Below are 115,343 nucleotides of genomic sequence, written 5' to 3'. Positions count from 1 at the left end.
TTGTCAGAACCTGATCGTCGCCGTCTGCCTGCTGCCGTGGGCAGCCTATTCATTGCCCGACGTTTCGACCCGTGACTGGCTGTGGATTGCCTTGCTCGGCGTGCTCTGTACCGGACTGGCGCACAGTCTGTTCGTCGCCAGTCTGGCCGTGATCAAGGCGCGGATAGCCGCAGTGGTATTTGCCATGGAGCCGTTGTACGGCATCGCCTTCGCCTGGCTGATCTTCGCCGAAACGCCCACCCTGCGGATGCTGCTGGGCGGGGCGCTGATCATTGTCGCCATTCTGATCTCAGGCCTGATGGGCAACCGAGGTGCAGAGACCGGATCTCATTGAGGGTCCGCTGCGCGATGCCGATCGTTGTGGCCCAGGTCACGCGCCGGATCGATCTGATCCCGCACCCGCTGCTTGAGCACCTTGGCCTCCGGAAATCCACCGTCGGCCTTGCGCTCCCAGATCTGTACGCCGTCACAGGTAATGCGAAAGGTGCCACCCGTGGCCGGCTCAAGCGAGACCTTGCCCAGATCGTCGCAGAACGTACTCAGCAGTTCCTGAGCCAGCCAGGCGGCACGCAGCAACCATTGGCACTGGGTGCAGTAGGTGATGATGACTTCGGGTTTTCCGGCAGACATGAACGCGTGCTCCGCATCAAAGAGCGCTCATGATACGCACCGTCTGCCCGCTCAACGAGCGTTGGCGACGCGTCGAAGGTCGCTGAGCGTCGGGTTGTGCGCAACATCGTCCGGTTCGGCGTCCTGCTCATGCCCTTTGACGCCCAGCAGCCCGAGCAGACGACCGCGTATCGCCTGAAACCCGGCCTGTCCGCTGTCGCGCTGGCGCGGCAGTTCGATACGGATCTGGTCGGCAATCCTGCCATCGGCCAGCACGATGACCCGGTCGGCGAGCAGAATCGCTTCATCCACATCGTGGGTCACGAGCAACACTGCGGGGGTGTGCCTGCGCCACAGGTCGATGATCAGTTGATGCATGCGAATGCGCGTCAGGGCGTCGAGCGCGGCGAAGGGTTCGTCCAGCAGCAACAGCTTCGGTTCACGCACCAGACCGCGCGCCAACGCGACACGCTGCGCTTCACCGCCCGACAAGGTGGCCGGAAACGCATTGACCCGATGTGACAGGCCGACTTCGCCCAACGCGGCTTCGGCTCGCGCCTTGGCGTTGTCGATGTGCAGACCGAGCACCACGTTCTTCCAGGCGCTTTTCCACGGCATCAGGCGGGGTTCCTGAAACACCGCCGCCCGCGCCACCGGCACGCGCAGCTCGCCGCTGTCGATGCTGTCCAGTCCGGCGAGGGTACGCAGCAAGGTAGTCTTGCCGGAACCGCTGGCACCGAGCAGCGCGACGAATTCACCCGGCGCGATGTCCAGGTCCAGCCCGTCGATCACCCGCTGCTGGCCGAACTGCCGGACTACATTGCGCAGCTGAACCGGGGCCTGCTCGGCTTTTTCCGGTGCACGATGCAGGGTCGTCTGTGGGTTACGCGCGTCGAAAGCGGTCATGTTCAGTTCCTCACAAAAGTCGGGCGCCAGGCCAGGGCGTAGCGTTCCAGCGTGCGAATGATGCCGTCGATCACCAGGCCGAGAATGCTGTAGATCAGCAGGCAGATGACAATCACATCGGTGCGCATGAAGTCGCGGGCGTCACTGGCCAGGTAGCCGATGCCCGCGGTGGTGTTGATCTGTTCGACGAACACCAGCGCCAGCCAGGAGATGCCCAGCGAATAGCGCAGGCCGACGAAGAACGAGGGCAGCGAGCCCGGCAGGATCACGTGCCAGATCAGTTCGCGACGGCTCAGACCGAGCGTGTTGGCGGCCTCGATCAGTTTGGGGTCGATGTTGCGGATCCCGGAAAACAGGTTCAGGTACACCGGAAAGGTGGTGCCCATGACGATCAGCGCCACTTTGGTGAACTCACCGATGCCAAACCAGAGGATGAACAGCGGCACCAGCGCCAGTGACGGAATGGTGCGCAGCATTTGCATCGGCGAATCGAGGGCAATTTCACCTCGTTTGGACAGGCCGGTGATCAGCGCAGCCACGACACCGATGCTGACGCCGATACTCAGGCCCAGCAGCGCACGCTGCAGCGACACCCACAGGTGCCGGCCCAGTTCGCCCGACAGAATCATCGACCAGAGCGTGCCGCCAATCTGCGACGGCGCAGCAATGACCCGCACCGGCAGCAGGCCGGTCTGTGAGGCCAGTTCCCAGAGCAGTAACAACGCGAGCGGGCTGAGCAGACGCAGCACGAACCCCGGCACGCGCCACTGGCGGCCGGACTGCGCAGCGGTCTGTCGCTCGGGCTTGTTGACGACCAGAAATCCGGCATCGATGGAGTTGAGGGTTGTTTCAGACATGAAGGCATCCTTGCTGAACGGATCGGGCAAACGCACCCGACTCACTGGATAGGCATCATGCTAGGTGCATAAGAACCCTGAGTGAAATTCTATTTGGATCTAAGCTAATCGTTAAAATATTTGATTATCATGAATTGATATAATGCATATTTTTTATAATTAACTTAGACCAAAATCGAATTTCACAGCCTCTGCCTTCGCCCATTAAGGTGCCAGTCGACAAGGTCGAACGGACCTCAACCATTGGCAGGAGTCATTCATGAGCATCGAATTCATTGGCTACATCGCTACGCAGCCCGGTTCGGAAATCCATCCACGCAGTGGCGCGACCATCCAGCCCGACTATGTGCAGAAAGTCGCCAAGGCCCATGAAGACTCGGGTTTCGACCGTGCGCTCATCGCCTATCACTCCAACAGTCCGGACAGCACACTGGTGGCTGCGCACGCTGCCAACGTGACCCAAACACTGAAATTCCTGATTGCCCATCGTCCCGGTTTCATCTCGCCGACCGTCGCGGCCCGTCAGTTCGCGACGCTGGACGTGTTCAACGGCGGGCGGACAGCGGTGCACATCATCACCGGAGGCGATGACAAGGAATTGCGTGCCGACGGCAGCCATATCGGCAAGGACGAGCGTTACGCGCGCAGCGACGAATACTTGAGCGTGGTGCGCCAGGAATGGACCAGCGACACACCCTTCGATCACCAGGGCACGTATTACCAGTTCGAGGGCGCGCACTCGCTGGTCAAGTCCCCGCAACAGCCGCACATTCCCCTGTATTTCGGCGGCTCGTCAGCTGCTGCGATTGCCGTGGCAGGCAAACACGCCGACGTTTATGCGTTGTGGGGCGAGACGTACGAGCAGGTACGCGACGTGGTCAAACAGGTACGCGCCGAGGCTGCCAAACATGGCCGCACCATTCGTTTCAGTCTGTCGTTGCGACCGATTCTGGCCGACACCGAAGAACAGGCCTGGGCACGCGCCGACAGCATTCTGGAAAAAGCCAGGGCACTGGCCGAACGCAACGGGTTTATCCGTCGAGAGCCGCCCAACGAAGGTTCACGTCGCCTACTGGCCGCCGCCGCGCAAGGTTCGCGTCTGGACAAGCGCCTGTGGACAGGTATCGCGGAACTGCTGGGCGCGCAAGGCAACTCGACCTCGCTGGTGGGCACGCCTGAACAGGTCGCCGAAGCGCTGCTCGATTATTACGATCTGGGGATTACCACCTTTCTGATTCGCGGTTTCGACCCGCTGGATGACGCCATCGACTACGGCAAAAAGCTTATTCCACTGACCCGCGAACTGGTCGCCCGGCGCGAGCGCGAAGCCCGTGAGCAGGTTGCCTGAACTGCGGGTAGACACTACGGGCAGCTAACACCGGCCGGCAGTCATGCCTGCCGGTGATGCCCGTCACGCAGCCGCCGAAACCTGTTCCAGCGACTGCGCCACCAGCGCGCCGAACGCATCCACCGGCCCTTGCAGGTTACCGAGGAAACGTGGGTAGAACAGCCACAGGTCCATCACCGGTTTGAAGTCTTTCAACGGCACGACGGCCAGTTGATCGCGATGAATGCTGCGCGCAAGCAAAGGACGCGGCACCAGACCCAGCCCCATGCCGTCGGCGACCAGGCCCAGTTGCAGCTCGGTGCCGAAGGTTTCCAGATTGACCTTCATGCTCAGGCCCTGATCGGACAGCGTGCGTTGCAGGCCTGCCCTAAATCCGCAGCCGTCGGGATTCAGCACCCAGCCCTGCTGGTAACAGTCAGCCAGCTTGCCGGGCTTTTTCGGCACCGTGTCCTTGGCGGCGACTACGACCAGCTCCATTCGGCCAATCGACTGCGCCACGATGTTTTCCGGGAAAATCTTGCCGGCCGGGAACAGCGCGGCGGCCGCATCCAGTTCGCCGTTCTCGATCTTGCCAATCAGATAGCTGCCCCAGCCGGTACTCACCTGTGCGCGCAGGTCGGGGAACTCGCCCCGCAGTTGCTTCAGCGCATCCAGCAGCACCACGTCACCGATGGTCTGCGGCACACCCAGTCTCAGCAGGCCGCTGGGTGGCGTATCGCTGGCCACCAGCTCACGCAGCGCATCCATTTCACGCAGAATCGCCAGGCATTTCTGATAGACCTGAACGCCCATGGCCGTGGGCTTGAGCGGTTTGGTGTTGCGATCGAACAACTCAACACCCAGGGCCTGCTCGAAATTCTGCACCCGGCGCGTAATGGCCGGTTGGGTCAGGTCCAGCGATTCAGCCGCATGGCTGATCGACTGGCAGCGAATCACCGCAACGAACGCATCGATATCATCAATTTTCATTCGGACCGCACATAAAAATATAAGAGGAACATAGGCAAAAAGCATAGTGCCAATGGGCGTTCATGGATAGTCCACGCTTCCAACATAAGCCTGAACCCTGGCCAGTGAAAGACGTTTTCGTTATATCCTAATCATAAAAAAATAGCATATTAAACAATCGCATTATGCTTATATCGACCCATACCTGACGCTGATCTGGAACGGATATGACTCAGAACCGCCGCCCCGAACGACTCGGGGCCTTCATCGACGCGCTGACCGAGTTGATCGGCAGCGACACCCACGAAACCGACCTCCTGCACCGCGGCAGCAGATTGCTTGCGCAACTGGTCAGCCATGACGACTGGCTGCCTGACGAGTTCGCTGTTCCCGACCCGACTCGCTACCAGCAATTTCTGCTGCACGCCGATGCACAGCAGCGCTTCTCGGTAGTGAGTTTTGTCTGGGGCCCGGGCCAGCGCACGCCAATTCATGACCATCGTGTGTGGGGGCTGATCGGCATGCTGCGCGGCGCGGAAGACGCTCAGGGTTACGTGCGCGGCCATGACGGGCGCCTTGAGCGGCAGGGTCCGAGCGTGCGTCTGGTGCCGGGCCAGGTTGAAGCGTTGTTGCCGCAGCGCAACGATGTCCATCAGGTCAGCAACGCCTTCAGCGATCAGGTTTCGATCAGCATCCATGTGTACGGCGCCGACATCGGTCAGGTGAAGCGCGCAGTCTACGAGCTGGACGGCACCGAAAAACTTTTCATTTCCGGCTATTCCAATCCCGCCCCACCCCCATCTCAAGCACAACCGACAGGGAGTCACGCCTGATGAGCACACACCCAACCCGATCCTTTGCCGAAATTCGCCAGGCCCTGCTGGACCGTCAGGAACTGGCGCTGGTGGATGTGCGCGAAGAAGCGCCCTTCGCGCAGGCGCATCCGTTGTTCGCAGCCAACATTCCATTGTCGAAGCTGGAGCTGGAGGTGTTCTCACGCATCCCGCGTCGCGACACCGCCGTGACGCTGTATGACGATGGCGAAGGCCTGGCCGATATCGCTCTGCAACGCTTGCAGGCTCTGGGCTACAGCGACGTGAAGCAGCTGGAAGGCGGTTTGCAGGGCTGGCGCCAAGCCGGCGGTGAACTGTTCATCGATGTCAATGTACCGAGCAAGGCGTTTGGCGAACTGGTGGAACATCAGCGTGCCACGCCGTCGCTGGCCGCTGAAGAGGTCAAGGCGCTGCTCGACAGCCAGGCCGATGTGGTGGTGCTCGATGCGCGGCGCTATGACGAATACCAGACCATGAGCATCCCGAGCGGCATCAGCGTGCCGGGCGCGGAACTGGTGCTGCGCGCCCGTGAACTGGCGCCGGACCCGAACACCCGGATCGTCGTCAACTGCGCAGGCCGTACCCGCAGCATCATCGGCACCCAGTCGCTGATCAATGCAGGGTTGCCCAATCAGGTCCATGCGCTGCGCAACGGCACCATCGGCTGGCTGCTCGCCGATCAGACGCTGGATCATGGTCAGAACCGGCGCTTCGCCGACGTGAGCGACAAGACCCGTAACACGGCCAGCGCCGACGCCCGCAACGTGGCCGACCGCGCAGGCGTAAAGCGCGCCAGTCTGTTTGATCTGCAAGGCTGGCAAAGGGAGACGTCGCGCACCACCTACCTGTTCGACGTGCGTACGTCAGAGGAATTTGCCAAGGGGCATCTGCCCGGAGCGCGCTCGACGCCCGGCGGGCAACTGGTGCAGGAAACCGATCATTACGCCAGCGTGCGTGGTGCACGAATCGTATTGGTGGACGACGACGGCGTGCGCGCCAACATGTCGGCTTCCTGGCTGGCACAACTGGGCTGGGAGGTGTCGGTGATCGACGGCCTGCAGGCGCAGGACTTTTCCGAGCTGGGCGACTGGGACGCGCCCTTCCCGGCGCCTGCACAGGTGGAGTTCATCAGTGCCGAAACCCTCGCCGACTGGCAGGCCCACGGCGGTGTGGCGGTGCTGGACTTCACCACCAGCGCCAACTACGTGAAGCAGCACATCCCCGGCGCCTGGTGGTGCCTGCGAGCTGATCTCGAACAGGCACTGGCAAAGGTGCCCGCCGCCGAGCGCTATGTGCTGACCTGTGGCAGCAGCCGTCTGGCGCGCTTCGCGGCCGCCGACGTCGAGGCCCTGACGAACAGGCCAGTGTTCGTGCTGGAAGGCGGCACGGCCAGTTGGGTCAAGGCCGGGTTTGCGCTGGAACACGGCGAAACCCGCCTGGCCTCAGCGCGCATCGACCGTTACCGCCGCCCGTATGAAGGCACCGACGCACCCAAGGCCGCGATGCAGGCGTATCTGGACTGGGAGTTCGGTCTGGTCGAACAACTGGGGCGCGATGGGACGCATGGGTTTCACGTGATCTGAGACGTTAAACACCTGATCGCGCCTGCGCTCATACAAGCCTGCCTCGACACTGATCGTAGATATCCCGTGGGTACGCCTGGACGCAGAGCGTCCCGAGAGGCATTCCCACGCAGAGCGTAGGGAACGATCAGTGTGAAGTCGATTGATGCATCCATCTTACTGATGACGGAGTTCCTTCTTCCATGCTGCCTTTCTTCAAATCAGCCTCTTCCCTTAAAAGCCTGGTGCTTGTCACATTGCTGAGCCTGCTCGCCAGTCAGCAGGCACTGGCGGCAGACCTTGCGCCATTGCGGGTCGCCAACCAGAAGTCATTGCTCAAAATCCTGCTGCAGGTGTCCGGCGAACTCAAGGACGTGCCCTATGACATCCAGTTTTCCGAGTTCCCGTCCGCTGCGCCGCTAGGCGAGGCGCTGAATGCCGGTGCGGTGGACATTGGCGCCTTGGGCGATGCGCCTTACGTGTTTGCACTGGGCGCGGGCGCGCCACTGAAAGTGGTCAGCATCACCCATGCACAGGGCCGCTTCACCACCGCCCTGCTGGTGTCAAAGAATTCGCCGATCAAGACCGTCGCCGACCTCAAGGGCAAGCGCATCGTGACCGGGCGCGGTTCCATCGGCCACTATCTGGCGATCCGCGCCTTGCATGAGGCGGGGCTGAAAATCAGCGACGTCACCTTCATCAACCTGTTGCCCAGCGAGTCGCGGCTGCTGCTTGACAGCGGCGAGGCCGACGCCTGGGCGACCTGGGATCCTTACACCACTATTTCCATCAGCCAGAGCGATGCACGGGTGCTGGTGAGCGGCAGCGAGTTGCTGAGCAATCACCTGTACCTGGCTGCGACCAGCAAGGCCATCGAGGGTAAGCGTCCGCAGCTGGAAGACTTTGTCGCACGGGTCGAACGTGCTTTCAACTGGACCAATGCGCACCCCGAGGAATATGCCGCCGCACAGGCCAGGGTCACCGGTCTGCCGCTTGAGGTGCACCTGTCGGTGGCCAAGGCGACACAAATGCAGCGCACGCTGATTGACGACAGGATCATTCAAGGCCTGCAAGCCACGGCTGACACGTATCTGGCCGAAGGCATTCTCGGCAAGCCGATCGACGTTTCGACAGGCTTCGACAAGAGCTTCAACGCGGCGCGGCCCCAGGTCGCACAGGCGGCCAGCCAATGATCAGCACCTTCAATCCCGTCCCATCGCGAAAGGATCCCGCATGAGCCCTTCTCCCCTCCGTCGGCTACTGCCCGAATCGGTCGCAACGTTTGAAGCTCGACTGAACAGCCTGACCGCGACACTCGCCGAAACGGCTGAGCACTACGACGTAACCGCGCACTTTCCGCACGCCAATTTCAGTCTGCTGCACGAGCATGGCCTGTTGGGTCTCGTCGTACCGACCGAACTGGGCGGTGGCGGCGCGGATCTGGTAAAGGCACAGCAGGTGATCAGTGCGGTCGCAAGAGGCGAGCCTTCCACGGCGCTGATTCTGGTGATGCAGTACCTGCAACACGCCCGCCTGCAGGACAACGTCAATTGGCCCCGGGACCTGCGCGTGCGGGTCGGCGAGGAAGCGGTCCGTGAAGGTGCGCTAATCAATGCCCTGCGGGTGGAGCCGGATCTGGGCACGCCCGCACGTGGCGGTTTGCCGGGCACCATCGCCCGTCGTACCGCCGAAGGCTGGCGCATCAGCGGCACCAAGATCTATTCCACCGGCAGCCATGGCCTGACCTGGTTTGCCGTGTGGGGGCGCAGCGATGACGAAGACCCGTTGGTGGGCACCTGGCTGGTGCACAAGGACACGCCCGGCATTCAGATCATCGAAGACTGGGATCATCTGGGCATGCGCGCCACCAACAGCCACGAGATACGTTTCGACAATGTGCTGGTGCCGCTGGAGCATGCGGTAAGTGTCAGCCCGTGGAGCGCACCGAAGTCGGATCTGGACCCAGCGAGCATGCTGTGGATGTCGGTGCTGCTTTCATCGGTCTACGACGGCATCGCGCAGTCCGCCCGCGACTGGCTGGTGGACTGGCTGGAGCAACGCAAGCCCTCCAACCTTGGCGCAGCGCTTTCGACGCTGCCGCGCTTTCAGGAGACCGTTGGCCACATCGACACCCTGCTGTTCGCCAACCGCAGCCTGCTGGACGCAGCGGCCCAGGGCCTGACGCCGACTCAGCACGCGGGTCAGCTCAAATACCTGGTGACCGGCAATGCGATACGCGCCGTGGAGCTGGCCATCGAAGCATCCGGCAATCCCGGCCTGTCGCGCAGCAACCCGTTGCAGCGCCACTACCGCAACGTACTGTGCGGCCGGGTTCACACGCCGCAGAACGATGCCGTGCTGATCGGCGTCGGCAAGGCCGCTTTCGCAGCACGCAACGCCGGCGTCTGATCACACCATCGGTGGCGGCTCGAACGCCGTGACCGATGGCAGCGGCTGATCCCATTTGACGATTTCAACCGACGCCGTCTGTGCCGAGCAGCCTTGGGACAGGCTCGACGCACCGACGTCTCGCGTGATGACGTTGGGGTTGCCGTGCTTTTCAAGACTGCCCCGCTCGCCCCGCACCAGCGGATCGAACCACGCACCGGTCGCGATCTGTACCACGCCGGGTCGAATACCGTCGGACACGATCACCCCGGCCAGAAACGCGCCGCGTTCATTGAAGACCTTGATCACATCGCCCCCGACGATCCCGCGTGCCTGCGCGTCTTTCGGGTTCATGGTCAGCGGCTCGCGCTCACGGATCTTCGAAGAACGGCTGTAGCTGCCGTGGTCATATTGGCTATGCAGCCGGGTCCTGGGCTGGTTGGAGAGGAGGTGCAAGGGGAAGGCAGGCGCAGGTTTATCCAGCCACACCGGGTGGCCGGGACAGTCTGCATAACCAAACCCGGCTATGCGCTCGGAAAAGATTTCGATGCGTCCGGAAGGCGTCGGCAAAGGATGGGCATCGGGGTCATCGCGAAAGGCCTTGAGCAGCACGTTATCGGCCTCGGGAAAATCGATTTCCAGCAGACCATCACGCCAGAACTGGTCGAACGCAGGCAGCGCAATGCCAAACGATTCGGCACGCTGGCGCGAGTCGTCATAGATGAATCGCAGCCAGGTCTGGGCATCACGGCCTTCGGTGAAGGTTTCGGCGAGGCCCATGCGCTCGGCCACGCCGGAGAAGATTGCATAGTCGTCACGGGATTCGCCGACTGGCTCTATGGCCTGCTGCATGGCAATCATGAACCGGTCGGACGCCGAGCTGCCAATGTCGTTTCGCTCCAGTGCGGTGGTCGCGGGCAGCACGATATCGGCGTACTTGGCCTGCGCAGTCCAGAACTGCTCATGAACGATAATGGTCTGCGGACGCTGCCAGGCTTCCAACAGTCGGTTGAGGTCCTGATGGTGGTGAAAGATGTTTCCGCCAGCCCAGTACACCAGCTTGATGTCGGGATAGGTAGGGCGCTGGCCGTTGTAATCGAACGGGGTGCCGGGGTTGAGCAGCATGTCGGTCACGCGCGCCACCGGGATGAACGCCTTGACCGGGTTGCTGCCCTGGGAAAAGCGCGGCCCGGAGAACGCCTTGCGGCCGCTGCCGGTGTTGTTCATACAGCCATAGCCCAGGCCGAAGCCCGCACCGGGCAGGCCGATCTGCCCCAGTAAGGCGGCGAGCGTTACGGTCATCCAGAATGGCTGCTCGCCATGAACCGAACGCTGCAACGAATAGGCGACGTTGATCATGGTGCGCTTGCTGGCCATCCGGCGCGCCAGTTCGACAATCTGTTGTGCGGGAATATCGGTCAGCGCTGCGGCCCAGTCCGGGCTTTTCGGTTGAGCGTCGGTGTGGCCGAGCAGGTAATCGCGAAAGCGTTCATAGCCGACGGTGTAGCGTTGAACGAACGATTCGTTGTGCAGGTTCTCGGTGATCAGTACGTAAGACAGCGCCATCATCAGGGCCGTGTCACTGCCGGGCCTGACAGGCAACCACTGGATCTGCGCAGGGCCTGCAAGGTCCTCACGCAGCGGGCTGACGTTGACGAATTGCACACCCGCGTCGGACATTTTTTGCAGCGCGTCGGTCAGCAGGTGATCCGTTGCACCGCCGGGGCTGGTCTGGGCATTCTTGGCAGGCAGCCCGCCGAACGCGACGAACAGCTCGCAGTGTTCGGCAAGGTTTTTCCATGAGGTGTGAGCCGCCAGGAGCCAGTCCATGCTGCCGACGATATGCGGCATTAGCACCCGTCCGGCACCCAGGCTGTAACTGTCGGTGCTGGACACATAGCCGCCGATGCAGTTTAGAAAACGGTGCAGCTGGCTTTGCGCATGGTGAAAGCGACCGGCACTGCCCCACCCATAACTGCCGCCGAAAATCGCCTGATTGCCGTGCGCCTGCCTGACCCGTTTCAGCTCACGGGCGACCAGATCCAGTGCAACTTCCCACGACACCTCAACGAAGGGCTCCTGCCCGCGCAGCTCAGCTCGCAACTCGTATTGCCCGCCCGCCTGCTCCAGAAAACTTCGACGCACGGCGGGCCGCATGACTCGCGTCGGCGAGGTAATGGCTGCCGCCACTGAGTCACCTATGGGCGAAGGATCCTTATCCCACTCGGCAGGCTGCAAGGCTTGCAGCTTGCCGTTCACGACCTGCGGACGATAAACGCCCCAGTGCAGCGAGGTCAGACTCATGTCAGGCGGACTCCTTGGGTTTGAGTGATGTTTATCGTGTTCCAGACTCGGATGCAAAATCCGTGGCAGACAGCCGCCTACCACAGTCCGTGGTCGCAGCAAGACTCGGGTATAACGCTGAGCACAAGCATGGGCATGATCGGCGTGCTTGAGATCACACTGATCGTTCCTACGCGATGGGCACGATCAGTGTCGAGGCGGACTTGTGTATAAAGATGAGCGCTGAGCGTGCGGAACGATCAGTATGCTGACTACCCCTGACGGTCATCCAGGTCGATGCCCGAGTCCAGCCGCTCGCGCAGGAACTCGATGAAGGCCTGTACCGGCCGGGAAGCCTGGCGGTGCTGTGGATACACCGCCGACAGGGTCAGCGGTTCCGGGCGCAGATCATCCAGAACACGCACCAGGCTGCCGTCGCGCAAGGCTGCGCCGACAATGAAGGTCGGCAGGTAGGTAACGCCCAACCCCGCCACCGCCGCATCGCGCAGCAGCTCGCCATTGTTGACCCGCATCCGCCCGCTGACGCTCAGGTTCAGCGGTTTGCCTGCACCCTGAAAGCGCCATTGCACCTGACGACCATGGCCGTACGGCAGGCAGTCGTGAGCATGCAGATCCTCGGGTTTTTCCGGCGTGCCGCGCTCGGCCAGATAACCAGGACTGGCGCAGTAGACCCGGTCGATGGTCGCGATTCGCCGGGCGATCAGGCTGGAGTCTTCCAGCACGCCGATGCGCAGCACCAGATCGTAGCCTTCGCTGAGCAGGTCCACCGGGCGGTCGCTCAGGTCCACTTCCACCGATACGTCGCGGTAGCGCTGCAGGAACAGCGGCAGCAGACAGCCCAGATGCGCCACGGCAAACGACAGCGGCGCGCTAAGGCGCAAGGTGCCGCGCGGCTCGCTGTTCTGACCTGTGATGCCCTGCTCCACCTGCTCGACTTCGGCCAGCAGACGCAAGGCCGATTCGTAGTAGCTCTGGCCCAGCGGGGTGACGTCCAGCCGCCGCGTCGAGCGGTTCAGCAGGCGCACGCCCAGCCGTTCTTCCAGTTGCATCAGCCGTCTGCTGACGAATTGCTTGGACAGCCCCAGCTTGTCGGAGGCCGCCGTAAAGCTGCCCGACTCCATCACTTGGCAAAAGATACGCATGTCTTCAAAAGGGTTCATTGTCACGACCTGGTTGACAGTTAAACGCTTTATAGCCGCTTTTTCGCATTTCAGCACCTGATTAGTCTGTGTCCACAGGGCAGACCGCCCATTCTCAACGTTCTGCGGAGTCATCCCATGCATCAGTCATTGAGCCACCCCCTGCTCTGGAGCGCCCTGCTGCTGTTGGCCGATGTACTGATCTGGCACCTGGCCTCGGTGCGTCAGAGAGTGGCGCAGGTGAGCATCCGGCTGGCGCTGTTTCTGGCGTTCAGCACGATCATCATCAATGCCGGGATCAGCCCGTTGCAGGCCCCGTCCTGGCCGGATGACAGCGTGATCCAGCTGGGCGCGACGGCACTGGCGATTCTCTGGTGGGTCTACGCCGCTCGAGTTCTGACCGTGTTGATCGGTCTGGCGTTGATGCACCGCATCGGACACAGCGGACGCCTGTTGCAGGACGTCATCGGCGCGCTGGTGTTCCTGATTGCCGTGGTGGCGGCCGCAGGTTATGTACTGGAGCTGCCGGTCAAGGGCCTGCTGGCAACGTCCGGCGCGATGGCGATCATCGTCGGTCTGGCGCTGCAAAGCACACTCAGCGACGTGTTTTCCGGGATTGTGCTCAACACCACCAAGCCCTATCAAGTGGACGATCTGGTGTCGATCGACGGCGTCGAAGGCAAGGTGCTCGACATCGACTGGCGCGCCACGCACCTGTTGACCCACGCAGGCAGCACCGCCGTGGTGCCCAATTCGGTGGCGGCCAAGGCCAAGATCGTCAACCTCAGTCGCCCGACCAACATGCACGGCGTTTCGATCAGCATTCAGGTGCCGACCCACATTCGACCACGCCGCGTGCTCGACGCTCTGGAGCGCACCCTGCAGGGCAGCAGCAGTCTGTTGCTGAGCCCTGCGCCAAAGGCCGTGCTGCATGCGTCGGGAGACAGCATGTCGGAATACGTGGCCACTGGCTTCATCGCCGACCTGAGCAAAAAAGGCGAAGTGCGCAACCAGTTGTTCGACCTCGCCCACCGCCACTTGGAAGCGGCCGGAATCGTTCGTCAGCCCGACGCGGTCGTCGAGCCAGCCTCGCGGGCCCGTGCGCTGCTGGAAGAAGTGAAAGTGTTCCGTTCGCTCAGCGAGGAAGAGCGGGATCAACTGGCCCAGCACATGACTGCCCAGCAGTATGCCGCAGGTCAGGTGGTGCTGGACCTGAACGAGGTGCCCGACGGCCTGTTCGTGATCGCCACCGGCGTGATCAGTGCGGCCGTGGTCAATGGCGAGCAACGCGTCGAGGCCGGTCGCATGGGACCGAGCGAAGTGTTGGGCGAACAGGGTCTGCTGGACGACACGCCGTCCGAAGCCTGCTTCACCGCGCTGACTTCCAGCATCGTCTATCGCATCGACAAGGACATCGCCCGCGCCTGCATGACGCAATCCAGCCAGGTGAATACGGCTCTGCACAAGCTGCAGGCGGTACGTCAGAAGAACAGCCATTCGATCCTGCTGGCCCGTCCGCCGCAGGTCAGAAAAGGCGGCTTCCTCGGCTGGCTGCAAAGCCGTTGAGATGCCCGTGGCAGAGCTGTCGCGCAATCAGTTAGCCACCACTCGGACAGCCCGGAATTAACAACGATTAACTCGTCAGTACGGCTCGCGGAAATCAAGAATAGCGGCCTCTGCGCAAATTCTTGCCCATGGAAAGCTCACCCCACCACGGACATTTGCCATGACCCACTATTCAAGTTATGCCTGCAAGCTTTGCCCTGACGCGCTGAACAGCGAGAAACCGGTCCGCAACAGCGGTGGACTGTCGCCCTGGCGAGAACGTCTGGCCAAGCAGCTGATTCGCGACAACCTGAGTGAGAACATCGAGGTGGCCGAGCTGGCACGTGCCTGTGCGCTGTCGCGCAGTTACTTCTCCCGCGCCTTCAAGTGCAGCACCGGGCTGTCGCCGCAGGAGTGGATCCGCGAGCAGCGTCTGGCCCGAGCCAAATGTCTGATCCAGCACACTGCCATGAGCCTGACCCAGATCAGTCAGGAGTGCGGCTTCTGTGATCAATCACATTTTTCGCATATCTTCTCCCGCGCCGAGGGCATCAACCCCTTCACGTGGCGCGGACATGCGAGAAATGCAGGCCAGGGTGAAGGGATGTCCGCGTCGTGACCGTCAGCCGTTAAGCTACGCTGCACGCAGACTTCCTCATCCCTCTGAACTGGAAAAGACCGTTGACCGTTCTCACCGAGCAGGCCATGCGTTTCGGCCCTTATCGCATCTATCCGCAACAGCGTCTGGTACTTGAAGCCGACAGACCGTTGCGGCTGGGCCGGCGCGCCGTGGACATCCTGCTGGTGCTGCTGGAAAACGCCGGAAACGTGGTCAGCAAGCAGCACCTGATAAACCGGGTCTGGCCCAGAACCGTGGTCGAAGACGGCAACCTGCGTGTGCACATGGCTGCCTTGCGCAAAGCGCTGGGCGATGGTCAGGCCGGACAACGCTACATCGTGACAGTCGCGCAACGCGGATACAGCTTTGTCGCCCCGTATACCCTGGAACATAGCGAAAACGCGCCGGATGCCTGGATGAATACCCCGCCCCATCACAATCTGCCCATGCGGCGCGCGCGCATGCTGGGCCGGGAAGCACTGGTCGAACGCCTGATCAGTCAGTTGCAGCAGCACCGATTCATTTCCCTGGTCGGCCCCGGCGGCATCGGCAAGACCACCACCGCCCTGCGCGTTGCCGAACAGTTGATCGACCGTTATCGCGATGGCATCCGCCTGCTCGATCTGGCGCCGCTGACCGACCCTGCGGTGATCGTCCCGCACCTGGCGTCATTGCTGGAGCTGTCGTTGCCTGACGAGCAGCCCGTCAATCACATGGCCGCGTATTTGCGCGGGCGACACATGCTGCTGGTGATCGACAACTGCGAGCACATGGTTGACGCCATTGCCCAGCTCAGTGAGCGCATCCTGCGCAGCGCACCGCACGTGCATATTCTGACCACCAGCCGCGAGCCGTTAAGGGCTGAGGGCGAGTTCGTGCAACGGGTGGATGCGCTGGACTGTCCGCCGCTGGACAGCCTCGATCGTTCGTCCGCCATGGGCTTTGCGGCCCTGCAGCTGTTCGTCGAACGGGCCATGGCCAGTCATGAGCAGTTCGAGCTGACCGATGAAAACCTGCCGCTGGCCATCGAGCTTTGTCAGCGACTGGACGGCATCCCATTGGCCATCGAGCTTGCCGCCGCGCAAGTCGGCAACCTGCGCCTGAGCGGTGTGCTGGAGCATCTGCAGCAGAGTTGTCGGGAACACAGCGACGACCCGTCCGATGCAATGACGCGGCATCAGACGCTACGTACTACGCTGGACTGGAGCTACCAGATGCTCAGCGCATGTGAGCAGAACTGTCTGCAACGACTGGGGATCTTCAAGGGCCGCTTCTCGCTGGAGTCGGCCGCCGCGGTGATTACTGATCAGCCGGTGGCGACCTACGAGGTGTTCAACGCCATCACGCAACTGGTGGCCAAATCCCTGCTGAACGTTGAAGTCGGTGATGACGAGGTGTTCTATCACCTGCTCGACACCACGCGTCGTTACGCGCTGGAAAAACTGCGCGTTCACCATGAGCTGCCTGCCACGCAGGAACGGCATGCGCGACGTTGTCTGGCCATTATGGAACAGGCGCGGCAGGACTGGGAAAAGGTCTCCACCGCGCAGTGGATCGACCGCTACAGCCGTATCCTCGAAGACATCCGCTCGGCGCTGGCCTGGGGGCTGGACGCCGACGTCCCGCAGATTGTCGCCATTCGCCTAGTGGCCCAATCGGCACCGCTCTGGCAGGAGCTGTCACTGCTCAAGGAGCACGGTCATTACGTGCGCAGGGCGCTGATGCTGCTGGACGCCAATCCCCTGCCCTGCCTGGACCTGAAAATGATCCTGAAGCTGGCGCAGGGCAATTTCTCTTACCACACCGTTGGCAGCACGCCGGAAACCGTGGAAGCGTTCAGCACGGCGCAGGTGCTGGCGGAGCAGGCAGGCGATCTGGCGGGTCAGTTGCAGGCGATTTCAGGTCTGGTGGCTGTCAACCTGTGCAGCGGTCATTACCCGCAAACGATCGAGCAGAGCCGACAGTTCAACCGCCTGGGATTGGACACCAACGAGGCGCTGCGTCTGAGCGCACAACGTCTGCGCGCACTGGCGCTGCATTACAACGGTGACCAGCGGCAGGCCAGGCGAGACGCCGAGCAGGTCATCCAGCACATGGCCCACAACGGTCATTTGAATCGCTTTACGCAAGGCTTCGGCATTCAGTACGACCTGAGCGTTGCGTCCCTGACCTTGCTGGCGCGCATTCTGTGGATGCAGGGTCAGCCTGAGCAGGCGGCACGCACGGCCACTCAGGCATTGGAGATTGCGTTACAGATCAACCACGGCGCGTCCATCTGCTACACCCTGGCTGTGGCCGGTTGCGCCATCGCGCTCTACAACGGTGATATCCAGCTGGCAGGCGAACGAGTGAAACTGCTGCAGGAACAGGCCCAAAAGCACTCGGTGCTGCTGTTTTATCGCTGGGCAGGCTTGTATGAGCAGTTGTTGAGCGAGTCAGCCATGTCAGACGATCAGCCTCAGGGCTCAGGTCTGATTCGGGACATCATGGTCACGCTGCGCCCCGGCCTAGTGGACCTGGCGTTGACGGAGCGGGCTCAGGCAGGTCTGGCAGGCTGGTGCACGTCAGAGATGCTGCGGTGCCGGGCCGAAACGTTGCAGGCGCATGATGAGGACGGTGCGCAAACGCTGTTGCTCCAAGCCCTGGAGGTGGCGCGCTCCCAGCACGCGCTGGCGTGGGAATTGCGCAGTGCGACATCACTGGCGCGCCTGTGGCAGGGCCAGGGCAAGGAGCAGCAGGCCCGGATCCTGCTGGCACCGGTTCATGCCCGCTTCAGCGAAGGATTTGCCACGCCGGACCTGCTGGCGGCACGCGCGCTACTCGACCAGTTGTACTGACTTTGCCAGCAAACGCTGCAAGTTGACGTGACGGGCGTGGCGCGCCGTGAATGTCTGGAGTTCGCCAGCGTCTTCAAGCTTTTCCAGCGCATACAGCCGCGTGGTGTGCGCAAGCCGGTAACGCAAAACCCCGGCGCCGGGCACATTCCATAGCACCGAATGACGCTCCAGTTGCACGAGCGCCTCCCGAACCGACTGCGCCTCCAGCCCGTCACACCCGATGACATCCACTGCGGATTCGCTCGTGAAAGCCTTATCGAAGGTTGCCAGACGACGCAGTGCCGCCTGTTCGCGCGGACTAAGGCGCTGATGACTCCAGTCAAGCGAAGCCCTGAGCGACTGGTGACGGGCGACAGCCGTGCGTCGTCCCTGCGTCAGCCACTGAATGCATTGATCCAGACGAGCCTGCAGACCCGCCAATGCAAAGGTATTGACCTGCGCTGCCGCCAGCTCCAGCGCCAGAGGGATGCCATCGAGCTTGCGACAAAGGTCACCGATGACGTTCATGTCACGGTCCCGCAGGACCAGACCCTGCTGGCCGGCCTGGGCACGACTGACGAACAACTGCACCGCCGGATAAGCCAGGCCCTGCTCGACACTGATCTGCGCGGACGCAGGCGGAACGGTCAAATGCTCCAGTGGAAACAGCGATTCGTTGCGCAGGTCCAGCGGTCGTCGACTGGTGGCAAGAATGGCCAGTTCATCGGACTGCGCCAACAGCGCGCCTAGCCACTGCCGACAGCCTTCGTCGAGGGCTTCGCAGTTGTCGGCGATCAACAGACGACGCCCCTGTGCCAGTTCGCTGGACAGGCTCGACAGGCAAGGTTCGCCGTCCCGCTTCAAGAGTTCGGCCAGACAACCGGCCAGCATCTGCTCACTGTTCACCGCCGAGAAATCGATGACACACACGCCATCCTGATAGCGCGACACCAGACGTTCGGCTACGCGGCAGGCCACGGTCGATTTGCCGATGCCTCCCGCGCCGGTCAGCGTGATGAAGCGTTTTGCAGGCAGCTGTCGAACCAGCTTGCCCACCACATCATCGCGCCCCATGACATGGGTGAGGCGTACCGGCAGGTTGTTGGGGACATGGACGGGCTCGGTTTTTTCAGACGTCGAAGTCTTATGAACCTGTGCCACGAAACGATACCCGCGCTGTGGCAACGTTTCGATATAACGCTGCCCATCGTCGAGCGCGCGCCGCAAGGCTGCAATCTGCACCCTCAGGTTGATCTCTTCGACGAAGGAATCAGGCCAGACCTGTGCGATCAACGCTTCCTTGTCGATCACTTCACCGGCGTGTCCGATCAGGACCAGCAGGATATCCAGTGCACGCCCACCCAGACGCAACGGTTCACCGTCGCGCAGGATCTGGCGCTGACGCACGTGAAATACGTAGGGGCCGAACCGCAGCACGTCGTTTGCGTGGGCCGTTTGGGCTTGATTAGATGTGTCTGGCTGGCTGAAACGCCTGGGCTGGCAGTCCATTGCATCACCTTCTGAATAGATCCTATTCATCTTGGCAGGCAATGAAGACGGAACAAGTTTTCCGGGGGGAGTCACACGGTCAATGCGATGCTGGATACGGACACCCCGGCGTTTGGGCCGAAACTAACTGAACTGCTCGCGGTATTGGCTGGGTGTCAGCCCCAGCTTTTCACCGAACAGAAAGCGCATGTGCCGCACGCTGCCAAAGCCGCTTCGGTAAGCCACCGTCTTGAGCGGCAGGTCACTGACTTCCAGCAGGCTTCTGGCGCGATCGATACGGGCGTTCTGCAGAAACTCCATGGGCGTCATCTGCACTTCGCGGGAGAACAGCCGGGCGAAATGCCGGGCGCTCATGTTGGCCATATTGGCCATGCGCTCGACGCTGAATGACTCGTCCAAGTGCTCCAGCACGTAATTCTGCACCCGAGTAACGGCCGTCTCGTTGGTCGCGACAGCGCCCATCAACGGACTGAATTGCGCCTGACCACCCTGGCGCTTCATCAGTACCAGCAATACCTTGGCGACGTCCTGCGCGACTTTCTTGCCGTGATCCTTGGCTACGACTGCCAGCGCCAGGTCGATACCTGCGGTGACCCCGCCGGAGGTCAGCAGGTTGCGGTCATTGATATAGATCTGATCGGTCTCGACGATGGCCTTGGGAAAACGCTTGATAAGACGTTCGGTGTAATGCCAGTGAGTCGTCACCCGGTGGCCATCCAGCAGACCTGCCTCGCCGAGAATGAACGCGCCCGTGCAGATCGAGCCGATACAACCTGCCTGCTCCCTGGCACTCAATAACCAGTCCACCAGCGGCTGATGTTTGTCGTCATAGGCTCCCGGCCCGCCGGGTACCAGCAGCAGATCATGACTGCCAGCAACCTGCTCCAGGTGAGCATCGGCCATCACCCGAACACCATTGGATGCCCGGATGGCTCCGTGTTGCGTGCCGACGGTGCTTATCTGGTAGTGCTTTTCCAGCGCCAGATAGCGGTTGGCGATGGAAAACACCTCCATGGGGCCTGCCATGTCGAGCAGAAGAAATTCCGGGAACAGGACCATTGCTACGGTTTTCATGAATGAGACGTCACTTGAAAAGAGTAAAGGTCAGGGGCGCATTATGGCGAAGATCGCAGGCGATGGGGACTATGCGTCGGGATCAGACCCAGGTTATGCAGGCAGGAACGGTCGATTGAGCGACTGTCAACCACAGCGAGACAGTCATTCGTCTTTCAGCTACTTATTGCACCGACAGATAACCAGTAACCTTCATCTCACTTGGTCGATACCTGAATCTGCAGCGTCGACATCTGGATGGAGAAACTATCATGCTGACTCTTCGCAAAGCTTCCAACCGTGGCGCAGCTGATCACGGCTGGCTCAAATCCTTTCATACCTTCTCGTTTGCCAGTTATCGCAACCCGAACGAACAGGGTTTCTCCGACCTGCTGGTGATCAACGACGACCGTGTGACCGCTGGCAAAGGCTTCGGACAGCACCCGCACCGCGACATGGAGATTTTCTCCTATGTGCTTGAAGGCGCGCTGGAACACAAGGATACCCTCGGTACCGGCTCGGTGATTCGTCCCGGTGACGTGCAACTGATGAGTGCCGGCAGCGGCGTGGCGCACAGTGAGTTCAACCACTCGCAAACCGAAGGCGTGCACTTTCTGCAGATCTGGATCGTACCGAATGTCAGCGGTGCCACTCCCAAGTATCAGCAAGAGCATTTCAGCCCCGAGCAGAAACGCGGTCGCCTGCAACTGATCATTTCGCCCGATGGCGAAAACGGCGCGCTGAATGTCCGCCAGGATGCCCGTGTATATGCTGGTCTGTTCGATGGCAGCGAAACCGCCACGCTTGAACTGGCCGCCAATCGCTATGCCTATGTGCACGTTGCACGCGGCAGCGTGGTCCTCAACGGCCAGGCGCTTGGCGAAGGTGACGGTGTGCGTCTGCGTGATGAACAGGTCATCACTCTGAGCGAAGGCGTGGATGCCGAGGTGCTGGTGTTCGACCTGCGTCCCAATGAACTGCCGCAGATGCCTTGATGGCTGAAAGCCCTTCCTCACGAAACCTGCAGAACGCCGTCTCATTGGACGGCGTTTCTGTATGCACCACACTTCAGGCACACAGAGCCTGGGCATACTTGTTACTTTGTTTCACTTGATGCCCTTCCACGCCTGATTCACGCTCCGCACAAAGCGTGTTGGCGTTGCGCCCCGTACCGCTGTCAATTTTCTACTATCAGCCAGAGGGACTGACCATGCCCCACGACCATCAACAGGATTGCGTGCTGTTGAAACCTGCTGCGACCTACCAGGGCAAGCAGGGCCTCGACTATCAGGTCGGGATATCAGCCGAAAGCGCTGGTGCACGACATATTCACATGCAATTGCTGACCATCCCGCCTGGCGGCAAAGGCAAGGCGCACAAACATCAGGAGCACGAGACCGCCATCTATGCCTTGAAAGGCGGAACGGGGTGCTGGTACGGCGAAGCGCTCGAGAAACACGCAACAGTGGAAGAAGGCGACTTTTTCTACATTCCCGCAGGCATGCCGCATGTGCCGTACAACCTGAGCAAGGAACATGAAGCCACCGCGCTCATCGCCCGCACCGATCCCAACGAACAGGAAAGCGTGACCCTGATGCCGGAGCTGGATGCATTGCTGGCTGAACGACAGGCTTGAGAGGGGGCTTGAAACGCGCATACAAAAACGCCGCTCTGTTGAGCGGCGTTTTTGTGAATTTGGAGCGGGAAACGAGACTCGAACTCGCGACCCCGACCTTGGCAAGGTCGTGCTCTACCAACTGAGCTATTCCCGCAAATGGCGTCCCCTAGGGGACTCGAACCCCTGTTACCGCCGTGAAAGGGCGGTGTCCTAGGCCACTAGACGAAGGGGACACTGCCTGAAACATCATGGTGTATGTTCCAGTTCCAGAACTCATCCGAAGAAGGTTCTGGTTTCACTCAACCCTGCCGTGAAGCAAGGCTGCTTAAAAATGGAGCGGGAAACGAGACTCGAACTCGCGACCCCGACCTTGGCAAGGTCGTGCTCTACCAACTGAGCTATTCCCGCAATGGCGTCCCCTAGGGGACTCGAACCCCTGTTACCGCCGTGAAAGGGCGGTGTCCTAGGCCACTAGACGAAGGGGACACACGTACAACATTCACTACTTATTGCGCTTCGCTGTGTGCTTTACGCTGTAAGTGGCGCGCATTCTATGGATGGTTTGAGGGGTCGTCAACCCCATTCTGAAAATTTATTGAAATCAACGACTTCGACCCTGTTCAGGGCACCGACCGACGGTTTGCAAATGCGCACCTATAATAGAAGCGATGTTGCAAACTCCGACGGGCACATCTATGCGCAGTAGTGCTTAGCCACTACACTCCCTGCAAAATTACTTGAACAATTGAGGTTTGCGCAGTGACTCCACTCATGATCACGCTGATGGTAATAGCCGGTATCGCTGTGCTGATCGCGATCGGCTATCTGAACCACGTCGCTGAGAACAGCAAACTGGACAAGGCACGGACCAAGGTAGAGCTGAACGATCGCCTGCGCCGCTGCGGCGAGATCACCGAAGTGTTTCCGGGCCAACTGATGTCTCCGGCACTCAAGCTGCTGCTGACCCGCCTGGAGCTGAACGTCGTGCAGCGCATGCTGGCGCTGGAAAAGGGCAACGCCCAGCTCAAGAGCCGCATTGCCGAACTTGAAGAGCAGGTTGCCAAGGGCGACCGCATCGAAGTGACCAACCCTGTCACGCCGATCCAGACCGAAGCCAAGGCCAAGGACGTGCGCTTCCTGCTTGAAGCGCTGCATGGTCAGGTGACCCGCGCTGCCCACGACGGTTTCCTGCAGACCAGCGAAGCCAAACACTGGATCCGCGAAATCCGCACGATTCTGGTGAACCTGCATATCGAGTTCTTCAATAACCTCGGTCAGATGGCCCTGTCCCAGGACCAGCCAGGTCAGGCGCGTCTGGCATTCGAACGTGGCGTTCAGTACCTGCGCAACCAGCCGGACCCGGTCACTTATCAGCAGCAGTTGCTGGCGATGGAAAAACAACTGGCCCGCGCCAACTCCATGGTCCTGACCAATACTGCCCCGTCTGCCGACGATGACAACGCACTGACCGAAGGCCTGAAGGCTGACGAAACCGAATCGGAATGGAAGAAGAAAGTCATCTACGATTGATGACTTGGCACCTCTGCCCCTGACACAGCCAGATGCACCTGCAGGCATCTGACTGCGGGAGGCCCCACCACGAATTCGACGTAGCGCTGTCGCGCATCAAACACGGACTGCGGGAGGCGGCTTGCCGGCGATGGCGTCCTGTCAGTCACTGACAGGTCGCCTGGGAAGCCGAATCGCCGGCAAGCCGCCTCCCACGAGGGTGAGCGTTCTTCCGGCAGTGACACGTTGCTTGGTAAGGCAGCGTCTACCGCAACCCACTCAGCAGTCGGTCGCCGCCAGAAAGATCGCCGCCAGACGCTCGATACCCGCCTGATCCACCTCGCTGAAACGCCCCACGCTCGGGCTGTCCAGATCCAGCACGCCCACCAGTTTCCCCTCTTTGATCAACGGCACCACCAGTTCGCTGTTCGACGCGCTGTCGCAGGCGATGTGGCCGGCGAAACTGTGCACGTCCTCGACTCGCTGAGTCTGCCGGGTCTGCGCCGCTGCGCCGCACACACCACGTCCAAAGGGAATTCGCACGCAGGCGACCTGCCCCTGAAACGGCCCGAGAACCAGCTCTTCATTGCGATTGAGGTAAAAGCCTGCCCAATTCAGGTCATCGATCTGGGTGTACAGAAAAGCGGAAAACTGCGCGGCGTTGGCGATGAAGTCGCGCTCGTCCGCCAGTAAGGCTTCCAGTTGCGCGGTCAGCAGGTTGTAACCGTCCAGGCCTGCGCCCGTGTCTTGCAGATTGATCATGTGTCTTGCTCCAGCAATTGAAGGCCCACCCAGTAACGTGCGAACTGGTAGGCACAGCGACCATTTCGATTACCGCGTCCGGTCGCCCAGCGGACCGCGGCCTTGTCCAGATTCTCATCGCGCTGCCAGCTCAGACCGGATTTCAGCGCCAGTTGAGTGATCCAGTGTTCGACGACATTCAGGTAATGATCCTGCGTGAAGGGATAGAACGACAACCACAGCCCGAAACGGTCGGACAAGGCAATCTTGTCCTCCACCGCCTCGCTCGGATGAAGCTCGCCGTCCACCTGCTGCCAGTTGGCATTGTCGCTCTCCTTTTCAGGCACGAGGTGGCGACGGTTCGAGGTGGCGTAGAGCAGTACATTATCCGGTGCCTGCTCCAGCGACCCGTCGAGCACACTCTTGAGCACCCGATAATCCCCCTCGCCCGACTCGAACGACAGATCATCACAGAACAGCACGAAGCGTTGTGGCAATTTCTGTAATTGCTCCACGACACGCGGCAAGTCGCCCAGGTGATCGCGCTCGATCTCGATCAGGCGCAGGCCCGACGCTGCATATTCGGCCAGCAGCGCGCGAATCAGCGAAGACTTGCCTGTGCCGCGTGAACCCCATAACAGCGCATGGTTAGCCGGCAGCCCGTCGATGAACTGACGGGTGTTGCGGCCCAGTTGGTCACGCTGCAAATCCACGCCGATCAAGTCGGACAGGCGCATGTCGAGGCTGACTTCAAGCGGCATCAGGTAGCCGCTACGCCCCTCACGGACCCAGCGCGCAGCCAGCGCCTGCGTCCAGTCGACCGGCTCGCGCAACGCTGGCAACAAAGGCTCCAGGCGCGCAAGCACCGCGTCTGCGCGCTCAAGAAATGCATTCATCCGGGAATCCACGGTCTCTCCTCATATTTAACTGACTGATCACCTGCCCCGATCAGCTATGCTTGCCCGGCACCGGGCACCCGAAGTGGCAGTTAGTATTCATGGATATCAGGCTCAACAACAGGCTTTCGTTCAAGCAGGCACGGCTGGCCGTACTGATCGGCTTTGCGCTGGGAACCTTGCTCAGCCTGTTTCAGATCGCCATCGATTATGCCAGCGAAGACGCATCCATCGATCGCGAAATCAATTCCTTGCTGGAAATCATCCAGAACCCTGCCTCGCGTATCGCTTACAACATCGATGCCGAACTGGCCCAGGAACTGACCCTGGGCCTGCTGCGCTCGCCCGCCGTGGTCAGCGCCAGACTGACCGACAACAACAATATGGTGCTGTCCAGCGTCGAACGCCCGATGGCGACCGGTCGCTACCGCGTCCTCAGTGACTGGATGTTCGGCGAGAGCCGTCAGTTCGAAGAAAAGCTGAAACTGGATCATCTGCCGAATGAAACCATCGGCACGCTGTACCTGACCGTCGACACCTTTGCCTTCGGCAGTCACTTCATGCAACGCGCCGAAATCACCCTGCTCAACGGCTTCGTACGTAGCCTGGCGCTGGCCGCCATTCTGACGATTCTGTTTTACGCCACACTCACCAAACCCCTGGTCGGCTTGATCCGCGAGCTGAGCAGTCACGATCCGCGCAGTCCGCAGCGCTCAAGGATCACCTGCCCGCCGAATCATGAGCAGGATGAGATCGGCGTACTGGTCGAAACCTTCAACCGCCAGATCGAGACCGTGACCAGCGAGTTCGCCCGACGCCGCGAAGCCGAGGATCGCCTCACCGATCACCTGAACCAGTTGGAAAGCATCGTCTCGGCCCGCACCAACGAATTGCGCACCAGCAACATCCGACTGCGCCAGTCCAACGAGGAACTGCAGATTGCACGCAGCACCGCGCTCGATATGGCGCATGCGCGCTCGGCGTTTCTGGCGCACATGAGCCATGAAATCCGCACGCCACTCAACGGCCTGCTCGGCATGCTCGCACTGTCGCTGGACGGACCGCTGACGGCCGAGCAGCGTCAGCAGCTGTTGATTGCCCATGACTCGGGCAAGGTGCTGGTGGAACTGCTCAACGATATTCTCGACATGTCCAAATTCAACGCCGGGCATCTGGAGATCGAACGCATCCCGTTCGACCTGGGCCTGCTGGTCGAGGACACCGCCAACCTGTTGTCTCAGAACGCAGCGCCCAGCGTCGAACTGACGTGCCTGATTGCGCCGGATTTCCCGGCCATGGTTTCCGGCGACCCGACCAGAGTCAGGCAGATCGTCAGCAACCTGCTGTCCAACGCGCTCAAGTTCACCCGCTTCGGGCGAGTCGATGTGCGACTCAGCCATTCCATCGATCCTCAGACCCGGGAGAACCGGGTAAAGATCGAGGTAAGCGACACCGGGATCGGCATCGCGCAGGAAGCCCAGACTCGAATCTTTCAGCCGTTCACCCAGGCAGAGGCCGCCATCACCCGGCAATATGGCGGCACCGGGCTCGGACTGTCGCTCACCCACAGCCTGTGTCAGGCCATGAATGGCACCCTGACCTTTCAGTCCAGGTCGGGCTTTGGCAGCCAGTTCTGCGCGGAGCTGCCGCTGCCCGTGCACATCGAGGCCATACCCCCCGCCCGGCTCAAGGGCCGGGTGATGGTGATCAGTTCCGCAGGTAGCGGTCTGGTGGAGCTGCTAGGCAATCTGCTGCCGAGCTGGGGGGTGGACGTGGAGCGACGCAGCATTGATGATCGCGCCCAGCCACTGCAACTTGATACCCGCCCCGATCTGGTGATCACCGACTGCCCTGAATGCCTGTTCGCCATTCGACCTGCGACGCCCGCGCCCATTCTGCTGGTGACCGCTTACGGCAATTTCATGCCCGGCGAACAGGTGAGCGCCTTGGCGCCCCTTCAGCAACAGGCCCGGCCACTGGCCAGAAATGCGCTCTATCACACGCTACGCCGTGTGCTGGCTCATGAAGAAAACGGTGCGAAGGCCCAGGCATTACCGGATCCGACCATACGACGTCCGGCGCGGATCCTGCTCGTGGAAGACAATCCGGTGAATCAACTGGTGGCCAAGGGGATACTCGCCAAACTGGGCTGCCACGTGGTGGTCAGCAGTCACGGCGGTGAAGCGCTGGAGGAACTGGAGCGCAACGATTTCGATCTGGTGCTGATGGATTGCAACATGCCGGTCATGAATGGCTATGAGGCCAGTCGGCAGATCCGCAGCAGCGGCCGCTGGCCCAACCTGCCCATCGTCGCGTTGACCGCCAACGCCATGCCGGACGAACGTGAGCGCTGCAAGGCCGCAGGCATGAGCGACTACCTTGCCAAGCCCTTCAGACGAGCCGAGCTGGTGAGCATTCTGGACCAGTGGATTCCGATCACCGAACGGGCTGATCAGAACGTCTAACGCAGCAGCGCTTCGATTTCCCCGGTCAGCTCTTCAGGCTTGGTCAGCGGCGCAAAACGTTTGACCAGCTTGCCGTCCTTGCCAATCAGAAACTTGGTGAAGTTCCACTTGATGCGCTCCGATCCCAGCAGTCCCGGCGCCTGCTTCTTGAGCTGCACGAACAGCGGATGCGCCTGATCACCATTGACGTCGATCTTCTTGAACAGCGGGAAGCTGACGCCGTAGTTGAGCTCGCAGAACCCGGAAATGGCGCCCTCGTCTCCCGGCTCCTGCTTGCCGAACTGATTGCAGGGAAAACCAAGCACGACCAGGCCCTGATCCTTGTAATCCTGCCAGAGCTTTTCCAGTCCTTTGTACTGCGGCGTGAAACCGCATTTGCTGGCGGTATTGACCACCAGCACGGCCTTGCCGGCAAAATCAGCGAGGGTTTTCTGCTCACCCTTGATGGTGGTGCACGGGATGCTCAGCAGGTTTTCGCTCATGACAGTGCCTCAGGCTAATGGGGATCGCGATATGACCCATGACGTTAGCGTGCAATCGAGCGGCGTGCACTTCAATTTCCGACGCTGATCAAACCCGATAAGCGCAGCGACCGCCCGTCACACCGTCGTTATGCGCGCGGTTTCAGGTTCAGACACACCGAATTGATGCAATAACGCAGACCGGTCGGCGGTGGGCCATCCGGAAACACATGCCCCAGATGCGCGTCACACTTGGCGCAGACCACTTCGGTACGGATCATGCCGTGACTGACGTCACGCACATCCACCACGGCGCTGTCTTCGATAGGCGCGTAGAAGCTCGGCCAGCCGCAGCCTGAATCGAACTTGGTTGCAGAGTCGAACAGCGCTTCGTTGCAGCACACACAACGGTAGACGCCATCGGTCTTGGTATCGTTGTACTTGCCGCTGAAAGGACGTTCGGTCGCTTTCAGGCGACAGACGTTGTACTGCTCGGGGTCAAGCATCGCCCTCCACTCTTCGAGCGTCTTCTCAAACTTTTCCACGGGTACACCTCCAATACTGAAAAAGCCTGATCTGTATCTTTTCCGCAGATCAGGTGGCACGTATGATTGCGCCAGGTCAGGCGTCAGTCTGGCACCCGCGTTTGTCGCGCACAAATCCATTTCATCGTGTTTCGTGCAGCGACCTTCAATTGCAAGTCAGCAACAGCTCGTCCATTTTCGGGATCATCACCATGCAGTTCAGCAAATCGAACAAGCTCGCTAACGTCTGCTACGACATTCGCGGGCCGGTGCTCAAGCACGCCAAACGTCTGGAAGAGGAAGGCCATCGCATCCTCAAGCTGAATATCGGCAACCCGGCACCGTTTGGTTTCGAGGCGCCGGACGAAATTCTGCAGGACGTGATCCGCAACCTGCCGACCGCCCAGGGCTACAGCGACTCCAAAGGCCTGTTCAGCGCCCGCAAGGCCGTGATGCAGTACTACCAGCAGAAGCAGGTCGAAGGTGTCGGCATCGAGGACATCTACCTGGGCAACGGCGTGTCCGAACTGATCGTGATGTCGATGCAGGCGTTGCTCAACAATGGCGATGAAGTGCTGGTCCCGGCGCCTGATTATCCATTGTGGACCGCTGCGGTCGCATTGTCCGGCGGCAACCCGGTGCACTACCTGTGCGACGAGCAGGCCAACTGGTGGCCGGACCTGGCCGACATCAAGGCCAAGATCACGCCAAACACCAAGGCCATGGTGATCATCAACCCGAATAACCCGACGGGTGCGGTGTACTCGAAAGAAGTGCTGCTGGGCATGCTGGAGCTGGCTCGCCAGCACAATCTGGTGGTGTTCTCCGACGAGATCTACGACAAGATTCTCTACGATGATGCCGTTCATGTATGCACCGCATCACTGGCACCGGACCTGCTGTGCCTGACCTTCAACGGCCTGTCCAAGTCGTACCGCGTCGCAGGCTTCCGCTCCGGCTGGATCGCGATTTCCGGTCCCAAGCACAACGCACAGAGCTACATTGAAGGCATCGACATTCTGGCCAACATGCGTCTGTGCGCCAACGTGCCGAGCCAGCACGCCATCCAGACCGCACTGGGCGGCTACCAGAGCATCAACGACCTTATCCTCCCGCCGGGCCGCCTGCTGGAGCAGCGTAACCGTACCTGGGAATTGCTCAATGACATTCCAGGCGTCAGCTGCGTGAAGCCTATGGGGGCGCTGTACGCCTTCCCGCGCATCGACCCGAAGATCTGCCCGATCCACAACGACGAGAAATTCGTGCTGGACCTGCTGCTGTCGGAAAAACTGCTGGTTGTGCAGGGCACCGCCTTCAACTGGCCGTGGCCGGATCACTTCCGCGTGGTAACCCTGCCTCGGGTGGACGAGCTGGAGCAGGCCATTGGCCGCATCGGCAACTTCCTGAAGAGTTATCGCCAATAGGCCATCACTGTATGTGATGCCTTTGCACCGTGCCCCGACCTGTTCGGGGCATTTTATTTATGCATTGAATTGACCCGGTCGTTTTTCAGCGTTCATCCGCTGCGAGGTCGGGGGCTATGGCTCAGGCGCCGTTCAGGTTCCCGGGATTACCATCGAATCAGACCAGAGGACACAGTTTGAAATAGTCCCTCTGTTGAATAGCGGCAGGCATCACCTTATATACCCGGCATCCAGTTACATTTTGTCCTGAGGAGAACGTTTCGACCATGATGCGCATTTTGCTGTTTTTGGCCACTAACCTTGCGGTCGTGCTGATAGCCAGCATTACCCTGAGCCTTTTTGGCTTCAATGGGTTCATGGCGGCCAACGGGGTTGATCTGAACCTCAATCAGCTGCTGGTTTTCTGCGCCGTGTTCGGTTTTGCGGGCTCGCTGTTCTCGCTGTTCATTTCCAAATGGATGGCAAAGATGAGCACCGGCACTCAGATCATCACCCAGCCGCGCACCCGCCATGAGCAATGGTTGCTGCAGACCGTGGAAGAACTGTCCCGCGATGCAGGCATCAAGATGCCGGAAGTCGGTATCTTCCCGGCCTATGAAGCCAACGCATTTGCGACGGGCTGGAACAAGAACGATGCCCTGGTTGCCGTCAGCCAGGGCCTGCTGGAGCGTTTTTCACCCGACGAGGTGAAAGCGGTGCTGGCCCACGAAATCGGTCACGTATCGAACGGCGACATGGTGACGCTGGCGCTGGTGCAGGGCGTGGTGAACACCTTTGTGATGTTCTTCGCCCGCATCATCGGCAACTTCGTCGACAAGGTGATTTTCAAGACCGAAAACGGTCAGGGTATCGCCTACTACATCACGACGATTTTCGCTGAACTGGTCCTGGGTTTCCTGGCCAGCGCGATCGTAATGTGGTTCTCGCGCAAGCGTGAGTTCCGCGCTGACGATGCCGGTGCACGTCTGGCCGGTACTCAGTCGATGATCAGTGCCTTGCAGCGCTTGCGCTCCGAACAGGGCGTGCCGGTGAACATGCCTGACAGCCTGACGGCGTTCGGCATCAACGCCAGCCTGAAACATGGCATCGCTGGCCTGTTCATGAGCCACCCGCCGCTGGAAGTCCGCATCGAGGCACTGCGCCGTCGCGGTTGATTGATCGGGCAGTAACGAAAAGGGCGACGTGAGTCGCCCTTTTTTATCTCTACTCACTGCACAGAGACGCCTCTTATCAAACAACCTGTAACCACTGAAGGAACGCGATTTTGTGGGAGCGGACCGGGCGGCGTTCCGTTTGTCCGCGAATACTGTATTACAGACGACGAATATTCGTCGGATGTACTGGCCTTTTCGCGGACAAGTCCGCTCCCACGAGTTTGCCGCGCGACAGCGCTACGTCGAAGACGTAGTGGGGCCTCCCACAGTCAGATGAGATACCCATGATGTTCGGGTGTCCGCATGATCATGCGTCGGCCAATACCAGACGCTCCATCCAGTAAACACACTCATCCATACGCCTTACACCTGCGCCAAGCGCTCTGGAACTGCTCTGGAGCGCATCGCGCTCACTGACCCGCGTCACATTCCAGTGTGCAGACATATGAGCCTGCAGCCACTCGTGAGGCACGGAGAACGGCGGGCCGTCCAGCTCGGCCTGATCGTAATCCAGCGTGATCAGCAATCCCCTGCACGCTGGCGGCATCAACTGCTCAAGCTGTCGGACGTAACGCTCCCTAATGTCGGACGGCAGCGCAATCATCGCGGCCCGGTCATAAAATGCTGCGCACACACCGATGTCTTCAGCCGTCAGCGCAAAGAAATCACCACACCAGATGTCGATACCAGGTGCCGAGTACAGAGTGAAGCCTCCACGCTGTGTCACCCGCGGTTCAAGCTGGTGCTCCGCGAAATAGCCCTCCACCGCCGTCTGCGACAGCTCGACGCCGACTACCTGAAAGCCCTGCTCGACCAGCCAGCTCATGTCATGGCTCTTGCCGCACAAGGGCACCAGCACGCGGGCACCCTTCTCCAGTTCCAATTCGGGCCAGAGCTTGCGCAGGTCCTGATTCACTTCGGCCTGATGAAAGCCGATCTGCCCCGCCGTCCAGCGCTGCCGCCAAAATTCTGCGTCCACAAACCCTCCCGATAATCCGATCAAACCGCATCAAAACTTATATTAGATTTGGATCCCAGCCCTGGCGGAAGATGTGTCATCACTATTTTCATGGAGTCCACATGTTCCCCAGCCTGTTTATCTCGCACGGCTCGCCCATGCTGGCGCTGCAGCCCGGCGAGAGCGGTCCTGCGCTGGCACGTCTTGCAGCCGAAATGCCAAGACCACGCGCCATCGTGATGGTATCGGCCCATTGGGAAAGCCACGAACTGCTGGTCAACGGCAATCCACAACCGGAAACCTGGCACGACTTCGGCGGCTTCGCTGCAGAATTGTTCGCTGTGCAGTACCCCGCCCCCGGCCTGCCTGATTTGACCCGCGAAGTGGTCGAGCTACTGGCCGCCAGCGACCTGCCCGCACGTATCGACAGCAGACGTCCGTTCGATCATGGCGTCTGGGTGCCGCTGTCGCTGATGTATCCACAGGCCGATATCCCCGTGGTGCAGATTTCCCTGCCCAGCCGACAAGGCCCCGAGTTGCAGACCCGTGTCGGCAAGGCGCTTGCCGGTTTGCGCGCTGACGGCGTACTGATCATCGGCTCCGGCAGCATCACCCATAATCTGGGCGAATTGAACTGGAACGGTGACTCGGCACGCGTAGAGCCGTGGGCACAGGCATTCAGGGACTGGATGATCGACAAGCTGGCCAGCGATGACGAAAGCGCGCTGCATCAGTACCGCAGCCTCGCACCGCATGCCGTGCGCGCTCACCCGAGCGACGAGCACCTGCTGCCGCTGTACTTCGCCAGAGGCGCGGGCGATGAATTCAGCATCGCGCATCAGGGTTTCACCATGGGCGCGCTGGGCATGGACATCTATCGGTTCGGCTGAAGCGTTAAAAATCCGAAGCAAAAAAAATCCCCGAACCAGTCGGGGATTTTTTATTGGACGATCAGCTCAAGAGCGGATCAATCCTCGCGATAGCGACGCAGCTTCAACTGCTTGCCGGCAACGCGGGTGTCCTTGAGCTTGGTCAGCAGACGCTCAAGGCCATCTTCCGGCAGCTCGACCAGGCTGAAGCTGTCACGGACCTGGATACGGCCGATGGCTTCGCGGGCCAGGCCGCCTTCGTTGAGGATGGCGCCCAGCAGGTTCTTGGCAGCGATACCATCACGGGCACCCAGCGCGGTACGGCAACGGGCGCGACCTTCAGCCAATGGAACCGGCGCACGACGCTCGCGCTCTGGACGATCGCCACGATCACCACGGTCCGGACGATCGCCACGCGGGGCGTTGTTCGGAACCAGTGGGCGCTCGCGCTCGATAGCAGCCAGGGTCAGGGCCTGACCGTTGGTAGCCTTGCGCAGCAGAGCGGCGGCCAGTGCACGTGGCGAGCAACCGATGTCGGCAGTCAGACGATCCAGCAGATCACCGTGGGTCGACTCGGCGTCGGCAACCAGTGGCGACAGGCTGTTGGTCAGTTTCTTGATGCGGGCATCCAGCACAGCCTGGGCATCCGGCAGGCGGACTTCCGCAACCTTCTGGCCAGTCACACGCTCGATAACCTGCAGCATGCGGCGCTCACGCGGCGTCACCAGCAGCAGTGCGCGACCTTCGCGACCGGCACGGCCGGTACGGCCGATACGGTGAACGTAGGACTCAGGATCGTAAGGCATGTCCACGTTGAATACGTGGGTGATACGCGGAACGTCGAGACCACGGGCAGCAACGTCGGTCGCTACAACGATGTCCAGACGGCCATCCTTGAGGGAGTCGATGACGCGCTCACGCTGGTTCTGGGCGATGTCGCCGTTCAGTGCTGCAGCCTTGTAGCCTTTGGCTTCCAGCGCGCTGGCCAGGTCCAGGGTCGCCTGCTTGGTGCGGACGAACATGATCAGGGCGTCGAAGTCTTCGACTTCCAGCAGGCTCAGAACAGCCGAGGTCTTCTGGTCAGCGTGAACCAGCAGGTGAGCCTGCTCGATCGCGGTAACGGTCTGGGTCTTGGTCTGGATCTTGACGTGCTTCGGATCGCGCAGATGGCGCTCTGCAATGGCACGGATCGACTGTGGCAGCGTGGCCGAGAACAGAACGGTCTGGCGGGTCTCAGGCATGGCCTTGAAGATCACTTCCAGGTCGTCCATGAAACCCAGCTTCAGCATTTCGTCCGCTTCGTCGAGAACCAGGTGGTTCACGGTCGCCAGGACTTTTTCGTCACGGCGAAGGTGATCGCACAGACGGCCTGGAGTGGCGACGACGATTTGGGCGCCGTTGCGGATGGCCTTGAGCTGAGGGCCCATAGGCGCGCCGCCGTAGACCGCTACAACGGTCACGCCCGGCATTTGTTTTGCGTAGGTCTCGAACGCGGTGGCAACTTGAAGTGCCAGCTCGCGGGTCGGGGCCAGGATCAGTGCTTGCGGCTCGCGCTTGCTCGGGTCGATGCGATGCAGGATAGGCAGTGCGAACGCGGCGGTTTTACCCGTACCGGTTTGCGCCTGACCAATCATGTCGTGACCGGCGAGAATAATCGGGATCGATTGCTGCTGAATGGCCGAAGGCTCTTCGTAGCCAGTGGCGACGACAGCTGCAACGATATTGGGATGAAGTTCGAGAGCGGCGAAGCCGCCGATTTCCTGGGTCATGGGTCTGCCTCTAGTGCATCCGCAAAGACCCATGCTTCAAAGCTGCGCGTGCCGTGTACGACCTTGAGGTCACCCTGGCTGCTTTGTCGGCGGGGATTTGCGAAAACGTTTGATGAATGGATCGTCAATGATAGTTCGCAGTGCGAACGCGCGACCGAAGCGGGCTTCGGAGAACTGCTATATCACGACGAGGGCCTCGTTAAGGCCGGCGCGCACTATACCGGAATTGCGCACGAAAGTGAGTCTTTTTTTTGCGAAACGTTGCCGGCCAGGCGAGAAAAATCAGGCGTTTCAAACCCTGAGCTTCCTGCCCGGCACCGTACGGCCCCGCGATTGCGGGGACGGCAGCTTAAACGTTTCACCGATTTCTGCAAATGATCAGGGTCAGGTCTTTCGACGTGCGGCGAATTGTCCCACATTCAATTCAGGTTTTCTCTGGTTCAGGTTGCAGGCCGCACTGACTTGATCAACGAGTCCAGCGAATAACCCAACCGGGACGTCAGCGCTTCGGCGCGCTGGGCGAGTGATTCGAGGTCCAGCGCCTGATCCAGATCCGACGGCACGATAAGGATGACGTTGCCCTCCTTCACCGGCAGCTCCCAGTAGTGGCGATGATAAAGGCCACGCAATAGGGCGGCACCCAGAGGTTTGCCATCATCGGTCGCCCACTGGTTGATGATCAGCCAGCCACCGGGATTCAGACGCTGCTGACAGCCCTGCAGGAAATTCCAGGCCAGATGCCCGACACCCGGACCGACATCGGTATACAGGTCGACGAAGATCAGATCGGCAGGTTCGGTAGTGTCGAGCAGATCCAGCGCGTCGCCAATGCGTATATAAAGGCGCGGATCATCGTCAAGGCCCATGTACTCCATCGCCAGCCGCGGAACGTCGGGGCGCAGTTCGATGACTTCCACGTCTTCCAGCGGCAGGAACTTCATGCACGCCTGAGTCAGCGTCCCGGCACCCAGCCCCAGGAACAGCGCGCTTTCCGGTGCCTCATGGCACAGCGCACCAATCAGCATGGCGCGGGTGTAGTCGTACTCCAACCAGCTGGGATCGGCCGTGAAGGTGCAGCTCTGCTCGATGGCGTCGCCAAATTCCAGAAAGCGATAATCGTCGACTTCCAGCACGCGGATCATGCCGTAATCGTCGTGGACTTCCGCCAGAATCCGTTCTACGCGTTCACGCTCTTCCGTCATTACCGTTCCCGATTGGCCCGCAAAACGCGAATTGTCGGCCATGCCACGTACTTTGTCACATGTTCAGGAGGACAACGGGAGCCCGGTTATCCGCGCCGCGCTGGCAGCAGCACGGCGAACTGCTAACATGCCGATCCGATTGCACAACCCTAGAGCCAATAATGAGCCAACCCTGGAGCCCCGACAGCTGGCGGGCACTGCCAATTCAACAGCAACCTCACTACCCGGACGCCGAGCATCTATCCAGGGTCGAACAAAGCCTGGCCAGTTACCCGCCGCTGGTGTTTGCCGGCGAGGCCCGAGAGTTGCGTCGCCAGTTTGCCGAAGTGACCCAGGGCCGTGCGTTTCTGCTGCAAGGCGGCGACTGCGCCGAAAGCTTCATGGAGTTTTCCGCAGGCAAGATTCGCGACACCTTCAAGGTGCTGCTGCAGATGGCCGTGGTCATGACCTTTGCCGCAGGCTGTCCGGTGGTCAAGGTCGGACGCATGGCTGGCCAGTTCGCCAAGCCGCGCTCGGCCAACGATGAAACCATCGACGGCGTCACGCTTCCGGCCTACCGGGGCGACATCGTCAACGGCATCGGCTTCGACGAGAAAAGCCGCGTTCCAGACCCTGATCGTCTGGTGCAGGCGTACAACCAGTCCACCGCCACGCTCAACCTGCTGCGCGCCTTTGCCCAGGGCGGCTTCGCCGACCTGCATCAGGTGCATCAGTGGAACCTGGACTTCATCGCCAATTCGGCGCTGGGCGAAAAGTACAGCCAGCTCGCTGACCGCATCGACGAAACGCTCGCCTTCATGCGCGCCTGCGGCATGGACACTTCGCCGCAATTGCGCGAAACCAGCTTCTTCACGGCCCACGAGGCCCTGCTGCTCAACTACGAAGAAGCCTTTGTTCGCCGTGACAGCCTGACCAACGATTACTACGACTGCTCCGCGCACATGCTGTGGATCGGCGACCGTACCCGGCAACTGGACGGCGCACATGTCGAGTTTCTGCGCGGCGTGAACAACCCGATTGGCGTCAAGGTCGGGCCGAGCATGAATACCGACGACCTGATCCGTCTGATCGATATTCTCAACCCGGACAATGACCCGGGCCGCTTGAACCTGATTGCGCGCATGGGTGCGAACAAGGTCGGCGATCATCTGCCGCAGCTGATTCGCGCCGTCGAGCGTGAAGGCCGCAAGGTGCTGTGGAGTTCGGACCCGATGCATGGCAACACCATCAAGGCCAGCAGCGGTTACAAGACTCGCGATTTCGCGCAGATTCTGGGCGAGGTCAAGCAGTTCTTCCAGGTGCATCAGGCCGAAGGCACCTACGCAGGCGGCATCCACATCGAGATGACCGGGCAGAACGTCACCGAATGCATCGGCGGCGCCCGGCCTATCACCGAGGATGGCTTGTCGGATCGTTACCACACCCATTGCGACCCACGGATGAACGCCGACCAGTCGCTGGAGCTGGCGTTCCTGATTGCCGAGACACTGAAGCAGGTGCGCCGCTAAGTAATCGTCAGATCTCCAACGCTTTTGCCAGACGCACCCCGCTGTCGCGCTGGCAATTGACCTGAATCTGCGCCAACCCCAGCCAACCGGCGAGCTGGCGCAGATTGTCCGCCAGGGCCTGCATGCCCTCCTCGTCCAGACCGTTCGGTTCCTCATGCACGGCGTGCACCGCCAGACGATCGGCTGCACGCTCGGAACGCAGATCGATCCGCGCGGCGATACGTTCGTTGTGCAGAAACGGCAGCACGTAATAGCCGTACACACGCTTGTGCTGCGGCGTATAAATCTCCAGCCGATAGCGAAAATCGAACAGCCGCTCGGTGCGCGCACGCTCCCAGACCAGTGAGTCGAACGGCGACAGCAGCGCGCTGGCGTTGACCTTGCGCGGCACCTTGCTGTCCGGCAGACAGAACGCCCTGTGTGTCCAGCCTTGAACCTGAGCAAACTCGAGCGCCCCGTCTTCAACCAGCTCAGCCAGCAGGGTCCGGCTGGGCTGTGGATCCTGACGAAAATAATCACGCAGGTCTTTCTCGGTGCCGACCCCCAGAGCGCTGACCGCATGCACCAACAGCGCACGCTGGGCATTGGCTTCGGCGATTTCGGGCTGATCGAGAATATCCATCGGCAGGACACGTTCGGGCAGGTCGTACAACCGCTCGAAGCCACGACGCCCGGCCACCGTCACCTCGCCCGCTGCGAATAGCCATTCCAGCGCCTGCTTTTCCACGCTCCAGTCCCACCAGGGTCCGGCTTTTTCCTGACGTGCACTCAAACTGCCCGCACCCAACGCACCCCGCTCGCGGACGGCTTGCAGCACGCGCTCGATAGCAGGTTGCTGTTCGCGACCGAACCTGGCCAGTCCCTGATAAATGCCTTCGCCCTGAGCCGCACGGCGCATCCGCCAGCGCATCAACGGGTAGAGTTCGACAGGCAGCAGCGACGCCTCATGCCCCCAGTATTCGAACAGGCGCCGATGCCGGCCCTGGCTCCACGCGGCCTGATCCAGCAATGTCGGCGAATAGTGGCCCAACCGCGAAAACAGCGGCAGATAATGAGAACGCACCAGCGCATTGACCGAGTCGATCTGTAACACACCGAGTCGGCTGATCAGTTGCGTGACGTGGCTGGCCTTGATCGTCGCTGGCGGCTGGCGCCCGTTGAAACCCTGAGCAGCCAGTGCCAGACGACGTGCTTGTTTGAGGGACAACTCCATAGGCTTAAGCGCTCCCGGTTGGAACCTTCACGCTAGCCGATTCAAGCCTGTCTTGTCAGCGACTCATGGGATCATCCCAGAACGGACGTTCGGTCTCCTGTTGAATATCGGCCCGGCTAAGACCCAGATCTTTCAACGCGCCATCACTCAGTTGTGCCAGAAGACGGCGCTGGCGATGCAGCTCCTGCCAACGTAAGACGTGATTTTTCATCGACTGCAGCACCTTGCCAAGCGGCGACAGCAGCGACGATCTGGCGACCAGTACATAACCCTTTTGACCTTTCATCATCTTGCCCTCCATGTGGGGATGACTGAAGTCTCGCGCCGGGCCCGAGATCAATCCAACGAATGTTTCTTATGTGAGGCATTCGCAGGGTTGATGCATCGATACTGACAAGCTCTCTATTGTGAACACTCGCCCCCTTACCGTACTTTTATAACTGCCAGACCTGTCCTTTAAACTCATTAAACCCTTCGCCATAGCAACAAACATCCTTTAAACCTCATCCCGGCCCGATCATCGCAAAACCGAATAAAGCCTCCGTTGACAGTCACTTCTCGACTTCTACTATTAAAGAGGCTTATTCATGAAAACTTAACGCCCCTGCGCACGTCGAAAGGATCGTTTAATTCCAGACACACCGACCTGTCGAAATCACGTTAAACCACCTCTATCACGCGGACCTGTTCAATGGAGGATTCTATAAGCACCCCGTAACACGGAGCCTTTCAGGAGAAACACATGGGCATTGACGCCACTAGAATTCTGTTCAACGCAGAACCGTTCGGGTTCGGTCCTTCCGCAGCAATCGCAGCGATTGCACCGTACTTCCTGGGAAGCGGCCCCCACGCCTACGCAGGTGAACAGCACTCGCTGGATTTGCAGAAGCACCTTCCCTATCAGACCATTTTCAATATGACCGGTCACGGCCTCGAAGACTGGGACAACACGATATCCGGTTTCGATATTGTTATAACCGCCATGGACCTTGATATCGCAAACCGATCTTTATCGATGGGCAAGCGAGTCGTCTTTTACGACGCACTGACCTGGCATTGGCATGCCGAAACACAATGGCCCGGCATTGAAGCGCTGATCCACCATCCCCGCGCACTCTATATTGCCCAAGACTTCATAGGTGTACGCGAACGCCTGGAAGACATAGAGCCGAGCCACTATTCAATCGTCCCTCCCATGACCCACCCGGTGAATGACTGCCAGCGAAAAAGCGGCTCAAATTTTATTCTGCTGAATCTCGGCGGACTGAAGAACCCTTATACAGATGACGCGCTGCTTATCGACTTTGCGCGCGCGATCACCTTCGCCCTGCGTCAGGCTATTGGGCGTGGGATGAAACTTCACATTGCCACCAGCGAAACGATTGCAAACGCACTCGAATCAAAAGACGCCGCCCCTTGCTCTCCCGAAGACGCGTCCCGGATGTTGCGAGACTGCACGTTCGCAGTTTGCACCCCGGGGCTGGGCAATATCTATGAATCGGCAGCCGCGCAGACACCGGTCATATGGCTCCCACCGGTCAACGACACACAAGGCCGGCAGTTGGCCCACCTGCGCAACGCGGGCCTGGTTGACGCGGAGCTGAGCTGGGAAATGCTGGGCATCCCCATCGACTACACAGCCCCTCTGCAAACCTGCCTGGATAGCATTGGTGATGCGATTTCAACGCTGGGAAGCCCGGAGCGGCGTGCCGCACTGGATAAAGAAATGGCAGACGCAGTGACCTATATCGGCAAGTGCAAAAAGGGCAGGACTTTTCCACTGATCGAGCGCTTCGGCAGCGGCGGTGACGCAGTCGCCGCCCAAAAAATCAAGGAATGGATAGAGACCTCCGGCCAAGGAGATTGCCAGTGAAAATCGCCCAGATCGCCCCCTTGTTCGAGGCCGTCCCTCCCCAATATTACGGGGGTACGGAGCGTGTAGTGTCCTACCTCAGTGAGGCACTTGTTGCATCAGGTCATGAGGTGACGCTGTTTGCCAGCGGTGACTCGATAACATCTGCCGAGCTGGACGCGGTCTGGCCCTCCGCGCTACGGCTCGACTATGGAAACCATGACGCTCTCGGCCCGCATCTGGTCATGCTGGAGCGGGTAAGACGTCGTGCCCATCAGTTCGATATCCTTCACTTCCATCTGGATTTTTACCCTTTCTCCCTGTTCAGCCGCCAACCCACGCCTTACGTGACCACCCTGCATGGCCGCGTGGATACACCGGAACTGCAACCTGTCTTCGGCGCATTTGCTGCCATGCCCTTCATTGCGATCTCTGACGCTCAACGTAATGATCTGCCATCCGCCAACTGGGTGGGCACGGTCCACCACGGCCTGCCTGAACAACTCCATGTCCCCCTGCAAATGGAAAGGAAGTACCTGGCTTTTCTGGGGCGCATTACGCCCGTGAAGAGAGTGGACGCAGCGATTCGTATTGCTCAACAGTGCAACATTCCCATCAAAATCGCCGCCAAGATTGATGCCATCGACAGGGCCTACTTTGAACACCACATACGTCCCTTGTTTGATTCACCTATTGTGGACTACGTCGGTGAAATCGACGAACACGAAAAGACTGCCTTCCTGTCCGGCGCCCTGGCACTGCTGTTTCCCATTGACTGGCCGGAACCTTTCGGGCTGGTGATGATAGAAGCCATGGCGTGCGGCACACCGGTGATCGCCTTCCCCTTCGGTTCAGTCCGTGAAGTGGTAGAAGACGGGGTAACCGGCTTCATTGTGGAGAATGAAGCGCAGGCTGTAGCAGCCGTGCATAAGGTTGACCAGTTGTCTGCCCTGCGGATCAGAGAGCAGTTCGACAAGCGCTTCACTGCACGGCGCATGGCCGAAAAATATGTGCTTGCTTACCAGTCGCTGATTGAGCGGTCTCGGTGAGATGAGGGGTAATGGCGGAATACAGCGTTCAGGCTTAAGATCAGCCTGAAGAATGTTTCCTCATCGACCCATCCGGGAGATTGATGCATTGGCCAATTATCCAAGCATCGACACAGAGCTGCTGCGCACCTTTGTCGCCATCGCTGATCACGGCGGTTTCACCAAGGCAGGCGACGCAGTCAACCGTACCCAATCAGCGGTCAGCATGCAGATGAAGCGACTCGAGGAGGACATCGTCCAGCGCTCGCTGTTTCGCAAGGACGGCCGCACCTTGAGCCTGACAGCCGAGGGCCAGGTGCTACTCGGCTACGCGCGCCGCATCCTCAAGCTGCACAGCGAAGTGTTCAACACGTTGCGCGAGCCGCACATGGTGGGCGTGGTGAAGATCGGCTCGCCCGATGATTACGTGATGCGCTTTCTGCCCGGCATCCTGTCGCAGTTCGCGCAGGCTTATCCACTGGTCCAGGTCGAAGTGCACTGCGAGCCATCGGACATGCTGCTGCAACGCCATGACCTGGACCTGACCATCGTGACGCGTCAGCCCGGAAACGAGATCGGCCAGTTGCTGCGTCGCGAGCATCTGGTGTGGGTAGAGGCCGAAGGGCATGCACCCCACGACCAGACGCCCATGCCGTTGGCGATGTTCAACACGCATTGCTTTTGCCGGGAATGGGCCTGCAATGCACTGGACACCCTCGAGCGTGAATACCGGATCGCCTACAGCAGTGCCAGCATGTCGGCGATCATGGCGGTGGTCGGTGCCGGTCTGGCCGTCACGGCACAGTTGCAGAGCCTGATCACGCCGGATCTGCGGGTCCTTGGCGAAGCGGAAAACCTGCCGCAACTGCCGGTCGCCAGCGTGGTGCTGTTGCGCAACACAAAAAACCCCTCGCCCATCACCGAATGCATGGCCGATTACATTGCCGAGGGCTTCAGACTTTGAGCGCGAGGATCACCGCGCACAGCACCAGAAACACGCAGAACATCAGGCGCAGGGTCCGCTCCGGCAGCGAATGCGCCAGCTTCACGCCCCAACTGATACTGGCCAGTCCGCCGATAGCCAGCGGCAGGCCTATCGACCAGTTCACATGGTCATGCAACGCGTAGGTCACCAGCGTGATGCCCGTGCTGGGCGCCGCCAGAGAGAGCGCCAGACCTTGCGCCACGACCTGAGTGGCACCGAAGGCGCTGGTCAGGATCGGCGTCGCGATGACCCCGCCGCCCACCCCGAACAGGCCGCCGGTGACGCCGGAACCGACGCCCAGCATCCACAGTCTGTTCTCGTGACGCAGTTGCGTGCTCGCCTGCTCCTTGCGCCAGAACATCTGTGCAACGTTGAACCCGGTCAGGACGACCAGAAAGCCGATGAACCCCAGCCGCATGCCTTGAGGATCAAGGCGAACCGCCAACAGGGAGGTCAGCCAGGCAAAAATGAAACTGGGAATAATCAGCATCAGGGCGTTGCGCAACAGAATCCGGTTGCGCTGGTTGTAGCGCCACAATGCGAGCAACACATTGGGCAAGACCATCAACAACGCGGTGCCCTGCGCCAGTTGCTGATCCAGTCCGAACAGCACGCCCAGCGCAGGAATCGCCACCAGACCACCGCCGATTCCAAAGAGCCCGCCCAGCGTGCCCATTGCCGCGCCCAACAACACAAACATTACAACGTCGATCACGCCACATCCCCAACCAGTCAATGGCCAAATGCTACGCAGTCTTGAACGTGACGCAAACAACGAAAACGGGTAACGCTACTTTTTTCCGGTTCCTGCGAGCCATTGCGTGCGCAGGTCTCAAGACCACATCAGTGGAATTATCTGGCGCATTAAAGATCGCAACACTAAATTAAGCGCTCCTTCACAACGCATTAGGAATTCCCATGGACGCCGATGCCAGTACTACTCCCGACGCCTCCGCCGATTGCGACTCGCTGCTGCTCGACAATCAGTTGTGTTTCGCCCTGTACTCCACTTCGCTGATGATGACCAAGGTGTACAAGCCCTTGCTTCAGGCGCTGGGGCTGACCTATCCGCAATACCTGGCGATGATGGTGCTGTGGGAGCAGGACGGCCTGACTGTCGGCGATGTGAGCACGCGTCTGCTGACAGATCCGGGGTCGCTGACGCCACTGCTCAAGCGTCTCGAAGGTGAAGGCTTTATCAGCCGCACGCGCAGCAAGGAAGACGAGCGCGTAGTGCTCCTGCACCTGACCGAGCAGGGCCGTGCTCTGCAGCAGAAAGCGACGACCGTACCGGGATGCATTCTGTCAGCCAGTGGCCTGAACATGGATCAGCTGCGCGAGTTGCAAGGCAAGCTGCTGGGTCTGCGCGGACATCTGCACGACAGCCTGTGAAGGGCATCCGCTTGAAACATGACAACATTTGAACCCGCCGAACCATCGACCCGATGAACCCGACCATCACCCTGCGGGAGCGTCGGCATTTGATCCCGGTCGAGCCCGTCGCACCGCGCTGATCGTTATACACAAGTCTGCCTTGACACTGATCGTGCCCATCGCTTCGCGTGGGCATGCCGCCCGTGACGCTCCGCGTCACAAATGGTACAGACTGCGGATTAAGTGAGCCGAGCGCATGAGGTGGATAACGCTGGAGCTTGGGCGCGCATCTGCGCCACATTCAAGAGCGTCCTGAGCGGCATTCCCACGCGGAGCGCTCATCGTTATACACAAATCCGCCTCGACACTGATCGTGCCCATCGCTCCGCGTGGGCATGCCTCCCGTGACGCTCCGCGTCACAAATGGCACAGACTGCGGATTCAGTGAGCCGAGCGCATGGCTCAGGTCACCTTTTCGCCCCTCGGCGACTCACTTTGACGGAGCAAAGTGAGCAAACTCCTTCGCTCCGGTTCCGGCCCCGGCTTCGCCGCGGTTCCTTCGTCCTGACACTGATTCGGGGGTCGCTGCAAATGGGCCATCCATGGCCCAGTGCAGCTCAATCGGCATCCATGCCGATTGCCCCCCGAATCAGCGCCAGGACTCAGCCTTCACCCACGTCGCAATCGGCGGTGTCCGCACTATCGCGCAAAAAAGCACGGCAGTGCCGCTGTCTCACTGGATGGCCAGATGACTTGTGTATAACGATGAGCGCGGAGCGTAGGAACGATCAGAGTGATCTCAAGCACGCCGATCATGCCCATGCTTGCGCTCAGCCCTATACCCAAATACTGCTGCAACCACGGACCCTGTGGGAGGCGATCATTCATCCATAAAAGTGCTTCAAGCCCCATCTATACGCATACCTCCTCTCGCCCTTTCTGCTCACATCCTCATTCTTTTCAAAAATTAACTTGCGCGCAAAGTATCGTCGGGATACATTCACTTCGCAATTAGTTAGCGCGCAAGTATTTAGCGCAGAATTTTAACCTTTTGAGGACCAACACCCATGAACACTCTCTACACCGCAGTTGCAACCGCCACCGGTGGCCGTGATGGCCGTGCTGTTTCCAGTGACAAAATTCTCGACGTCAAGCTCGCGACCCCGAAAGAACTCGGCGGCGCGGGCGGCGAAGCCACCAATCCTGAGCAGTTGTTTGCCGCCGGTTACTCGGCCTGCTTCATCGGCGCACTGAAGTTCGTCGCCGGTCAGAGCAAGCGCAGCATCCCGACCGATGCCTCGATCACAGCCCATGTCGGCATCGGCCAGATCCCCGGCGGTTTCGGTCTGGACATCGACCTGCACATCAGCCTGCCAAGCCTGGAACAGGCCGACGCTCAGCAACTGGTCGATGCCGCACACCAGGTCTGCCCTTACTCCAACGCCACCCGTGGCAACGTCGATGTGCGTCTGCACGTGACCGTCTAAACCCTTACTGCCACAGGAATCGAACATGAAAACCTTCAGCAAAGTCTTGACCGGTACCCTGCTCGCCCTGTCTGTCGGCAGTGCATTTGCCGCAGGCGATTCGGGTGTGGAACACAACACCCAGGCCTTCCTGGATGCCCTGAACTCGGGCACTGGCAAGCCTATCGAGCAGCTGTCGCCCAAGGATGCCCGTGCGGTATTGGTCGGTGCTCAGTCCGGCGTGAAACTGACCCTGCCAAAGGCCGACGTCAGCGAGAAGACCATCAAGGTCGACGGGCAGTCCATCAGCCTGAATATCGTGCGCCCTGCAGGTGCCAAAGGGACCTTGCCGGTCTTCATGTTCTTCCACGGTGGCGGTTGGGTGCTGGGCGACTTCCAGACTCACGAACGACTGGTTCGGGATCTGGTAGCAGGCTCCGGTGCGGTGGCGGTGTTCGTCAATTACACGCCGTCTCCTGAAGCGCACTACCCGACTGCCATCAATCAGGCCTACGCCGCCACCCGCTGGGTGGCCGAGCACGGCAAGGAAATCAATGTCGACGGCAAGCGTCTGGCGGTGGCCGGTAACAGTGTCGGCGGCAACATGGCGGCAGTCGTGGCGTTGATGGCCAAAGAGAAAGGTACGCCTGCTCTGCGTTACCAGGTGCTGCTGTGGCCGGTCACCGACGCCAACTTCAACACTGCGTCCTACGACCAGTATGCGGAAGGCCACTTCCTGACCCGCAACATGATGAAGTGGTTCTGGGACAACTACACGACCGACGCTGCGCAGCGTAACGAGATCTACGCATCGCCGTTGCGTGCCACGACTGAACAGTTGAAAGGCCTGCCACCTGCGCTGGTTCAGACAGCCAGTGCCGATGTACTGCGCGACGAAGGCGAAGCCTATGCCCGCAAACTGGATCAGGCTGGTGTGCCGGTGACTGCAGTTCGCTACAACGGCATGATCCACGACTACGGTCTGCTCAACGTTGTCAGTCAGGTTCCGGCTGTTCGCTCTGCGATGCTGCAGGCGTCCGAAGAACTGAAAACACACTTGAAGTAACCGCCGCGGTCAAATCGCAGGCAAAAAGAAACCCGCATCGCTGCGGGTTTCCTGCGTAACGGGGTTACAAAACCATGCTTACTTTGCACGGCCTTTGTAGGAACCACCTTCACGGGTATCGATCTCGATCATGTCGCCGATTTCGATGAAGTCAGCAACGCTCAGCTCGGTGCCGTTCTTCAGTTTGGCAGGCTTCATGACCTTGCCGGAAGTGTCGCCACGCGCCGAACCTTCGGTGTAGTCAACCTGACGCACGATGGTGGTCGGTAGCTCTACGGAAACCAGACGCTCGTCGAAGAACACGGCTTCGCAAACGTCGGTCATGCCTTCTTCAACGAAAGGCAGAACGCTTTCGATGTCTTCGGCGTTCAGTTCGTACATGGTGTAGTCAGTGGTGTCCATGAACGTGTAAGTGTCGCCGCTGATGAAGGACAGGGTCGCTTCCTTGCGGTCGAGGATCACGTCGTCCAGCTTGTCGTCAGCGCTGTAAACGATCTCGGTCTTGTAACCGGTCAGCAGGTTTTTCAGCTTGGTCTTCATGATCGCGCTGTTACGACCGGACTTGGTGAATTCAGCTTTCTGAACCAGCCAAGGATCGTTTTCCAGACGGATCACAGTACCGGGTTTCAGCTCTTTACCAGTTTTCATTGCATATATCCGAATTTGGATTGAATTAACCAAAGGCTCTGTACGAGAAATGGCCTGCGCAGGCACTTTTCGTACAGAGCCTTACATCAAGGCCGCGTATCATAGCGAATTTACATAAAACTGCACCAGCGCTGCCGCAAGATCAGTCCGGGATGCCTGTTCGTCACACCATTGCTCGGCATGACCTTGGACTTCAGGCCAATGGTTTGAGAGCAACTGCCAGCTTTCGCTCAGTGCCTGATTGGCATTCCAGGCCTGCCAGAATGCATTGAGCGCCTGACCGGCCGCAGGCGAAAGCCCCGCCAGATAAAGCTCGAGGAAGGCGTCAAGCTTGGGCAGATGAGCGTCGCCTTCCTGCTGATAGATGTGCCACAGCATCGGCCGGCCTGCCCACTGCGCTCGCACGAATGAATCTTCGCCGCGCACCACATTGAAATCGCAGCACCACAACACTCGGTCGTAATCTTCCTGCCTGACGAACGGCAGCACCTGAACAGTGAGCGAGCCTCGGTGCAGCACCTCACCGACCTGAAAATGATCAACGCCCAGCCACTGGCGCAGGTCGCCCAGAATGCGTCCTTCAGGCACCAGTAGGTGCGTGGCATGCGAATCGCTGGAAAGCGCATCCAGCCAACTGCCCAGCGCCGGGTTCTCGTAGGCAAACACCGAGATCAGGCGCGCATCGGTCCGCGGCTCGACACCCAGACGGGAGAGAAAATCCAGTCGTGTTTTGCTGTCGTGCTGAAAGGCTCGACGCTGTTCGATCAGAGCGCGCTCACGCAGCAAGCCACCCGTGGCGTCGCGAAAACCGGGGAAGAAAAAGAATTTCTTCAAACCGCTGGACTGCAGAGATGGCAGGCCATGGCAACCGGTGACCCATTCTTCGGCGCTGAGGTAGTCGAGATTCAGCCATACCGGACGTGGTGAGCGTTGCAGCATCGCGTCGGTATAAGCCGCCGGGAGACGACATGCAAAAGCCTCGATCACGCCCTCCGGAATGTCTGTATTCACCCACTCCTTTGGCCAGTGACAGACCTCGACACCTTCATGCCACTGTTGCGCGACCTGAGCATCTGCCTGCGGACACAGGCGAGCGAATGCCGACAAATCATCGATCCACAAACGTATCTTCAGCCCATGCTCGGCGACCAGTTGGCGAGCCAGTCGCCATGTCACGCCGACGTCGCCGTAGTTGTCGACGACGCTGCAAAAAATGTCCCAAGAGGCTTTCATCCTGGCTCCCTGAGGCAGAGTAAGAAAAAGTGCGATTGTCCTTCAGAACACCCCGCCTGCACCAGACTGAAGCCTTCGCGACGGCTCGCCGGATGTACGATTGTCATCCACACTCTTCAGGCATGGCACAATCACACTGTGCCCTCTCGCCAGGAATTCAGCCATGCCGTCCCACATCCGCCGTCGCGAACTGTCTGTCTCCGTGAAGTTGATTATCTGTATCGCTCTGGGCATCTGGCTCGGCGCGATGGCGGTGGGCCTGACCGGCTGGCTGGTCTACAAAAGCCTGCCCCCGGCGCAGACCATGGCGCTGGAAAAGGCTGCTGCGCAACTGACGGCCCCGCCCGCACCACAGGTAGAACCGGAAACGGCCATGTTCCGCAAGTACGAGCAAAGCCTGCGTGAAAGCGAAGCACGCCAGGCGCGCGAGCAGGTTCAGGAACAACAGCAACGCAACTTCAGCCGCTCCAAATGCGATTTCTGGATGCAGCAGGACCGTACCGCGCCGAGCGAAAAAAGCCGCGCCAGCATCAATGAATACTGCGGATAACCCATGGACAAGCAGGACGTTTTGCAACGCATCACCGAAAAACTGAAAGTCGATCTGAACATTGCACAACGGGCGGCCCAAACCGCCTATGAAGCTGCGACACACGAAGAAAACATCGCCGAAAACAAGTACGACACGCTGGGGCTGGAAGCGTCTTACCTGGCTGCCGGACAGGCCAGGCGAGTGGAGGAAATCCGTCAATCCCTCAAGTGCTACGAGGCCTGGTCGCTTAAAAGCTTTGATGAATCATGTGGTATTCAGGTTGGTGATCTGATGACGATCGAGAATGGTGCAGGTCAGGTGCAATACCTGTTTCTGGGGCCTGATGCTGCGGGTCTGAAGGTTCAGGTGGATGACCAACTGATCACCGTTATCACGCCCCATGCGCCGCTGGGACAGCAGCTGTTGGGCAAGTTCGAGGATGACACCGTGCAGATTGTCATCAACGGCAGCCAGCATTGCTTCGAGATTACTCGAACCTTGTAACCCGACCGGGTTGATCAGGGTTGATCACGCCAAGTTTTTATGGGTAAGGTGGCACTGTCGCAGTACTCGGGGCTACATCAAAGCAAGCAAGGACTCACACCCAAGGAGATTTTTCATGACGAACGTCATTGCATTCCCTGACGCCCATGAACGTGATCGCCTGAAGTCCAGTCAAGATCCGGCGTTGAGGTACCTGAACAAAAAAGAGCGACTGCTGATCGATCAATTACGTTCGACCAGCCACGCGGGACGTCAGTACGTGTACGACTACGCGAGCATCATGCACCTGTCCAGACCGTTACATCCGGAGCCTGTCGACTGAGCGCATGACCTGCGACTGAAGAAAAAAGCATTTATTTGAAGCGCTCGGGGCATCCGCAATGGAGCTCCGAGTATCTCTGCGAGCCCCGAAAACCGGGCACTACGCATATTGCACGTCCGGTCTGAGCGCACACCGGACCGTTCCTTATCGAATTATTTAATTGCGACCGTCATCAATACGTTATTACGCTCATCATCAGACGAAGGGCGCAGATGACTGCGCCCACCCTGTCCGGGCCGATGACTATTGAACCAGCGAATAGACCAATGCGGTGATGGCGACTACGCCTGCAGCTACAACGAAAACGTTGGACAGCTTGCCCGCGTACTGACGCATGGCGGGAACCTTGTGGATGGCATACATCGGCATCAGGAACAGCAGCGCCGAGATGATCGGACCGCCAAGCGTCTCGATCATGCCCAGAATGCTTGGGTTCAGCGTTGCCACAATCCAGCACACCACCAGCATGAACGCAGCGGTCACGCGATCCAGCACCTTGGGCGCAGGACGACGACCCGTTTTGACTATCAGACCTTTCAAGCCCTCACTCGCACCAATGTAGTGGCCCAGGAACGACTTCGAGATGGCCACGAAGGCAATCAGTGGCGCGACGAATGCGATAGTCGGGTTGCTGAAGTGATTGGCCAGGTAAGACAGAATCGAAATGTTCTGGGCCTTGGCTTCGGCCAGCTGAATCGGCGACAGGGTCAGGACGCAGCTGAACACGAAGAACAGCACCATCACCACCATCAAACCGTGAGCACGCGCCAGAATCTGCGAACTGCGGACTTCCGCGTTCTCGCCGTACTGGCGTTTCTGGTCAACGGCGAAGGCCGAAATGATCGGGGTGTGGTTGAAGGAGAACACCATCACCGGAATGGCCAGCCACAGCGTGGGCCAGAATGCCGAAGCTTCGGGCAATGTGGTGGCGGTGCTCAGAATGCCGCCGGTCCAATGCGGAATCAGGAACACGGCGAGGAACAGCAGCGCAACGATGAAGGGGTAGACCATCAGGCTCATGGCCTTGACGATGAATCGCTCCCCGCAACGCACTACAGCCAGCAGGCCGACGATCAGCAGCAACGCCAGAATGGCACGCGGTGGCGGTTCCAGATGAAGCTGATGCTCAAGAAAGCTGCCTACCGTGTTGGTGAGCGCCACGCTGTAGATCAGCAGGATCGGAAAGATCGCAAAGAAATACAGCAGAGTGATCAGCGCACCGGCAGCCTTGCCGAAATGCTGCTCGACCACTTCAGTGATGTCGGCGCCTTCACGTCCAGACAGTACAAACCGCGTCAGGCCTCTGTGCGCGTAGAACGTCATCGGGAACGCCAGCACCGCCAGAACCATCAAGGGCCAGAACCCGCCAATGCCCGCGTTGATCGGCAGGAACAGCGTACCTGCGCCAATGGCAGTCCCGAACAGGCCAAGCATCCAGGTGGTGTCGTTGCGATTCCACGCAGTGACGCTCGCAGGTTTTACATCCAGACGTTCTACGACGCCATTTGCCTGATCATTCATCCGGTGGACTCTCCGTGGCCGGTTAATCAAAAAGGGAAACGCATCGAAAAAACCTGGCAGTCAGCGCTTCCCTCGAAAACAGGGGCCGGATTGTCCGGGATTACAGCGAGAAATCAACGTTTTTTGTCCGACAGTTTTGTAAACACGACGCTGCAGCAGGTACGCCAACATGACTCGAGACTCTGCCAAAACTTCTTTGGAAGCCATGGCGATGCCCCTGAAATGCTGGCCAAAGCGACTCAAAACCTTTGCTGCATCGTTTCATCTATGTATAAAGGCTCTGTAACATTCCGGCCACTTCCTGGAGACTCGGCGCATGCGTTACGCGCTTGATCGTAAAGCTCAAACCCACCAGCGGATTGTCAAGGAAGCATCCGTACGTTTTCGCCGGGATGGCATAGGCGCGACTGGCCTTCAACCTTTGATGAAATCGCTAGGGCTGACACACGGTGGCTTCTACGCGCATTTCAAATCCAAGGATGACCTCGTCGAGCAGGCCTTGAGGCTGGCTGTCGATGAAGCGAAGGCGTTCACTCGCGAGACATTCACCGGACCGGACTCGCTGAGCGAGTTCATTGATGTCTATCTGTCCAGCCCCCACCGCGACGAATCCGGCACCGGCTGCCCGTTGCCGAACATGTGCGCCGAACTGGGTCAGCTGAATCAGCCCAGTCCGCTGACTGACGAAATCATCATTCATTTGCTGGATGCGTTCGACGAAGCTCAGCAAATCGAAAATCCCGAACCCAAAAGCATGCTGGTTCTGTCGAGTCTGGTGGGCGCCCTGATGCTGTCTCGCAGCGTGCATGACAAACAGCTGTCGGAACATATTTTGAAAGTTACCCGAGAGCATGTGAAACTTCATATCAGCAAACAGGACACCGCTGAAGTTCCTCTTCAGTCTACAGTGACTGACGAAATACCACTGAATACGTGATATAAAACAGGCCGATGCAATATCGGCCTGTTTTCAGTTAGCGAAACGCGGTTTACTCAACCGTCAGTTTATCCCTGTTCTTTTCGAGAATAGACTTTCCGATACCTTTGACTTCGATCAATTCGTCGACGGATGTGAACTCGCCATTACTTTCACGATAGGCCACGATCGCATCTGCCTTGTTCTTGCCAATACCAGCCAGTTCCTTTTGGAAGGTTTCCGCATCGGCCTTGTTGAGGTTGACGAGGTCAGTGCGTTGCTCCTGCACCGCTACTGAAACCGGGGCTTCGGCAATGACCGGAGTGGGTGAAGGTGCTGCGCTGACAGCGACCGAGGCGCTGGTGAGCAAGGCAAACATCAGGGAAGAGAAAAAGGCGGTTCGCATAGTTAACGCTCCATAACAGTTTAAGGCAGCTTTCCGAAGCTGCGCTCGAAACTTAGGGCGAGCGTTATTCCCTGTCAACGAGGCCTGGCATTGCCAGTTATTTCAAACAACCGATGCCCAGCAAATACAGTGACTGCCCTGACTGTTCATCAAGTAACATCACGTTTCGCTGCGACGCTCCTGATGCATCCAGTCGACAATCTCACCTTCCGGCGTATAACCACTGACTGTTTCACGAAGTAACTGACGCACAGTGGCATAGTCGTCACTATCAACCGCATCCAGCAACCGGGTCAGGCGGCCTTTCAAGGCATCCCAGGGCAGGTAGTCTTCCGTGGCACTCATGATCATCGGGTGCTCGGTGGCGACCACGTTATCGCCGATCAACAGCTCTTCATAAAGCTTTTCGCCAGGACGCAGCCCCGTGAACTCAATGGAAATATCTCCCTGAGGATTTTTCTCGGAACGGATACTGAGGCCTGATAGATGAATCATCTTTTCGGCCAGCTCGATGATCTTCACGGGCTCACCCATGTCGAGGACGAACACGTCACCGCCGTGCCCCATGGAACCTGCCTGGATCACCAGTTGCGCCGCTTCCGGAATGGTCATGAAGTAACGCGTGATCTTGGGGTGGGTGACGGTCAGGGGGCCGCCTGTCTGTATCTGCTTGTGGAACAGCGGTATCACCGACCCGGACGACCCCAGCACGTTGCCGAAACGCACCATGGTGAAACGCGTCTTGTTGACCTGATAAACGTTGGCCTTGTCGCCGAAGATGACCGGGGCGGTTTCACGACTGAGCGCCTGCAGTATCAGTTCGGCCAGACGCTTGGTACTGCCCATGACGTTGGTCGGCCTGACAGCCTTGTCGGTCGAGATCAGTACAAAGTTGGAGACACCCGCCTGCAACGCCGCCTGTGCGGTATTGAGAGTGCCTACGACGTTGTTGATCACCCCTTCGGCAATGTTGTGCTCGACCATGGGCACATGCTTGTAGGCGGCCGCGTGGTAGACCGTGTCGACCTTCCAGGCTTTCATGATCGCCAGCAGTTTGGGATGGTTTCGTACCGACCCCAGAATGGGCAACAACTTGACGCTCAACGACTCGCGGGAGGAACGCTGCTCCAGCTCCGACACGATGCTGTAGAGGTTGAACTCACTGTGGTCGAGCAATAGCAGTTTGGTGGGGCCGAGCAGCAGGATCTGCCTGCACAGCTCCGAGCCGATGGAGCCGCCGGCCCCGGTGACCAGAACGGTCTGGCCCTTGATGCAATGCTCAAGCAGGTTCTCTCGGGCCGGCACAGCGTCGCGTCCCAGCAGGTCGGCGATGTCGACTTCCTGAAGGTCGTCCACTTTGACACGCCCTGCCGCCAGATCCATGAAACCCGGAACGCTTCGTACGTGCAGAGGAAAGCCCTCGAGATAGCCCAATATCTCGCGGCGACGGCCTCGTGATGAAGAGGGAATGGCCAGCAGGATTTCCTGAGCACCTGTAGCGTCTATCATTCGTTGAATATGCTTGGGCTTGTAGACCTGAAGCCCGGAAATGACCCGGTTCGAGATGGATTCGTCATCGTCGATGAACGCGACCGGGTGCATCACCCTTCCCATCCGCAAGGCCGCAACCAACTGGTTGCCTGCGGCTCCGGCGCCATAAATGGCGACTTTCTGAAGACCGTTGTCGCTTCTGGCAAAGGGTACATGCTGTGCGGCCGTAAACCAGTCGCCCAGAAAATACTGCCTCATCGCCAGACGCAGTCCGCCGATCATCACCAGGCTTAACCACCAATAATTGAAGATGACCGAACGCGGTACCAGCTGCTGATGGTTGCTGTAGACATAGACCATGCAGCCCAGGATCAGAGAGGAAAGCGTGACCGCCTTGATGATCGCGATCAGGGCATCGTTTCCGAAATAACGCATCACGGCCCGATACATGCCAAACCGGATGAACAGGGGAATGGCAGCCACCGGCGCACTGATGAAAAGCCAGGTGTGTTTTTCAAGCGGATTGATCAGCTCATCAATCCCGAGACGGACGACGAACGACATCCACAGGGCGATCCAGACCAGAATAATGTCAGCAGCAACCTGAATTATCCGCTTTTTCCGGCGTGGCAGTGCCAGCAGAATAGATCGCAACTTGCTCATCAATTCGTCAGTACTCCTTCGCTTTGGTCTCGGTTCACTGCGCAAAACCCTTTTCGATGCAACGCTGCACGTGATAGGACACTCAATATCACGTTTAGTTAACTCGTCTCTGCCTGACCGGCGTCGAACCGCAATGCAAGTATCACCAGAGGGACGTAGGCGACAATGACCCCCACGATCCCTTCTGCATTCGTCAACACGACCCACAGGGCCACAGGAAGCAGCCAGCAGACGTTGATCAGGCCCACGGCCAGCGTGACGGGAAGATGCCCGCCAAGTCGACGTGACGCAAACTGGTAGGCGTGGCTGCGATGTGCTTCATACACCTTTTCCCGGCGTATCAGGCGGCGCAGAAGCGTGACCGTCGCATCCACGACAAACACTCCCAACAGAATCAGCCATGCCCAGAATAGCTGAGGTGAGGACCAGGCTGCCTGAACAGAAAGTATTCCCAGAGCAATGCCCAGAAAACCGCTGCCGGCATCGCCCATGAATATGCGCGCTGGCGGGAAATTCCAATAGAGAAATCCGACAACCGAGGCCACGAGAAACAGCGGCCCCCAGAGCAGTTCATCAAAACCGCTCAGCGCATAGACAAGGCTGATGCCACCGCACACCGTCACTGCTTCGACGCTGGCGATCCCGTCGATACCGTCCATGAAGTTATAGAGGTTCAGCATCCACACCAGATAGAACGCTGCACAAATCTGACCCACCACACCCAGATCGACCGTCGTGCCCATGACACTGAGCGGAGCCAACCCTCCGGACCAGACCAGTGCCCACACAACTGCCGCGAAATGGCCCAACAGACGCCAGCGGGCAGCGATGTGCCCATGATCATCCATGAAGCCGATCATCGCGACCAGACCGCCTGCACCGACGACGGCCATCGAAGTTTCCACAGAAATCTGTCCGACGCCCGCCAATACGATAGTCGCGAGCAGGAAGGCGATAACGATGGCCACGCCTCCACCCCTGGGAGTTGGAATGGAATGCGAACTGCGGGCGTTGGGAACGTCCAGCAGGCTTCTGGACAGCGCATATCTGCGAAGTAGCGCCGTCAACAGGAGGGAAAGCAGCGCAATGGTCGTGATCGCAAGCCACTCAAGCATGTTTATTGTCCAGAAAATGTCGAGCGGTCTCTTTCATCGCGTTTTCAAATCGTATGGGCGGCACCCAATCGAGCACTTCGCACGTTCTGGCAATATCGACCTGCAGTGAGCCGCAAAGTCGCTGGGAAAACTCCTTCTTTCCAAGCAGCGCTGCAGCACGGTGCAGCATCCAGCCCGGAACAGGGATCAGCCGGGCAGGCTTGCCCAGCGCCCTGCCCATCTCATTCAACAAGTCAGTTGTGGACAGGTCGTGACCGTCACTGACCAGCAATGTCTGTCCTGCAGCTGCCGGATGCGCAACGCAGGTCGCCACAAGGTCCACAAGATTACCCAGAGCCACCAGACTGCGACGATTATCGATCGCACCCAGCGGCAAGGGTACACGCCTGTCCAGCCAGCGCATCATATTGAGGAAGTTGGCCTTGACCCCCGGCCCGTAGACCAGCACCGGACGAATGATCACCACTTCCATCCCCGTGCGAGAGGACACCTCACGAAGCCCTTGCTCGGCCTTGTACTTGGACACGCCGTAAGGGTCGGCAGGGTCGCATTTATCTGTAGCTTTGAATGGCTGACCCGGCGGCGTGCTTTCGCCATTGACCTTGATCGAACTGAGAAAGATGAACCGCCGCACGCCCGCAGCAGCGGCCTGCTCTGCCAGGTTGAGTGTCGCCTCGACATTGGCGCGAAAATATTCCGCCTCAGGGTGCGCGACCGAATCATTCAACACATGAACACGCGCCGCGCAATGAATCACTGTACTTGCGCCTTCAACGAAGGAAGCCCATTGATTGTCCGGCGAAAGGGAGCCAACGGTAACCGGATGGATACGCTCGCAGGAATGAACATAAGGCGCTCGTACCGCAACACGCAGTCGGTAACGGGTCTTTTCGATCAACTGACGAACGAGGGCACTGCCAACGAAGCCTGTTGCACCTGTTATCGCAACCCATGCAGCCTCATCGCTCATAGCGCAACGCCTTTTCAAAGCGTGGAAATATTACTGACGTGAGATATTTTAGCAACCTTAATCACTTGTAAATGCCATTTTCCAAGAACCTGCCGATGGCCTTGTCGCCAATCAGGAATCATTGCTTTCAACAACCCGAGATTCGAACAATTGACATCGGCCGGACTTCCGAACTTCAACTGACACACTAAGAGCGCGATGAATTTTTCTTTAATCAGGGAATAATCAATTCAACGACCCGCTTTTGCAGCGAATACTTGCGTTCCAGTACCTGCCCCAGGGACTTCTTCGCAGTCGGCTCGCCGTGAACCAGTCGTATTTGCGCCGGCCATTCATCCATACCCGTCACGAACGCGACCAGCCCTGCCTGATCGGCGTGTGCCGAATACCCGTTGACCGTCGAAACACCCGCAAGAATATCGAAGCGCTCCCGATCAAGCTCGACATACCCGCCACGTGGACCATGCATCTGGATGGCAGCACCCGGCGTGCCCCGGGCCTGATAACCGACAAAGAGTACGTTGTGGCGGCTGTCGCCCAGCATGGCCTTGAGGTAATTGACGATGCGTCCGCCCGCACACATTCCGTTGCCCGCGATGACGATGGCCGGGCGAGCGGTGCTGGTCAGGTAGTTGACGACCTGCAAGTGGCTGGCGTGGCTGTCCACGGTGATCAACTGGGAGAAGCCCAGAGGCGCCCTGCCCTGTTGCAGACGCTCGCGGGCGTCTTCGCTCCAGTAGTCGGAGAAGGATTGATAGGCCCTGGTAAAGCGGCTGGCCAGCGGCGAATCAAGGATGATGGGCAACTGCGGCCAGTCGACCATGGACGCCCCAACACCTGCAGTATCAACCGCCTGCGCACCAGAGAGCCCTTTCCTGTGGAGTATGTCCTCCAGCTCGTACAGAAGCTCCTGAGTGCGTCCCAGACTGAAGGCCGGGATCAGCACGGTGCCCTTATCCTCCAGCGCCTTGTCGATCAGTTGCTCGAGGCGTTCCTGACGAGTGTTTCGATCTTCGTGAAGACGGTCGCCATAGGTTGCTTCCAGCACCAGCACATCAGCGCGCTCAGGCGGCCGGGGCGCAGGCAGGAAAGGTGTATTCGATGCTCCCAGGTCACCGGAGAACACCACACGCTGCGAACGGTTTTCCAGCGGATAGGTGAGATCGCATTCGATGCAGGCCGATCCCAGGATATGACCCGCACGCTGCAGTCTGACCCTGCAATGCAGCGATTCGGTGGCAATCAGCTCGAACCAGCTGTCGAAAGGTAGCGCAATGATTCGCTTGTCGATGGCGTCGAGATGGCGGTTCACCTGCGCAGAATCCCGGCCAAAGTGGATGCCGAGAATATCTTCCATGACCAGCGGCAACAGGTGAGCACTGGGCTCACTGCAGATAATCGGCCCCTTGTAACCGCTCGCCAGCAACTCTGGAATACGCCCTACATGGTCGTTGTGCACGTGGGTCAAAAGAAGTGCCCTGATACTTGCAGGGGGAAAACCGAACCCTGTCACGTCAGAGTTCTCGGCAGCCTGCACCGAACCACAATCAATCAACAGATTGTTTACAGCATCCATGCACAACTGATGGCACGAGCCCGTCACGGTCTCTATTGCACCGTGATGCACAAGTTTGGGATAAGACATTCAACTACCTTTGTGTAAAGGCCAGAACGGATAGCGGGTAAATTCTGGCAAGCGACTCGTGTTGTAAGCCCGCTCTATTCTGCACCCGAAAATCCGGCATTCAAGCCTTGACACAAGATGGCCCATCGACAACAAACAGACGTCTAATTGAACAGGCAACCGGCAGGCCCAGTAAAATAGACCTGCAGTAGAACAATCGGAAAACGTCTTACGAAAATGATGAGTATTCCATTACAAAACAGGAAAACTCTTACAAGACCAAAAGCACAATTACCAACTGAAGGCACTCAACTCCGACAACCGATAATGCTTAAGGTCAGAATAAGTAGCTGCCGAAAAAAAATTTTGAAGGTAGCGAAAAATCCAGACTGCCGGACATGGGTCCGGCGATGCCTGATTTATTCGGCCTTGATTGATCGAGGATAGGACGAGCGCTTGCTGCGCAGACTCGCGATCCAGGCGAAAAGCGGACCTATCAGCATGCCGATCAACAGGGCACATACGACCGGCACAGCAAAAGGGAGCTGCGGTGCCGACCAACCGAAAAGAACCAGACCGACAGGCTGCCGATTTTCCAGCACAAAAACCGTCGTGGCCAACACGATGAACAGCACAACGGCGATCAGAATGACTCGTTTGAAAAGACGCATCGGGTGATCCTTCGATTTACGATTCAGAGGCCTTCTTCTTCGTCCTCGTTGACCCGGTCACGCAGCTCCTTGCCCGGCTTGAAATGGGGGACGAACTTGCCGTCAAGGCTGACCGACTGGCCCGTTTTGGGATTGCGCCCTACGCGGGGTGCACGGTAATGCAGGGAAAAGCTGCCAAACCCACGGATCTCGATACGGTCGCCCGTTGCGAGGCACTGGGACATTTGTTCAAGCATGGTCTTGATGGCCAACTCGACATCCTTGGATGAGAGCAGCCCTTGATGGGTGACAATTCGTTCGATCAACTCCGACTTCGTCATATTTTTCCCTTCTTTTTCAAGCAGCTAGGTCAGCGCTCCGAAGGTTTTAGCATGGTCGGATGAATTTGAACAGCCCGTCTCTTGACTTATGTGAAGCATTGTCAATGACTTACTGCAGCAAGACGGATATGTGGCCGTATGATGACCACAACGAAGGCTTGGCGGGAACGCAGGAAAGACGTGGCCTGGAACGCCGAAGGTATCATCTGCGAAGCGTAATCGAGGGGCGAAACGACTCAAAAGACGGGCATGAAAAAGGGCGACCGAAGTCGCCCTTTTTAATGGTCAAACAGAACTCAGTTCTGTTTTTCCATCTGCGCACGCAGCAGGTCACCAATAGTGGTAGGACCAGTGCTTTCAGCTGTTTCAGGCTTGCTACGCAGGCTCTGAATGGCTTCTTTCTCGTCTTCAACGTCTTTCGACTTGATGGACAAGCTGATTACGCGGCTCTTGCGGTCAACGCTGATGATCTTGGCTTCGATCTCTTCGCCTTCTTTCAGAACGTTACGTGCGTCTTCAACGCGGTCACGGCTGATTTCGGAGGCTTTGAGGGTCGCTTCGATGTCGTCGGCCAAAGTGATGATGGCGCCTTTGGCGTCAACTTCTTTAACGATACCGCGAACGATAGCGCCTTTGTCATTGACAGTGACGTACTCGGAGAACGGATCGCTTTCCAGCTGCTTGATACCCAGCGAGATGCGCTCACGCTCTGGATCAACAGACAGGATCACGGTGTCGAGCTCGTCGCCCTTCTTGAAGCGACGTACGGCTTCTTCGCCCACTTCGTTCCAGGAGATGTCGGACAGGTGAACCAGACCGTCGATGCCGCCGTCCAGACCAATGAAGATACCGAAATCGGTGATCGACTTGATGGTGCCGGAGATCTTGTCGCCCTTGTTGAACTGGCCAGAGAAATCTTCCCACGGGTTGGATTTGCACTGCTTGATGCCCAGGGAGATACGACGACGCTCTTCGTCGATGTCCAGAACCATGACTTCCACTTCGTCGCCAACCTGAACGACTTTGGATGGGTGGATGTTCTTGTTGGTCCAGTCCATTTCGGAAACGTGTACCAGGCCTTCCACGCCTTCTTCCAGCTCTGCGAAGCAGCCGTAGTCGGTCAGGTTGGTTACACGCGCGGTAACGCGGGTGCTTTCCGGGTAACGAGCCTTGATAGCAACCCATGGGTCTTCGCCCAGTTGCTTCAGACCCAGGGAAACACGATTGCGCTCGCGATCGTACTTCAGGACCTTCACATCGATCTCGTCGCCAACGTTGACGATTTCGGATGGATGCTTGATACGCTTCCAGGCCATGTCGGTAATGTGCAGCAAGCCATCGACGCCACCCAGATCGACGAATGCGCCGTAATCGGTGAGGTTCTTGACGATACCTTTGACTTGTTGACCTTCCTGCAGGGACTCGAGCAGAGCTTCGCGCTCGGCACTGTTCTCGGCTTCCAGGACGCTGCGACGGGAAACGACAACGTTGTTGCGCTTCTGGTCCAGCTTGATGACCTTGAACTCGAGCTCTTTGCCTTCCAGGTGGGTCGTGTCGCGCACAGGGCGAACGTCAACCAGAGAACCAGGCAGGAACGCACGGATGCCGTTAACGTCGACAGTGAAGCCGCCTTTAACCTTACCGTTGATAACGCCCTTGACCACTTCTTCAGCTGCGAAAGCTGCTTCCAGAACAATCCAGCACTCGGCGCGCTTGGCTTTTTCGCGGGACAGCTTGGTTTCGCCAAAGCCGTCTTCGACCGCGTCCAGCGCAACGTGCACTTCGTCACCGACCTTGATGGTCAGCTCGCCAGCGTCGTTGTAGAACTGCTCGAGCGGGATGACGCCCTCGGACTTCAGGCCAGCGTGTACAGTTACCCAATCGCCGTCGATGTCGACAACGATACCGGTAATGATTGCGCCCGGCTGAAGGTTCAGGGTCTTTAGGCTTTCTTCAAAAAGTTCTGCAAAGCTTTCGCTCATTTTAATTCCTGTTGATCAAGGGCGAAGAATACGCCCATCTGCCACGCTCCAGACAACGTGGGTTTCGTTCATATGAAAGGAAGCCTGCAGGACGGGGTCTGGTCTCCTGCATGGCTCCTTGATCATCCGGCGATATCGCGCAGGGCGACTTCACTCAGGATGCGTTCCAGCACCTGCTCGATGGACAATTCGGTTGAATCCAGCTGTATGGCGTCATGCGCCGGCTTGAGCGGGGCTACCGCTCGCTGGGTGTCACGCTCGTCGCGTGCACTTATCTCATCTAGCAGACTCGACAGACTAACATCATCGCCCTTGGCCTTCAACTGCAAGTAACGACGGCGCGCACGCTCCTCGGCACTGGCGGTGAGGAATATCTTCAACGGTGCATCCGGAAACACCACCGTGCCCATGTCGCGGCCGTCTGCCACGAGACCCGGCTCTTCCTGAAAGGCACGCTGACGCTGCAGCAGCGCATCACGCACCGCAGGCAGCGAAGCCACCTGCGAGGCACCACTGCCGATCTGCTCGTTGCGAATGGCGTGCGTGACGTCCTCGCCTTCGAGAACGATGCGCTGCCCTTGGCCATTGGCCGAGGTTTCGAACTGCACATCCAGGTGGGCAGCCAGCAGCTTGAGGGCTTCTTCGTTGGTCAGATCGACGCCGTGATTGCGCGCCGCGAAGGCCAGCAGACGATACAGGGCGCCCGAATCGAGCAGGCACCAGCCCAGTTTTCTGGCCAGTAACCCGGCCACCGTACCTTTGCCGGAGCCGCTGGGTCCGTCGATGGTTATAACAGGTGCTTTGATTTTCACTTTGTGTCCTCTTGCGCTACATGCATGCCGACGTGAGCGCACAGCGCCAGAAAATTGGGAAACGATGGAGCGACATTTGCGCAGTCATGAATATGTACAGGCCCCGAGGCCCGCAATGCAGCCACACTGAAGGCCATGGCGATACGCTGATCGTTGCGCACATCGATCTCGCCACCGCCGATGGCTCCACCCTCGATAATCAGGCCGTCAGGTGCAGGCTCAACCTCGATACCCAGCACGCTCAACCCTTCTGAAATCAGCCGTACCGTCTCTAGCTCGTCGCCCTGCAGCTCTTGCGCGCTGCGCAGAATGGTACGCCCTTCTGCGCAGGCTGCGGCAATGCACAGCACAGGAAAGTCGTCGAGCGCCAGCAGGACGAGCGCTTCAGGGATATCCGCCCCCCTTAGCCGCGCGGAGCGCACATGCACATCCGCGACGGTTTCACCCGCCTGCTCACGGACATCATGCAGCACGATATCGGCGCCCAGCAGGCGCAGGATGTCGATTACCCCAATACAGGCATCGTTCATGCTGACACCCACGAGCAACAGATCAACGGCCTCGTGAATGGAGGCTGCCACCATGAAAAGCGCGGCCGAAGCGGCATCAACCGGGCCTTCGATACGGTGACTTGCCGCACCCACCGCAGCACCCTGCACCCCGGCCACTCCAGACGAACGGGCCTCCCCGCGGGCGCGAAGCGTCAGAATCCGGCCGAAATGCTCACGGGCCGCACGGGCGCGCGTGAACACGTTCAGCAATTGATGACCATCGCCGGCGTCCACGGCATCGCGCAGAACGTCCAGGTCGGCGCGAAAGGTGTCCAGCGTGCGCAAGACTGCGTCACGGTTGGCCAGAAAAATGTCGTGCCACATGACCGGATCGCTACCCGCGATGCGCGTGAAATCCCGGAAACCACCGGCGGCATACCTGAATATTTCGAGATTTTCATTACGCTTGGCCAGCGAATCCACCAGCCCGAACGCCAGCAGGTGCGGCAAATGACTGGTCGCCGCCAGCACTTCGTCGTGGCGCTCGACCTGCATGTGCTCGACATCGGCGCCCAGTGCCGACCACAGGCGATCCACCAGCGTCACAGCGTCAGGATCAGTCTCGGCCAACGGCGTCAGAATGACCTTGTGCCTGCGAAACAACCCGGCATTGGACGCTTCCACTCCGCTCTGCTCGGAACCGGCAATCGGGTGTCCCGGCACGAAGCGCGACGGCATGCGACCAAACGCCTGACGCGCCGCTCGCACGACATTGCCCTTGGCGCTGCCGACATCGGTCAACACAGCGTTGCCCAGATCCAGAGGCGCCAGCAACGCCAGCAGTTTTTCCATCGCCAGAATAGGGACTGCGAGCTGAATGACATCGGCACCGCAGCAAGCGGCCGCAAGATCCTCTTCACAGCGGTCTACAACACCCAACTCCACAGCCAGCTTGCGCGACTGCGGGTCCAGATCGACACCGACCACTTCCCGGCAAAGACCGCTTTCACGAACACCCTTGGCGAACGAACCACCGATCAGCCCCAGACCGACGACGACCAGACGACCGATAACCGGACCGGTCGCTTGTTCTGACATGACTTCAACCACGTGCAACTGCCTGAAAGCCCGGACGGCTTTCATGACGCTCGAGGGCGATAAACAGATGACTCATGTAACGCCCCCTCAAAGAACCGCTTTCGGGTAGGAACCCAGCACCTTCAAGGCAACGGCTTCATGACTGATCTGCTCCAGCACCGCCTTGACCAGCGGATCCTGGTGATGCCCTACGAAATCAATGAAAAACACGTAGGTCCACTTGCCGCTGCGTGACGGACGGGTCTCGATGCGCGTGAGATCCAGGCCGTTCTCATGGAACGGCACCAGCAGTTCATGCAATGCACCCGGCTTGTTGCTCATAGACACGATGATCGAGGTCTTGTCATCGCCGGTCGGCGGCACTTCCTGACTGCCGATGATCAGAAAACGCGTGGAGTTGTCCGGACGGTCTTCGATCTTCTCGGCCAGACGCGTCAGACCATAAAGGCCTGCCGCCATGTCACCGGCAATGGCAGCGGAATTCCACTCACCCTTCACCCGCTTGGCCGCTTCGGCGTTGCTGGCGACAGCGACACGCTCAACGTTCGGGTAATGGGCATCCAGCCACTTGCGGCACTGGGCCAGCGACTGGGCGTGAGAGTAGATGCGCGAGATGCTTTCGGTCTTGGTGCTTTCGCCGACCAGCAGGTGGTGGTGAATGCGCAACTCGACTTCGCCACAGATGACCATGTCGTGTTCAAGGAAGCTGTCGAGGGTGTGATTGACCGCACCTTCGGTGGAGTTTTCCACCGGAACGACGCCGAAGTTCACGGCACCGGCAACCACTTCACGGAACACTTCATCAATGGCCGCCATCGGCAGACTGATGACGGCATGACCGAAGTGTTTCATGGCTGCGGCCTGGGTGAACGTGCCTTCCGGGCCGAGGTAGGCAACCTTCAACGGCTGCTCGAGCGCCAGGCACGAAGACATGATTTCGCGGAACAGACGCGCCATCTCTTCGTTGCTCAACGGGCCGCGGTTTCGCTCCATGACACGTTTGAGCACTGCCGCTTCACGCTCAGGACGATAGAACACAGGCGCTTCGCCTTCCGCCAGGGAAGACATCTTGACCCGCGCAACTTCCTGCGCACAGCGGGCACGCTCGCTGATCAGTTCCAGAACCTTTTCGTCGAGGCTGTCGATACGGACGCGCAGCGCCTTGAGTTCCTGTTCGGACATCAGCCGTGCTCCTTCTCGAAGTCTTTCATGTAGGTCACCAGTGCGTTGATCGCATTGATGTCCACTGCGTTATAGATGGACGCGCGCATGCCACCGACCGAACGGTGGCCCTTGAGGTTAAGCAGACCCGCAGCGTCGGCACCGGCCAGGAACGGCTTTTCCAGACGATCGTCCGCCAGACGGAACGGCACGTTCATCCACGAGCGGTCCGGCTTGTTGATCGGGTTGCTGTACAACTCACTGGCATCAATGAAGTCGTACAGCGTGCGCTGCTTGATGTCGTTGAGCTTGCCGATGGCCTCGACGCCACCCTGCTCCTTGAGCCACTCGAAGACCAGACCCGAGAGGTACCAGGCCAGCGTCGGCGGGGTGTTGTACATCGAGCCGTTATCGGCCGCGACCTTGTAGTTGAGCATGGTCGGGCACAGCGAGCGCGCGCGCCCCAGCAGGTCTTCGCGAATGATCACCACCACGATGCCGCTCGGACCGATGTTCTTCTGCGCACCGGCGTAGATCATGCCGAAACGGGAGATATCCACAGGGCGAGACAGAATGTCCGAAGACATGTCCGCGACCAGCGGCACGTCACCGGTTTCCGGAATCCAATTGAATTCCAGACCGCCGATGGTCTCGTTCGGCGCGTAGTGAACGTAGGCAGCGTCCCTGGACAGTTTCCACTCGTTCTGGCCGGGAATGGCAAAATAGTCATAGGCCTTGGCGCTGGCGGCGACATTGACCGTGCCGTAACGCGAGGCCTCTTCAATCGCCTTTTGCGACCAGATACCGGTGTCGATGTAGTCGGCCTTGCCATTCTCGGGTAGCAGGTTCAACGCGATCTGCGCAAATTGCTGACTGGCGCCGCCCTGCAGGAACAGCACTTTGTAATTGGAGGGAATGGACAGCAGGTCACGCAGATCCTGCTCGGCCTTGGTGGCGATTGAGACGAACTCATCGCTGCGATGGCTCATTTCCATGACCGACAGGCCTTTGCCGTGCCAGTCCAGGAGCTCGGCCTGGGCACGCAGCAGAACAGCTTCAGGGAGCGCAGCAGGACCTGCGCAGAAGTTAAAGGCTCGCTTGCTCATATCCACTCTCGTCAAATACGTTTGGGTCTGTACGCACTTTCCCTGCACACGCCTTACGGAGACGAAACCGCAGCTTCGGTCTCCGCCCGCTTCGGCAGGCATTCCGATTCGCCCGTAGAGCAGGCCGAATGGCGCAAGGGCTGGACTTGCCTGAAATGCACATGCATTTACAGACGAGCCAGCCCTCGACGGTATTACTTACTTCACTGTTCAGCCTTGCGAGTCATCGTCATCCGATGCGGCGTCCACCTGCAGGTCTTCACCGGCATCGTCCGACTCAGAAACGTCAGCGACCAGCGCATCAACGCCCTCTTCGCCCTCAAGCAGCTCTTCGCCTTCGACTTCCGATGGCTCCTGAACACGCTCCAGACCGACCAGTTTCTCGTCGCTGGCCAGCTTGATCAGGGTGACGCCCTGAGTGTTACGGCCCAGGCTCGACACTTCGCCGACGCGGGTACGAACCAGTGTGCCCTGGTCGGAAATCAGCATGATTTCCTCACCGTCGAGCACCTGAACCGCACCGACCAGACGGCCGTTACGCTCGTTGCTGACCATGGCGATAACACCCTGACCGCCACGCTTGTACTCAGGGAACTCGGAGATCGCCGTGCGCTTGCCGTAACCGCGCTCGGAGGCCGTCAGGATCTGGCTGCCTTCTTCCGGGATCAGCATGGAGATCAGTTTCTGACCTTCCGGCAGACGCATGCCGCGCACACCGCGAGCCGTACGGCCCATGGCACGAACGTCGGATTCCTTGAAGCGCGTGACCTTGCCGCCATCGGAGAACAGCATGATTTCCTGCTCGCCGTCGGTGATGGCGGCGGATATCAGGATGTCGCCTTCGTCCAGCTCGAGTGCGATCAGGCCGGAGCTGCGCTGACGGCTGAAGGCCACCAGCGGAGTTTTCTTGACCGTACCGTTGGCGGTAGACATGAAGATGAACGGGGCCTTCTTCTTGTCAGCAGCCTTGACGCGCGCCTTGCGCTCTTCTTCGGTCTCGTTGCTGTTTTCCGCGTCATCAACCAGCTCGCCTTCGAGGGCTTCGCCTTCTTCGTCAGCCCGCTTGCGCATGGCTTCCAGATCGACCGGCAGCATGGTAGTGATGTATTCGCCATCGCTCAGCGGCAGCAGGTTGACCAGCGGACGACCACGGGCGGCGCGGGACGCTTCCGGAATCTCGTAGGTCTTGAGCCAGTACACCTTGCCCTTGCTGGAGAACATCAGCAGCGTGGTGTGGCTGTTGGCAACCAGCAGGTGAGCGATGTAATCCTCATCCTTGATGCCGGTGGCCGACTTGCCCTTGCCGCCACGGCGCTGCGCCTGGTAGACCGCCAGAGGCTGGGTCTTGGCATAGCCGCCATGGGAGATGGTCACGACACGCTCTTCTTCGGTGATCAGATCACCCAGAGTCAGGTCCAGACGCGCATCGAGAATCTCGGTGCGACGGGCATCGCCGTATTCGGAGCGAATCAGTTCCAGCTCTTCGCGGATCACTTCCATCAGGCGCGTGGCGCTGTTGAGGATGCGGATCAGCTCGCCGATCTGGTTCAGGATTTCCTGATACTCACTCAGCAGCTTTTCATGTTCCAGACCGGTCAGACGGTGCAGACGCAGTTCCAGAATGGCCTGTGCCTGCTCCGGCGACAGGAAATACCTGCCTTCGCGCAGACCGTATTGAGGATCGAGGTTTTCCGGACGGCACGAATCGGCACCGGCACGCTCGACCATCTCGACCACGGCGCTCGATTCCCAAGGCGTGTTGATCAGCGCTTCCTTGGCTTCGGCAGGAGTCGGCGAGGCCTTGATCAGGGCGATGACCGGATCGATGTTGGACAGCGCAACCGCCTGACCTTCAAGGATGTGGCCTCGCTCACGGGCTTTACGCAGTTCGAATACGGTACGGCGGGTGACGACTTCGCGGCGGTGGCGAACGAAAGCTTCCAGCAGGTCCTTGAGGTTCAGGATCCGCGGACGGCCGTCGATCAGCGCAACGATGTTGATGCCGAATACGCTTTGCAGCTGGGTCTGGGCGTAGAGGTTGTTGAGGATGACCTCAGGCACTTCGCCACGACGCAGCTCGATGACCACGCGCATGCCGTCCTTGTCGGACTCGTCGCGCAGCTCGGTGATGCCTTCAAGCTTCTTCTCTTTGACCAGCTCGGCGATCTTCTCGATCAGACGCGCCTTGTTCAGCTGGTACGGCAGCTCGGTGATGACGATCTGCTGACGTCCGCCGACCTTGTCGATGTCTTCGACGATCGAGCGGGCACGCATATAAATGCGGCCACGGCCGGTGCGATAGGCTTCGATGATGCCGGCGCGACCGTTGATGATCGCGGCCGTCGGGAAATCGGGGCCCGGGATGTACTGCATCAATTCGTCGACCGTCAACTCGGGGTTGTCGATCAGCGCCAGGCAACCGTCGATGACTTCACCGAGGTTGTGCGGCGGAATGTTGGTCGCCATGCCCACGGCGATACCGCTGGAGCCGTTGACCAGCAGATTGGGAATACGGGTCGGCATGACCGCGGGGATCATTTCGGTGCCGTCGTAGTTCGGCACCCAGTCCACGGTTTCCTTGTGCAGGTCGGCCAGCAGCTCGTGAGCCAGCTTGGTCATGCGCACTTCGGTGTATCGCATCGCTGCAGCGTTGTCGCCGTCGACCGAACCGAAGTTGCCCTGACCGTCGACCAGGAGGTAACGCAGCGAGAACGGCTGAGCCATACGGACGATGGTGTCGTAGACAGCCGTGTCGCCGTGCGGGTGGTACTTACCGATCACGTCACCAACCACACGGGCGGATTTCTTGTACGGCTTGTTCCAGTCGTTGCCCAGTTCGCTCATTGCGAACAGCACGCGCCGGTGCACGGGCTTCAAGCCATCGCGCGCATCCGGCAGAGCTCGACCGACGATAACGCTCATTGCGTAGTCGAGGTAGGACTGCTTCAGCTCGTCTTCGATATTGACCGGGAGGATTTCTTTGGCCAGTTCGCCCATGAGAAGCCTGATTCCTTTTTCTGGTGAAACCTCGCAAACCCATTCGGGGTAAACGAAGCTCGCCGCTGCCAGCATGTGCCGGGCAACGACTTACGACAAATCAATGAGTTAAGACTTGGTTCTGCACAGTGCGGGAGGCTACGAATAGCGTCCCCGGAAACCGCCGGATGTTACCACAATCGCCGAGGTGCTCACATCCTTTGCAAGCGCTGAAAACGAGCCACATCCACTCGGGACGGCTGAGAGACGCTTACAGGCCCGTTCAGCCGCCCTGCTCCCGAAGCGATCATGGAGAGATGAAACTTCAATGAAGATGTTTGCGGCTCATCAACTGGGCCATTCTGGCGGTATCGGGACGCTCGACAATGCCCTTTTCGGTCACTATCGCATCGATTAGGTCCGCAGGCGTCACGTCGAAGACCGGGTTGAAGGCATCGACGTCGGCACCCACCCGCTGACCGCCCACTTCAAGCAGCTCGCGCCCGTCGCGCTCTTCGATGACGATGTCTTCGCCGCTGGCCATGTCCATGTCGATGGTCGAGCTAGGCGCGACCACCATGAAGCGCACGCCATGGTGCATGGCAGCGACCGCCAGTTGATAGGTGCCGATCTTGTTCGCCACGTCGCCGTTGGCCGTGATGCGATCGGCACCGACGATGACCCAGGTGATGCCTTTGGTGCGCATCAGGTGCGCGGCGGCGGAGTCGGCGTTCAGGGTCACCGGAATGCCTTCGTTGGCCAGTTCCCACGCGGTCAACCGGGATCCCTGCAGCCAGGGACGGGTTTCATCGGCGTAGACGCGCTCGATCATGCCTTCCAGATGCGCAGCACGGATCACACCCAGTGCCGTACCGAACCCGCCGGTGGCCAGCGCCCCGGTGTTGCAGTGGGTCAGCACGGTCTGCAGATTGCCCTGATGCTTGCGAATCAGGTCGGCACCAAGCTGGGCCATGGTCAGGTTGGCTTCGCGGTCGCTCAGGTGAATGGCCACGGCTTCAGCTTCCAGAAACACCAACGGATCATCCGTCGCCTTCAGACGCTGCAAGCGATCACGCATGCGATTCAGTGCCCAGAACAGGTTGACCGCCGTAGGACGTGAGTCTGCAAGCAGCGCGAAATCATCCTCCAGCGCTGATCGCCAGTCGCCACCGGCCGCGATCCTGGCCCGCGCACCGAGCACCACGCCGTAGGCAGCACTGATGCCGATGGCAGGCGCACCGCGCACGACCATCGAGCGAATGGCCTCCGCCACGCCCGCCGCACTGGTGTAGGCGTGCCAGGTTTCCTCGAACGGCAGTACCCGCTGATCCAGCAGGTACAGAGCGTCGTCCCGCCAATCGATGGCCTTTACTTTCTCCGCAGCCAACAGTCGATCGCGCATCGCCCACTCCATCTTGAAATCCAAAGCCAGAATCAAAAGCGGCTGATTATAGCGAGCCGCCCGCCAAGACGCTCGGGTATACTTCGCCATCACCGTAATAAGCTCTGGAAGCCCTGTCATGCCGAACGCCACAGCACCGCTCGACCTTCTGCTCCTGCCCACCTGGCTGGTACCGGTCGAGCCCGCAGGCGTGGTCCTCAAGGAACACGGCATCGGCATCCGTGACGGCCTCATCGTTTACATAGGCCCGAAAGCCGAGGCGCTGAAGCAGAACGCTGCGCAGGTTAGGGAGCTGCCCGGCATGCTCCTGAGCCCCGGCCTGATCAACGCCCACGGTCACGCGGCGATGACCCTGTTCCGGGGGCTGGCCGACGATCTGCCGCTGATGACCTGGTTGCAGGACCATATCTGGCCGGCCGAGGGCAAATGGGTCGATGAGGATTTCGTGCGTGACGGCACGGACCTGGCCATTGCCGAACAGCTCAAGGGCGGCATTACCTGCTTCTCGGACATGTATTTCTACCCCAAGGTGGCCGCCGACCGTGTTCATGTCAGCGGCATGCGCGCCCAGATCACGGTGCCGGTGCTGGACTTTCCTATTCCGGGTGCCCGCAACACAGACGAAGCCCTGCACGCCGGGATCGAGCTGTTCAACGATCTGGCGCATCACCCGCGCATCCGTATCGCCTTCGGCCCCCATGCACCCTACACCGTGGGTGATGAAAATCTGGAGAAGGTCCGGGTCATTGCCGACGAGCTCGACGCCACCATCCAGATGCATGTCCACGAGACGGCGTTCGAAGTCGAGCAGGCCGTTAGCCAGCATCAGGAGCGGCCGCTGGCACGCCTCAACCGTCTGGGCCTGCTCGGCCCGCGCTTCCAGGCCGTGCACATGACCCAGATCAGCGATGACGACCTGGCCCTGCTGGTCGAGAGCAATACCCATATCATTCACTGCCCCGAGTCCAACCTGAAACTGGCCAGCGGCTTCTGCCCGGTCGAGCGTCTGTGGCAGGCGGGTGTCAACGTGGCCGTGGGTACTGACGGCGCTGCCAGCAATAACGATCTGGACCTGCTCGGAGAAACCCGCACCGCCGCCCTGCTCGCCAAGGCCGTTGCAGGTTCGGCGACGGCGCTCGATGCGCACAGGGCACTGCGCATGGCCACGCTCAACGGCGCACGGGCGCTCGGCATCCAGGCCGACACCGGCTCGCTGGAATTGGGCAAGGCTGCCGACATGGTCGCCTTCGATCTATCCGGCCTTGCCCAGCAACCGATCTACGATCCGGTCTCCCAGCTTATATATGCCACCGGCCGCGACTGCGTGAGCCATGTATGGGTGGCCGGCAAGCAGCTGCTCGACGACCGCCGCCTGACCCGGATGGACGAACAGGCGCTGCGCGATACCGCCATGGCCTGGGGTCGACGCATTTCCGGGCAGACATCCGGGCAAGGCGAAGAGACGCGCTGACCGATCAAACCGAACAGAAGACTGTCTGGTTATCTATAGCCAGACAGATGAAACCGAATTTTGAGTTCAAGAGGTATATCCGATGAGCAACGTCGACCGCGCAGAAATCGCCAAATTCGAGGCACTCGCCCATCGCTGGTGGGACCGCGAAAGCGAATTCAAGCCACTGCACGATATCAACCCCCTGCGGGTGAACTGGATCGACGAGCGCGTCAATCTGGCTGGCAAGAAAGTTCTCGACGTCGGCTGCGGCGGCGGCATTCTCAGTGAAGCCATGGCCTTGCGCGGCGCAACCGTGACCGGCATCGACATGGGCGAGGCGCCGTTGGCCGTTGCCCAGTTGCACCAACTGGAATCGGGCGTCAGCGTCGAGTATCGGCAGATCACCGCCGAAGACATGGCCGAGGAAATGCCCGAGCAGTTCGACGTGGTGACCTGCCTGGAAATGCTGGAGCACGTGCCGGATCCTTCGTCGGTGATCCGCGCCTGCTATCGCATGGTCAAGCCGGGCGGCCAGGTATTCTTCTCGACCATCAACCGCAACCCGAAGGCCTACCTGTTCGCTGTGGTCGGTGCCGAGTACATTCTGGGCCTGCTGCCGCGCGGCACCCACGACTTCAAGAAATTCATCCGCCCGTCCGAGCTCGGCGCCTGGAGCCGTGAGGCTGGCCTGCAGGTCAAGGACATCATCGGCCTGACCTACAACCCGCTGACCAAGCATTACAAGCTGGCCTCGGATGTCGACGTCAACTACATGATCCAGACCCTGCGGGAGGCTTGAAGCATGCGTCTGAGAGCGGTTTTATTCGACATGGACGGCACGCTCCTCGATACCGCACCGGACTTCATCGCCATTGCCCAGGCGATGCTGGCTGATCGTGGTTTCCCGGCGGTATCGGACAAGCTGATTCGCGACGAAATATCAGGCGGCGCCAAAGCCATGGTCGCAGCGACCTTCGCAATGTCGCCGAACGAGCCGGAATTCGAAGCCCTGCGCCTGGAGTTTCTCGAGCGCTACCAACGCGACTGCGCCGTGCACAGCAAGCTGTTCGATGGAATGGCTGAACTGTTGACCGACATCGAGAAGGCCGGACTGATCTGGGGCGTTGTCACCAACAAGCCCGTGCGCTTCGCCGAGCCGATCATGCAACAGCTTGGCCTTGCCGAACGCTCGGCACTGCTGATCTGCCCGGATCATGTGACCCACAGCAAGCCTCACCCTGAACCGCTGATCCTGGCGTGCAAGATGCTCGACCTGGACCCGGCCAGCGTCCTGTTCGTCGGCGACGACCTGCGCGACATCGAATCCGGTCGCGATGCAGGCACGCGCACGGCAGCGGTGCGCTACGGTTATATCCACCCCAACGACAATCCTGATCATTGGGGTGCTGACGTTGTGGTCGATCACCCACTGGAACTGCGCAAGGTGCTGGACAACGCCCTGTGCAGTTGCTGAGTCACAGACAATCGTTCGAGGTCTTTCATGTTTGATTATTCCGCTCGCCCGGACCTGCTCAAGAACCGGGTGATTCTGGTGACCGGCGCGGGTCGGGGTATCGGCGCCGCCGCTGCAAAAACCTATGCCGCCCACGGCGCAACCGTCCTGCTGCTGGGCAGGACCGAAGCCAGCCTCACCGCGATCTATGACGAAATCGAAGCCGCTGAACAGCCTCAGCCGGTGGTGATTCCATTTGATCTGGAAACCGCCGTGCCCCAGCAGTACGACGAACTGGCCACAATGATCGAAACCGAGTTCGGCCGCCTGGATGGCCTGCTGCACAACGCGTCGATCATCGGGCCACGCGCCCCGCTTGAGCAGCTATCCAGCGAGGAATTTGCCCGGGTCATGCACGTCAACGTCAACTCGACGTTCATGCTGACTCAGGCTCTGCTGCCGCTGCTCAAACGCTCGGAGGATGCGTCGGTGGCATTCACCTCCAGCAGCGTCGGCCGCAAGGGGCGCGCGCACTGGGGCGCCTATGGCGTCTCCAAATTCGCCACCGAGGGCCTGATGCAGACCCTGGCCGACGAACTTGAAGGGGTCACGGCGGTACGCGCCAACAGCATCAACCCTGGCGCAACCCGGACCGGCATGCGCGCCCAGGCCTACCCGGCCGAAAACCCACTGAACAACCCGGCACCGGAAGACATCATGCCGGTGTATCTGTACCTGATGGGGCCAGACAGCCAGGGCATCAACGGTCAGGCTTTAAACGCCCAATAACATTTGAAACGTCATTGATCAACCGAATAAAAATAGTTGGGGATGCGACTTGCCGGCCGCGGTGCCGGCTCAGTCCTCCGATGTAGCGCCTGAAAAATGACATGTCCAAAAAGTTACTTCCCAAGATCAATCACTTGCCGAAAAACAAAGTACCGTCAATAAATCGCCGCACTCATCGACTTGCACCTATGACGCAATCACTTAAGTCATTGATTATTTTAATCTCTTGCTGTTAATGAACCGAATGGCACGACTTTCGCTCTAACCCTGCCAAGCCAGCAACGTGCTGAGGAGCGAACCGATGAGTTCTCCTACCCGGACCCATGCAATCGATTTCGATACCGCCAGGCTTCAGTGCCTCGGTTTTCGCAATCGTCCCAATGCCGAACTGCCGCCTGTAACGCTGGATGAACTGGTCAAACAGTTGGGGCTGCAATTACAGACCAGCCTGGAAGCCGAAAGAATACTCACACTGTTCTTTCAGGGTGTTCAACGGCTCATTCCATTGGAAGGCCTGATATATCGCCATTCAAAGAGTGATCTGCAACTGCGCCTGGGTGAAAACGCGCTTCATGTCACCGATTTCCATCTGCGTCATGACGGCGAAGACATCGGCCAGCTGGAGCTGCAGACCGCTCAAGTGATCGATGACGCCCGATTGCATGATCTGGAAACCCTGCTGGCGTGCCTTCTGTACCCGCTGCTCAACGCACTGCTTTATCGCATTGCCACGCAGAGTGCACTGCGTGATGCCCTGACCAATACCGGCAACCGCGTGGCAATGGACCAGAGCCTGGCCCGGGAAGTGGACATCTCACGCCGCCATAAGCAGCCGTTGTCGGTGTTGATGCTGGACATCGATCACTTCAAGAAAGTAAACGATAGCTATGGCCATTACACCGGTGATCAAGTGCTCAAAAGCATTGCGCTGACCCTCAAGGGGCAATTGCGCAACATAGACCGGATTTTTCGCTACGGCGGAGAAGAATTCGTGGTGATCCTGGCCAACACCGACGGCGTCAGCGCCGGCCTGGTGGGCGAGCGCCTGAGGCAGGCCGTACGGGAATTACGCTTCATGGAGTTCGCACCGGCGCTGACGATGACGGTGAGCCTGGGCTGTTCGACACTGCTGTCAGCGGAAACCGCTGACAGCCTGTTGCGCAGAGCGGACGACGCGCTCTATGCCGCAAAGCGCGAGGGCCGTAACCGGCTGGCCATGGCCTGCTGAGGTATCAGGCGCCTCGCCTGCCATGGCGGATCAGGCCTGTTCGGCCACGGCGCGCTCGCGTGCCGGTTTGACCTTCTCGAGCTGCATGCAGCGTTCCAGAAAGAGATACATATAGTCGTAGCTCTTGGTGACCGCCTGACGCAACTCGTTCTGCAACTGCACACCGGGATTGTTGCCCACCAGCGTGCAAATGATTTCCAGTGCTTCCCAAGGGTGCGCGTCGTCATACTGAGCATGCATCTTGAGCCACTTCATGGCTTTCTTGCGGGTTTCATCAGGAAATGCCTCGGCATAAGCGCCAGTGGAACAGACCACGGCCGACCACTCCCCCGTTGCCCCTTCGATAGCGTAATTGGTCGCGGCCATTGCGACTGCCAGTGAATCCGAAGAGCTGGTCTGCCAGCACCAGTGACTCAACGCATGCAACTCGGGCGAGACCTGCTGGTCATGCAGATCATCCAGCGATACGTCATGCGCGGCACACCAGTTCACCCAGTAATCGGCGTGATTGAGTTCCACACGGATGTTGCGCATCAGCCAGCGACGCGCCATGTCCTCACCGGGATGACGGCCAAAGCGGGTCTTGGTCAGGTTCTTGGCCATGTAGACGGCAAACTGCTCGACAACGGGCCAGCCGCCAATCAGGTAGTGGCGCATGATTCGCGGGCTGAGCGTCGCGTCCCGCATCTTCTGATAAAGCTCGTGCTCGACCACGCGGGCCTTGGCAGCGCTGCAATCGTTGATCAACTTCTGCGCCCATGCCGGATAACTGCTGGCTTCCATGAGCGGACCGGTTCTATTGAAAGTGTCGATCACTGTGTAGCTCCTTGTAGTGGCTTATACGGTTTAACTGAACGTTCCCGGCGAGTGGAACATTACAGGGTCGGGTCGTACGGGATGGATATAAAGACTTTCACAGGTCAACAACTCAGGACGCCCGATCAGATATCCCTGAGCAAAATCCACGCCTATTTCCTCAAGTGCGGCTTCGATCTGCGGTGTTTCCACAAACTCTGCAATCGTGCGCTTGCCCATGACATGACCGATATTATTGATGACCTCGACCATGGCTCGATTGATCGGGTTATCCAGCATGTCCTTGACGAAACTTCCGTCGATTTTCAGAAAGTCGACCGGCAAGTGCTTGAGGTAGGCAAAAGACGACATGCCTGAACAGAAATCATCCAGTGAAAACAGGCAACCGAGAGACTTCAGCTCATTGATGAAACGAATGGCGCTTTCAAGATCGGCAATGGCGCTGGTTTCGGTGATTTCAAAACAGATCATTTCGGGAGCAACACCAAACATTTTGAATTGCGATTTCAAATAGTCGAGAAATGCATCGTCACCAATACTCGATCCGGACAGATTGATCGCACACATGGCCTGCGGCGCCTGATGCCGTTGCTCGTTCTGGCACCTGGCTATGACCTGAAAAACGTTATGGACCACCCACCGGTCAAGTGTAGTCATCAATCCGTAGCGCTCGGCAGCAGGGATGAAGCTGTCGGGCGCAACCATCCGCCCCGATTCATCACGCAGGCGCAACAGAATCTCGATATGCCTGACGCCATCGCCAGGTTGTCTGATCGATGCGATCTCCTGCGCAAACAGACAGAAGCGATCCTCGTCCATCGCAATGTGCAATCTCTGGATCCATGCCATCTCACCGGACCTTATCGACAGCGCGGCGTCATCGGAGCGGTACACCTGAACCCGGTTGCGCCCCTTCTCCTTGGCCATGTAGCACGCCATGTCGGCGGCACAGAGTGAAGCTTCCAGTGTCGTAGGGGCATCACCCAGGTGCACCAGGCCGATGCTGACCGTGGTCACAAACGGGCGGCCCTTCCACATGAAATGCAGGTTCTGCACGATCTGACGTAAGTTTTCAGCAATCTCGTGGGCCCTGTTCGCGGAACAATCGGCCAGCAGTACCCCGAACTCGTCTCCGCCCAGCCGCGCCAGCGTGTCGCCATCGCGCAGGCCCTGCGGCAGCGCCTTGCAGATATGACGCAGCAACTCGTCACCCGCTGCATGCCCGCTGGTGTCGTTGACCAGCTTGAACTGATCGAGGTCCAGGAACATCAGGCAATGACTGCCGGGCTCCGACTGGACGACATTGAGGACCTGCTGCAGGCGGTATTCGAATTCACTGCGGTTGACCAGCCCGGTCAGCGCGTCATGGGCCGCCTGCCACGACAGGTTGGCGATGTACTGGCGCTCCTGCGTCATGTCGTGCAGGACCAGCACGGCGCCACTGATCACGCCATCGGTGTAGATCGGCGAGCCGACCAGCGCCACCGATACCGTGCTGCCATCGAGCCGTTGAATGAGCTTGCTGTTGGCGCTGCCGCCCTTGAGCTTGCCGCCAAGGATGTGGTCGATCAGTGTCGAGCTGTCACGCTGATCGTTCTCGTCCAACAGATTGAACAACGCCGCGAGCGGCAAACCGTTGGCCTGCGCGTTTTTCCAGTGCGTCAGCCCTTCGGCCGCCGGGTTCATATAAACAATGGCGCCCTTGACGTCCGTAGTGATCACGCCGTCGCCAATCGATTCCAGGGTGATTTGTGCACGCTCGCGCTCCAGTTGCCAGGCATCGGCAAACAGACGTCGCTGGGCGATGAGTTTGCGCACGCGCCAAAACGCCAGCAGGATCAGGACAAACGCCGTCACCAGGTTGATCCCAACCAACAATTTGAGAATGAAACGCGAGCCTTCACCCAACGCATCACTAAAGGCCTTGGCAGCCGGTGCAACGCCCTCGTTGATGGCTTTGATCCGGGTGCGCCATTGCTCGACCTCGGCTGGCGTGACGCCCCCTGCGCGGACCCGGTCGTGAATCTCGCCGGCCAGCGTATCGAGCTGCATCAAATAGCTGTCACCCACCGTCCAGTGCTCGATGGCGGTTTTCATGAAGCTGAAGTCGCGGAAATTGAGGTACATCCAGATGATGCCGGCCGCATCGTCCGGGTGATTGCCGCCCTGGAGAATCCCGGCCCTGGCATCGGAGAGTGACGGAACCGGTCTGTTCAACGCTTCGCGCAGGGCATGTCCGCCTTGCGGAATCGCAAAGGCTTCCTGGTACTTCAGATAGTCACTTTCCTCGTGCCAGTTGGCGTAAAGACCGAGGTAATGAATGGCGTCCTTCTGGCCCTTGGACCAGAGGCTCTCGCCTACCACATAGCTGCGCACCGCAGACATCGTATAAAGGCTGACACACCCCAACAGCGCCTGAAACAGAGCTACCGCAATGAAGGGCCAGACAATGGCTGTCAGGCGAGGCTTGGGAAAGGTCCATGTCTGCTTCATGGGTTCGCGTCACCACATGCCTGAAGATCGTTCTGAGCAGAGCCTAGGCTAAAACCGCATATGATGGCAGGTGATTTTATCGAATTTGACACAACGTTCGCGTAAATACGGAACGTAATGACTCAGATTTGTTGCAGGTGACCGTACAGCTTGGCGTAAAGGCCACCATCGGCGATCAATTGTTGATGGTCTCCGTCTTCGGCGATGCGTCCGCCGTCGAAGACCAGAACACGGTCGGCCTGCTTCACGGCCGAAAGACGATGCGCGATGATCAGCGTGGTGCGGCTGCGCAGAAAACGCGCCAGGGCAAGATGCAGGTTGTACTCGGTCGCGGCATCCAGCGCCGAGGTGGCTTCATCGAGGATGACCACCTTGGGGTCAGACAGGACCATGCGGGCAATGGCCATACGCTGCCGCTGGCCGCCGGAAAGCCGCACCCCGGACCGCCCCACAATGCTGTCCAGGCCATCGGGGAGTTCACGGATGGCAGGTTCCAGTTGCGCGACTTCCAGCGCCCGCCAGCAGGCCTCGTCGCTGCAGTCGCGGCCCATGGTCAGGTTGGCCCGGACGGTATCGTTGAACAGCGCCGGATGCTGCAGAACAACCGCCACGTTCTCGCGCACCCGCTCCAGGCCGATCTCCTGCTGAGTGGCGCCGCCGAAGCGGATCGAGCCGGTCTGCGCGGTGTAGAGGCCGAGCAACAGCTGCACCAGTGTGCTTTTGCCACCGCCACTGGCACCCACGATTGCCACTTTCTCGCCCGGCGCAATGGTCAGGTTCAGTTGGTCCAGCACCAGATCCTCGCCATAACCGAAGCTGACGCCACGCACCTCGATACCGACGGTCTCCTTACCTTCGAACGGATCGACGCTGCCCACGTATTGCGGCTCATCACCGCGGGCAAGCAGTTCGTTGATACGTGTCAGCGCCCCGCCCGCCGCGTAATAGGCATATTGCAGGTTCAGCAACTGCTCGACAGGCGTCATCATGAACCACAGGTAACTGAACACCGCGAGCATCTGGCCAATGGACAGGTCGGAGAACAACACCGTGAGCATGGCGGCGGCACGGAAGATATCGATACCAAACTGGAACAGCAGCCCACTGGCGCGTCCGGAAGCATCGCTTTTCCATTGCGAGTTGATGGCGTAATCGCGTACTTCCTGAGCTTTCAGGCCCAGCCGACCGAGGAAAAAGCCCTGACGATTACCTGCTCGCACTTCCTGAATGGCGTCCAGGGTTTCGGTCAGGGCCTGGGTGAAACGCGAGGTGCTGTCGTTTTCCAGCTTCTTCAGATGCTTGACCCGCTTGCCCAGCTTTACCGTGACAAAGATCACCAGCGGGTTGAACAGCATGATCAGCAGCGCCAGCTTCCAGTGCATCCACATCAGGATGCCCGCCGTGCCCGCCAGCGTCAGGGTCGCCACCAGAAGGCGACTCAGGGTCTCGCCAACGAACTTGTCCAGCGTGTCGAGATCGGTGACCAGGTGCGTGGTGACCATGCCGCTGCCCAGGCTTTCGTATTCGCGAAGGGAAATGCGTTTGAGCCGTTCGATGATGCGCAACCGGATGCGGTAGACGATGTCCTTGGCCAGTCGGGCGAAGAGCCTTGCCTGCAGGACGTTGAATAGCAAGGCCCCGGCGCGCAGGACCAGCGTCAGCAACAGCATCAGACCGATGTAGCCGACGGCCTTCTGCAGACTGTCGGGCAACAGATGGTCCATGACCTTGAGCGCCGCATCACCACGCCCCAGCAATACTTCATCCACCAGCAAAGGCAGAAGTAACGGGATCGGCACGCTGCACAACGTCGCCAGTATCGCCACGCCGTTGGCGATCCACAGGGCTTTCTTGTGGCGCAAGGCAAGCCGTCGAATCTCGGCCCAACTCAATGCATCGTGGCGCACGCCTTCGGGTTTCAGCGAATTACCCGTGGAGTCATCAAGCACTGGCCGCACGCTCCAGCCATCGGCCGAGCAACGGCGACAGTTCGCTCAAAGGTTGATAACCATTGGTCAGCAGGGCCAGCTGGCCATTGCGCTCGGCCAGCAAAGTCGGGAAACCCGCGATGCCCAGATCCTGCGACCACGTAAAGTCGGCCGCCGTGGCCGCCTGCTGTTCGGGGCTGTCGAACGCGTCGGCAAACTGCTGGCGGGAAAAACCGGCCTGTTCGGCAAGCTCGGCCAACACTGAAGGGCGCGTTACATCACGACCCTGGCCGTAAAACGCCTGTTGAATCAGCTTGACCAGTTCCCAGGCGCGTTCCGGCTCCAGGGACCGCGCCGCCGTGACCGCGAGGCAGGCCGGCGTGGTGTCGTAGACAAAGCCTTCCGGCAACGCACCTTCACGCAGGAATGGCTGACCGGTGGCCTCCTCGACCGCCTGCCAGTGCTCAAGAATGTAGCGTCGTTTGGAGGCTTCCAGTGGCGAAGCCTCGGAACGCAGCCCGCCCATGACCAGATGCAGCGGTACATCCGCCGCCCGAGCCTGCTGCACCAGCGCATCGGCGACCGGAGCGAAGCCCCAGCACCACGAACACATGGGGTCCATGACATAAATCAGGCGGGCGGACATGGCTCAGGCCTCGGGCAGACGGTAATTACGACCGATCGGGTGGGGCTGGTTACGCGCCTTGGCCAGCTCGATCTGCTTCTGTCGATCGATGGCGCTGCGACGGGTTTTCTCGCTCAGCGAGTCCCAGCAATGCGGACAGCTTACACCTGGCGAGTAGTGCTCGCTCGCACGGTCTTCTGCACTGATCGGGGTACGACAGGCATGGCACTGGTCGTAGTCACCTTCAGTCAGGTCGTGTCGGACGGTGACACGGTTGTCGAAGACAAAACAGTCGCCGCGCCACTGGCTTTCGTCCTGCGGTACTTCTTCAAGATACTTCAGGATGCCGCCCTTGAGGTGATAGACCTCTTCGAAGCCCTCTCCCAGCATGTAGCTGGAGGCCTTTTCGCAACGAATCCCACCGGTGCAGAACATCGCGACTTTCTTGTGCACCGCCGGGTCGAAGTGCGCCTTGATGTAGTCAGGAAACTCGCGGAAAGAAGTGGTCCTGGGGTCTATCGCGCCTTCGAAAGTGCCAATGGACACCTCATAGTCGTTGCGCGTGTCGATCAGCAGGACTTCAGGGTCGGCGATCAGGTCGTTCCAGTCCTTTGGCTCGACGTAGGTGCCCACGGCCTTGTTGGGATCGACACCTTCAACGCCCAGGGTCACGATCTCTTTCTTGAGCTTGACCTTGGTGCGATAGAACGGCTGCTCTTCGCAGTACGATTCCTTGTGATCGATGTCGACCAGACGCGGGTCGCTGCGCAACCAGGCCATCAGGCCGTCAATGCCCTCGCGGGTGCCGGACACGGTGCCGTTGATGCCTTCATCGGCGATCAACAACGTGCCCTTGATGCCGTTGTCGACCATGGCCTGCAACAGCGGCTCACGGAACGCGACGTAATCGCTGAGGGTGACGAATTTGTATAGCGCAGCCACGACGATCGGCTGACTGATCGACTGTTGAGTCATGTATCACTCCAGGTGGCGACCCTCGCAAAGGGCCTACCGGACAAAAATCTGAACGAAAAAAAACGCACCGGCCTTGCGGCGCGGTGCGGATTCTAGCAAAAACCGTAGGTAGACAGGCACATCGGGTCGTTGATTTGAATCAACGACCCGACGGCACGGGTCTCTGAGTGCTCAGTGACCGCCGGCGCAGGTCGGCGATGCCGGGGCTGCGCCAGTCTTCGCCCATTCTTCAGGCGTGTAGGTGTGCAAGGCCAGGGCATGAAACTCGCCCATCAGGGCACCCAGAGTGGCATACACCTTCTGGTGGCGCTTGACCGAGTTCAGACCTTCGAACTGATCACTGACCAGAATGGCCTTGTAGTGCGTCTGTTCACCACGACTGTGCATGTGGCTCTCGTCGAGCACTTGCAGATGATGCGGCTGCAGCAGCGCCAGCGCCGACTCGATACGTGTTTGCATGGTCATGACGGGATTCGCTTAAGGCTTCTTGGCTGGCGCTGGAGCGGCTGCCTTGGCAGGTTCCAGTTCGGCGGTCATGTCGGCGAGCAGCTTGTTGACGACCGGCACGGCGCTTTCCAGCTTGCCCTGGGTCAACTGAGCCGATTGCTGAGCCAGCTCAGGCATTTTGGTCATCACTTTCTTGCCCAGTGGGGACTGGTAGAACGCAACCAGGTCCTTGAGCTCGCTTTCAGTGAAGTTGGCGGTGTAGAGCTTGACCATTTCAGGCTTCAGCTTGTTCCAGCCAATGGCCTGGTCCAGCGCGGTGTTGGCTTTTGCCTGATAGGTTTCCAGCAGCGCCTTTTTCGAGGCAGGTGCCTTGGTTTCGGCGAAGCGCTGGGCAAACATCTGCTGTACTTGTGCGTACACCGGAGCGCCCAGGCGATCGGCATTGGCAAGTTTCAGGAACGTTTCGGCGCTCGCGTTGTGACTGGCGGTATCGGCGAGGACCTGGCCACTGGCGCAGACCAGAACTACCGCGGTACAAATGGCACGAAGACGGGTCATCGAGTTTCCTTATCTAGCAAGCGAGGCAATACCTCAGGGCCGACCATTCTGCGCTTATACAGGCTTTTGGCTCAACCCCGGTTCGCCGAGCGGTTAAAAAGCAATGATCGGGAACCCTGTTCGCATATGGACACCTAACGCTGCAATGCACTTAAAGGAGTAAGCACAGTGAGCCGCACAGAAACCGACAGCATCGGCCCGATCGAAGTCCCTGAAGACGCTTATTGGGGAGCCCAGACCCAACGCTCACTGATCAATTTCGCCATCGGCGATCAGCGTATGCCGCTGCCGGTATTGCATGCGCTCACGCTGATCAAGAAGGCCGCCGCGCGCGTGAACAACCGCAACGGCGACCTGCCTGCCGACATCGCCCGCCTGATCGAACAGGCCGCCGACGAAGTGCTGGACGGCCAGCATGACGCCCAGTTTCCGCTGGTGGTCTGGCAGACCGGCAGTGGCACGCAGAGCAACATGAACGTCAACGAAGTGATCGCCGGACGCGCGAACGAACTGGCAGGCCAGGGTCGTGGCGGCAAGTCGCCAGTCCACCCGAATGACCACGTCAATCGCTCGCAAAGCTCCAACGACTGCTTCCCCACAGCCATGCACATCGCTGCGGCACAGGCGGTGAAAGAGAAACTGCTGCCTGCCATTGCCGAGCTGTCTGCAGGCCTTGCCGAGCAATCCGCGCGGCACATGAAGCTGGTCAAGACCGGCCGCACCCACATGATGGACGCGACACCGATCACCTTCGGCCAGGAGCTGTCGGGCTTCGTGGCGCAGTTGGATTACTCGGAAAAAGCCATTCGCGCAGCGCTGCCAGCGGTGTACGAACTGGCGCAGGGCGGCACTGCTGTCGGCACGGGTCTCAATTCGCCGAAAGGCTTTGCCGAAGCCGTGGCCGCTGAACTGGCTGCGTTGTCGGGCCTGCCATTTGTCACCGCACCCAATAAATTTGCAGCGCTGGCGGGTCACGAAGCGCTTACTTCACTTTCGGGCGCCCTGAAGACCCTGGCCGGCACCTTGATGAAAATCGCCAATGACCTGCGCCTGCTGGGTTCAGGGCCACGTGCAGGTCTGGCTGAAGTCAGATTGCCAGCCAACGAACCCGGCAGCTCGATCATGCCCGGCAAGGTCAACCCGACTCAGTGCGAAGCGCTATCGATGCTGGCTTGCCAGGTGATGGGCAACGACGTCACGGTGGGCTTTGCCGCCAGCCAGGGTCACTTGCAACTGAACGTGTACAAGCCAGTCATCATTCACAACATTCTGCAATCGATCCGCTTGCTGGCCGATGGCTGCAGCAACTTCAACGAGCATTGCATTGTCGGCATGGAGCCAGATGCAGAGAAGATTGCCGAACACCTGGAGCGCGGCCTGATGCTGGTCACCGCCTTGAACCCGCACATCGGCTACGACAAGGCCGCGCAGATCGCCAAAAAGGCCTACACCGAGGGGTTGACCCTGCGTGAAGCCGCACTGGCGCTGGGTTACCTGACGGATGAAGAGTTCGACGCCTGGGTACGTCCTGAAAAAATGCTCGAGGCAGGCAGCAATGGCTGACGCCAAAAGTGGCGCCACGCCGCTGGAAGGCAGCGGCAAACGCATTCTGATGGTCTATGGCACGCCCAAGACCATCAGCCTGTGCCATGCCCTCGCCGAAGCCTACACACAGGGCGCTCGCAGCGAAGGGCATGTGGTCCGGGTGTTAAAACTTGGAGAGCTGGATTTCGATCCGGTGCTGCACAGCGGCTACGAACAGAGCCAGACACTGGAACACGACCTGCTCGAAGCCCAGCGACAGATTCACTGGGCCGAGCATCTGGTGTTCGTCTATCCGGTCTGGTGGGGCGGCCTGCCTGCGCTGCTGACCGGTTTTTTCGACAGGGTGCTCACGCCGGGTTTCGCCTTCAAGGCGCATGGACGCAGACACCCTTCCAACGAACTGCTCAAGGGCCGGACGGCGGAACTGCTGGTGACCATGGATACTCCGCCCCGCTACTTCCGCTGGATCTACGGCGCTCCGGCGCACCGGCAGATGATTCGCACCATTCTCGGTTTCTGTGGCATCAAAACCAGACGCCTGACCGAGTTCGCCCCAGTGCGCACCTCAACCGAAGAGCAGCGGCAACAATGGCTTCATCAGGCACTGGCGCTGGGCAAGCGCTGAACCTAATCAGGCCTGGGCCAATCTCGCCCTTCTGGCTTTCAACCCTGCAATCAGCGATGGCCCCAGCGCCGTGAGCGCCGACCCCAGCACCACCAGCAGCGCGCCGCCGTAACCCAGCGCGTTGATCTCTTCGGCCTGAACATAGGTCGGCCACCGCCAGGCTGCAATCGCCACCGAAGCCAGTGTGATCAAAGGTGTCAGGGCCAGCGTCGCACTGACCCGCGAAGCCTCCCAGTGCGCCAGCGCTTCGGCAAAAGCGCCATAGGCCACCAGCGTATTCAAACAGCAAGCCAGCAACAGCCAGCCCTGCAGCGGGCTCAGTTGCAGCGCCTGAGCGGGATGAGCCCATGGCGTGATCAGCAGCGCGCAGAACAGATAGATCACCATCATGACCTGCAGCGAGTTCCATACCGTCAGCAGTTGCTTCTGGCTCAGTCCATAGAAGGTCCAGACCACTGACGCCATGATCACGATCAGCACACCCAGGGTGTAGTCGCCCAATGAGGTGAGCAGTTCGACCAGACGCTGATTGAAGAACAACCCGAAGCCGATCAGCAGGATCGCCAGACCGATACCCTGCCCCAGACTGAAACGCTCCTTGAACAGAAAGATGCTGCTGATCAGCAACAGGATCGGTCCGATCTGAATCAGCAACTGCGTCGTACCGGGGCTGAGCATGCGCAGCCCGACCAGATACAACATGTAATTGCCTACCAGCCCCAATACCGCCAGCACGACCAGTGCCTTGCCCTTGCGGCCGAGCAGCTTGAAGCTGGGCAGACGCTTGACCGAAGCCAGCCAGACAAACAGCAGCGAGCCAGACACCAGCAACCGGAACCAGGTGACGGTCACCGGGTCCATCGCCTGCAACACCTGTTTGAGTTTGACGGGCAGGATGCCCCAGAGCAGCGCGGTCAACAGGGCAAGACAGAGGCCATACACCCAGCGGCCAGAAGAAATATGCATCACAGATTCCGAAACAAGGCAGGACAAGGCCTTCATTCTAGGCGCTGATCCGCAAAGCAACAGTTACAGCTGGGCAGCGTTATCGGCGCAAAGTGTTTTGCTCACGATTGGCGCTCACGATGAACGCTCGCCATGGTTGCGCTGGTAGGTATCGCTGCCCATGGCCTGAATCTGGCCTTCTATCAAGGCGTCGAACGGCTTGAGCAGCGCCTCGAAGGAAACCGGTGCTTCGAGTGTCTGCAGGGCATGAACAATCGCCTCAAGCGTCGACAGTGCATCCGGTCCAGGCGCCTTGCGCAAACGATAACGTGAGGCCGGTACATTGCCGAGCGTGACACGCGGAAGCGCAGCCAGCAGCGGATTGAGGTGCAATAATTTGCGCGCCTTGCGCCAAGTGCCGTCAGGGACCACCAGCAGGGTCGGCAGCGCTTCGGCCTGCCCGACAGTCAACGGCTGCGCGGCGTCACCCGGAAACAGTAGTCGTGGCTGATACCCGGGCGGATTGAGCAGTTCTGCAAGGTCTTCGAACACTTCGCCGATCCTGAGCTGGGCATTGCTCAGCCCGAGTGCTGCAAAGCGTGCAGTGTTCAACGCGTGCTTCGCTTCGTCCGGGTGCTGCAGGATCAGCACCCGGGTTCGACTGTCCAGTTGTGGAATCAAGGCGCAGAGGCAGTGAGCATCGGGACGCAGGCAACGTTCGCATCGGCTTCGGGACATCGTTTTTACAACTCGCTGGTCACACTGGCAGACAGCAAGACAGGACCGGCATGCCGTCTGTCGCTCAACGTGGCAGTTTAAACAACTCGTCACCATTGCGCCGGGCTATCAACGGCTGCGCTTTGGATTTGAGCTAGCCTCAATGCACAGGGCTGGTGACATGAAGTCCCCCTGCTTGGATCATAACGATCAATAACAGGGGTTCTCATGAGTCGCGAGGCGATCAAACAGAGGGTGCTGGATGCGTTGGGCGTGATCCTTGTGGACAAGGCCGAGATTCGCGACGACGCCACATTCAAGGACCTGAGGCTGGATGACGAGGACGTAGACGAACTGTTCGCTCAGCTGGGAGGCGAATTCAATTTCGAGTTTCCCGACTTCATTCGCAAGCGCGCCCTGAACAAACCCGAGCACCTTTCATTGCCCATGGTGGTGGACCTGATTCTGTTGATGCAGCAGGAGTCGACGCCAGAGGGTGATAATCAGAAGAGAAAGCGCCGTGATGCCCCTTAGCGACAATGATCGGTAGCGTGGTTTCATGTCGGGACGCAGGCGCGCCCCGATGCGATGGCCTTTTTACGCTGTCCTTGCGACAGCACGTGCCGGTACAACCTATCGGCGCGGGCGGCGACGTGTGTCGTCGGTGCGAACCGGAATGGGCTGCAGCTTTGGTCGTTCGATCAGACCCAGCGCAACACCCACATCATGGAGCCATTCTTGCAGTTTGCTGTTCATAAAGCCCCCTTCAGGGAAAACACGGCAACCAACCTGTGCTGATCACTCAATAGAGATCATAGAAGCATCCGTTCGGTTCGCCGAGCGTTACGGAAAACAATTTTCCCGATATGGGCAATGTGACACCTGCGGGGAATTCCTTCTAGTCTTTGCGACGGACGGACACCGGCATTTCTTACTCAGGCAAACGAGCCAGACCCTCTTCATCGGTCATGGCCCGTTCAAGCAGATCAGGCGGCAGGCTTTTACTGGCACGCGCGCCGAGCAGCTTCAACTGCTCACTGCGACTGACCAGATTGCCGCGCCCTTCTGTCAGCTTGTTACGTGCGGCCGAATAGGCCTTGTCCAGTTGCTGAAGACGACTGCCCACCTCGTCCAGATCCTGAATGAACAGCACAAACTTGTCGTACAGCCAGCCGGCACGCTCGGCGATCTCGCGGGCATTCTGGCTCTGGCGCTCCTGCTTCCACAGGCTGTCGATCACCCGCAGCGTGGCCAGCAGCGTCGTGGGGCTGACGATCACGATATTGCGATCGAATGCTTCCTGAAACAGATTCGGCTCAGCCTGCAGCGCGGCGGAAAAAGCCGCTTCGATCGGCACGAAGAGCAGCACGAAATCCAGGCTGTGCAGCCCTTCAAGACGTTTGTAATCCTTGCCCGAAAGCCCTTTGACGTGATTGCGCAGCGACAGGACATGCTGTTTGAGTGCGGCCTGCCCGATGACCTCGTCATCCGCCGACACGTACTGCTGATACGCCGTCAGACTGACCTTGGCATCCACCACCACCTGTTTGTCACCCGGCAACATGATCAGCACGTCAGGCTGGAAGCGCTCGCCATCCGGCCCCTTGAGGCTGACCTGGGTCTGATACTCGCGCCCCTTCTCGAGCCCTGCGTGTTCCAGCACGCGCTCCAGGATCAGCTCACCCCAGTTGCCCTGGGTCTTCTGCCCCTTGAGCGCGCGCGTCAGGTTGGTGGCTTCGTCGCTCAGACGCAGATTGAGCTGTTGCAGGCGCTCCAGCTCCTTGGCCAGCGAGAATCGCTCACGGGCTTCATTCTGATAGCTTTCCTCGACGCGCTTTTCGAACGACTGAATACGCTCTTTCAAGGGCGTCAGCAGTTGCCCCAACTGCTGCTGGCTGGTTTCGGCGAAGCGCTGCTCGCGCTCATCGAAAATCTTGCCCGCCAGTTCCGCGAACTGTGCACGCAGTTCGTCGCGGGAACCCTGAAGGTCATTCAGCCGCTGCTGGTGACTGTCCTGCTGTTCACGCAGTTCGGCACCGAGCGCCGCGCATTGCGCATCCAGGCGGCGCAACTCCGCCTCCTTGATGGCGCGCTCCTGGTTCAGGCCCTGCGCGACATCACGGGCATTAACGGATTCCTGCCGCAGCAGCTCGACTTCCCGACGCAACGCTGCAAGGTCAGCCTGCTTGGCAGCGTTGGCCTGGCTCAGGTCGCTGATCTCGTCACGACTGGCGTCCAGTTGCGCATTGAGGCCATCCTGAGCCATCTGCGCCATGCTCAGGCGCTCGTCCAGCAAAGCAGTCTCGGCATCGCGACGTGTAAGATTGCGTTGCAGCTGCCAGACCCACGCCAGCAACGGCAACGCTGCAGCGCCCAGGCCGATCAACAGGCTGTTCAAGTCAAATGCCATAACGACTCCGTGCGTGCCGAATGAGTGCCAGCCGCATCATGCGTAAAGCGTTCAGAAAAATAGAGAGTGCATCAATGACAACGAAAAGTGCAGCCAGGACAGCCATCGAGAAGCAGCGCGCGGGCAAATCGGGGGGCGAGATTCTACTCGCTTTTGATGTCAACGACACCCCCAATTCTGTGTCGTTTCGGATCGGGACAATCCACAGAAGCTGTGGATAACTCAGTGGACAACACCCCTTTAACTCTCTCAAACGCAGGCAGAATGGGGCCTGCGCTCAAACTGACGATTTTTTCACCAGTTTAAAAAAACGATGTTTTTCATTGACTTAATAATTCACCATCAGAAATCAAACCCTTAGCGACGCATGTGACAGTGATGTGGCAGCTTGTGACGCTAATGTGCACAACTCTGAAACGTCCATTTTTTCAGGCGTTTCAAATCCTTTGCAGAAGCCGCCTGATTGCGACGCTTTCCCAATGAATGTGTGGCTCGCAGGGCATATTCCGAACACGCTGGACACCCATTGAATCGGCTCTTGAACGGCCAGGCCGTACCTGTGAATCCTTGCGTGCGACAAAAGGCGTGCGCTGCGGTCCAAACGAGCGCCGAGAAAACCGCATCACGGTTCATGCTTGCGATTATTGAAGGGACACGATGAAAGAAGTAGTGAAGTTCTTCGTGCTGTTGATGGCTGTCTGCATCACGGCAGTCGGCGCCAGCATCGTCCTGCCGCCGCCGGATGGTGGCGTCTTCGCCTACACCATCCTGCTATCGGGCATCGCCGTGGCCCTGATCATCTGCAGTGATCTGAGCAAGGGGCGCATTAACAATGTCGGCGACATCATGCGTGCCATCGAAAGCCGAACGTCCAGGCCCTTGACCCTGGCAGCCTATGCGCTGGGCTGTTCGATGGTGGCCTGCGCCACGGTGCTGATCTATCGAATCTCCGACCACTGGTAGCTGTTGATTTATATACACACTTGCAATTCACTTCAGGCTTGATTAGCATAGCCGCCGTTAGTACCAAGCTGAAAATCAATTCCGGTCGACAAGTCCCCCAGTATCAGCTCTTTCCAAAGGAAGAGAATGCTGGCTACAAGGGATCGACCACCTCGATGGTTTCCAGGCATGACCCTTTCGCATATGTGAGCCACACCTTGGCGGCAATGCAGTTAGGGCTATCATGCTCTGCTTCAACCAGCCTGCAATTGATCAGGATCTTCACCCGGAGCGTCGAACCTTTGCTCCTGTTGTGTTGCCTGCCCTCCTAAGTACCTACCAGCCAGCCAGAGCGCCATACGATAAAGCGCGCTTCAATTGACTGTCTTGTTCCAGTCAGGTTCTCCGCCCAGCCAGGCTTTACCAATTACTGCCGGCCCGCGTTTACTGGAATCTTTATTTATGCACGGTATTGTTCCGTGTTGATTCAGGAAACACCTAATATGACTCACCATAACCAGACCCAACATGCCATTCATACGTTGACCAACGCATTCGCGCCAATGAATTGCCTGATCATGGCGGCCCGCAAAGGCTGCTTCAGCTTCACCATCGTCAACGAGCACGGCATCGCCCGCCACAGCGAGCGCCTGTACCCCGATCAATACGCCAGCGCCGAACCGCTGCAGGCCGTGATCGAGCGTACCCGTCAGGCACTCATTGCCTGATAGACGAACGCAGCACCGCAAGCCCGAAACCCCGCCCTCACCTGGCGGGGTTTTTTATTGCCTGCATTTTCTGTTCGGATGAATCCAGCTAATTGCCAACGGATATAGCCGCTTATCGGCAAAGCCGCAAACAATTTAAAAACAGGCCGTTACACCGCAAATCTGACACTACACTTCAACTCGGGCGACCTGAGGCCGCCTCCGGAAGCCCCCGCACCCTCCGCTTCGCCAGGCACCAGAGGGTGCACGCAGTCACACATCCGAGCGCCGACAGTATTATGGGTATCGCAGCCATAGAATTATGCCGTCACGTCATCCGCCCGACCCTGATGTATCTGGATCGCCGAAGCCATCGTGCCGAATCCCTGTTGCTGGGCATAGCCGCCAGCCAGTCAGCGTTCGGTGCCGCCCTGGACAGCCGCCGCGGGCATGGCCTCTATCGCATACCAGAGCTCAGGCACAAGCAGCTCTGGGACAACTATCTGGCGCTGGATCCTGACCTTGCCAGCCGGGTCAGAGGCCTTGCCAGCCAGCACGCCTTCCTCAGCGGTCCGCATCTGGAATTGACCGTCAATCTGCGCTACTCGACGGCCATCGCCTTGATGATGATCGAAGCCACGAACACGCTCCTCCCAGCCGAAGACGATCCACTGGCCATGGCCAGAATCTGGAGAACCGTTTTTCAGCCGCAGGGACGACTCAGGGATTTTGTCGCGTGCTGGAATGCCAGTGTCGCACCGCTGTATTTCCCGGCATGAGCTCAACACTGGAATTCGAAGATCGGCAGTGTTCGCTGCAAGATAGATGGATTGTCCTACAAGAATAGCTCTAAGTCGGGCTCTTCAGGCTATAGCGCGCCGTCGAAAATGTTGGTAATTTCCGCCCGGTGATCACAAGGAGTTCTAATAATGAAAACAATGACAAAAGTAATGAACAGGACAACACTGGGTCTGGCTATCGGTCTGGCCTCCTCTCAGCTATTCGCTGCGGGCTTCGCACTCAACGAACAAAGCGTCAGCGGCATGGGCACCGGTTTTGCCGGTCGCTCCTCGTCTGCCGATGATGCAAGCACCGTCTTCGGCAACCCTGCCGGCATGTCCCGCCTCAAGCGCGAAGAAATCAGCGTGGGCGCGGCAGCCGTGATCGCCAAGACCAACATCGACAACGGCCGTGGCACCTTCGGTGGCAGCAACGACGGCGACATGGTTCCTGTCGTGGGCGTGCCCATGGGCTACTACGTCAAGCCGATCGATGATCACTGGGCATTCGGCCTGGGCATGTATGCCCCGTTCGGTCTGGTGACCGACTACGAAAGCGGCTTCGCGGGCCGCTACTGGGGCGACAAGAGCCACGTACAGGTTGTCACCCTCCAGCCGACCGTCAGCTATGCCTTCAATGACAAGGTGTCCATCGGTTTCGGTCCTACCATCAACCGCATCGACGGCGAGCTGACCTCCTCCACGCTCAACGCTGCGACGCCGGGCCGTAACGACGGCAAGGTGAAAATCGAAGGTGACGACACCGCGCTGGGCTTCAACGTCGGCGTGCTGGTACAGGCCACTGACACCACGCGCCTGGGCCTGACCTACCACTCCAAGGTCGACTACAAGCTCAAGGGCAAGACCAAGATCGAAGGCTCCGGTTTCGGTCCGTTCGGCGGTCAGAAATACGACGCCTCGCTGGACATCTCCACGCCTGAGTCGGTGGACTTCTCCATCACCCAGCAGATCGATGAGAACTGGACTGTCTACGCAGGCAGCACCTGGACCCGCTGGAGCCGCCTGACCGACATCACCGTCAACAACGACGGCGTTCCACCACAGCTGGGCGGCTCCGCAGGCCCGATTGGCACCATCTCCGAAGAGCAGGACTGGCACGACACCTGGGCTCACGCCATCGGCGCTTCGTACAAGGTCAACAAGGAGTGGACACTGCGCACCGGCTTCTCCGTGGACCAGGCGCCGACCAACAACGTCAATCGCTCTCCACGCATCCCGACCGGCGACCGCAAGATCGTCAGCTTCGGTGCCGGCTGGAGCCCGACCGACGACCTGACCATCGACGTAGCGTACTCGTACCTGCGTGAAGATGAAGCCAAGATCCGCAACAGCAGCGCCACCAAAGGCTCGTACAGCGCTGACTTCCGCAACACCGCGCACGGCGTTGGTACTTCGGTCACCTATCGCTTCTGATGGACGACTGAAAAACGGCTGAAAAAAAGCCCGCACGTCCTCAGGGAGTGCGGGCTTTTTGTTGCGCTCGGTAAATGCTCAGCGTCCGCTCGGATGTGACGCGCAGCGTCACGGGATGCATGCCCACGCGGAGCACTCATCGTTATACGCAACTCCCCTTGGAGGAATACGACGATGATCGTTCCCACGCTCTGCGTGGTAACGCCGCCCAGGACGCTCCGCGTCCGCTCTAAAATGTGGCGCAGATGCGTGGCCAAGCTCCAGCGTTATCCACTTCATGCGCTCGGCTCACTGAATCCGCAGCCTGTGCCATTTGTGACGCGGAGCGTCACGGGCGGCATGCCCACGCGGAGCGATGGGCACGATCAGTGTTGAGGCAGACTTGTGATGATCGTTCCCACGCTCCCGCGTGGTAACGCCGCCCAGGACGCTCCGCGTCCGCTCTCGAATGCAACGCAAAGCGCCACCTCACGCCGCCTGTCTCAAGGCTTCGACGCAATCGCCTTCTCGATCGCCGCAATCAGATCAGGATCATCCGGCTTGGTCATGCTGGAGAAGTTGGCGACCACGTTGCCCTGGCGATCCACCACGTACTTGTAGAAGTTCCAGCGCGGGGCGCTGCTCTGTTCGGCCAGCACCTTGAACAGGTGGGTGGCGTCGTCGCCTCGCACGGCCTGCGGCTCGGTCATGGTGAAGGTCACGCCGTAATTGACGTAGCAGACCTTGGCGGTCTCTTCTCCGTCCTTGGCTTCCTGCTTGAAATCATTGGACGGCACACCCAGCACTTCAAGGCCCTGCGCCTTGTAGCGCTGGCTCAGCTCTTCAAGGCCTTTGAACTGCGGGGCGAAGCCGCAGAAGCTGGCGGTATTGACGACCACCATCGGCTTACCTGCATAGCGCTGGCACAGGTCGATGTTTTCTTTGGAACGCAGCTTGGGCAGCTCGCCTTGCAGCAGGGCCGGGCAGTCGGCGGCCATGGCGGTGCCGCTCATGGCCAGCAGCAGGAAGGGAATCGATATAAAGCGAGTGTTCATCAAGGCGTCCCTGGAGTTGTTGGCTGTCTGCCGACACGCTACCCCAACCGACGCCTTCTGCCTAGCAAGCGCCCATGCCCAGTTGCAAGGCAGCCAGCCCGACCTGCTGCCAGCCCCACCAGACCAGCGCCAGCACGGCGCCGCCACCGGCAAGCGCTGCCAGCAAAGGCCAGTGTCGGCTCACGCGACACCCGCCTGCGCCTGCAACCGCGCCACAGGGCGCTCACGCACCGGCCAGTTGAGGGCTGCCGCCAACAGACTGAGCAGGATCGACACTTGCCAGATCAAGTCGTAACTCCCGGTATGGTCATACACCAGCCCACCCAGCCAGCCGCCGAGGAACGCACCCAACTGGTGAAACAGGAAGACGATACCACCGAGCATCGACAGATTGCGCACCCCGAACAGGGTCGCAACCGTACCGTTGGTCAGCGGCACCGTGGACAACCACAACAGCCCCATCGCGACACCGAACAGGTAAGCGGTGGTCTGGCTGAGCGGAATCCACAGGAACAAGACGATCACAACAGCGCGCAGCAGGTACAGCGCCGTCAGCAGACGCGGCTTGGACATGCGTCCGCCCAGCCAGCCCGCCGTGTAGGTGCCGAAGATATTGAACAGGCCAATCAGCGCCAGCACCGTGGTGCCGACCTTGGCGGGCAAGTGCTGGTCGACGAGGTAAGCAGGCAGATGCACACCGATGAACACCACCTGAAAGCCACAGACGAAAAAGCCCAGCGCCAGCAGCCAGAAACCGGAGTGCGAGCAGGCCTCACGCAATGCTTCACCCAGCGTCTGCTGAATGCCCACGGATTCGGTCGGCTTGTCCTTGAGCATGCCCACCAACGGCAGGATCAGCGCCACCATCACGCCCAGCACCATCAGGGCGCCGGACCAGCCCAGCCAACCGATCAGCCCCAGCGTACCGGGCAGCATGGCAAACTGGCCGAACGAACCGGCAGCACTGGCGATCCCCATGCCCATGCTGCGTTTCTCGGCCGGCAAGGCCCGCCCGACGACGCCGAGGATCACGGAAAACGAAGTGCCGGACAGACCAATGCCGATCAGCAGGCCCGCGCTCAGGGACAGACTCAGCGGTGAATCCGCCATGCTCATGCACAGCAGGCCCACGGCATACAGCACGCCGCCGACAAACACGACCTTGGCCGCGCCGAACCGATCTGCCAACGCTCCGGCAAAAGGCTGGGCCAATCCCCACATCAGGTTCTGCAGGGCGATGGAGAACGCAAAGACCTCACGCCCCCATCCGAAGTCTGCGCTCATGGGCGCGAGAAACAGACCGAAACCGTGCCGTGTTCCCAAGGAAAGCGCGAGGATCAGCGCACTCCCGAGCAGTATCCAGCCACTGGTACGCCAGACTGATGTCATTGTTTTGAAGCTCCCTGACCGGAAATGCGTGGATATACCCGTAAATCAATAACGGCGAAATTACGCCTCGGTGCAGGAGCCTGTCAATCGGATATCAGCGGATGCTCAGAACAGCACCATCGCCAGCAGTACAGCTACTTCAAGCAGCTCCAGCAAAGCGCCCGCGGTGTCCCCGGTAGTACCGCCCAGACGTCGGATCATTACCTGACGCAACCACAGAAAACAGACCAGCGAAGCCACCACAGCAGCCAGTCCCGACCAACCTGCGAACAGCACGCAGGCCACACCACTGACCAGCAGCACTCGACGCGCCGCGCCACTTGGCAAATGGTCCGCCAGCGCCTGCCCCAGACCACCGGCACGCACATAGGGCGTACTCAGAAACAGACCCAGCATGGCGCTGCGTCCAATCAACGGCGCCAGCAACAGCGCGATACTGTTATGACTTTCAATCAGCGCCAGAATGGCGGTGAATTTGAGCAGCAGCACCAGCACCAGCGTGACCACGGCAATCGGCCCGCTGCGCGGGTCTTTCATGATGGTCAGGGTTCGCTCGCGATCACCGAAACCGCCCAACCAGGCATCGGCGCTGTCCGCCAGGCCGTCCAGATGCAGCCCCCCACTCAACAGCACCCAGGCGCAGAGCAGCAAGGCAGCGTGCAGCATCAAGGGCGCACCGGCCAGCAATGCATTCAGGCTCATTAATACGATGCCGAACAGCACGCCCACCAGAGGATAGAACAACAGCGAGCGTCCGGTTTCCTCAGGCTTCGGCATGCCGGGCAGGCGGATCGGAAAGCTGCCGAGAAATTGCAGGGCGATCCAGAAGGGCAGCATGTCAGGACTCCGTGAGAACGCCTTCAGCGGCAACATTGATCGATAACAGCGCGCCATGCCCAACGACCACCTGCAGCAGTTGCTCACGCGGCAGGCCACGCGCCTGGGCCAGCAACAGCCGCATCACGCCACCATGACTGACCAGCAGCACCCGCTCACCGGCGTACCTGTCATGCAGACGCTGCACCGCACTCAGAACCCGCGCTGAAAACTCGATCACCGGCTCGCCATTGGGCGGCGTGAAGGCATACGGATCGTTCCAGAACAGCCCCAGGCCTTCGGCATCCGTCTCCATCAGTTGCGCAGGGCTGTGGCCTTCCCAGTCACCGAAATGCAGTTCCTGCAGTCCAGATTCGAGCTCCATGGGCAGGGACAGTCGTGCGGCCAGCTCTTCGGAGAAGCGCGAGCAGCGCTGCAAGGGCGAACTGACGACTCGGTCCCAAGGCCCGGCTTCAGTGACGGCCGAGCGCATCTGCTGCCAACCCAGATCCGTCAGCGCATCGTCGATGCTGCCCCGCAGACCGCCGCCCTGCTCGGTCTCACCGTGACGCAGCAAATCCAGTCGCAGGGTCATGCCGGGCGATCCGATACGCTGGCTTCGGCAAAGGTCGACATGCCGTTGTGCAGCGCACAGGCCATGCGCACCAGTGGGACGGCCAGTGCGGCACCACTGCCCTCGCCCAGCCGCAGGCCGAGATCAAGCAACGGTTCGGCCTGAAGAATCTCCAGCACATGACGATGACCCGTTTCAGCGCCACGATGGCCGAACACCAGCCAGTTGCGACATGACGGGTTCAGGCGCACGGCCACCAGTGCCGCCACGCTGCAGATGAAACCGTCCACCAGCGCGACGATGCCTTCCTGCGCGCAGGCCAGATAAGCGCCCGTCAATGCGGCAATCTCGAAACCGCCGAGGCTGAACAGGCTGTGCAGTGGATCACCTGCGTGTTCAGCGTGCAGCTTCAAGGCACGCTCGATGACCCGAGTCTTGTGTTCGATACCTTCGGCGTTCAGCCCGGTGCCAGGGCCGACCAGCAGTTGCGCCGCGCACTCCAGCATGGAGCAGGCAACCGCACTGGCAGCGGTGGTATTACCGATGCCCATTTCGCCACCGATGAACAACTCGGTCCCTGATGCCTTGGCACGCCGCACACTGTCACGTCCGGCCTGCAAGGCTGCCAGCCCCTGGTCAGCCGTCATGGCCGGCCCCTGGGCGAAGTTGGCGGTGCCTGCGCCGAGGCGCAAATGCCGCACACCCGGCAGGTCCACCGGCAGAACCGTGCCCAGATCCACCACATCCAGCTGCGCCGAAAGCTGCTGCGCCAGCACACTGATTGCCGCGCCGCCATTGACGAAGTTGTGCAGCATCTGGCCGGTAACTGCCTGCGGATAGGCCGAAACCCCCTCAGCGACCACGCCATGATCACCGGCAAAAATCGCGATCCACACTTGATCAGCTGCCGGACGCTCACGCCCCTGCAGACCGGCAAGCTGCACCGCCAGACGCTCCAGTTGCGCCAGCGAGCCGGCCGGTTTGGTCAGTTGTTGCTGACGGGCCAGCGCCGCTTCACGCATCGGCGCGTTGATGGCCTGTGCGGGTTCGAGCCACCAGGAGTTACTCATAGCGCAGTTCCTTTCAAAGTCAGGGGCAAGCCCGCCACGGTCAGCACTACGCGCTGGCAACGTTCGGCAAGGGCTTGATGCAGAAGGCCGGCTTCGTCGACATAGCGACGGGTCAGCTCGCCGAGCGGCACTACGCCAAGCCCGGTTTCGTTACTGACGAAAATGATTTCGCCTGGAAGCGCCGCCACGCAGTCGAGCAACGCATCACGCTCCTGCGCCAGACGTTCGGGACTGTCGAGCATCAGCAGGTTGGTCAGCCACAGGGTCAGGCAATCGACCAGCAGACAATGATCGGGCGCGGCGTTTTCTCGCAGCACGCGTGCCAGTTCGACCGGTTCCTCCACCAGTCCCCACTGCTCAGGGCGACGAGCACGATGGCTGGCGACGCGCTGGTTCATCTCGCCGTCCAGTGGCTGGCTGGTGGCGATGTAGGTCACGTTCAGACCGCACTCGGCCGCCAGTTTTTCGGCCAGTCGGCTCTTGCCGGAGCGCGCGCCCCCCAGGATCAGTTGCAGCATTTCAGTTCGTCTCCAGTCCGCACAGCTGACGCAGCAATGTGCCGTCCAAGTGCTTTTCCACCAGATCCGCCAGACGCTCGATGTCCCGCTCGCGCAGGGCGTGATAATCGACCTCCTGCACATCGCGAAGCCCGGCCCAGCGCAATAGAGCGCTGCACGCGGCAGGCGACTCGAACAGGCCGTGCAGGTACGTCCCGAGAATCTGCCCGTCGGCGCTCTGCGCACCATCGCAACGACCGTCGTCCAGCCGGACGGCAGCCTGTTCCAGCGCCGCACCCGTGGTGACACCGGCATGAATCTCGTAACCGCTGACCTCGGCATCTTCCAGCGTCAGACGGCCACGTACGTTACGCAGCTGTTTCTCGGATTCAAGCACCGTGCTCATCGCCAGCAGGCCAAGACCCGGGCTTGAACCCGCCGCGCCTTCCAGCCCCAGTGGGTCGTGCATCTGCTCGCCGAGCATCTGCAGCCCGCCGCAGATCCCCATCACCTTGCCGCCATAGCGCAGGTGTTTCCGGATGGCGTCTTCCCAACCATTGGCACGCAGGTACGCCAAGTCACTGCGCACGCTTTTCGAGCCGGGCAGGATAATCAGGTCGGCAGGCGGTATCGCCTGACCGGGGCCGACGAATTGCAGATTGACCTGAGGATGCAGGCGCAGCGGGTCGAAGTCGGTGTGATTGCTGATGCGCGGCAAGACCGGCACCACCACATTCAGCACCTGCTCGACCTTGTCTGTCTGGCGCTCATCCAGACCGTCTTCGGCCTCAAGATGCAGATCCATCACATAGGGCAGCACGCCGACCACCGGCTTGCCGGTGCGCGCTTCCAGCCAGTCCAGGCCCGGTTGCAGCAAGGCGATGTCGCCGCGAAAACGGTTGATGATGAAACCTTTGACCCGCGCCTGCTCGCTGGGGGACAGCAGCTCCAGAGTGCCGACCAGATGGGCAAAGACACCACCACGGTTGATGTCGGCGATCAACAGCACCGGGCAATCGACGGCTTCGGCGAAGCCCATGTTGGCAATGTCGTTGGCTCGCAGGTTGATCTCGGCAGGCGAACCGGCGCCTTCGACCATGATCACTGGATAGCTTTGCCCGAGCCGCTCATGAGACTCCAGCACCGCGCGCATGGCGATTTCTTTATAGCCGTGATACGCCACCGCATTCATGGTGGTGACCGCGCGGCCATGGATGATTACCTGTGCGCCGGTGTCGCTGTTGGGCTTGAGCAGGACCGGGTTCATGTCGGTGTGCGGCTGCAGATAACACGCCTGAGCCTGCACCGCCTGGGCGCGACCAATCTCGCCGCCGTCGGCGGTCACGGCACTGTTGAGCGCCATGTTCTGCGGCTTGAACGGGACGACCTTCACCCCCTGTCGCGTCAACCAGCGGCACAGCGCGGTTACCAGCGTGCTTTTGCCGGCGTCGGATGTGGTGCCTTGTACCATCAGCGTGGCCATCAGGATTCCTTGCGGTATTCAAACAGAACAGTGTGCAGACGACGCCAGTCGGCTTCGTCGCAGGGCAGCCCGAAACGCAGGCTGGAGACTTCAGGCGTCGGGCCTTCGAACAGGCGCAGCAACACCCCGCGTCGGGCGCAGAATTCATGGATCGCCCGCGCTTCAGGCGTGACCAGCCATTGAAACAGTGCACAGCCGCCTTGTGGGGCAAGTCCGTACAGCTCGAGCAGAGCCACCAGACGGTCGCGCGCCTGATCGGTGCGCACGCGCTGCTGCGCCTGCCATTCGCGGTCATTCAGACAGGCCTGCCCCAGAATCCGCGTCGGACCGCTGACCGACCACGGGCCGATTTCCTGCGCCAGCAACCTGAGCAGCGCGGGTTCGGCCAGCACGAAGCCAAGCCTGACCCCGGCCAACCCGAAAAACTTGCCGAACGAGCGCAGCACGACCAGTCCGATACGCCAGGTTTCAGCTGCCAGGCTCAGCTCAGGGGTGTTATCCATGAAGGCTTCGTCCACCACCAGCCAGCCGCCCCGCTCTGCCAGCCGCGCATGCCATTCCAGCAGGCGCTCGGCGCTCAGGTGCAGGCCGGTCGGGTTGTTGGGGTTGACCACCACCAGTACATCAAGGCTGTCGAGGAAGTAATCCACTTCGTGCTCGCCGACCTCACGCACCACATAACCCTGCTTGCGCCAGGCATGCGCATGTTCGGCGTAGCACGGCGACAGCACGCCCACCCGACCCGCACTGCGCACTCGCGGCAGCGCCTGGATCGCCGCCTGCGAACCCGCAACAGGCAACACCTGTGACACGCCGTAATAGGCACAGGCGGCAGTCTCCAGACCATCATCGTTCTCGGGCAGGCGCGCCCAGGCACGCAAAGGAATGTCCGGTACCGGCGCGGACCACGGCGCGATGCCGGTGGACAGGTCCAGCCAGTCGGCCTGATTGATGCCATAGTGCTGCGCCGCAGCGCGCAGTCGTCCGCCGTGCTCAAGCATAGAATGCTGTCCCGACGCACAGCACCAGCAACCAGAGCCACACGGCGCGCTGCACCAGTTCCCAGCCACGGTCGATGGAGTCGGCATCAGCGGGTGCGCCTTCGCCCAATTGCGGACGCTGATGCAGCTCGCCGTGATAGATCGCCGCGCCACCCAATTCGACGCCCAGCGCGCCAGCACCGGCCGCCATCACCGGACCTGCATTGGGACTGTCCCAGGTCGGTCCCTGAGTGCGCCAGCATCGAAGTGCCAAACGGGTTTTGCCCAGCAGCGCGTAGGTCAGCGCCACCAGGCGTGCAGGAATATAGTTAAGCAGGTCATCGATCTTCGCCGCCGCCCAGCCGAAACGCTCGAAACGTTCGTTACGATAGCCCCACATGGCATCCAGCGTATTGCTCAGGCGATAGAGCACCACGCCTGGAACACCGGCCACGACAAACCAGAACAGCGCAGCAAATATTGCATCGCTGCCGTTTTCCAGCACCGACTCGGTGGCCGCGCGGGCGACTTCGGTCGCATCCAGTTCGCTGGTCTGGCGGCTGACCAGATAGCCGACGCGACGACGCGCCTCTTCCAGATCATCGCTGCGCAATGCCTGGGCCACCGGCTGCACATGCTCACCGAGGCTGCGCATGCCCAGCGCGCAATACAGCGCCAGAATCTCCACCAGCCAGCCCACGAACGGTGCCCAGCTCAGCAGCGTGGCCAGCAGTGTCAGCGGGATCACCGCCACGAACCAGGCCGTGACGCCATGGCTGCGCCAGCCCCGGCCGCCGCTGTTGAAGCGCTGCTCCAGACGATTGGCAAAGCGCCCGAACGCCACCAGCGGATGAGAACGTTTCGGCTCGCCGAGCAGCGCATCCAGCGCAACTCCGGCCACGCTCAACAGCGCCACACTCATTGACTCACTCCCCATTGATTCTCATACAGCAGTTCACTCAGCGGACGCGCCTGCGCCCAGCCTTCCAGCACCAGCATGGGTGCGGGATAGAATTCCTTTACCGGGCCCAGGCAGAGAATCGCCAGCGGCTTGGCGCCTTCTGGCATCGCCAACAGATCGGCCAATGCGTCAGGGTCGAACAGCGACACCCAGCCCATGCCCAGCCCTTCGGCACGTGCAGCCAGCCACAGGTTCTGAATCGCGCAGGACAACGACGCCATGTCCATTTCCGGCAGGGTGCGACGACCAAAGATGTGCTGCTCGCGACCTTCCATCAGCGCGGCAACCAGCACCTCGGCGCAGTCGTTGATGCCTTCGACCTTGAGCTTCATGAACTCGTCGGTTCGCTCGCCCAGTGCCTCGGCCGTGCGGACCCGCTCTTCTTCGACCTGCGCCTGCATCCTGACACGCAGCGCCGGGTCGCTGATCCGAATGAACCGCCAGGGCTGCATCAGGCCAACGCTGGGTGCCTGGTGTGCAGCCTCCAGCAAACGCGCAAGCAGTTCGGGCGCCACGCTGCCACCGACGAAGTGCCGCATGTCGCGGCGCTCGGCAATGGCTCGGTACACCGCTGCCCGCTCCTCATCATTGAACGCATGTTCGGTCATGGCTTGAACAGGGCCGCAATCGCCTGGGGACAGGACGGAAAATAGAAATGGATATAGGTCGCGGTCAGGCGGCCTTCACGATAAACCGCTTCCGCACCACGCCCGCCGTTGGGGCTGACGCCTCGGCCAATCGGCTGCAGTTCGGTGGTGGTCAGCGAATGGTGATAGGTGTGACCGCGCAACTCGCCTTCCGGCATTTCGACCGCCTGCAACGCCAGCGCCGCCAGCCGTTTCTGCATGGCCGCTTCGCCCGCCAGCAGACCGACCAGTTCAGCGCGCACGCCTTCAACATCGGTCAGGGCTTCGAGCAGATACAGCATGCCGCCGCATTCGGCCAATGTAGGCTTGCCTGCCGCATGGTGCGCCCGAATATCGGCCAGCATCGTGGCGTTGGCAGACAGCTCTACGTGATGCAGCTCGGGATAGCCGCCGGGCAGGTACAGGCTGTCTGCTTCAGGCAGATGGCTGTCGCGGATCGGTGAGAAGAAACTCAGTTCCGCACCCATGTTGCGTAGCAGATCGAGACTCGCGCCGTAGGTGAACGCAAACGCTCCATCGCGAGCCACGGCAATCCGCACCCCGTCCAGCCAGCGCTCGACATGAACCGGTTCTGGCGCAGTGAACGTGACCGCAGGCGGCAAGGCCACCTCGCAGGTGGTGGCCAGGGCCGCAGCGGCCATGTCCAGACGCAGGTCCAGGTCGTTGAGTTCGTCGGCCTGCACCAGCCCCAAATGGCGACTGGGCAGTTCGAAGCCGGTTTCACGAGACAGCGCGCCATACCAGCGCAGGCCTTCGGTCAGGCTGTTTTCCAGCAACTGCGCATGACGCACGGTGCCCACGCGGTTGGCCAGCACGCCGGCAAACGGCAGGTCAGGCTGATAGCGCGCCAGCCCCAGCGCCAGAGCACCGAAGGTCTGGGCCATCGCCGTGCCGTCAATCACGCCGAGGACCGGTACGCCGAAGTGGCGCGCCAGATCAGCACTGGACGGCGTGCCGTCGAACAAGCCCATCACGCCTTCGATCAGGATCAGGTCCGCGTCTTCGGCGGCTTCCCACAGAAGGCGACGGCTCTCGTCGGCGCCGACCATCCACAGGTCCAGCTGAAACACCGGCGCCCCGCTCGCCCGCTCGAGAATCATCGGATCGAGAAAGTCCGGGCCACACTTGAAGACCCGTACCTTGCGCCCCTGATTACGGTGCAGGCGTGCCAGTGCTGCGGTGACGGTGGTCTTGCCCTGACCGGAGGCCGGTGCAGCGATCAGTACTGCCGGGCAATCCCTGGGGGTTCTCATGACCGGATGCTCATAACGGAATGGCTCACAGTTCGATACCTTTCTGCGCCCGGATGCCGGACTGGAATGCATGTTTGACCACGCCGATATCCGAAACGGTATCCGCCAGGTCGATCAATTCGGGTTTGGCACCACGCCCGGTCACCACCACATGCTGCATGGGCGGACGGGCCTGCAGATCGGTCAAAACCTGCTCAAGGTCCAGATAGCCGTGCTTGAGAGCGATGTTCAGTTCGTCGAGCACCACCAGACCGATAGCCGGATCGCGCAGCATTTCAAGGCTCACGGCCCAGGCAGCCTCGGCAGCCGCGATATCGCGCTGACGATCCTGGGTTTCCCAAGTGAAGCCCTCGCCCATCACGTGATAGCGCACCTGCTCGGGGAAGCGGCGGAAAAACATTTCCTCGCCTGTGCTGTTGCGCCCCTTGATGAACTGCACCACGCCGCACTGCATGCCATGGCCCATGGCCCGCGCAAGCATGCCGAACGCCGAGCTGCTCTTGCCCTTGCCATTGCCGGACAACACCAGCAACAGGCCGCATTCATTGGGCGAGCTGGCGATACGTTCGTCCATCACGGCTTTCTTGCGCTGCATGCGCGTCAGATGGCGTTCGTCGCGTTCGGGGGATTCGTTCATCTCGGCTCTCCGCTCGGGGGGTCGCGAAAGCAGACGGAAGGACAGCACTGAACAGCACGGCAACGCCCTGCACAGAGCATCACCCTCCGTGATGCAATTGAGTATTTCAGGCCGGTCTCCGGGCTCATGAGCGGGTCATCCGGGCTGCACGCCTTCCCGCGTCGAAACGCAGTGGCACGATGCACAGCCTTGACTCATTTACCGTTGCGGGGGCAGCGCCGGAATCGGATCGTCAGACCCTCACCGGCTTCCCTGTTTCACCCTGCCAATCGGGAGGATTGCAGAGCACCTGAAACAAACCGCGAAGGGTAGAGGGTTGGGGGTGGAGCGTCAATCGACACCGCAGTACACAGGGCATAAAGGCCATTCACTTGCATGACGCCGCCGGATGGTGGCTCGCAATTGAACCTCGGCGGTCAGGGTGTCTCTATCCCTTACTGGACCAAGCCTTTGTCGATGGAGATTCACGATGTTCAAAATCAGACCACAGTACGCTGTACTGCTTCTGCTCGCAGGCGGCCTCGCGGCGTGCGGCGAGTCTTCGACCTTGCAGGTCTCGGACGGAACAGGGCCTTCTCCAAAACTGCCGGAGCCGAACAAGACGCTGATTCCGACGGTCAACATCGCCCCGGCCATCGGCTGGGAAAAGGACGCCAAACCGGTGGCCGCGCCAGGCACCCAGGTTGGCGCCTTCGCTGAACATCTGGATCACCCGCGCTGGCTGTACGTGCTGCCCAATGGCGACGTACTGGTCGCGGAAACCAACTCACCGGCCAAGCCGGATGATGGCAAAGGCATCCGTGGCTGGGTCATGGAGAAGGTCATGGGCCGCGCCGGTGCGGGCGTTCCGAGCGCCAACCGCATCACCCTGCTGCGCGACACCAACAACGACGGCGTGGCCGAAACCCGCAGCGTCTTTCTGCAGAATCTCAATTCGCCGTTCGGCATGACGCTGGTGGGCAACAAGCTGTACGTGGCCGACACCGACCGCCTGATCAGCTTCCCGTATGAAAACGGCCAGACCTCGATCAGCGCCCAGCCGACCAAAGTGGTCGACCTGCCGGGCGGCACGCTGAATCACCACTGGACCAAGAACGTCATTGCCAGCAAGGACGGCAGCAAGCTGTACGTGACCGTCGGCTCCAACAGCAACGTGGCCGAGAACGGCATGGACAAGGAAGAAGGTCGTGCGGCGATCTGGGAAGTGGACGCTGCCACCGGCAACCACCGCATCTTCGCCTCGGGCCTGCGCAACCCCAATGGGATGGATTGGGAGCCGACCACTGGAAAACTGTGGACAGCGGTCAACGAGCGTGACGAGATCGGCAGCGATCTGGTGCCCGATTACGTGACCTCGGTGCAGGACGGCGGCTTCTACGGCTGGCCTTACAGCTATTACGGCCAGCACGTGGACGAGCGCGTCAAACCGCAGAACCCGGCCCTGGTCGCCAAGGCCATCGCCCCCGATTATGCGGTCGGCCCGCACACAGCATCACTGGGGCTGGCGTTCGCCGACGGCAAGACGCTGGCAGCACCGTTCAACGAAGGCCTGTTCATCGGCCAGCATGGTTCCTGGAACCGCAAACCGCACAGCGGTTACAAGGTGGTGTTCGTGCCCTTCAGCGGCGGCAAACCAAACGGCGCACCAGTCGATGTGCTGACTGGTTTCCTCAACAGCGACGAAAAGGCCATGGGCCGTCCGGTAGGCGTGGTCAATGACCATCGCGGCGGATTGCTGGTAGCGGATGATGTGGGCAACAAGATCTGGCGGGTTACATCGGTGAAGGTGGCTCAATAACGCGGTGACGCTCAGAGCATGGGAACGATCATGGTCTCAAGCACACTGATCGTGCCCATCGCTCCACGTGGGCATGCCGCCCGTGACGCTCTGCGTCACAAATGGCACAGACTGCGGACTCAGTAAGCCGAGCGCATGACGTGGAAAACGCTGGAGCTTGGGCACGCATCTGCGCCACATTCGAGAGCGGACGCGGAGCGTCCTGGGAGGCATTCCCACGCAGAGCGTAGGAACGATCATGGTCTCAAGCACACTGATCGTGCCCATCGCTCCGCGTGGGCATGCCGCCCGTGACGCTCTGCGTCACAAATGGCACAGACTGCGGACTCAGTGAGTCGAGCGCATGACGTCGAAAACGCTGGAGCTTGGGCACACATCTGCGCCACATTCGAGAGCGGACGCGGAGCGTCCTGGGAGGCATTCCCACGCAGAGCGTAGGAACGATCACCACTTACTGAATGAACGTGGCTTTTCCCACAATCCGCTGTTATCTGCACAACAGCGGCAGAAGCTTGCGGCATCAGCGATCAAGGACGATTCTGTGCCAGGTCCGACGGCTGAATCACGCGCTTGGCGTTGAGGTAGGCTTTCTGCCAATACGGCTTGTCGAGGCTGTCGAGCTTGACTGTGCCGCCGGTCGCTGGGGCATGTACGAAGCGGCCTTCGCCGACGTAGATCCCTGCATGGGAAACCTGCGAGCCGCCCGAGGTGGCGAAGAACACCAGATCCCCTGACTGCAGCTGTTCGCGGCGCACATTCGGCGCGCCCATCACCACCATGTCACGCGTGGAGCGTGGCAGGGAGATCCCCGCAGCGTCGCGGTACACATAGCCGATCAGGCCACTGCAATCGAAACCCGAATCCGGCGTGTTGCCACCCCAACGATAGGGCGTGCCGACCAGCCCCAATGCGCGAAACAGCACATCTTCGGCAGCCTGGGAAAGAATCTGGGGAGGAGCAGTTACCACCGGACGCTGAACGATCCGGGGCTGGGGAGGCGGCGGTGCGCTGGCGCAGGCGCCAAGCAACGCGGCAATAGAGATAACCATCAGGCGCAAAGCAATCGACATAACCACAACAACCTGATCCGGATGCGGCTTACGCTGCCGAGAAGCTCAAAAACGAAAACAGGCCATCGGCCTGTCTGCGTTTTCCATATTTCATTTACTTACGGCGTTTTACTGCGGTCTTGACTGTAGTCGATGTCATCGCCGTTGTCTGCGTGGCAACTGCTGACGTCTTCACGGCTACGGCACCGGGTGCCATTGCCAGAGGACGCTTGGCTTCGATGAACGTTTTGCTCCAATAAGCGTCATCAAGGCTGTCGATGCGTACACCACCGCTGCGGCGGCTGCTGGAGTGGATGAACTGATCGTTACCGGCGTAGATCGCTGCGTGGCTGACGCGACCACGGCCGCGTGTGCTGAAGAACAGCAGATCACCCGGCTTGAGGTTGTTGCGCGAGACCAGAGGCGCATCGACGTTGATCATTTCACGCGTCGAGCGCGGCAGGTTCATGCCAGCCTCTTCGCGGAACAGGAAACCGATGAAGCCGCTGCAATCGAAACCCGAACGGGTCGAAGTGCCGCCGAACTGGTAACGCGTACCGATCAGGGCCTTGCCACGTTCAAGGATGCTGTCGGCCAGAACCGGCAGTTTGTAGGATTGGTTGTCAGCAAACTGGGCCAGTTCGTCTTCAGTGGCCATCTCGTCCTGCAGGGCGGCGGCATCGGCGCGGCGGGCAGCGGACTGGGCGGTGACGGTGTTCTGATAACGAGGCGCTTGCTGAGCCTGTTCTTGCTGAGAAACCGGCATATTGGCCGAGCAACCGAACAGGAATGTGACGAGTGCGAGGGGCACGAGGGGTGCGAAGCGAACAACTAGCATGGGCACGACCGTGGCTGAACTGTTAAGAAGGCGAGACTATGCCTTCTATCCAAGTCATTTGCAAATTCAATCGAACTAAATGTGACTTATGAGTTTTTCCATGACATGTGCCGCCCGGCACTTCAAAAACACGTCCATTTGCGCGCTGTGATCGGTCGCCTCAGGATTGATTTCTGCCGTGAAACCCCCGGAAACCCTGGTCCTGATCACCGGCTCGTGAATATAGGGGAAGCTTGCGGTAGTGCCGATGGTCAGCACCGCGTCATAGCCTATAGCCAGTTGTTCATACAGTGTTTCCAGGGCCTGTTCCGGGAGCATTTCCTGAAAAAGAACGACGGACGGTCGCAAAACGCCACTACAGATTGAGCACAAAGGTGGCATTGGTCGCTGCAGATGCTCACTCAGCTGAGGATCTTCTGCGCCACAGGACTGGCAGAACAGCGGCGCCATCTGACCGTGAATCTCGATCAGGCGCTCAGGCGGACTGCCTGCAGCTCTATGATAACCATCGACATTCTGGGTCAGCACCCAGCACTCGGGCTTGATGCGCTGCAACTGAGCGATCGCGTAATGCGCAGAATTGGGCTGCCCGCCCAGACAGGCCTTGCCCAGTTGAGCGATGTATTTCCAGCACAGCTCGGGATCACGTCGCAGCATCGGACCGGACAATGCGACCTCAATCGGCAGACCGTCATCGGTTCGGCCGTTATAGAGTCCGCCTATACCACGGTAAGTCGGCAACCCCGAATCCGCAGACAGTCCGGCACCGGTAATGATCAGAATTCGCCTGGCGTGGCGCAGTGCCGCCGCCGTTTGCATGACCAGTGCTTCGTCTACCACCCCAGCGTCTCTTTAAGGAAGGGAATGGTCAGCTTGCGCTTCTCCTGAAGGGACGCCTGATCGAGGCGCTCCAGCAATTCGAACAGCGCACTCATGCTGCGGGTGCCGCGAGTGAGGATGAAATGCCCGACTTCGTCGGTGAGGTGCAGACCGCGTCGCGAAGCACGCAATTGCAGGGCGCGCAGTTTGTCCTCATCGGACAGGCCGCGCATCTGGAACACCAGCGCCATGGTCAGGCGGGACTTGAGGTCCGGCAGCTTCACCGGCAGTTCACGAGGCGACTTGGACGCGGCGATCAGCAGCCGCCGCCCGCTGTCACGCAGACGGTTGAACAGATGAAAGAGGGCTTCTTCCCACTCCGGCTTGCCAACCACGGCCTGCAGGTCGTCCAGACACACCAGCTCGTACTGTTCGAGATGGTCGAACAGTTCGATACCTTCATCAATGACTTCGGCCAAGGGCAGATAGACCGCAGGTTCACCCATCTGCTCGAAGCGCAGGCAGGCCGCCTGCAACAGATGCGTACGCCCTACCCCGTCCTTGCCCCACAGATAGATGAGGCTTTCCGTCCAACCGGCGTCGGCTTCGCACAGCCGCTCGACATAGCCGAGTGCAGCGGCATTGGCGCCTGGATAGTAATTGACGAAAGTGGCGTCATCACGCAGACGCACACTCAGGGGCAGCTGAATCGGTTTCATGCTGACGAACGGTTCATGCGAACCGCCAAGGGCCTCTGTGTAAAGTGCGCAAAGTTTATACCCGTGACGCTGGTCGCACAATGCGACAGACCCCAAGCAAAATCAAAGGGTTGCGACAGGCTGTGTAAAGCAATGAGGCGTTTGAGGTATCTGCGACCCTTTCACGGACCTGGCCTGCGTCCGTGAAAGGGTCGCTTGATCAGCGGCTGGGAGGGCCTACAGATCAGGGTCTTCGGCCCCGGCGTAGATCTGCGAGTCCTTGTAGACATCATGAACGTGGCGCACCAGCACCATGATCACCGCCGCCACCGGCAAGGCCAGCAGAATGCCGGTGAAACCGAACAACTCGCCGCCGGCAAGGATCGCAAAGATCACCGCCACCGGGTGCAGGCCGATGCGGTCACCCACCAGCAAAGGCGTGAGCACCATGCCTTCCAGCGCCTGACCGATCATGAACACCGCAACGATGCCCATCATCGGGTACAGATCGCCGCCGAACTGGAACAGGCCCGCCACCAGCGCCGAGCCGATGCCGATCACGAAGCCCATATAGGGCACGATGGCAGCCAGACCCGCGATCACGCCGATCAACAGCCCCAGCTCCAGACCGACCAGCATCAGACCGCTCGCATAGATAACGCCGAGGCCGACCATGACCAGCAACTGGCCGCGAATGAACGCACCCAGCACTTCATGACACTCACCCGCCAGCTTGACGATCTGCCCCTCGCGGTGGCGAGGCAGCAGGCCGCGAATCTTGCCCATCATCACGTCCCAGTCACGCAGCAGGTAGAAGCACACCACCGGGATCAGCACCAGATTCGTCAGCCAGCCGATCAATGCCAGGCTCGACGCCGTGGCCTGCGACAGCACGATGGAAACGATGTCGCCCGCCTGCCCCATGTGCTCGGACAGCGCGGCCTTGATCTTGTCGAACTTCCAGAAGCCGTCGGACAGCCCGAACTTGGCCTGCACCCACGGCAACGCCGAGTGCTGCAGCCAGTCAAGCATCTGTGGCGCCAGCTCATACAGGCGATACAACTGCTTGGCGAGCATCGGGACCAGCACCAGCAGCAAGGCCATCAGCACCAGCGTGAAGAGGCCGAACACCGCCACGACACTCAATGTCCGGGACAGGCCCGCCCGCTCCAGACGATCCACCAGTGGATCGCCCATGTATGCCAGCAGCAGCGCCACCAGAAAAGGGGTGAGGATCGTGTGCAGCAACACCACGAATGCGACCAGCAGGGCCAGCCCGCCAATCCAGAACCAACGTCGCGTATCAGTCATCAATGTCTCTCAACCCAGGGGAAAAGTACGCTTGCCGCATTACCAGCGGAAATACAATTGTGGCGCGGACGCCGGAACAATCATTGGAGCTGGCGCAGCGACAGGCGCTGACGCATCGACCGGAGCCGCAGGTGCAGGCGGTACAGCCGCTGCCGCCTCGCTCGCCGGTACTTCCTGAAGTTTAGCCAGTGACATCTGCGAACGAAGCTGATCGGCGCTGCCGTTGACTTCGAAGGTCACGCGATCTCCTTCGACCAGCGTCACACGCACGCCGAAAGGATCGAGCAACTGCAACAGTTGCGCATAACGTTCAAGGTTCATGCCCTGAACCTGCATGAGCAGGCCGGTGGACGCGCCCGGCTTGGCGACGAAGCGCGGTGCCAGGCGCTGGCTCACCGACAGCAATACGGCGTCAGCCAGAGCGTCGGACGTGGCGCCGGTAGCGGTGCCCTGTTCACGCTGCTCGCCCAGCCACAGATTCCATTTGCCTTGCCATTGCCCGGCATCCTCTTTGGCATGAACCGCCAGAATTGCATCGGCGCCATAACGCTCTGAGGCTTCCTTGAGCGGCGCGGCATCAGTGCCTTCAAGAGTCTTGGCGGTGCCGATGCCCTGCTCGCTCAGGTCAGCCAATGGCAGGCGCAACGGCAGGCCACGGTGCTGCGCGGCGCGGCGCAAAGGCTCGGCAGCCGACTGACCGTCGCCGACCAGATTGGAACCTTCGACCGAGTCATTCAGCCACCAGCCCAGAATCGACGGGCGATTGCTGCCCCAGATGGGCAAGCCGGCCTGACGCAAGGCGCGGTCTGTGGTCGCCGGATCGAAATCAACAAGCAGGGTCTCGGGCGGACCCGCTTCGTAACCGTACTGGCTGATGATCTGCTGTGGATCCTTGCGCAAGGCGGCAAGCGCCGAACCCTGAGCGGCCTTGGTGTCGCCGGTCAGGCGCAGCACCAGGGTTTCGACGGCCGCCTGAGTGGCGCGTGTACGCTCATCGGGCGACTGGCCGTTGACCGGCTCGCGGACCTGATAAAGGTTGTTCACTGTTTCAGCAAGGGTCGGCAGGCTGAACAGGGACAGACAGCCGATGAGAAGAATTCTGGAAAAACGCATGGACAGTTCCCGAACGGAAAAAAGGTAAAGAAAGAGCAGTTTCAGGAGGTGGATTCATTGGACGGACAGGCTTGAGACAGCGCTTTGCCACCAATCATTCACTACCCGCCTAAAGTACACCCTAAACATCTGGAGTCGAAGTCGACCCAGGCAAGGCCGTGAGGTTTATTTAGTAGAACCTCCTCCTACCGTCGGCGCAAGGATGGCCCCACGAGGGCAAGCCTGATAAAATCGCGCGCCTTCGCAGACCGGCAATCGCGATGACCCAACATAGCACTGCGCGACAGCACTTTGCTGAACGGGTCCCACCGCAGCGGTCGATACCTCCGAATCCCCCCTAAAGGCCTGGATTTTTTATGAGCAAGCAACCCTCCCTGAGCTACAAAGACGCCGGTGTAGACATCGACGCCGGTGAAGCATTGGTCGAACGCATCAAGAGCGTCGCCAAGCGCACCAAGCGTCCGGAAGTCATGGGCGGCCTGGGAGGTTTCGGCGCCCTCTGCGAAATCCCGGCTGGTTACAAGCAACCGGTTCTGGTCTCCGGCACCGATGGCGTGGGCACCAAGCTGCGTCTGGCACTGAACCTGAACAAGCACGACAGCATCGGCATCGATCTGGTGGCCATGTGCGTCAACGATCTGGTGGTCTGTGGCGCAGAGCCGCTGTTCTTCCTGGACTACTACGCCACAGGCAAGCTGAACGTCGAGACCGCAACCCAGGTCGTGACCGGCATCGGCGCAGGCTGCGAACTGGCCGGTTGCTCGCTGGTCGGCGGCGAAACCGCTGAAATGCCAGGCATGTACGAAGGGGAAGATTACGACCTGGCCGGCTTCTGCGTCGGCGTGGTCGAGAAAGCTGAAATCATTGACGGTTCCAAGGTTGCCGCGGGCGATGCCCTGCTGGCACTGCCGTCCTCCGGCCCACACTCCAACGGTTACTCGCTGATCCGCAAGATCATCGAAGTGGCCGGTGCCGACATCGAAAACATCCAGCTCGACGGCAAGCCGCTGACCGAACTGCTGATGGCGCCGACCCGCATCTACGTCAAGCCGCTGCTCAAGCTCATCAAGGAAACCGGTGCCGTCAAGGCCATGGCCCACATCACCGGCGGCGGTCTGCTGGACAATATCCCGCGCGTTCTGCCACAGGGCGCCCAGGCCGTGGTCGACGTCGCCAGCTGGCAGCGTCCGGCCGTGTTCGACTGGCTGCAGCAGCAAGGCAACGTCGAAGAAAACGAAATGCACCGCGTGCTGAACTGCGGCGTGGGCATGGTGATCTGCGTGGCTCAGGAGCACGTCGAGACCGCGCTGAACGTACTGCGTGAAGCGGGCGAACAGCCTTGGGTGATCGGCCAGATCGCCACCGCCGCCGAAGGTGCTGCACAAGTCGAGCTGAAAAACCTCAAGGCGCATTGATGTCAGCCATCTGCAATGTCGTGGTGCTGCTGTCCGGCACCGGCGGCAACCTGCAAGCGATGATCGACAGTTTCAAGGACGGGGCCAGCCCCGTCCGCATCCGCGCTGTCATCTCCAACCGTGACGATGCGTTCGGCCTGCAACGTGCCAGAGACGCAGGCATCGAAGCCTGCGTGCTGGACCACAAGGGGTACGAAGGTCGCGAAGCCTTCGACGCCGCGCTGGTCGAGCTGATCGATACCTTTCAGCCCGATCTGGTGGTACTGGCCGGATTCATGCGCATACTGAGCGCTGACTTCGTCAGGCACTATCAGGGCCGTCTGCTCAACATCCACCCTTCCCTGTTGCCGCGCTACAAAGGTTTGCACACCCATAAGCGGGCGCTGGAGGCCGGCGACACCGAGCATGGGTGCAGCGTGCACTTCGTCACCGAGGAACTCGATGGCGGACCGCTGGTCGTACAGGCAGTTATTTCGGTACAGTTACAGGACACACCCGCCACGCTCGCGCAGCGGGTGCATGCTGAAGAACACCGTATCTACCCGCTGGCAATACGCTGGTTCGCCGAGGGCCGATTGAGCCTGGGCGAAGAAGGCGCGTTACTGGATGGCCAGCCACTCCCGGCCACCGGCCATTTGATTCGACACTAGGAGATATTATGCGTCGCGCTCTGCTCTTCGCTTTCGCTCTGCTTGCCATCCCTGCTGTACAGGCCGCAGACCTTCAACCCTTCTCCGCCAGCTACACCGCCGACTGGAAACAGCTGCCCATGAGCGGCACGGCTGAACGCAGCCTGGAAGCCGGGCCGAACGGCACCTGGACCCTGAATTTCAAAGCGTCGATGATGATCGCCAGCCTGTCCGAAGTCAGCACGCTGAAAGTCGACAAGGACACCCTGCTGCCACAGACCTACAGCTTCGAGCGTAGCGGTCTGGGCAAATCCAAGAAGGTCGATCTGGCGTTCGACTGGAACACCAAGTTCGTCACCGGCACCGACCGCGGCGACGCGATCAAGCTGCCGCTAAACCGTGGCATCCTCGACAAGTCCACCTACCAGCTCGCCCTGCAGCATGACGTGGCCGAGGGCAAGAAAAGCATGAGCTATCAGGTGGTCGATGGCGACGAAGTCGATACCTACGACTTCCGCGTGCTGGGTTCGGAGAAGGTCGACACCAAGGCCGGTCAGGTCGACGCCATCAAGGTCGAGCGCGTGCGCGACCCGACTCAAAGCAAACGCATCACCGTACTGTGGTTCGCCAAGGACTGGGACTACCTGCTGGTCCGCCTGCAACAGGTCGAAACCGACGGCAAGGAATACAACATCATGCTGCAGGACGGTACAGTCAACGGCAAGGCTGTCAAAGGCAGCTGATTCACCTGACTGTTAGCAGTACAAAGCCCCGCTTGATGCGGGGCTTTTTATTGCCTGTCGTTCAGCACCGATCAGTACTGTCTCACGCTGATCGTTCCTCACGCTCTGCGCTCATCGTTATACACAAGTCCGCAAGACGCGCAAAACGGAGCTAAAACGTAAGTATCCGGCAGAATGCATTCCCTGTGGGAGGCGCCACCACGTCTTCGACGTAGCGCTGTCGCGCAGCAAACTTGGT

108 protein-coding genes, 4 tRNA genes and 1 riboswitch (1 of these 113 running past the window's edge) are annotated in these 115,343 nt (G+C 59.9%); of the genes, 43 read left to right on the top strand and 69 right to left on the bottom strand.

Going from position 1 to position 115,343, the window contains the following annotated elements:
- Positions 1-334 carry the end of a DMT family transporter gene (locus QRN20_RS17720; protein WP_029242317.1) on the top strand. The gene continues 542 nt to the left of window position 1, outside the view, so only the last 334 of its 876 coding nucleotides appear in the window; its start codon lies beyond the left edge, outside the window; the stop codon is at positions 332-334.
- On the opposite strand, the gene QRN20_RS17715 is transcribed toward QRN20_RS17720, so the two are convergent.
- Genes QRN20_RS17715 through QRN20_RS17705 form a run of 3 tightly spaced genes read right to left on the bottom strand, consistent with a single transcriptional unit; the run spans position 328 to position 2,372 of the window.
- Positions 328-630 (bottom strand): Rdx family protein, encoded by a 303-nt coding sequence (locus tag QRN20_RS17715; RefSeq protein ID WP_004884283.1) that lies wholly within the window; start codon positions 628-630, stop codon positions 328-330. The genes QRN20_RS17720 and QRN20_RS17715 overlap by 7 nt on opposite strands.
- A gap of 51 nt (positions 631-681) precedes the next feature.
- The gene (locus QRN20_RS17710; RefSeq protein ID WP_240332557.1) at positions 682-1,515 is read right to left on the bottom strand and encodes an ABC transporter ATP-binding protein; all 834 of its coding nucleotides are present in this window, start codon (positions 1,513-1,515) and stop codon (positions 682-684) included.
- 2 nt (positions 1,516-1,517) lie between these two features.
- Positions 1,518-2,372, bottom strand: coding sequence for an ABC transporter permease (locus tag QRN20_RS17705; RefSeq protein ID WP_122500295.1), 855 nt, complete (start codon positions 2,370-2,372; stop codon positions 1,518-1,520).
- Positions 2,373-2,631: 259 nt separating this feature from the next.
- Here QRN20_RS17705 and QRN20_RS17700 point away from each other — a divergent pair, with 259 nt between their 5' ends.
- Positions 2,632-3,720: an LLM class flavin-dependent oxidoreductase gene (locus tag QRN20_RS17700; RefSeq protein ID WP_122583739.1), complete on the top strand. Its 1,089-nt coding sequence runs from the start codon at positions 2,632-2,634 to the stop codon at positions 3,718-3,720.
- 63 nt (positions 3,721-3,783) lie between these two features.
- Here QRN20_RS17700 and QRN20_RS17695 read toward each other — a convergent pair whose 3' ends face one another.
- Complete coding sequence (locus QRN20_RS17695; protein WP_122414739.1) at positions 3,784-4,689, bottom strand: LysR family transcriptional regulator; 906 nt, start codon at positions 4,687-4,689, stop codon at positions 3,784-3,786.
- Between the two features lie 206 nt (positions 4,690-4,895).
- Between QRN20_RS17695 and QRN20_RS17690 the strand changes: the two genes are divergently transcribed.
- The 4 genes from QRN20_RS17690 (at position 4,896) to QRN20_RS17675 (ending at position 9,472) form a co-directional block, all read left to right on the top strand.
- Positions 4,896-5,501 carry a cysteine dioxygenase family protein gene (locus QRN20_RS17690; RefSeq protein WP_029242322.1) on the top strand — a complete coding sequence of 202 codons (606 nt, stop codon included), beginning with the start codon at positions 4,896-4,898 and terminating at the stop codon, positions 5,499-5,501.
- Positions 5,501-7,084 (top strand): rhodanese-related sulfurtransferase, encoded by a 1,584-nt coding sequence (locus QRN20_RS17685; protein WP_088234813.1) that lies wholly within the window; start codon positions 5,501-5,503, stop codon positions 7,082-7,084. The genes QRN20_RS17690 and QRN20_RS17685 overlap by 1 nt, the downstream gene beginning before the upstream one ends.
- 182 nt (positions 7,085-7,266) lie before the next feature.
- A complete protein-coding gene (locus tag QRN20_RS17680; protein ID WP_285360879.1) occupies positions 7,267-8,256 on the top strand; it encodes an ABC transporter substrate-binding protein in 990 nt (329 codons plus the stop codon).
- Between the two features lie 40 nt (positions 8,257-8,296).
- Positions 8,297-9,472, top strand: coding sequence for an acyl-CoA dehydrogenase family protein (locus tag QRN20_RS17675; RefSeq protein WP_088234811.1), 1,176 nt, complete (start codon positions 8,297-8,299; stop codon positions 9,470-9,472).
- Here QRN20_RS17675 and QRN20_RS17670 read toward each other — a convergent pair whose 3' ends face one another.
- The gene (locus tag QRN20_RS17670) at positions 9,473-11,755 is read right to left on the bottom strand and encodes a molybdopterin guanine dinucleotide-containing S/N-oxide reductase (protein ID WP_088234810.1); all 2,283 of its coding nucleotides are present in this window, start codon (positions 11,753-11,755) and stop codon (positions 9,473-9,475) included. It abuts the gene before it with no gap.
- A 251-nt stretch (positions 11,756-12,006) separates the two neighbouring features.
- The gene (locus QRN20_RS17665) at positions 12,007-12,915 is read right to left on the bottom strand and encodes a LysR family transcriptional regulator (protein ID WP_029243903.1); all 909 of its coding nucleotides are present in this window, start codon (positions 12,913-12,915) and stop codon (positions 12,007-12,009) included.
- Positions 12,916-13,032: 117 nt separating this feature from the next.
- Between QRN20_RS17665 and QRN20_RS17660 the strand changes: the two genes are divergently transcribed.
- The 3 genes from QRN20_RS17660 to QRN20_RS17650 all read left to right on the top strand — a co-directional run bounded on the left by QRN20_RS17660 (position 13,033) and on the right by QRN20_RS17650 (position 17,895).
- Entirely contained in the window at positions 13,033-14,460 is a 1,428-nt protein-coding gene (locus QRN20_RS17660) for a mechanosensitive ion channel family protein (protein WP_029243902.1), read from the top strand.
- A gap of 160 nt (positions 14,461-14,620) precedes the next feature.
- Positions 14,621-15,058, top strand: coding sequence for a helix-turn-helix domain-containing protein (locus QRN20_RS17655; protein ID WP_032632626.1), 438 nt, complete (start codon positions 14,621-14,623; stop codon positions 15,056-15,058).
- Between the two features lie 62 nt (positions 15,059-15,120).
- Positions 15,121-17,895, top strand: coding sequence for an ATP-binding protein (locus QRN20_RS17650; RefSeq protein ID WP_285360877.1), 2,775 nt, complete (start codon positions 15,121-15,123; stop codon positions 17,893-17,895).
- On the opposite strand, the gene QRN20_RS17645 is transcribed toward QRN20_RS17650, so the two are convergent.
- Complete coding sequence (locus tag QRN20_RS17645) at positions 17,875-19,383, bottom strand: ATP-binding protein (RefSeq protein WP_050575462.1); 1,509 nt, start codon at positions 19,381-19,383, stop codon at positions 17,875-17,877. The genes QRN20_RS17650 and QRN20_RS17645 overlap by 21 nt on opposite strands.
- 123 nt (positions 19,384-19,506) lie before the next feature.
- Positions 19,507-20,457 (bottom strand): GlxA family transcriptional regulator, encoded by a 951-nt coding sequence (locus QRN20_RS17640; protein WP_029243898.1) that lies wholly within the window; start codon positions 20,455-20,457, stop codon positions 19,507-19,509.
- 251 nt (positions 20,458-20,708) lie between these two features.
- Here QRN20_RS17640 and QRN20_RS17635 point away from each other — a divergent pair, with 251 nt between their 5' ends.
- Positions 20,709-21,431 (top strand): pirin family protein, encoded by a 723-nt coding sequence (locus QRN20_RS17635; RefSeq protein ID WP_025993767.1) that lies wholly within the window; start codon positions 20,709-20,711, stop codon positions 21,429-21,431.
- A 215-nt stretch (positions 21,432-21,646) separates the two neighbouring features.
- A complete protein-coding gene (locus QRN20_RS17630) occupies positions 21,647-22,072 on the top strand; it encodes a cupin domain-containing protein (RefSeq protein WP_004884254.1) in 426 nt (141 codons plus the stop codon).
- A gap of 60 nt (positions 22,073-22,132) precedes the next feature.
- Here QRN20_RS17630 and QRN20_RS17625 read toward each other — a convergent pair.
- The 4 genes from QRN20_RS17625 to QRN20_RS17610 all read right to left on the bottom strand — a co-directional run bounded on the left by QRN20_RS17625 (position 22,133) and on the right by QRN20_RS17610 (position 22,540).
- Positions 22,133-22,208, bottom strand: a tRNA-Gly gene (locus QRN20_RS17625).
- 3 nt (positions 22,209-22,211) lie between these two features.
- Positions 22,212-22,287: transfer RNA gene (locus QRN20_RS17620), tRNA-Glu, on the bottom strand.
- Between the two features lie 99 nt (positions 22,288-22,386).
- Positions 22,387-22,462 (bottom strand) — tRNA-Gly (locus QRN20_RS17615).
- 2 nt (positions 22,463-22,464) lie between these two features.
- Positions 22,465-22,540 (bottom strand) — tRNA-Glu (locus QRN20_RS17610).
- Positions 22,541-22,825: 285 nt separating this feature from the next.
- Here QRN20_RS17610 and QRN20_RS17605 point away from each other — a divergent pair.
- On the top strand, positions 22,826-23,584 hold the full coding sequence (locus QRN20_RS17605; protein WP_080665300.1) for a hypothetical protein: 759 nt from the start codon (positions 22,826-22,828) through the stop codon (positions 23,582-23,584).
- A gap of 258 nt (positions 23,585-23,842) precedes the next feature.
- Here the strand turns inward: QRN20_RS17605 and msrC are convergent, their stop codons facing one another.
- Together msrC and QRN20_RS17595 are read right to left on the bottom strand one after the other, a co-directional pair.
- Positions 23,843-24,325: a free L-methionine (R)-S-oxide reductase MsrC gene (gene msrC, locus QRN20_RS17600; protein WP_043304246.1), complete on the bottom strand. Its 483-nt coding sequence runs from the start codon at positions 24,323-24,325 to the stop codon at positions 23,843-23,845.
- Positions 24,322-25,212: an ATP-binding protein gene (locus QRN20_RS17595; protein WP_217386690.1), complete on the bottom strand. Its 891-nt coding sequence runs from the start codon at positions 25,210-25,212 to the stop codon at positions 24,322-24,324. The genes msrC and QRN20_RS17595 overlap by 4 nt, the downstream gene beginning before the upstream one ends.
- An 89-nt stretch (positions 25,213-25,301) precedes the next feature.
- Between QRN20_RS17595 and QRN20_RS17590 the strand changes: the two genes are divergently transcribed.
- Positions 25,302-27,665: a hybrid sensor histidine kinase/response regulator gene (locus QRN20_RS17590; protein ID WP_029243892.1), complete on the top strand. Its 2,364-nt coding sequence runs from the start codon at positions 25,302-25,304 to the stop codon at positions 27,663-27,665.
- Here QRN20_RS17590 and QRN20_RS17585 read toward each other — a convergent pair.
- Complete coding sequence (locus QRN20_RS17585) at positions 27,662-28,147, bottom strand: glutathione peroxidase (RefSeq protein WP_029243891.1); 486 nt, start codon at positions 28,145-28,147, stop codon at positions 27,662-27,664. The two genes, QRN20_RS17590 and QRN20_RS17585, sit on opposite strands and share 4 nt — an antisense overlap.
- A 128-nt stretch (positions 28,148-28,275) precedes the next feature.
- Positions 28,276-28,671: a peptide-methionine (R)-S-oxide reductase MsrB gene (msrB, locus tag QRN20_RS17580; RefSeq protein ID WP_029243890.1), complete on the bottom strand. Its 396-nt coding sequence runs from the start codon at positions 28,669-28,671 to the stop codon at positions 28,276-28,278.
- A 191-nt stretch (positions 28,672-28,862) separates the two neighbouring features.
- On the opposite strand from msrB, the gene QRN20_RS17575 reads away from it, so the two are divergent.
- Together QRN20_RS17575 and htpX are read left to right on the top strand one after the other, a co-directional pair.
- Entirely contained in the window at positions 28,863-30,074 is a 1,212-nt protein-coding gene (locus QRN20_RS17575) for a pyridoxal phosphate-dependent aminotransferase (RefSeq protein WP_029243889.1), read from the top strand.
- Positions 30,075-30,340: 266 nt separating this feature from the next.
- Positions 30,341-31,228, top strand: coding sequence for a protease HtpX (gene htpX, locus QRN20_RS17570; protein WP_025993775.1), 888 nt, complete (start codon positions 30,341-30,343; stop codon positions 31,226-31,228).
- A 307-nt stretch (positions 31,229-31,535) separates the two neighbouring features.
- On the opposite strand, the gene QRN20_RS17565 is transcribed toward htpX, so the two are convergent.
- Complete coding sequence (locus QRN20_RS17565) at positions 31,536-32,207, bottom strand: thiopurine S-methyltransferase (RefSeq protein WP_088234805.1); 672 nt, start codon at positions 32,205-32,207, stop codon at positions 31,536-31,538.
- A gap of 101 nt (positions 32,208-32,308) precedes the next feature.
- Here QRN20_RS17565 and QRN20_RS17560 point away from each other — a divergent pair, with 101 nt between their 5' ends.
- Entirely contained in the window at positions 32,309-33,076 is a 768-nt protein-coding gene (locus QRN20_RS17560) for a DODA-type extradiol aromatic ring-opening family dioxygenase (protein WP_058430913.1), read from the top strand.
- Positions 33,077-33,153: 77 nt separating this feature from the next.
- On the opposite strand, the gene QRN20_RS17555 is transcribed toward QRN20_RS17560, so the two are convergent.
- Entirely contained in the window at positions 33,154-34,824 is a 1,671-nt protein-coding gene (locus QRN20_RS17555) for a DEAD/DEAH box helicase (RefSeq protein WP_004884230.1), read from the bottom strand.
- A gap of 440 nt (positions 34,825-35,264) precedes the next feature.
- A complete protein-coding gene (locus QRN20_RS17550) occupies positions 35,265-36,026 on the bottom strand; it encodes a spermidine synthase (RefSeq protein ID WP_122413533.1) in 762 nt (253 codons plus the stop codon).
- A gap of 161 nt (positions 36,027-36,187) precedes the next feature.
- Here QRN20_RS17550 and QRN20_RS17545 point away from each other — a divergent pair, with 161 nt between their 5' ends.
- Positions 36,188-37,534 (top strand): class II 3-deoxy-7-phosphoheptulonate synthase, encoded by a 1,347-nt coding sequence (locus QRN20_RS17545; protein WP_029243885.1) that lies wholly within the window; start codon positions 36,188-36,190, stop codon positions 37,532-37,534.
- Between the two features lie 7 nt (positions 37,535-37,541).
- Here the strand turns inward: QRN20_RS17545 and QRN20_RS17540 are convergent, their stop codons facing one another.
- Together QRN20_RS17540 and QRN20_RS17535 are read right to left on the bottom strand one after the other, a co-directional pair.
- Positions 37,542-38,747 (bottom strand): winged helix-turn-helix domain-containing protein, encoded by a 1,206-nt coding sequence (locus tag QRN20_RS17540; RefSeq protein WP_285360876.1) that lies wholly within the window; start codon positions 38,745-38,747, stop codon positions 37,542-37,544.
- Positions 38,748-38,802: 55 nt separating this feature from the next.
- Positions 38,803-39,036 carry a DUF1127 domain-containing protein gene (locus QRN20_RS17535; protein ID WP_025993782.1) on the bottom strand — a complete coding sequence of 78 codons (234 nt, stop codon included), beginning with the start codon at positions 39,034-39,036 and terminating at the stop codon, positions 38,803-38,805.
- Positions 39,037-39,489: 453 nt separating this feature from the next.
- On the opposite strand from QRN20_RS17535, the gene QRN20_RS17530 reads away from it, so the two are divergent.
- From QRN20_RS17530 to QRN20_RS17520, 3 genes are all read left to right on the top strand, one after another.
- Complete coding sequence (locus tag QRN20_RS17530) at positions 39,490-40,620, top strand: hypothetical protein (protein WP_122415093.1); 1,131 nt, start codon at positions 39,490-39,492, stop codon at positions 40,618-40,620.
- Entirely contained in the window at positions 40,617-41,648 is a 1,032-nt protein-coding gene (locus tag QRN20_RS17525; protein WP_285360874.1) for a glycosyltransferase family 4 protein, read from the top strand. Before QRN20_RS17530 ends, QRN20_RS17525 begins: the two co-directional genes overlap by 4 nt.
- A gap of 88 nt (positions 41,649-41,736) precedes the next feature.
- Positions 41,737-42,591 (top strand): LysR substrate-binding domain-containing protein, encoded by an 855-nt coding sequence (locus QRN20_RS17520; RefSeq protein WP_029243881.1) that lies wholly within the window; start codon positions 41,737-41,739, stop codon positions 42,589-42,591.
- Here QRN20_RS17520 and QRN20_RS17515 read toward each other — a convergent pair.
- Positions 42,581-43,327 carry a sulfite exporter TauE/SafE family protein gene (locus QRN20_RS17515; RefSeq protein WP_162868413.1) on the bottom strand — a complete coding sequence of 249 codons (747 nt, stop codon included), beginning with the start codon at positions 43,325-43,327 and terminating at the stop codon, positions 42,581-42,583. The two genes, QRN20_RS17520 and QRN20_RS17515, sit on opposite strands and share 11 nt — an antisense overlap.
- A 203-nt stretch (positions 43,328-43,530) precedes the next feature.
- Between QRN20_RS17515 and QRN20_RS17510 the strand changes: the two genes are divergently transcribed.
- The 3 genes from QRN20_RS17510 (at position 43,531) to QRN20_RS17500 (ending at position 46,518) form a co-directional block, all read left to right on the top strand.
- Entirely contained in the window at positions 43,531-44,004 is a 474-nt protein-coding gene (locus tag QRN20_RS17510) for a MarR family winged helix-turn-helix transcriptional regulator (RefSeq protein ID WP_025993787.1), read from the top strand.
- Positions 44,005-45,053: 1,049 nt separating this feature from the next.
- Positions 45,054-45,473, top strand: a complete 420-nt coding sequence (locus QRN20_RS17505; protein ID WP_285360869.1) for an organic hydroperoxide resistance protein — start codon at positions 45,054-45,056, stop codon at positions 45,471-45,473.
- 25 nt (positions 45,474-45,498) lie between these two features.
- Complete coding sequence (locus QRN20_RS17500) at positions 45,499-46,518, top strand: alpha/beta hydrolase (protein ID WP_058431708.1); 1,020 nt, start codon at positions 45,499-45,501, stop codon at positions 46,516-46,518.
- Positions 46,519-46,596: 78 nt separating this feature from the next.
- Here QRN20_RS17500 and QRN20_RS17495 read toward each other — a convergent pair whose 3' ends face one another.
- On the bottom strand, positions 46,597-47,166 hold the full coding sequence (locus QRN20_RS17495) for an elongation factor P (protein WP_003373297.1): 570 nt from the start codon (positions 47,164-47,166) through the stop codon (positions 46,597-46,599).
- A 99-nt stretch (positions 47,167-47,265) separates the two neighbouring features.
- Positions 47,266-48,399, bottom strand: a complete 1,134-nt coding sequence (gene earP, locus QRN20_RS17490; RefSeq protein WP_285360868.1) for an elongation factor P maturation arginine rhamnosyltransferase EarP — start codon at positions 48,397-48,399, stop codon at positions 47,266-47,268.
- A 163-nt stretch (positions 48,400-48,562) separates the two neighbouring features.
- On the opposite strand from earP, the gene QRN20_RS17485 reads away from it, so the two are divergent.
- The 3 genes from QRN20_RS17485 to QRN20_RS17475 all read left to right on the top strand — a co-directional run bounded on the left by QRN20_RS17485 (position 48,563) and on the right by QRN20_RS17475 (position 49,757).
- Complete coding sequence (locus tag QRN20_RS17485) at positions 48,563-48,949, top strand: hypothetical protein (RefSeq protein ID WP_043304267.1); 387 nt, start codon at positions 48,563-48,565, stop codon at positions 48,947-48,949.
- Positions 48,950-48,952: 3 nt separating this feature from the next.
- Entirely contained in the window at positions 48,953-49,435 is a 483-nt protein-coding gene (locus QRN20_RS17480) for a GreA/GreB family elongation factor (protein ID WP_058431706.1), read from the top strand.
- A gap of 115 nt (positions 49,436-49,550) precedes the next feature.
- Positions 49,551-49,757: a hypothetical protein gene (locus QRN20_RS17475; RefSeq protein ID WP_025993849.1), complete on the top strand. Its 207-nt coding sequence runs from the start codon at positions 49,551-49,553 to the stop codon at positions 49,755-49,757.
- 243 nt (positions 49,758-50,000) lie between these two features.
- On the opposite strand, the gene QRN20_RS17470 is transcribed toward QRN20_RS17475, so the two are convergent.
- Positions 50,001-51,278, bottom strand: coding sequence for an aromatic amino acid transport family protein (locus tag QRN20_RS17470; RefSeq protein WP_029241110.1), 1,278 nt, complete (start codon positions 51,276-51,278; stop codon positions 50,001-50,003).
- Between the two features lie 316 nt (positions 51,279-51,594).
- Here QRN20_RS17470 and QRN20_RS17465 point away from each other — a divergent pair, with 316 nt between their 5' ends.
- Positions 51,595-52,215, top strand: a complete 621-nt coding sequence (locus QRN20_RS17465) for a TetR/AcrR family transcriptional regulator (protein WP_029241111.1) — start codon at positions 51,595-51,597, stop codon at positions 52,213-52,215.
- 52 nt (positions 52,216-52,267) lie between these two features.
- Here QRN20_RS17465 and QRN20_RS17460 read toward each other — a convergent pair whose 3' ends face one another.
- The 14 genes from QRN20_RS17460 to mtnA form a co-directional block, all read right to left on the bottom strand.
- Positions 52,268-52,600 carry a ComEA family DNA-binding protein gene (locus QRN20_RS17460; RefSeq protein WP_004884102.1) on the bottom strand — a complete coding sequence of 111 codons (333 nt, stop codon included), beginning with the start codon at positions 52,598-52,600 and terminating at the stop codon, positions 52,268-52,270.
- A gap of 159 nt (positions 52,601-52,759) precedes the next feature.
- On the bottom strand, positions 52,760-54,754 hold the full coding sequence (locus tag QRN20_RS17455; RefSeq protein WP_029241112.1) for a polysaccharide biosynthesis protein: 1,995 nt from the start codon (positions 54,752-54,754) through the stop codon (positions 52,760-52,762).
- Positions 54,755-54,852: 98 nt separating this feature from the next.
- Positions 54,853-55,869 (bottom strand): MraY family glycosyltransferase, encoded by a 1,017-nt coding sequence (locus tag QRN20_RS17450; protein WP_285360862.1) that lies wholly within the window; start codon positions 55,867-55,869, stop codon positions 54,853-54,855.
- Positions 55,862-56,839, bottom strand: a complete 978-nt coding sequence (locus QRN20_RS17445) for a UDP-glucose 4-epimerase family protein (RefSeq protein ID WP_088234796.1) — start codon at positions 56,837-56,839, stop codon at positions 55,862-55,864. Before QRN20_RS17445 ends, QRN20_RS17450 begins: the two co-directional genes overlap by 8 nt.
- Before the next feature lie 214 nt (positions 56,840-57,053).
- Entirely contained in the window at positions 57,054-58,484 is a 1,431-nt protein-coding gene (locus tag QRN20_RS17440; protein ID WP_285360860.1) for an MBL fold metallo-hydrolase, read from the bottom strand.
- A gap of 398 nt (positions 58,485-58,882) precedes the next feature.
- Entirely contained in the window at positions 58,883-59,134 is a 252-nt protein-coding gene (locus QRN20_RS17435) for a lipopolysaccharide assembly protein LapA domain-containing protein (protein ID WP_025993842.1), read from the bottom strand.
- 23 nt (positions 59,135-59,157) lie between these two features.
- A complete protein-coding gene (ihfB, locus tag QRN20_RS17430) occupies positions 59,158-59,454 on the bottom strand; it encodes an integration host factor subunit beta (RefSeq protein ID WP_003369729.1) in 297 nt (98 codons plus the stop codon).
- Between the two features lie 296 nt (positions 59,455-59,750).
- On the bottom strand, positions 59,751-61,436 hold the full coding sequence (gene rpsA, locus QRN20_RS17425; RefSeq protein ID WP_024689000.1) for a 30S ribosomal protein S1: 1,686 nt from the start codon (positions 61,434-61,436) through the stop codon (positions 59,751-59,753).
- Between the two features lie 122 nt (positions 61,437-61,558).
- Entirely contained in the window at positions 61,559-62,248 is a 690-nt protein-coding gene (gene cmk, locus QRN20_RS17420) for a (d)CMP kinase (protein WP_004884109.1), read from the bottom strand.
- Complete coding sequence (locus tag QRN20_RS17415) at positions 62,245-63,837, bottom strand: prephenate dehydrogenase/arogenate dehydrogenase family protein (RefSeq protein WP_502942191.1); 1,593 nt, start codon at positions 63,835-63,837, stop codon at positions 62,245-62,247. Before QRN20_RS17415 ends, cmk begins: the two co-directional genes overlap by 4 nt.
- A gap of 87 nt (positions 63,838-63,924) precedes the next feature.
- The gene (gene pheA / locus QRN20_RS17410) at positions 63,925-65,019 is read right to left on the bottom strand and encodes a prephenate dehydratase (protein ID WP_057410502.1); all 1,095 of its coding nucleotides are present in this window, start codon (positions 65,017-65,019) and stop codon (positions 63,925-63,927) included.
- Positions 65,019-66,104 carry a 3-phosphoserine/phosphohydroxythreonine transaminase gene (gene serC / locus QRN20_RS17405; protein ID WP_285360853.1) on the bottom strand — a complete coding sequence of 362 codons (1,086 nt, stop codon included), beginning with the start codon at positions 66,102-66,104 and terminating at the stop codon, positions 65,019-65,021. Before serC ends, pheA begins: the two co-directional genes overlap by 1 nt.
- Before the next feature lie 210 nt (positions 66,105-66,314).
- On the bottom strand, positions 66,315-69,101 hold the full coding sequence (gene gyrA / locus QRN20_RS17400) for a DNA gyrase subunit A (RefSeq protein WP_285360852.1): 2,787 nt from the start codon (positions 69,099-69,101) through the stop codon (positions 66,315-66,317).
- Positions 69,102-69,405: 304 nt separating this feature from the next.
- On the bottom strand, positions 69,406-70,482 hold the full coding sequence (gene mtnA, locus QRN20_RS17395; RefSeq protein WP_004884114.1) for an S-methyl-5-thioribose-1-phosphate isomerase: 1,077 nt from the start codon (positions 70,480-70,482) through the stop codon (positions 69,406-69,408).
- Between the two features lie 118 nt (positions 70,483-70,600).
- Between mtnA and QRN20_RS17390 the strand changes: the two genes are divergently transcribed.
- From QRN20_RS17390 to QRN20_RS17370, 5 genes are all read left to right on the top strand, one after another.
- Positions 70,601-71,953 carry a TRZ/ATZ family hydrolase gene (locus QRN20_RS17390; RefSeq protein WP_122418119.1) on the top strand — a complete coding sequence of 451 codons (1,353 nt, stop codon included), beginning with the start codon at positions 70,601-70,603 and terminating at the stop codon, positions 71,951-71,953.
- Positions 71,954-72,035: 82 nt separating this feature from the next.
- Positions 72,036-72,734: a bifunctional 2-polyprenyl-6-hydroxyphenol methylase/3-demethylubiquinol 3-O-methyltransferase UbiG gene (ubiG, locus tag QRN20_RS17385; RefSeq protein ID WP_099229217.1), complete on the top strand. Its 699-nt coding sequence runs from the start codon at positions 72,036-72,038 to the stop codon at positions 72,732-72,734.
- 3 nt (positions 72,735-72,737) lie between these two features.
- On the top strand, positions 72,738-73,409 hold the full coding sequence (gene mupP / locus QRN20_RS17380; RefSeq protein WP_004884117.1) for an N-acetylmuramic acid 6-phosphate phosphatase MupP: 672 nt from the start codon (positions 72,738-72,740) through the stop codon (positions 73,407-73,409).
- A gap of 27 nt (positions 73,410-73,436) precedes the next feature.
- Positions 73,437-74,177, top strand: coding sequence for a YciK family oxidoreductase (locus QRN20_RS17375; protein WP_029241122.1), 741 nt, complete (start codon positions 73,437-73,439; stop codon positions 74,175-74,177).
- Positions 74,178-74,478: 301 nt separating this feature from the next.
- The gene (locus QRN20_RS17370; RefSeq protein ID WP_029241123.1) at positions 74,479-75,405 is read left to right on the top strand and encodes a GGDEF domain-containing protein; all 927 of its coding nucleotides are present in this window, start codon (positions 74,479-74,481) and stop codon (positions 75,403-75,405) included.
- Positions 75,406-75,435: 30 nt separating this feature from the next.
- Here the strand turns inward: QRN20_RS17370 and QRN20_RS17365 are convergent, their stop codons facing one another.
- The 7 genes from QRN20_RS17365 to QRN20_RS17335 form a co-directional block, all read right to left on the bottom strand.
- Positions 75,436-76,221, bottom strand: a complete 786-nt coding sequence (locus QRN20_RS17365) for an iron-containing redox enzyme family protein (RefSeq protein ID WP_029241124.1) — start codon at positions 76,219-76,221, stop codon at positions 75,436-75,438.
- Positions 76,222-76,251: 30 nt separating this feature from the next.
- Positions 76,252-78,714, bottom strand: a complete 2,463-nt coding sequence (locus QRN20_RS17360) for an EAL domain-containing protein (protein WP_122418118.1) — start codon at positions 78,712-78,714, stop codon at positions 76,252-76,254.
- Between the two features lie 122 nt (positions 78,715-78,836).
- Positions 78,837-80,621 carry an ABC transporter ATP-binding protein gene (locus QRN20_RS17355; protein ID WP_163005877.1) on the bottom strand — a complete coding sequence of 595 codons (1,785 nt, stop codon included), beginning with the start codon at positions 80,619-80,621 and terminating at the stop codon, positions 78,837-78,839.
- 34 nt (positions 80,622-80,655) lie between these two features.
- Positions 80,656-81,288 (bottom strand): DsbA family protein, encoded by a 633-nt coding sequence (locus QRN20_RS17350; RefSeq protein WP_058431697.1) that lies wholly within the window; start codon positions 81,286-81,288, stop codon positions 80,656-80,658.
- 3 nt (positions 81,289-81,291) lie between these two features.
- On the bottom strand, positions 81,292-82,242 hold the full coding sequence (gene trhO / locus QRN20_RS17345; protein ID WP_029241127.1) for an oxygen-dependent tRNA uridine(34) hydroxylase TrhO: 951 nt from the start codon (positions 82,240-82,242) through the stop codon (positions 81,292-81,294).
- A gap of 171 nt (positions 82,243-82,413) precedes the next feature.
- A complete protein-coding gene (locus QRN20_RS17340; protein ID WP_004884126.1) occupies positions 82,414-82,707 on the bottom strand; it encodes a BolA family protein in 294 nt (97 codons plus the stop codon).
- Positions 82,708-82,719: 12 nt separating this feature from the next.
- Positions 82,720-83,247 carry a DUF2059 domain-containing protein gene (locus QRN20_RS17335; RefSeq protein ID WP_004884127.1) on the bottom strand — a complete coding sequence of 176 codons (528 nt, stop codon included), beginning with the start codon at positions 83,245-83,247 and terminating at the stop codon, positions 82,720-82,722.
- 168 nt (positions 83,248-83,415) lie between these two features.
- On the opposite strand from QRN20_RS17335, the gene QRN20_RS17330 reads away from it, so the two are divergent.
- Positions 83,416-84,810, top strand: coding sequence for a class II fumarate hydratase (locus tag QRN20_RS17330; RefSeq protein ID WP_088234789.1), 1,395 nt, complete (start codon positions 83,416-83,418; stop codon positions 84,808-84,810).
- The gene (locus tag QRN20_RS17325) at positions 84,803-85,417 is read left to right on the top strand and encodes an NAD(P)H-dependent oxidoreductase (RefSeq protein ID WP_029241129.1); all 615 of its coding nucleotides are present in this window, start codon (positions 84,803-84,805) and stop codon (positions 85,415-85,417) included. Before QRN20_RS17330 ends, QRN20_RS17325 begins: the two co-directional genes overlap by 8 nt.
- Before the next feature lie 6 nt (positions 85,418-85,423).
- Here the strand turns inward: QRN20_RS17325 and QRN20_RS17320 are convergent, their stop codons facing one another.
- Together QRN20_RS17320 and QRN20_RS17315 are read right to left on the bottom strand one after the other, a co-directional pair.
- Complete coding sequence (locus QRN20_RS17320) at positions 85,424-86,383, bottom strand: DMT family transporter (RefSeq protein WP_096767481.1); 960 nt, start codon at positions 86,381-86,383, stop codon at positions 85,424-85,426.
- A gap of 114 nt (positions 86,384-86,497) precedes the next feature.
- Positions 86,498-87,100 (bottom strand): tRNA-uridine aminocarboxypropyltransferase, encoded by a 603-nt coding sequence (locus tag QRN20_RS17315; RefSeq protein WP_122517259.1) that lies wholly within the window; start codon positions 87,098-87,100, stop codon positions 86,498-86,500.
- Between the two features lie 207 nt (positions 87,101-87,307).
- Here QRN20_RS17315 and QRN20_RS17310 point away from each other — a divergent pair, with 207 nt between their 5' ends.
- Positions 87,308-87,613, top strand: a complete 306-nt coding sequence (locus tag QRN20_RS17310; protein WP_285360844.1) for a hypothetical protein — start codon at positions 87,308-87,310, stop codon at positions 87,611-87,613.
- A 99-nt stretch (positions 87,614-87,712) separates the two neighbouring features.
- On the opposite strand, the gene QRN20_RS17305 is transcribed toward QRN20_RS17310, so the two are convergent.
- Both QRN20_RS17305 and QRN20_RS17300 read right to left on the bottom strand, forming a co-directional pair.
- Positions 87,713-87,835 (bottom strand): PA1414 family protein, encoded by a 123-nt coding sequence (locus tag QRN20_RS17305; protein ID WP_004884133.1) that lies wholly within the window; start codon positions 87,833-87,835, stop codon positions 87,713-87,715.
- A gap of 175 nt (positions 87,836-88,010) precedes the next feature.
- Positions 88,011-89,375, bottom strand: coding sequence for a DNA recombination protein RmuC (locus QRN20_RS17300; protein WP_163009484.1), 1,365 nt, complete (start codon positions 89,373-89,375; stop codon positions 88,011-88,013).
- Positions 89,376-90,146: 771 nt separating this feature from the next.
- Here QRN20_RS17300 and QRN20_RS17295 point away from each other — a divergent pair.
- The 4 genes from QRN20_RS17295 to QRN20_RS17280 all read left to right on the top strand — a co-directional run bounded on the left by QRN20_RS17295 (position 90,147) and on the right by QRN20_RS17280 (position 93,351).
- A complete protein-coding gene (locus QRN20_RS17295; protein WP_025993821.1) occupies positions 90,147-90,452 on the top strand; it encodes a hypothetical protein in 306 nt (101 codons plus the stop codon).
- A gap of 482 nt (positions 90,453-90,934) precedes the next feature.
- Positions 90,935-91,159 carry a hypothetical protein gene (locus tag QRN20_RS17290; protein ID WP_004884137.1) on the top strand — a complete coding sequence of 75 codons (225 nt, stop codon included), beginning with the start codon at positions 90,935-90,937 and terminating at the stop codon, positions 91,157-91,159.
- Between the two features lie 278 nt (positions 91,160-91,437).
- Positions 91,438-91,917: a hypothetical protein gene (locus tag QRN20_RS17285; protein WP_096767483.1), complete on the top strand. Its 480-nt coding sequence runs from the start codon at positions 91,438-91,440 to the stop codon at positions 91,915-91,917.
- A 159-nt stretch (positions 91,918-92,076) separates the two neighbouring features.
- Positions 92,077-93,351, top strand: a complete 1,275-nt coding sequence (locus QRN20_RS17280; protein WP_032663393.1) for an OmpP1/FadL family transporter — start codon at positions 92,077-92,079, stop codon at positions 93,349-93,351.
- 482 nt (positions 93,352-93,833) lie between these two features.
- Here QRN20_RS17280 and QRN20_RS17275 read toward each other — a convergent pair whose 3' ends face one another.
- The 13 genes from QRN20_RS17275 to cobO all read right to left on the bottom strand — a co-directional run bounded on the left by QRN20_RS17275 (position 93,834) and on the right by cobO (position 104,692).
- Positions 93,834-94,385 carry a glutathione peroxidase gene (locus QRN20_RS17275; protein ID WP_025993818.1) on the bottom strand — a complete coding sequence of 184 codons (552 nt, stop codon included), beginning with the start codon at positions 94,383-94,385 and terminating at the stop codon, positions 93,834-93,836.
- 61 nt (positions 94,386-94,446) lie between these two features.
- Complete coding sequence (locus QRN20_RS17270) at positions 94,447-94,569, bottom strand: hypothetical protein (protein WP_032632634.1); 123 nt, start codon at positions 94,567-94,569, stop codon at positions 94,447-94,449.
- Entirely contained in the window at positions 94,566-95,774 is a 1,209-nt protein-coding gene (locus tag QRN20_RS17265) for an MFS transporter (protein ID WP_122490777.1), read from the bottom strand. Before QRN20_RS17265 ends, QRN20_RS17270 begins: the two co-directional genes overlap by 4 nt.
- A gap of 105 nt (positions 95,775-95,879) precedes the next feature.
- Positions 95,880-96,611 (bottom strand): adenosylcobinamide-GDP ribazoletransferase, encoded by a 732-nt coding sequence (locus QRN20_RS17260; RefSeq protein ID WP_122500276.1) that lies wholly within the window; start codon positions 96,609-96,611, stop codon positions 95,880-95,882.
- 1 nt (position 96,612) lies between these two features.
- On the bottom strand, positions 96,613-97,185 hold the full coding sequence (gene cobC / locus QRN20_RS17255) for an alpha-ribazole phosphatase family protein (protein ID WP_088234783.1): 573 nt from the start codon (positions 97,183-97,185) through the stop codon (positions 96,613-96,615).
- The gene (gene cobT, locus QRN20_RS17250) at positions 97,182-98,234 is read right to left on the bottom strand and encodes a nicotinate-nucleotide--dimethylbenzimidazole phosphoribosyltransferase (RefSeq protein ID WP_285360841.1); all 1,053 of its coding nucleotides are present in this window, start codon (positions 98,232-98,234) and stop codon (positions 97,182-97,184) included. The genes cobC and cobT overlap by 4 nt, the downstream gene beginning before the upstream one ends.
- Positions 98,231-98,752, bottom strand: coding sequence for a bifunctional adenosylcobinamide kinase/adenosylcobinamide-phosphate guanylyltransferase (gene cobU, locus QRN20_RS17245; protein WP_058431689.1), 522 nt, complete (start codon positions 98,750-98,752; stop codon positions 98,231-98,233). The genes cobT and cobU overlap by 4 nt, the downstream gene beginning before the upstream one ends.
- A 1-nt stretch (position 98,753) precedes the next feature.
- On the bottom strand, positions 98,754-100,214 hold the full coding sequence (locus tag QRN20_RS17240; protein WP_122509527.1) for a cobyric acid synthase: 1,461 nt from the start codon (positions 100,212-100,214) through the stop codon (positions 98,754-98,756).
- The gene (gene cobD / locus QRN20_RS17235) at positions 100,214-101,215 is read right to left on the bottom strand and encodes a threonine-phosphate decarboxylase CobD (protein ID WP_058431687.1); all 1,002 of its coding nucleotides are present in this window, start codon (positions 101,213-101,215) and stop codon (positions 100,214-100,216) included. Before cobD ends, QRN20_RS17240 begins: the two co-directional genes overlap by 1 nt.
- Entirely contained in the window at positions 101,208-102,116 is a 909-nt protein-coding gene (gene cbiB / locus QRN20_RS17230) for an adenosylcobinamide-phosphate synthase CbiB (protein ID WP_285360839.1), read from the bottom strand. Before cbiB ends, cobD begins: the two co-directional genes overlap by 8 nt.
- Positions 102,113-102,763 (bottom strand): 5,6-dimethylbenzimidazole synthase, encoded by a 651-nt coding sequence (gene bluB, locus QRN20_RS17225; RefSeq protein WP_025993809.1) that lies wholly within the window; start codon positions 102,761-102,763, stop codon positions 102,113-102,115. The genes cbiB and bluB overlap by 4 nt, the downstream gene beginning before the upstream one ends.
- A complete protein-coding gene (locus tag QRN20_RS17220) occupies positions 102,760-104,055 on the bottom strand; it encodes a cobyrinic acid a,c-diamide synthase CobB (protein WP_122419123.1) in 1,296 nt (431 codons plus the stop codon). The genes bluB and QRN20_RS17220 overlap by 4 nt, the downstream gene beginning before the upstream one ends.
- Positions 104,056-104,080: 25 nt before the next feature.
- The gene (gene cobO / locus QRN20_RS17215; protein ID WP_058431683.1) at positions 104,081-104,692 is read right to left on the bottom strand and encodes a cob(I)yrinic acid a,c-diamide adenosyltransferase; all 612 of its coding nucleotides are present in this window, start codon (positions 104,690-104,692) and stop codon (positions 104,081-104,083) included.
- Between the two features lie 92 nt (positions 104,693-104,784).
- Positions 104,785-105,000, bottom strand: a riboswitch (cobalamin riboswitch).
- Between the two features lie 161 nt (positions 105,001-105,161).
- On the opposite strand from cobO, the gene QRN20_RS17210 reads away from it, so the two are divergent.
- Positions 105,162-106,490, top strand: a complete 1,329-nt coding sequence (locus QRN20_RS17210; protein WP_285360837.1) for a PQQ-dependent sugar dehydrogenase — start codon at positions 105,162-105,164, stop codon at positions 106,488-106,490.
- Between the two features lie 527 nt (positions 106,491-107,017).
- Here QRN20_RS17210 and QRN20_RS17205 read toward each other — a convergent pair.
- From QRN20_RS17205 to QRN20_RS17180, 6 genes are all read right to left on the bottom strand, one after another.
- Positions 107,018-107,560, bottom strand: a complete 543-nt coding sequence (locus tag QRN20_RS17205; RefSeq protein WP_004884158.1) for a C40 family peptidase — start codon at positions 107,558-107,560, stop codon at positions 107,018-107,020.
- Between the two features lie 94 nt (positions 107,561-107,654).
- Entirely contained in the window at positions 107,655-108,377 is a 723-nt protein-coding gene (locus QRN20_RS17200) for a C40 family peptidase (protein WP_217669797.1), read from the bottom strand.
- A gap of 75 nt (positions 108,378-108,452) precedes the next feature.
- On the bottom strand, positions 108,453-109,217 hold the full coding sequence (locus QRN20_RS17195; protein WP_162864130.1) for an NAD-dependent deacylase: 765 nt from the start codon (positions 109,215-109,217) through the stop codon (positions 108,453-108,455).
- Positions 109,211-109,915 (bottom strand): DnaA regulatory inactivator Hda, encoded by a 705-nt coding sequence (hda, locus tag QRN20_RS17190; protein WP_004884162.1) that lies wholly within the window; start codon positions 109,913-109,915, stop codon positions 109,211-109,213. The genes QRN20_RS17195 and hda overlap by 7 nt, the downstream gene beginning before the upstream one ends.
- 216 nt (positions 109,916-110,131) lie before the next feature.
- Complete coding sequence (locus QRN20_RS17185; protein ID WP_025993804.1) at positions 110,132-111,205, bottom strand: AI-2E family transporter; 1,074 nt, start codon at positions 111,203-111,205, stop codon at positions 110,132-110,134.
- A gap of 39 nt (positions 111,206-111,244) precedes the next feature.
- The gene (locus tag QRN20_RS17180) at positions 111,245-112,318 is read right to left on the bottom strand and encodes a DUF2066 domain-containing protein (protein ID WP_029241404.1); all 1,074 of its coding nucleotides are present in this window, start codon (positions 112,316-112,318) and stop codon (positions 111,245-111,247) included.
- A 356-nt stretch (positions 112,319-112,674) separates the two neighbouring features.
- Between QRN20_RS17180 and purM the strand changes: the two genes are divergently transcribed.
- From purM to QRN20_RS17165, 3 genes are read left to right on the top strand one after another with little or no spacing between them, the layout of a single operon-like run.
- Positions 112,675-113,733: a phosphoribosylformylglycinamidine cyclo-ligase gene (purM, locus tag QRN20_RS17175; protein WP_004884166.1), complete on the top strand. Its 1,059-nt coding sequence runs from the start codon at positions 112,675-112,677 to the stop codon at positions 113,731-113,733.
- A complete protein-coding gene (purN, locus tag QRN20_RS17170; RefSeq protein ID WP_217665839.1) occupies positions 113,733-114,383 on the top strand; it encodes a phosphoribosylglycinamide formyltransferase in 651 nt (216 codons plus the stop codon). The genes purM and purN overlap by 1 nt, the downstream gene beginning before the upstream one ends.
- An 8-nt stretch (positions 114,384-114,391) precedes the next feature.
- Positions 114,392-115,105 (top strand): DUF3108 domain-containing protein, encoded by a 714-nt coding sequence (locus QRN20_RS17165; protein WP_004884168.1) that lies wholly within the window; start codon positions 114,392-114,394, stop codon positions 115,103-115,105.
- Positions 115,106-115,343 lie beyond the last annotated feature (238 nt).

The organism is Pseudomonas sp. fls2-241-TYG-175 (genome assembly GCF_030209155.1).
Classification (GTDB): domain Bacteria; phylum Pseudomonadota; class Gammaproteobacteria; order Pseudomonadales; family Pseudomonadaceae; genus Aquipseudomonas; species Aquipseudomonas viridiflava.
The sequence above is the reverse complement of the archived record's forward strand: the minus strand, read 5'-3'. Positions and strand labels throughout refer to the sequence as shown.

Coding starts and splice junctions, on each gene's coding strand:
- QRN20_RS17715 (WP_004884283.1), bottom strand. CDS start 630: ATGTCTGCCGGAAAACCCGAAGTCATCATCACCTACTGCACCCAGTGC.
- QRN20_RS17710 (WP_240332557.1), bottom strand. CDS start 1,515: ATGACCGCTTTCGACGCGCGTAACCCACAGACGACCCTGCATCGTGCA.
- QRN20_RS17705 (WP_122500295.1), bottom strand. CDS start 2,372: ATGTCTGAAACAACCCTCAACTCCATCGATGCCGGATTTCTGGTCGTC.
- QRN20_RS17700 (WP_122583739.1), top strand. CDS start 2,632: ATGAGCATCGAATTCATTGGCTACATCGCTACGCAGCCCGGTTCGGAA.
- QRN20_RS17695 (WP_122414739.1), bottom strand. CDS start 4,689: ATGAAAATTGATGATATCGATGCGTTCGTTGCGGTGATTCGCTGCCAG.
- QRN20_RS17690 (WP_029242322.1), top strand. CDS start 4,896: ATGACTCAGAACCGCCGCCCCGAACGACTCGGGGCCTTCATCGACGCG.
- QRN20_RS17685 (WP_088234813.1), top strand. CDS start 5,501: ATGAGCACACACCCAACCCGATCCTTTGCCGAAATTCGCCAGGCCCTG.
- QRN20_RS17680 (WP_285360879.1), top strand. CDS start 7,267: ATGCTGCCTTTCTTCAAATCAGCCTCTTCCCTTAAAAGCCTGGTGCTT.
- QRN20_RS17675 (WP_088234811.1), top strand. CDS start 8,297: ATGAGCCCTTCTCCCCTCCGTCGGCTACTGCCCGAATCGGTCGCAACG.
- QRN20_RS17670 (WP_088234810.1), bottom strand. CDS start 11,755: ATGAGTCTGACCTCGCTGCACTGGGGCGTTTATCGTCCGCAGGTCGTG.
- QRN20_RS17665 (WP_029243903.1), bottom strand. CDS start 12,915: ATGAACCCTTTTGAAGACATGCGTATCTTTTGCCAAGTGATGGAGTCG.
- QRN20_RS17660 (WP_029243902.1), top strand. CDS start 13,033: ATGCATCAGTCATTGAGCCACCCCCTGCTCTGGAGCGCCCTGCTGCTG.
- QRN20_RS17655 (WP_032632626.1), top strand. CDS start 14,621: ATGACCCACTATTCAAGTTATGCCTGCAAGCTTTGCCCTGACGCGCTG.
- QRN20_RS17645 (WP_050575462.1), bottom strand. CDS start 19,383: ATGGACTGCCAGCCCAGGCGTTTCAGCCAGCCAGACACATCTAATCAA.
- QRN20_RS17640 (WP_029243898.1), bottom strand. CDS start 20,457: ATGAAAACCGTAGCAATGGTCCTGTTCCCGGAATTTCTTCTGCTCGAC.
- QRN20_RS17635 (WP_025993767.1), top strand. CDS start 20,709: ATGCTGACTCTTCGCAAAGCTTCCAACCGTGGCGCAGCTGATCACGGC.
- QRN20_RS17630 (WP_004884254.1), top strand. CDS start 21,647: ATGCCCCACGACCATCAACAGGATTGCGTGCTGTTGAAACCTGCTGCG.
- QRN20_RS17605 (WP_080665300.1), top strand. CDS start 22,826: ATGATCACGCTGATGGTAATAGCCGGTATCGCTGTGCTGATCGCGATC.
- msrC (WP_043304246.1), bottom strand. CDS start 24,325: ATGATCAATCTGCAAGACACGGGCGCAGGCCTGGACGGTTACAACCTG.
- QRN20_RS17590 (WP_029243892.1), top strand. CDS start 25,302: ATGGATATCAGGCTCAACAACAGGCTTTCGTTCAAGCAGGCACGGCTG.
- QRN20_RS17585 (WP_029243891.1), bottom strand. CDS start 28,147: ATGAGCGAAAACCTGCTGAGCATCCCGTGCACCACCATCAAGGGTGAG.
- QRN20_RS17575 (WP_029243889.1), top strand. CDS start 28,863: ATGCAGTTCAGCAAATCGAACAAGCTCGCTAACGTCTGCTACGACATT.
- htpX (WP_025993775.1), top strand. CDS start 30,341: ATGATGCGCATTTTGCTGTTTTTGGCCACTAACCTTGCGGTCGTGCTG.
- QRN20_RS17560 (WP_058430913.1), top strand. CDS start 32,309: ATGTTCCCCAGCCTGTTTATCTCGCACGGCTCGCCCATGCTGGCGCTG.
- QRN20_RS17555 (WP_004884230.1), bottom strand. CDS start 34,824: ATGACCCAGGAAATCGGCGGCTTCGCCGCTCTCGAACTTCATCCCAAT.
- QRN20_RS17550 (WP_122413533.1), bottom strand. CDS start 36,026: ATGACGGAAGAGCGTGAACGCGTAGAACGGATTCTGGCGGAAGTCCAC.
- QRN20_RS17545 (WP_029243885.1), top strand. CDS start 36,188: ATGAGCCAACCCTGGAGCCCCGACAGCTGGCGGGCACTGCCAATTCAA.
- QRN20_RS17540 (WP_285360876.1), bottom strand. CDS start 38,747: ATGGAGTTGTCCCTCAAACAAGCACGTCGTCTGGCACTGGCTGCTCAG.
- QRN20_RS17535 (WP_025993782.1), bottom strand. CDS start 39,036: ATGATGAAAGGTCAAAAGGGTTATGTACTGGTCGCCAGATCGTCGCTG.
- QRN20_RS17530 (WP_122415093.1), top strand. CDS start 39,490: ATGGGCATTGACGCCACTAGAATTCTGTTCAACGCAGAACCGTTCGGG.
- QRN20_RS17510 (WP_025993787.1), top strand. CDS start 43,531: ATGGACGCCGATGCCAGTACTACTCCCGACGCCTCCGCCGATTGCGAC.
- QRN20_RS17505 (WP_285360869.1), top strand. CDS start 45,054: ATGAACACTCTCTACACCGCAGTTGCAACCGCCACCGGTGGCCGTGAT.
- QRN20_RS17500 (WP_058431708.1), top strand. CDS start 45,499: ATGAAAACCTTCAGCAAAGTCTTGACCGGTACCCTGCTCGCCCTGTCT.
- QRN20_RS17495 (WP_003373297.1), bottom strand. CDS start 47,166: ATGAAAACTGGTAAAGAGCTGAAACCCGGTACTGTGATCCGTCTGGAA.
- earP (WP_285360868.1), bottom strand. CDS start 48,399: ATGAAAGCCTCTTGGGACATTTTTTGCAGCGTCGTCGACAACTACGGC.
- QRN20_RS17485 (WP_043304267.1), top strand. CDS start 48,563: ATGCCGTCCCACATCCGCCGTCGCGAACTGTCTGTCTCCGTGAAGTTG.
- QRN20_RS17480 (WP_058431706.1), top strand. CDS start 48,953: ATGGACAAGCAGGACGTTTTGCAACGCATCACCGAAAAACTGAAAGTC.
- QRN20_RS17475 (WP_025993849.1), top strand. CDS start 49,551: ATGACGAACGTCATTGCATTCCCTGACGCCCATGAACGTGATCGCCTG.
- QRN20_RS17470 (WP_029241110.1), bottom strand. CDS start 51,278: ATGAATGATCAGGCAAATGGCGTCGTAGAACGTCTGGATGTAAAACCT.
- QRN20_RS17465 (WP_029241111.1), top strand. CDS start 51,595: ATGCGTTACGCGCTTGATCGTAAAGCTCAAACCCACCAGCGGATTGTC.
- QRN20_RS17460 (WP_004884102.1), bottom strand. CDS start 52,600: ATGCGAACCGCCTTTTTCTCTTCCCTGATGTTTGCCTTGCTCACCAGC.
- QRN20_RS17455 (WP_029241112.1), bottom strand. CDS start 54,754: ATGAGCAAGTTGCGATCTATTCTGCTGGCACTGCCACGCCGGAAAAAG.
- QRN20_RS17450 (WP_285360862.1), bottom strand. CDS start 55,869: ATGCTTGAGTGGCTTGCGATCACGACCATTGCGCTGCTTTCCCTCCTG.
- QRN20_RS17445 (WP_088234796.1), bottom strand. CDS start 56,839: ATGAGCGATGAGGCTGCATGGGTTGCGATAACAGGTGCAACAGGCTTC.
- QRN20_RS17440 (WP_285360860.1), bottom strand. CDS start 58,484: ATGTCTTATCCCAAACTTGTGCATCACGGTGCAATAGAGACCGTGACG.
- QRN20_RS17435 (WP_025993842.1), bottom strand. CDS start 59,134: ATGCGTCTTTTCAAACGAGTCATTCTGATCGCCGTTGTGCTGTTCATC.
- ihfB (WP_003369729.1), bottom strand. CDS start 59,454: ATGACGAAGTCGGAGTTGATCGAACGAATTGTCACCCATCAAGGGCTG.
- rpsA (WP_024689000.1), bottom strand. CDS start 61,436: ATGAGCGAAAGCTTTGCAGAACTTTTTGAAGAAAGCCTAAAGACCCTG.
- QRN20_RS17415 (WP_502942191.1), bottom strand. CDS start 63,837: ATGTCAGAACAAGCGACCGGTCCGGTTATCGGTCGTCTGGTCGTCGTC.
- pheA (WP_057410502.1), bottom strand. CDS start 65,019: ATGTCCGAACAGGAACTCAAGGCGCTGCGCGTCCGTATCGACAGCCTC.
- serC (WP_285360853.1), bottom strand. CDS start 66,104: ATGAGCAAGCGAGCCTTTAACTTCTGCGCAGGTCCTGCTGCGCTCCCT.
- gyrA (WP_285360852.1), bottom strand. CDS start 69,101: ATGGGCGAACTGGCCAAAGAAATCCTCCCGGTCAATATCGAAGACGAG.
- mtnA (WP_004884114.1), bottom strand. CDS start 70,482: ATGCGCGATCGACTGTTGGCTGCGGAGAAAGTAAAGGCCATCGATTGG.
- QRN20_RS17390 (WP_122418119.1), top strand. CDS start 70,601: ATGCCGAACGCCACAGCACCGCTCGACCTTCTGCTCCTGCCCACCTGG.
- ubiG (WP_099229217.1), top strand. CDS start 72,036: ATGAGCAACGTCGACCGCGCAGAAATCGCCAAATTCGAGGCACTCGCC.
- mupP (WP_004884117.1), top strand. CDS start 72,738: ATGCGTCTGAGAGCGGTTTTATTCGACATGGACGGCACGCTCCTCGAT.
- QRN20_RS17375 (WP_029241122.1), top strand. CDS start 73,437: ATGTTTGATTATTCCGCTCGCCCGGACCTGCTCAAGAACCGGGTGATT.
- QRN20_RS17370 (WP_029241123.1), top strand. CDS start 74,479: ATGAGTTCTCCTACCCGGACCCATGCAATCGATTTCGATACCGCCAGG.
- QRN20_RS17360 (WP_122418118.1), bottom strand. CDS start 78,714: ATGAAGCAGACATGGACCTTTCCCAAGCCTCGCCTGACAGCCATTGTC.
- QRN20_RS17350 (WP_058431697.1), bottom strand. CDS start 81,288: ATGTCCGCCCGCCTGATTTATGTCATGGACCCCATGTGTTCGTGGTGC.
- trhO (WP_029241127.1), bottom strand. CDS start 82,242: ATGACTCAACAGTCGATCAGTCAGCCGATCGTCGTGGCTGCGCTATAC.
- QRN20_RS17340 (WP_004884126.1), bottom strand. CDS start 82,707: ATGACCATGCAAACACGTATCGAGTCGGCGCTGGCGCTGCTGCAGCCG.
- QRN20_RS17335 (WP_004884127.1), bottom strand. CDS start 83,247: ATGACCCGTCTTCGTGCCATTTGTACCGCGGTAGTTCTGGTCTGCGCC.
- QRN20_RS17325 (WP_029241129.1), top strand. CDS start 84,803: ATGGCTGACGCCAAAAGTGGCGCCACGCCGCTGGAAGGCAGCGGCAAA.
- QRN20_RS17320 (WP_096767481.1), bottom strand. CDS start 86,383: ATGCATATTTCTTCTGGCCGCTGGGTGTATGGCCTCTGTCTTGCCCTG.
- QRN20_RS17315 (WP_122517259.1), bottom strand. CDS start 87,100: ATGTCCCGAAGCCGATGCGAACGTTGCCTGCGTCCCGATGCTCACTGC.
- QRN20_RS17310 (WP_285360844.1), top strand. CDS start 87,308: ATGAGTCGCGAGGCGATCAAACAGAGGGTGCTGGATGCGTTGGGCGTG.
- QRN20_RS17305 (WP_004884133.1), bottom strand. CDS start 87,835: ATGAACAGCAAACTGCAAGAATGGCTCCATGATGTGGGTGTTGCGCTG.
- QRN20_RS17295 (WP_025993821.1), top strand. CDS start 90,147: ATGAAAGAAGTAGTGAAGTTCTTCGTGCTGTTGATGGCTGTCTGCATC.
- QRN20_RS17290 (WP_004884137.1), top strand. CDS start 90,935: ATGACTCACCATAACCAGACCCAACATGCCATTCATACGTTGACCAAC.
- QRN20_RS17285 (WP_096767483.1), top strand. CDS start 91,438: ATGGGTATCGCAGCCATAGAATTATGCCGTCACGTCATCCGCCCGACC.
- QRN20_RS17280 (WP_032663393.1), top strand. CDS start 92,077: ATGACAAAAGTAATGAACAGGACAACACTGGGTCTGGCTATCGGTCTG.
- QRN20_RS17275 (WP_025993818.1), bottom strand. CDS start 94,385: ATGAACACTCGCTTTATATCGATTCCCTTCCTGCTGCTGGCCATGAGC.
- QRN20_RS17265 (WP_122490777.1), bottom strand. CDS start 95,774: ATGACATCAGTCTGGCGTACCAGTGGCTGGATACTGCTCGGGAGTGCG.
- QRN20_RS17260 (WP_122500276.1), bottom strand. CDS start 96,611: ATGCTGCCCTTCTGGATCGCCCTGCAATTTCTCGGCAGCTTTCCGATC.
- cobC (WP_088234783.1), bottom strand. CDS start 97,185: ATGACCCTGCGACTGGATTTGCTGCGTCACGGTGAGACCGAGCAGGGC.
- cobT (WP_285360841.1), bottom strand. CDS start 98,234: ATGAGTAACTCCTGGTGGCTCGAACCCGCACAGGCCATCAACGCGCCG.
- cobU (WP_058431689.1), bottom strand. CDS start 98,752: ATGCTGCAACTGATCCTGGGGGGCGCGCGCTCCGGCAAGAGCCGACTG.
- QRN20_RS17240 (WP_122509527.1), bottom strand. CDS start 100,214: ATGGCCACGCTGATGGTACAAGGCACCACATCCGACGCCGGCAAAAGC.
- cobD (WP_058431687.1), bottom strand. CDS start 101,215: ATGCTTGAGCACGGCGGACGACTGCGCGCTGCGGCGCAGCACTATGGC.
- cbiB (WP_285360839.1), bottom strand. CDS start 102,116: ATGAGTGTGGCGCTGTTGAGCGTGGCCGGAGTTGCGCTGGATGCGCTG.
- bluB (WP_025993809.1), bottom strand. CDS start 102,763: ATGACCGAACATGCGTTCAATGATGAGGAGCGGGCAGCGGTGTACCGA.
- QRN20_RS17220 (WP_122419123.1), bottom strand. CDS start 104,055: ATGAGAACCCCCAGGGATTGCCCGGCAGTACTGATCGCTGCACCGGCC.
- cobO (WP_058431683.1), bottom strand. CDS start 104,692: ATGAACGAATCCCCCGAACGCGACGAACGCCATCTGACGCGCATGCAG.
- QRN20_RS17210 (WP_285360837.1), top strand. CDS start 105,162: ATGTTCAAAATCAGACCACAGTACGCTGTACTGCTTCTGCTCGCAGGC.
- QRN20_RS17205 (WP_004884158.1), bottom strand. CDS start 107,560: ATGTCGATTGCTTTGCGCCTGATGGTTATCTCTATTGCCGCGTTGCTT.
- QRN20_RS17200 (WP_217669797.1), bottom strand. CDS start 108,377: ATGCTAGTTGTTCGCTTCGCACCCCTCGTGCCCCTCGCACTCGTCACA.
- hda (WP_004884162.1), bottom strand. CDS start 109,915: ATGAAACCGATTCAGCTGCCCCTGAGTGTGCGTCTGCGTGATGACGCC.
- QRN20_RS17185 (WP_025993804.1), bottom strand. CDS start 111,205: ATGACTGATACGCGACGTTGGTTCTGGATTGGCGGGCTGGCCCTGCTG.
- QRN20_RS17180 (WP_029241404.1), bottom strand. CDS start 112,318: ATGCGTTTTTCCAGAATTCTTCTCATCGGCTGTCTGTCCCTGTTCAGC.
- purM (WP_004884166.1), top strand. CDS start 112,675: ATGAGCAAGCAACCCTCCCTGAGCTACAAAGACGCCGGTGTAGACATC.
- purN (WP_217665839.1), top strand. CDS start 113,733: ATGTCAGCCATCTGCAATGTCGTGGTGCTGCTGTCCGGCACCGGCGGC.
- QRN20_RS17165 (WP_004884168.1), top strand. CDS start 114,392: ATGCGTCGCGCTCTGCTCTTCGCTTTCGCTCTGCTTGCCATCCCTGCT.